The following is an 85,526-nucleotide window of genomic DNA, read 5'->3' as shown; positions in this document are numbered from 1 at the left end:
GTGGTGGACCCCGGCCCGGTGCCGGCCGACGTCGACGCCACCCTCGACCTGGTCGAGGCGAACGTCGGCGTGGCCGTCCTCCACCAGTCGCTCTTCCGAGCCGCGAGCCGCAAGGAACTCGTCAGCCGCACGCTCGTCGGCTCGTCCGGCCCCCGGCCGGCCGCGGCCGCGCCCGCGGGGGGGGGCGCGCCCGCGCGGCGCCCGGCGCCGGCCCGCCCGGCGGGGGGGCCCCGGGCCGCGGGGGGGGGGGGGGGGGGGGGGGGGGCCCCCCCCCCCCCCCGCCTCCCGTCAGGCGGTCCTGCCTACTTCACCGCACCGGCCGTCAGACCGGCGACGAACTGGCGCTGCACGATGAGGAACGCGATCACGACCGGGATCGACACGACGAGCGACGCCGCCATGATCTGGTTCCAGTACACGTTCGTCTGCGTCGAGTATTGCTGCAGACCGACCGCGAGCGTCTGCCCGTTGCCGTTCGTCATCACCGAGGCGAAGAGCACCTCGCCCCATGCCGTCATGAACGAGTAGATGCCGACCGCGACGAGGCCCGGACGGGCGGACGGCAGGATCACCCGGAACAGGGCGCCCATCGGTCCGGAGCCGTCCACCATCGCGGCCTCGTCGAGCTCCCGCGGGATGGTCTCGAAGTAGCCCGCGAGCATCCAGATCGAGAACGGCAGCGTGAACGTCAGGTAGGTGATGATCAGGCCGAGCCACGACCCGACGAGCTGGATGCCGAGCGCGTTCCCGAGGTTCGTGAAGATGAGGAACAGCGGGAGCAGGAACAGCACGCCGGGGAACATCTGGGTGGAGAGCACCGCGGTGGTGAAGGTGCTCTTGCCCTTGAAGTTCCAGCGCGAGACACCGTAGGCGGCGAAGGTCGCGATGATCAGCGAGAACACCGTCGCGACGGTGCAGACCACCAGGGAGTTGATGAAGTACTGCCCGAGCGGGACCGTCGACCACATGTCGATGAACGGCTGCAGGGTGATGTGGGTCGGGATCCACGTGAAGTCGTTCTGCACGTCACCGAGCGGCTTGATGGCCGTGGTGATCATCACGTAGAGCGGGACGACCGTGAACAGGGTCAGGACGACCAGGGTCACGACCTTGAAGGACTTGGCGCCGACTGTCTCACGCACGGACGGACCTCCGGTTGGTCACGGCGAGGTAGATGCCGGTGACGATGAGCAGGAAGATGAGGAGCAGGACGCTCATCGCGGCACCGGAGCCGAAGTTCCAGGTGATGAACGACGCGTTGTAGATGTGGAAGCTCAGCAGGTCCGCGGCCGGGGGCTGGGCGGTCGAGCCGAACAGGACGAACGGCGTGTTGAAGTCGTTGAACGTCCAGAGGAACATCACGAGCACGAGCGTCACGTTGACCGGACGCACCATCGGCAGGGTGATCGAGCGCCACTGGCGGAAGGGCTTCGCGCCGTCGACAGATGCCGCCTCGTACACGTCGTTCGGCACGGACTGCAGGCCCGCCATGAGCATCAGGAACGCGAACGGCCAGGTCTTCCAGATCGCCACGACGACGACCGAGACGAAGGCGTTCGAGCCGATCAGCCAGAACGGTCCCTGGCCGCCGAAGAGGTGCAGCTGGTCGACCAGGATGTGGTTGATCGCACCGGAGTCACGCTGGAACATGAACTTCCAGGTGATGATGCCGGCGTACATCGGCAGCGCGTAGGGCACGAGGAAGAGCGTGCGGAAGAGTCCGCGGCCCCGGAACGGCTTCTGCAGCGCGACCGCGGCGGCCATGCCGAAGCTCCACGAGAGTCCGACCACGAGCACCGTGAAGGCGCAGGTGATGAGGAACGAGTTGAGGACGCCCTGGCCGATCGCCTGGTTGAAGTCGACGACGACCGAGTAGTTGCGCAGCCCGGCGAACGGAGCGGCGCCCCAGTTCGCGATGAAGTACTTGGTGAGCTGGATGAACGAGATCCAGATGCCGGTGAGCATCGGCACGATGTGGATCAGCAGCTCGAAGAGGATGGCCGGGGCGACGAGCGCGTAGGGCAGCCAGTGGGTCTTGCGCTTCCGACCTGGCGGACGGCCCGACGTCGTCGGGGCCTTCGTGTGGGTCAGGTCGATGCGCTCGGAGTCAGGCAGGACCGAGGTGGACATGAGCGGGGGCCTTTCGGCAGGAAGGGGATCGGGTGCTTCGCGCGGACCGTGGCAGCGGTCGGGAGGCGCGGCATGCGTGAGCCGATCGGCTCACCCCCGGCGCGTGGCCGGGTGAGGAACCGCAGGTCGTCCACCCGGGTGGTCGGGCCGTGGACCTGAGGGGTGGAGGCCCGGGCGCGTCCTGTCGGACGCGACCCGGGCCTCCTGGCTCGATCAGCCGTTCGCCTGGGACACCTGGTCCTGGGCGGTCTTGAGCGCGGTCTTGATGTCGCTGTCGGACACCGAACCGCCGGTGGCGATCTTGGCGAACATGTCGTTCATCGCCTTGCCGACCGTGGACTCGAACTGGTCCTCGGCGGGGACCAGCGGGAGCGGCTTCGCCTTGTTGTTGTAGATGTCGAGGAACGTCTTCGTCTGCTCGTCGGTGACCGAGTCAGCAGCGGAGGCGAGCACCGGCAGGGCCGAGTACGGCTTGTCGAGCGTGGCCTGGGTGTCCTCGCTCGTCATGTACTTGACGAACTTCAGGGCGCCGTCCTTGTTCTTCGTGTTCTTGAAGATGGACAGGTTGATGCCGGCCGGGAAGGACGCGATGTCCTTGCCGCCCTGCGGCGCCGGGAAGGGCACCACGCCGAAGTCGTCGGCGGACATGCCGTTCGACGTGATCGTCGAGTTGGCGTTGTTCTGCGTCAGCATCATCGCGGCCTTCTTGTTCGCGAAGTCCGAGACCGCCTGGGTGCCGTTGTCGTACTGGGCGTTCGAGGTGTTGACGACCTTGTCGCTCTGCATCAGGTCGAGGTACCGGCGGATGCCGTCCACGTTCGCCTTCTGGGTGAAGGTCGGGTTGCCCTTCGAGTCGAACCACTCGCCACCGTTCTGCGCCGAGTTGATGAACGCGAAGTGCGCGTTCTCGGTGTATGAGCCACCGGCGATGGTGAAGCCGTACTTGCCGTCGGTGGTGAGCTTCTTGGCGTCCGAGACGAGGTCCTCCCACGTCGTCGGCGCCTCGATGCCGGCGTCCTTGAACATCTGCTTGTTGTAGTACAGACCGTAGGCGAGGCCGTAGAGCGGGACGCTCGTGACGGTCTTGCCCGGTGCGCCACCGGTCGAGAGCGCGACCTTGCCGAACTTGTCGGCGCCGCCGATCGCCTTCATCTCCGAGTCACCGAACTCCTGGAAGGCGCCGGTGGCCTGGAGCGAGGTCGCCCAGGTGTTGCCGATGTTGACGACGTCCGGGCCCTGGCCCGAGGTGACGGCGGTCTGGATCTTGTTCTGCAGGTCGTTCCAGCCGATGACCTGGAGGTTGACCTTGATCCCGGTCTCCTTCGTGAACTTCTTCAGGACGGGGGTCAGCACCTCCTTGTCGTTCTGGAGCGACGTGCCCTGGTTGGACGCCCAGTAGGTGAGCGTCTTGGAGTCGCCGGACGAACCGGACGATCCGGAGGAGCAGGCTGCGAGGCCGGTCACGGTGAGTGCCGCGGCCGCGGTGATGGCCAGTGCGCGGATGGCAGTGCGCATGACTCTCTACTTTCTCGTCGTTGAGATGGTGCAGGTGGTGGTGCTGGTCGTGCTGTCGGGTGCTGCTGTGTGCAGCGGTGTCGGTCCCGGTCGGCGGACGTCCGTCGTCGGACGGCCACCGACCGGGCCTGGCGGTCAGGCCAGGGTCGACGCCGCGGGGTCCCAGCCCTCGGGGAGGGTCGGGGAGGGTGCGACGGTGCTCTCCACGAGCACCGCCTCACCACGTTCGGCCGCCTCGGCGATGGAGACCATCACGTCGAGGACGTGGAAGGCGAGGGCACCGGGGACCCGGTTCTCCTCGCCGGCGCGGAGCGAGCGGGCCAGGTCGACCACGCCGGTACCGCGCGAGTAGGTGGACCCCACGGCGGGGATCGTCTCGGGCTCGTCGGCGCCGTGCGCGTAGAGCTCGGTGTCGCCGTCGAAGTTGTTCGGGTCCGGGAACACGACCGTGCCGGTCTCGCCCGCGATCTCGACGAAGCCGGTGCGACCACGGTCGGACTCGAACGAGAAGACGCTCTGCGCGCTCCCGCCGTTCTCGAACTCGATGAGGGCCGAGTGGTTCGTCGGGACCTCGACCGGGAACTCGGTGCCGGCCTTCGGGCCGGAGCCGATCGTCCGGGTCGCGCGGGACTTCGACGCGGTGGCCGTGACCTTCTTCACCGGGCCGAACGCCTGCACGAGGGTCGTGATGTAGTACGGGCCGATGTCGAAGAGCGGACCGGCGCCGTACGCGAACAGGAACTCGGGGCTCGGGTGCCACGACTCGGGGCCGGGGCTCTGGAACAGCGTCAGACCGTTGAGCGGCGTGCCGATGCGGCCGTCGCGGATGGTCCGGAGCGCGGTCTGCAGGCCGGCACCGAGGAACGTGTCCGGTGCGACGCTGACGGTCTTGCCGGCGGCGCGGGCGGCGTCCCGGAGCTCGGCGGCGCTCGCGCGGTCGAGAGCGTAGGGCTTCTCGCCCCAGACGTGCTTGCCGGCGGCGAGGGCCTTGAGGGCGACCTCGACGTGGGCGGCCGGGATCGTCAGGTTGACGACGATCTCGATGTCGTCGTTCGCCAGGAGCTCCTCGACGGTGCCGGACCCGGCGACGCCCCACTTCTCCGCCTGCGCCGCTGCACGGGGCAGGTCGATGTCGGCGATGGCGTGCACCGTGACGTCGGGGAAGACGGTGAGGTTCGAGAGGTACTGGTCCGAGATGACCCCGGCGCCGATGACGCCGACGCCGACCGGACCGGTGCGGGTGGTCCGGGTCGCGCCGGTCTCGGTCGTGGTGGTGGTGTCGGTCATGCGCGGGCCCCCTCGAGGAACGTGTAGGAGTCGGTGACGGCCTGGAAGACGTCGCCCTCGTGGTCGTCGAGCTCGACGACGTGGAGCGCGTCCGGCGCCGCGGCGATGATCTCGCGGATCGGCATGATGCCGTTGCCCACGGCGACCTGCTTCTTGTCGTCGTGCGAGCCGTCGCCGTCCTTGACGTGCAGGAACTGGACCTTCTCGCCGTACTTGCGGATGATCGCGACCGGGTCGTCCCCGCCGACCTGCACCCAGTAGGTGTCGAGCTCGAGCACGACGTCGTCGGACAGCGCGTCGGCGAAGACCTCGTAGGCGGAGACGCCGTCGATGCGGTTCGAGAACTCGAACGCGTGGTTGTGGTAGCCGAGGGCGAGACCGTGGTCCGCCGCACGAGGCGCGAGGGCGCTCAGCTCGCGGGCGATGGCCTCGACGTCCTCGCGGGTGGTCCAGCGGGCCTCGTCGATGTGCGGGTCGATCAGGGTCGTGAGACCGACGGTGACGCTCGCGTGGAAGATCTGCTCGAGGTCCTGCTCGCCGGCGTCCAGCAGCCGTGCGTGGCCGCTCGGGCTCTGCAGTCCCGCCGCGGCGAGGGCGTCGCGGAGCGCTTCGGCCCGGTCGACGAAGCCGAACGCCTCGACGTTCGTGTAGCCGATGTCGGCGATGCGCTGCAGCGTGCCGGGCAGATCGGCAGCGAGGGCGTCACGGACTGTGTAGAGCTGGACCGAGAGCGGTTGGGTCACCAGGGGTTCTCCTCGTCGAGATGGTGTGGTCGTCGTCGACCGAGCGTCACACTATGACCACTTTTGTCGGCGGTCAAGCAGAAGTTCGATCACGTTCGACGGACTTCGTTGCGTGGCGCGTTCGATGTGTGCTTCACTCCCCCACATGGTCGACTTGAACCGGACGGCAGCGTCGCCTCCGGTCGGGACGAGCGAGCTCTTCCAGATCCTGCGCGACGGCGTGCCACGGACCCGGGCCGAACTCGCCAGCCTGACAGGACTCGCGCGCTCCACGATCGGCGTGCGCCTCGATGCCCTCATCGAGGTCGGGCTCGTCGGGCCCGTGGACACCGCGGCGTCCACGGGCGGACGCCCGCCTGCGCAGGTGGCGCTGATGCCCCGCGCCCGACTCGTGGTCGCCGCCGACCTCGGCGCCTCCCACGGCCGCGTCGCCGTCACCGACCTGGTCGCTCGGCCGCTCGCCACCCGCGAGGCCCGCATCGACATCGCCGCCGGCCCGGTCCCCACGCTCACGTGGCTCGTCGAGACCATCGACTCGCTCCTCGACGAGGTCGGTCGCGCCCGGGACGACGTCATCGCGATCGGCATCGGCGTGCCGGGGCCGGTCGAGTTCTCCACCGGCCGCCCCGCGAACCCCCCGATCATGCCCGGCTGGGACGGCTTCGACGTGCCCGGCTGGCTCCGCGCGAACATCGCGGCCCACGTGCTGCTCGACAACGACGTGAACATCGCGGCCCTCGGCGAACGCGAGCACGCCTGGCCCGGTGTCGACCACCTGCTCTTCGTCAAGGTCGCCACCGGCATCGGCTCCGGGATCGTCTCGGACGGCGAGCTCCGGCGCGGCGCCCAGGGCACCGCTGGGGACATCGGCCACGTCCGGGTCTCGAGCGCAGGCGACGTGCCGTGCCACTGCGGGAACACCGGGTGCCTCGAAGCCGTCGCCTCCGGGCCCGCGATCGCCCGGCGGCTCCGCGCGAAGGGCCATGACGTGCACTCGAGCGCGGCCGTCCTGGAGCTCGTGAACCGGTCGGACCTGGACGCCATCCAGGCCGTCCGGCAAGCGGGTCGGGACATCGGCGAGGTCCTCGCGACCTGCGTCTCGCTCATGAACCCGTCGGTCATCACGCTCGGCGGATCGATCACGCAGGCCGGGGAACACCTGCTGGCCGGGGTGCGCGAGGTGGTGTACTCCCGCTCGATGCCCCTCGCCACGGAGCACCTCGTGATCGCGCAGTCCCGCGCTGGCTCGCTCGCGGCACTGCAGGGGGCGGCGGCGCTCGCCATCGGGTACGCGCTCTCCCCCGCAGGGATCGACGAGCTCGTGACGTTCGCCGAGGGGCGGCAGCTCGTCTCCTGACCCGGTCCCACCGGTGCGTCGGCTTCGTCTCGTCGGTGCGTCGGGCCGGCCCCACCGGTGCGTCGGGCCGGTCCCACCGGTGCGTCGGTTTCGTCTCGTCGGTGCGCGGGGAGACAATCGTCGGGTGACGATCGTGCAGCCCACCCTGTGGGGCGACCTCGACCCGGGTCTGGAGGCGCAACCCGCCTCCAGAGCTCCGGCGTCGGTCGCACCCGTGGCTGGCTCCACGGCGGCGGGACCCGTCGCGCACGACGCCTTCACCGCGCTGCGCGGCCACACCGAGCGCATCGTCGCGCACTCGTCCGACCGCGTCGCCTGGCTGCGCGCCCGGGCGATGGGGATCACCGCGACCGACGTGGCCCGCCTCGCCTCGCTCCACGCCGTCGAGGCGGTCGTCACCGACAAGCGGTACGGCTCCCGGTTCTCCGGCAACTCGTTCACCGAGCACGGCAAGGAACGCGAACCGGTCATCGCCGCCTGGGTCGCCGCGACGCACGGCATCCAGCCGTCCGCGCACCTCTTCCACGCCGCCACGAACCGGGCGCACCTGGCCACCCCGGACGGCGTCGGCGTCGACGGCTCGTCGCGGGTGGTCCTCGCCGAGATCAAGACCACCGGCAAGGCCTGGCGGAGCATCCCCCGCCACTACCTCCGCCAGATCTGGTGGCAGCAGTACGTCCTCGGGGCGGACCGCACCCTGTTCGTCTGGGAACGGCACGACGGCTTCGTCCCGGTCGCCGACGAACCCGAGTGCCGGTGGGTCGACCGCGACGACGACCAGATCCGCGGACTGATCCAGCTCGCCGACCTCGTGCTCGACCGGCTGCGGGACTTCCGGAGCTAGACCTTCACGAGCCGCAGGCGACTCATCCCGATCACGAGCACGCCGAGCAGGACGATCGACACCCCCACGCCGACGCAGTACAGCGCGACGACGCCGTAGCCGAGGTCGGGGTTCAGGAACGGGTACGGGACCCAGCCGTCCGTCGCCCCGCGCACCAGTACGACGACCGTCCACACCGCCGGGTAGAGCAGGAACCACCACACGTGCCGGAGCAGCAGCTTCGAGCGATCCGAGAACAGCAGCCAGTCGAGCACCGCGTACGCCGGCATGACCTTGTGCAGGATGTCGTTCGACCACTGCACGTTCGCCGAGACGTCGACGCCGGTCAGCAGGGTGTTGTAGACGATACCGGTCGTGGCGATGTACACCGTCGAGGCACCGCGGAACACACTGACCCGCAGGTCACCCCGCTTGTGTCGAGCAGCGGCGACGAGCGTCACGGCGAACGCCGCCGCGATGAGGATGTTCGACTGGATCGTGAAGTACCCGAAGAAGTTCCACGGGTTGTAGCTCGGGAGCTTCGAGCTGACGAGCCACTGCCCGACGATGGCTGCCACCACGGCGATGACCGCGATCAGCCGGAGCGAGTTCACGAGGGTGCGCACGGTGCCACGCTACCGGCAGACCACGCCGGGGACGCGACAGGACCCGCACCGAAACCGGTGCGGGTCCAGTCGGGACTGATCAGTGGATCAGATGCTGTTGACGTCGAGCGGGATGCCCGGGCCGAAGGTCGTCGAGACGGCGCCCTTCGTGATGTAGCGGCCCTTCGAGGCGCTCGGCTTGAGGCGGTTGATCTCCTCGAGCGCGGTCGAGATGTTCTCGTCGAGCTGCTCCGGCGTGAACGAGGCCTTGCCGACGACGAAGTGCACGTTGGCGTGCTTGTCGACGCGGAACTCGATCTTGCCGCCCTTGATGTCGTTGACGGCCTGCGCCACGTTCGGGGTCACGGTGCCGGTCTTCGGGTTCGGCATGAGGCCACGCGGGCCGAGCACCTTGCCGAGACGACCGACCTTGCCCATGAGCTCCGGCGTCGCGACGGCGGAGTCGAAGGCGGTGTAGCCCTCGGCGACCTTCGCGATGAGCTCGTCGCCACCGACCTCGTCGGCACCGGCGGCGATGGCGGCCTCAGCCGCAGCGCCCACGGCGAAGACGATGACACGGGCGGTCTTGCCCGTGCCGTGCGGCAGGATGACCGTGCCACGGACCATCTGGTCCGCCTTGCGCGGGTCGACGCCGAGCTTGAGGGCGACCTCGACGGTGGAGTCGGTCTTGGTGGAACCGGTCTCCTTCGCCAGGGCGACGGCCTCGGCGGGGGTGTAGAACTTGTCGGCCTCGATCTTCGCGGCCGCGGCCTGGTAGGCCTTGGACTTCTTCGCCATGGTGTTCTCCTTGGGAGCTACGTGGTTGACGAGCCGGCGCGGCTCTCCCACGGAAGGGTGTTTGGGTGTGTGCCTGAGCAGGTGGGGCTTACGCCTCGACCGTGATGCCCATCGAGCGTGCGGTGCCGGCGATGATCTTCGCGGCCTGCTCGATGTCGTTGGCGTTCAGGTCGGCCTGCTTGGTCTCGGCGATCTGACGGACCTGGTCCATCGAGATCTTCGCGACCTTGACCGTGTGCGGGGTCGCGGAACCCTTCTGCACACCCGCGGCCTTCTTGATCAGCTCTGCCGCCGGCGGGGTCTTGAGGACGAACGTGAACGAACGGTCCTCGTAGACGGTGATCTCGACCGGCACGACGTTGCCACGCTGCGACTCGGTCGCCGCGTTGTACGCCTTGCAGAACTCCATGATGTTGACGCCGTGCTGACCGAGCGCCGGACCGATCGGCGGGGCCGGGTTGGCGGCGCCCGCGTTGATCTGCAGCTTGATCAGGCCCGTGACCTTCTTCTTCGGTGCCATGACTTGTCTTCCTCCTGGAATCGAACGCACGGGGATCCGTGCACTCTCCCGCTGGCCCGGCCGTTCCGGACCGCGGTGAAGCCCCGCACGCACGAAGCGTGCGGGGCCAAACTCGATAAGTGTAGCTGGTGTTGGCGAGCGCTAGAGCTTCGTCACCTGGTCGAAGCTGAGCTCGACCGGGGTCTCGCGCTCGAACAGCGAGACGAGGACCGTGAGCTTGCCGCTCTCCGGCTTGATCTCGGAGATCGACCCGGGCAGACCCGCGAACGAGCCTTCCTTGATGGTGATCGTCTCGCCGATCTCGAAGTCGACCTCGGCCGCCGGCTGGGACTGCGCGCCGCCGGAGCCCTTCGCGCCGCCCTTGGTCGGGGCGGCCTCGGCCACCTGGACCAGGGACTTCAGCATGCCGAACGCCTCGTCGAAGCGGAGCGGCGTCGGGTTGTGCGCGTTGCCGACGAAGCCGGTGACACCGGGGGTATGCCGGACGACGGACCACGAGTCCTCGTTGAGGTCCATGCGGACGAGCACGTACGAGGGGATCCGGACGCGGGTGACCAGCTTGCGCTGCCCGTTCTTGATCTCGACGACGTCCTCCATCGGGACCTCGACCTGGTAGATGTAGTCCTCCATCGACATCGACACCATGCGGTTCTCGATGTTCGACTTCACGCGGCGCTCGAAGCCCGCGTAGGAGTGGATGACGTACCACTTGCCCGGCTTCATCCGCAGCTCGGCCTTGAAGGCCTCGTACGGGTCGACCTCGGCCGCTTCTTCGTCGTCGTCGGCGTCGAGGGCCTCGTCGGCGGCGAGGGTGGCGTTGGCCTCGGCTGCCGTCTCCGACTCCAGCTCGACTTCTTCCTCGTCCTCGACAGCTTCGACGGCGGCCTCGGCCTCGTCGGCGGTGTCGATCTCGAGCGCGTCGTCCACCACGGCGTCGGCCTCGGGGTCGCGGGACTCGGCGAGAGCCGTGAGCGCCTCGTCGATGCCGGCGTCGACGGTGCCGTCGTCGGGCTCGTCGCTCAGGCCGAGGGACTCGTCGTCCTCGTCCTCGATCTCGATGGCTCGCTCTTCGGCGGACTCGGCCGAACGCTCCTCGCCGGTCTCGACGTCGCCTTCCTGGTTCTCCTCGACCTCGGAGGACTGCTCGGCAGCCGTGGCGAGGTCGATGTCGTCGCGGGAGTTGTCAGACACTGTCGAATCTTTCCGTTCGGTGATGCGGATCGGGTTGGCGGGCGGATCGGTTCACGACCGGCGCCGTCTCGGGCGACCGTACTCCTGTCCGTGGGCAGACAGGACAGCCGGCGTCCGGGTCAGGCCGTCGGCCCGTTGCCGAACACGTACCCGACGCCGAGTCCGAACACGAAGTCGAGGACCGACACCAGGATCATCATCACGACGACGAAGACCAGGACGACACCCGTGTAGCTGAAGAGCTCCTTGCGGGTCGGCGTGACCACCTTGCGGAGCTCGCCGAGGACCTGACGGATGAAGAGCACGATGGCAGCGAACGGACCGCGGCGCTCGGCCCGGTCCTGCTTCGCCTTGGCGACGACGTCATCCGCCGTCGTCTCCATGTCTTTGCTCGCCAACTTCTACCCTTCCAGATGTGCAGGGCGGACAGGACTCGAACCTGCAACCTGCGGTTTTGGAGACCGCTGCTCTACCAATTGAGCCACCGCCCTTCGGACACGGTTCGTCACCGATCCGTGTTCCGGTGGTCGAGTGTACGGGAGTCCGTCACACGGTGTCCACTTGACGGATGCTCCGGCGTGCCGCGCCGATAGGCTGGGACCCGTGAGCACCGAAGCCCCCGGCCCCGAGTCCACCGCCAACCCCGCTGCCGCATCCATCGATCGGCCGCGCATCGCGTCCCGCATCGCCGCGATCGCCGAGTCCGCGACGCTCAAGGTCGATGCCAAGGCCAAGGCGCTGAAGGCCGCCGGCCGACCGGTCATCTCGTTCGCCGCCGGCGAGCCGGACTTCGCGACGCCCCAGCACGTCGTCGACGCCGCGGTCGAGGCCGCCCAGGACCCGAAGAACCACCGGTACACGCCCGCGACCGGCCTGCCGGAACTCAAGCAGGCCATCGCCGAGAAGACCGCACGCGAGTCCGGCATCACCGTCGACCCTTCGCGGGTGATCGTCACGAACGGCGGCAAGCAGGCCGTCTACCAGGCGTTCCAGACGATCGTCGACGCCGGCGACGAGGTCCTGCTCCCCGCCCCGTACTGGACCACCTACCCCGAGGCGATCCGCCTGGCCGGTGGCGAACCGGTCGAGGTCTTCGCCGGCAGCGACCAGGGCTACCTCGTCACGGTCGAGCAGCTCGAGGCCGCGCGCACCCCGAAGACGAAGGCGCTGCTGTTCTGCTCGCCGTCGAACCCGACCGGCGCCGTGTACTCCGCCGAGCAGACGAAGGCCATCGGCGAGTGGGCCCTCGAGCACGGCATCTGGGTCATCAGCGACGAGATCTACCAGGACCTCGTGTACGACGGCGTCCGGTTCACCGGCATCCTCGAGGCGGTCCCCGCCCTCGCCGACACGACGATCCTCGTCAACGGCGTCGCCAAGACGTACGCGATGACCGGGTGGCGTGTCGGGTGGTTCATCGGCCCGGCCGACGCGGTGAAGGCGGCCTCGAACCTGCAGTCGCACCTGTCGAGCAACGTGTCCAACGTGTCGCAGCGCGCCGCGATCGCCGCGCTGAACGGCCCGCAGGAACCCGTCACGGCCATGCGCGAGGCCTTCGACCGCCGTCGTCAGGCGATCGTCGCGGGTCTGAACGCGATCCCGGGCTTCGTCACGCCGACCCCGCAGGGCGCCTTCTACGTCTACCCCGACGTCACGGCGCTCCTCGGCCGCGAGTGGGCCGGATCGACACCGACCACGACCCTCGAGCTCGCCGACCTCATCCTCGAGCACGCCGAGGTCGCGGTCGTCCCGGGTGAGGCCTTCGGCCCGTCGGGCTACCTCCGCCTGTCGTACGCGCTCGGTGACGACGACATCGCCGAGGGCGTGGCCCGCCTGGCGAAGTTCTTCGCGTAGTCCCCCGGACGCCGCGACGGCCCACCTCGTCGAGGTGGGCCGTCGTCACGTCCGGGGCCAGGAGGCGCGGCTCGGCTCAGGCGAGCAGGTCACCCACCACGACGGGTTCCGGCACGAGCGCCACCCCGAAGCGGTTCAGGACGGTCACCTGGACGTAGCGGGCGAGCTCCGCCACCTGGGCGGCGGTCGCTCCGCCCCGGTTCGTCAACGCGAGCGTGTGCTTCGACGAGATCGCCGCGCGGGACCCGGGCACGGCGTACCCCCGGTGCACGCCCGCGTGCTCGATGAGCCAGGCGGCACTGAGCTTGACGTCGTCGCCCGCCGGCCAGCGCGGTGCCTCGGCCGGCAGCGTCTCGGCGAAGGCGGCGGAGACGATCGGGTTCGTGAAGAACGACCCGGCGCTCCACGTGTCGTGGTCGTCGGCGTCGAGCACCATGCCCTTGGACCCGCGGAGCCGCAAGACCTCGGACCGCACGGTCACCGGGTCGACGAACGCCCCGAGCTCGACGCCGAGCGACCCGGCGAGCTGGGCGTAGCGGACCGCGACCCCGGCGTCGGACGCCGTGCCGAGCCGGAACTCGACCGTCAGCACCGCGCCCCGTCGCCCGTGCTTGAGCGTCGAGGTGCGGTAGCCGAGCGCCAGCTCGGCCGCTGGTACCCACGCGCGCTCCCCCGTCGACGCGTCGAGGAACTCGATCCGGGTGAGCACGTCGGACAGCTCGACCCCGTAGGCGCCGATGTTCTGCACGGGGGCGGCGCCGACTGTGCCCGGGATGCCGCTCAGCGCCTCCAGGCCCGTCCAGCCGCGCTCGACGGTCGTCGCGACGAACGCGTCCCACGGCTCGCCGGCCGCGACGCGGACGGTGACGCCGTCGCCGTCGGACTCGTGCTCCACGCCGGTCGTGCGGACGAGCACGACGGTGCCGTCGAAGCCGTCGTCGGCGACGAGGAGGTTGCTGCCACCTCCGAGGACGAGCCATTCGTCGTCGTCCCACGCCGTGGTCACGTGTGCGACGAGCTCGTCGGTCGTGGTCGCGGTGAGCAGCCGCGCCGCGGAGCCCCCGACGCGCAGCGTCGTGAGGTCGGCGAGCACCGGCTCCGTCACGGTCAGCGGAACGCCACCGTGACCTGCGCCTTGCCGAGCACGGTCTGCCCGGCGGCGGTCACGGTGAGGTCGATGCGCTGCGGGCGGCCGTCGTCGTCGACGGTGCCGACCTTGGCGACGACGCCGACGGTGGCGCCCTGCTCCGGGTCGACGACCACGGGACGGGTGAATCGCACGCCGTAGCGGACGACCCAGCCGCGGTCGCCGAGCCACTCGGACACCGGCTGGACGGCGAGGCCCATGGTGAGCATGCCGTGCGCCAGGACGCCGGGGAGCCCGACCGAGGCCGCGACGTCGTCCCGGTAGTGGATCGGGTTGAAGTCGCCGGACGCACCGGCGTAGCGGACGAGCGAGTCGCGGGTGATGTGGACCTCGCGCTCGGCGACGACCGTCCCGACCTCGAGCGCGGTCACGGGTGCGGCGGTCATGCGTCGTCTCCTCGGACCACGAGGGTGGAGGTCGCCGTGACGACGTGCTCCCCCGCGGCGTCGTTCATGGTGCTCTCGGCGGTGACCATGGCGTTGCCGCCGAGCGTCTTCACGCTCGTCACCGTCAGCGTCGCGGTGAGCTCGTCACCGGCGACGATGGGCCGCTCGTAGGTGAAGGCCTGCTCGCCGTGGACGACGCGCGAGAAGTCGATGCCGGCGTCGGGTTCGGCGAGGAGCTGGGCGAGCGTGGCCTCCTGCACGACGACCGCGAAGGTCGGCGGGGCGACGACGTCGTCGTACCCGGCGGCGCGGGCGGCGTCGGGCTCGTGGTGGATCGGGTTCGTCGCGAACACGGCGCGGGAGAACTCGCGCACCTTCTCACGACCGACGAGGTAGGGCGCAGCCGGCGGGAACGTCCTGCCGACGAGCTCGGGGTTCACTGACACGTCCGGCAGTCTACCGACGCCCACTCGGGGGCCGGTGTTGATGAGTATGCATCGGCTATGCTGGTGGGACGCGGTTCGGGGGAACCGACGCCGGTCTTCTGGGGATGGGGAGGAACGATGGACCACACGACCGAGTTCGCCGTGCACACGGGCGATCGGTGCACGGCGATGGAAGCCGCGGGTGCCGCACTGCAGCGGGCCGGCCACCACGTCGAGTCGACCGGCGGCACGCTCACGGCCACGACCGGGAACCGGCTGCTCACGATCCTGCTCGGGGCGCTCGTGCACCCGTCGCGGGAGTTCCGACGGTACGAGCTGTCGACGACCGTCACGGGGACGTCGACCACGATCACGCTGCGGCACTCCGGGCACGGCACGGCGGTGTCGGGCGGGGAGATCGGTGCGAAGCGGCGGCACGACGCCTGGCGCAGCACGGCGGGCGTGATCGAGCGGGCGCTGCGGCAGGCGGGCGTCCTGAGCGGGCGGTAGCGCGGGGCGCGGCGCCGATCGGCGTCGGCCGGCCGGCGGGAGGCGCGGCGTCGATCGGCTTCGGCGGCCCCGATCGGCGTCGGCCGATCGGCGGCAGGTAGCGCGAGCAGGCGGCCCGGCCGGCCGGATGGACGGTTGCCACCGCTGCGCGCTGCGCCCCGTGACGAACACCGCGCCCCGTTCCGGCGGGGCGCGATGTTCGGAGCGGGGTGCGGACTCGGGACGATGCACTCGGCGGACCCCGGCGCGCCCGCGCGCGTTCGAACCAGGGAGACGACGTCGAACCAGGTCGCGGCCCTGGCTCGATGTCCGGAACGTGGTTCGACGTCGGCACCCGCCGGCAGCCGGCACCCGCCGAGCAGGCACGACACCGGTGGGTCGCGCGCGCCCAGCACGGCGCGCGACCACGCCCCGGGAACGACGAAAGCCCGGCGAACGGATCGCCGGGCTTGCGGTAGCGAGGGCGGGACTTGAACCCGCGACCCCACGATTATGAGTCGTGTGCTCTAACCAACTGAGCTACCCCGCCAAGGATCCGGCGCGACTGCCGCGCCGGGTCGGAGCCCCGAGTCAGGATTGAACTGACGACCCCTTCCTTACCATGGAAGTGCTCTACCACTGAGCTATCGGGGCATGTGCCGCTCGGCGGCACCACACGAGGATAGCAGACCCGCGACGGTGGTCAGGAACCGGGCGTGACGCCCGGGCGTGCCGCGCGCAACCGCTAGTTCGCGTTGGCCTTGAGCCACGCCAGCGGGTCCACCGGGACGCCGTCCACGTGGACCTCGAGGTGCAGGTGCGGGCCCGTCGAGTTGCCCGTGCTGCCCACCAGGCCGAGCTCGTCGCCGACCTCGACCTGCTGGCCCTTGACGACCTTGAAGGAGTTGTCCTCCATGTGGCCGTAGACGCTGACGAACTGCTTGCCGTCGACGTCGTGCTCGACCCAGACGTCGTTGCCGAAGCCGCCGTCGTTCGCCTGCACCTTGATGACCGTGCCACCGGCGATGACCCGGATCGGGGTGCCCTCGCCCGGCGCGAAGTCGACGCCCATGTGGTTCGTGGAGCAGAACGAGCACCCCTCGACCTGGCGTCCGCCGAACCCGGAGGTGATCGGGACGCCCGTGAGGAACGGCCACTGGATCGTGCCGTTCGGGTCGTTCGTGAAGCTCGAGGCGTCGACGTTCTTGTACTGCGTGGCCGAGGACACCGAGTACTGGTCGCGGTTCGTCTCGGCGTCGGCCGCACCCGCACCGACGCTGAGGGACTGCGTCGCACCGGACACCGAGGTCCGCGCGGACGACGAGCCGGGCTCCGGCGTGTAGAGCGCCTGGGCCGGCAGGGACGTCGAGACGACGAGGCCCGCGACGAAGAGCAGGGCACCGACGGCGGTCACGCGCGAGGCTGCTCGCCGGAACGACGCCCCCTGCGTCCGCGTGTGCGGGACGGTCGACGGTGCAGCAGCCACGGCGGGCCGGGTGGACCGGTCCGTCCGGGCGATGTGCCGGGTGGCGCGGTCGACGTGGGGTGCGACGGGAGCCGCGGCGCGCGCGGGGCGACGGGACGCCGGCACCTGGCCGAGCACACGTCGGGTGCCGGCGGCGGAGCGGACGGTCGCCGCGACCGCGGGCCCCGTGGCCACGACCGGCGACGATGGTGCCGGCGGCGTCACGGGCGAGGCCGTCGACGCGGGCATGGCCGGCGACGCCGGCGCGAGGTCGATGGGCGACACCGGAGCGGCCGGCGTCACGGGCGTCCCCGGCGTGACCAGTTCGTCGAAGGCCGGCTCGGCGAGGGCGGGCCGGGAGGCGCTGCTCGCCTCCGCCACGACCGTCGCGTGCTCGACGTCGGCCGGCACTCCCCCCGCCGTCGCCGCCGCGCGTTCCGCCTCGATGCGGGCCCGTCGGGTCAGGTGGACGACCGGTGCGGGAGCGTCCGCTGGGCCGTCGGTGTGCACGGGCGAGAGGGGAGAGTGGGGCATGTGTTCGGCGTGGATCCTGATCGGGGCGATGTGCGCTCGTTGGTAACGAGCAGATAACGGGACCCGAGAACGGTAGCAGGACGCCTACCGTGTCGCCAGTCCTCGCCCGGACCACACGGCTCCCCCAGAGCGAGGGGACGGGGTGTTCACGCCCCGAGCACGGACTCCTCGAGGCGCTGGAGGAGCGCCGCGAGCTCGTCCACGACGGCGGGTGCGGCGAAGAGGAACGACCGCGTCCTGCCGGCCTCCCAGATGCGGGTCTCGGCCCCGGCCTCGCGCGCGACGATCGACCCGGCGGCCATGTCCCACGGGTTGATCCCCCGCTCGTAGTACGCGTCCACCGTGCCCGCCCCGACCGCGCAGCAGTCGAGCGACGCCGCTCCCCCGCGGCGGATGTCGCGCACCTCGCCGATGAGTCCGGCGAGCACCCCGACCTGCTGCCGGCGACGCTCGGCGGTGTACCCGAACCCGGTGGCGACGAGCGTCTCGGCGAGTGACGCCGGTGCGCCGACACGGAGCGGTGCACCGTCCCGCGTCGCGCCCTCGCCCACGGCGGCGCGGTGGACGACGCCGGTGGCGGGTGCGACGACCACGCCGGCGATCGGCTCCCAGCTGGTCGGGTCGGCCGGGCCGCGGACGACGCCGATGCTCACCCCGTACTCGGCGCTGCCGTAGAGGTAGTTGACGGTCCCGTCGATCGGGTCCACGACCCAGGTGACCCCGGAGGTCCCGGAGCCGGTGCCGGACTCCTCCCCGAAGAAGGCGTCGTCGGGCCGGGCCGTCGCGATCCGCGCCCGGATGAGCGCCTCGACCTCGCGGTCCGCCGCCGTCACCACGTCGACGACGCTCGACTTCCTGTCGGTGACCTCGACGCCCTCGGCCCTGCGGCGAGCGGCGAGCGCTGCTGCTTCGCGGGCGATGGACTCGGCGAGGTCGGCGAACCGGGCGGGGGTGAGGTCGGAGGGCATGCGACCATCCTCGCGGAAACGGAACGGCCCCGTCCGATGTGGACGGGGCCGTTCCGATGGTGGCAAGTGAGGGATTCGAACCCCCGAAGGCTACGCCGGCTGATTTACAGTCAGATCCCTTTGGCCGCTTGGGTAACTTGCCGTGTGCGCTCCCAGCCGGTGTGGTCACCAACCGGAGGCGCGCAAGAAAGCATAGCCGATCCGGGACCGTGCTCGTGACCACCGCAGGCCGGTCCGTGGGTGCCGAACCGCGCCTCCCGTCCGCCGATAGGCTGTCCCGCATGGCAGACAGCTCCTTCGACGTGGTCAGCAAGGTCGACAAGATGGAGGCGGAGAACGCCCTCAACCAGGCCGCCAAGGAGATCGAACAACGGTACGACTTCAAGGGTGCCGACGCGTCGATCGCCTTCAGCGGCGAGGACGTCCTCATCAAGGCGAACTCCGAGGAGCGCGCCAAGGCCGTCCTCGACGTCCTCCAGAGCAAGGCGATCAAGCGCAACATCAGCCTGAAGAGCCTCGACGCCGGTGACCCCTACCCGTCCGGCAAGGAGTACCGCATCGAGGTGAAGTTCAAGAACGGCATCGAGCAGGACGTCGCGAAGAAGATCGGCGCCTTCCTCCGGGCCAACGCCCCGAAGAGTGTGAAGAACCAGATCCAGGGCGACGAACTGCGCGTCTCCTCGAAGAGCCGCGACGACCTGCAGAACACGATCCAGCTCCTCAAGGGTGAAGAGTTCGACGTGCCGCTGCAGTTCATCAACTTCCGCTGATCCGCCGACCGTCGTCGTGGAGCACTGGCTCAGCGTCCTGATCACGGTCCTCCTCGTCCTGTTGGACCTGGCGATCCGCGTCTTCTCGATCATCTACGTCCCGATCAACCGCAAGCCGCAGACCGCGACGGCCTGGCTCCTGGCGATCTTCCTCATCCCCTACATCGGGTTCATCGTCTTCCTGGTCATCGGGTCGACGAAGCTCCCGCACGCCCGGCGTGAGAAGCAGACCGAGATCAACGCGTACATCCTCGAGCAGACCGAGGGGATCGAGCGCGTGCGGCGGGACCACCCGTGGCCGGCCTGGCTGGACAGCGTCACCCGTCTGAACCGCGAGCTGGGCGCCATGCCCCTCGTCGGCGGCAACTCCGCGGAGCTCTACCCCGACTACGACGAGTCCATCGCCGAGATGACCCGGGCGATCGACGAGTCCCGGCGGTTCGTGCACGTCGAGTTCTACATCGCGACGCTCGACGACACCACGCGGCCGTTCTTCGAGGCGCTCGCCCGGGCCCAGGCCCGCGGGGTCACCGTGCGCTTCCTGCTCGACCACTGGGCGAGCCGGGGCTACCCGGGCTACAAGGACACCCTCGCGTTCATGGACCGCGCCGGCATCGAGTGGCACCTCATGCTGCCGCTCCTGCCGTTGCAGGGGAAGTTCCAGCGCCCCGACCTGCGGAACCACCGCAAGATCATGGTCATCGACGGCCGGGTGGCGTTCACCGGGTCGCAGAACCTCATCGACAAGTCGTACGACCTCAAGTCCCACATCGACAAGGGCATGCAGTACAAGGACCTCTTCGCCCGGTTCGAGGGGCCGGTGGTCGCCGGGTTGAACGCGCTGTTCGTGACCGACTGGTACAGCGAGACCGACGAACTGCTCCTCCGCGAGAGCGATCCCGTGCAGCGGGCCGACCGCGGCGACGCGCTCGACTGCCAGGTCGTGCCGTCCGGCCCCGGGTTCGACGGCGAGAACAACCTGCGCCTCTTCAACGCGCTGCTCTACTCGGCGCAGCAGAAGGTGTCGATCACCTCGCCGTACTTCGTGCCGGACGACTCGATGCTCTACGCCATCACCACCACGGCGCAGCGCGGGGTCGAGGTCGAGCTCTTCGTCGGCGAGATGGGCGACCACGCGATGACGTGGCACGCACAGCGCTCCTACTACGAGGGGCTGCTCCGGGCCGGCGTGAAGATCTGGCTGTACCGCGCGCCGACGATCCTGCACGCGAAGCACTTCACGATCGACGACGACGTGGCCGTCATCGGGTCGAGCAACATGGACATGCGGTCGTTCAGCCTCAACCTCGAGGTCTCGGTCATGGTGCGGGGCAGCCGGTTCGTTGACGCCCTGCGCGAGGTCCAGGCCGCCTACAAGGAGCACAGCTTCGAGCTGACGCTGGACGCGTGGGAGGACCGGCCGCGGCGGTCGAAGGTGCTCGACAACGTCGCGCGGCTCACGGCGGCGCTGCAGTAGCGGGCGGGCCAGGAGGCGCGGGTCGGCCCCGGCGCGGGCGGGGCGCGGGGCGGGGCGCGGGGCGGGGCGCGGGGCGCGGCTGGGGCGCGGCTGGGGCGCGGGGCGCGGCTGGGGCGCGGGGCGCGGCTGGGTCGCGGGGGCGTCTCGCACCCAGCACGGTGCGAGTTTGTTCGGCCGGTGCGCCGATGACCGCACCGTGCGGAGCTACAACGCCGCACCGAGCGATCGCCCGGGCACCGGATCGCCGAAGCCGCACCGTGCGGAGTTGGACATCCCGCGCGATGACGACCAAGCCGTGCGCCGGTGACCGCACCGTGCGGAGCTACAACGCCGCACCGAGCGATCGCCCGGGCACGGGATCGCCGAACCCGCACCGTGCGGAGTTGGCCACCCCGTGCGAGGTCGACCAAGCCGTGCGCCGGTGACCGCACCGTGCGGAGCTACAACGCCGCACCGAGCGATCGCCGGGGCATCGGATCGCCGAAGCCGCACCGTGCGGAGTCGACCAGCCCGTGCGAGGTCGACCAAGCCATGCGCCGGTGACCGCACCGTGCGGAGTCGACCAGCCCGTGCGAGGTCGACCAAGCCATGCGCCGGTGACCGCACCGTGCGGAGTTGGACATCCCGCGCGAGGTCGACCACGCCGTGCGCCGGTGACCGCACCGTGCGGAGCAACAACGCCGCACCGAGCGATCGCCGGGGCACCGGATCGCCGAACCCGCACCGTGCGGAGTTGGCCACCCCGTGCGACGTCGCCCGCCAGCGCGGCCGGTCAGCGCGGCTCGGGCACCATGCGGGTGAGCCGGGCGGTCAGACGTTCGAGGGGGCCACGCCCGAGGAACCGCCGCCAGAGCATCGCGAACAGGACCGAGCCGACCGCGAACCACCCCCACGCGGCCGCCGACTCCGGGTACTCGGGCAGCGCCGCGAGCACGACGAGGTGCCCCGCGTACACCGTGAGCGGCATCGACCCGACCGCCGCCAGCGGGTACCCGATGCGGCGCACGACCTCGCCCCGACCGTCGAACACGAGCGTGCAGAGCGCGATGACGGCCACGGCCACCCCCGCGGTGCCCACCACGTCGACGATCGACGACGAGTGGTCCCGGGGCGACAGGAACAGCTGCGCGGCGGCCTCGGCGGCGGTGCTCCCCTCCCCCGCGTACGGCACACCGGGGAACGCGAACCCGGCATCGGCGGGCACCGGCGCGACCGCGTTGCCGACGAGGTACGCGACGACGGCCGCCACCGTGCCGGACGCGAGGACGACCACCTGGGTGCGCCGCGCCTCCAGTCCTGCCCTGGCGAGGGCAAGACCGACCAGGACGTACGCCAGGAAGGTGACCACGGGGTAGACGAGGCCGAGCTGGACCTCCCAGGTGCCCGCGCCGGCGTAGAGCGGGGCGATGCCGATCGCGACCACCGGCGAGGCCACGGCGCACACCGCGGCGAGCACGAGCAGCCAGCGGGCGCGGACCCGGAGCACCGGGACGGCGAGCAGGAACAGGACGCCGTAGGTGGGGAGGATCACGTAGACCGGGGTCCCCAGGGCCATCAGGAGCAGCCCGACGGCGACGACCACGACCGCGCGGACGGCGAGCCTGGCGCGGACGCGGCCGATCCTCGGCGGGCCGGGCGGTGCGGTCCGACCGCTCGTCAGGCCGATCGAGACACCGGCGAGCACGGCGAAGAGCGACGACGACCGGCCGTGTGCGACGGCCGCCCAGGTGCCGGGGTCGGACCAGTCGACCTGGTCGGCGATCCCGCCGACGTGGGTCGCCATCATCCCGAGGAGCGCCAGCGCGCGGGCGACGTCGACACCGTCGAGCCGGACCCCGGACGCGGACACGCCCCGCAGCGCGGTGGCCGGTGCGGGGCGTGCGGTCGTCATGGCGTGCGCGTCGTGCCGGTCAGCTCGTCGCCGAGCCCGTGCGCGCGTCGACGCGACCGAGGGACACGTCGACCATCTCGTCGCGCGGGACGACCTTGATGCGCTCGCGCCCCTCGGGTGCACCCAGGGCGAGCTCGTGGGCATCGAGGTTGTGCCAGCCGTCGAGGTCGGTGTACTCGACACCGCGCTCGGCGAGCAGCGCCGGGATGGCACCTTCGGACGGGTCGGCGGGCGTCCACCAGCTCGCCTGGTCGTTCACGATGTGCTGCACGGTCTCCATCGCATCGGACTTGGTGTGGCCGATGAGCCCGACCGGTCCACGCTTGATCCAGCCCGTCGCGTAGACCCCCGGGATCTGCTGGTTGTCGTCGCCGAGGACCTGGCCCTCGTGGTTCGGGATGACGCCGTGCCGCTCGTCGAACGGGACGCCGGGCAGGGGCGAGCCGAAGTAGCCGACCGCGCGGTAGACCGCCTGGACCGGGATCTCGCGGACCTCGCCGGTGCCCTCGACGCCGCCCTGGCCGTTGGGCCGGGTGCGCTCGTAGCGGATCGCGGTGACGGACCCGTCCTCGCCGACGATCTCGAGGGGCTTCGCGTAGAAGTGCAGGTGCAGCCGGCGGCTCGCCTGGCCCGTCTCGCGGGTGCGCCACTGCTCGAGCACGCGGTTCATCACCATGACCTGCTTGTTCGTGGCGATGGCGGTCTTCGAGGCCTCGTCGTGGTCGAAGTCCTCGTCGTAGACGATCATGTCGACGTCGCGGAGTTCGCCCAGCTCGCGGAGCTCGAGCGGCGTGAACTTCACCTGCGCCGGACCGCGGCGGCCGAAGACGTGCACGTCCGTGACCGGGGACGCCTTGAGTCCCTCGTACACGTTCGCGGGGATCTCGGTCGGCAGCAGGTCGTCGGCGTGCTTGGCGAGGATGCGCGAGACGTCGAGGGCGACGTTGCCGTTGCCGATGACCGCGACGCTCGAGGCGGTGAGCGGCCAGGTGCGCGGGACGTCGGGGTGCCCGTCGAACCAGCTGACGAACTCGGCGGCCCCGTAGGACCCGTCGAGCTCGACCCCGGGGACGTCGAGGTCGGCGTCCTTGATCGCGCCGGTCGAGAACACGACCGCGTGGTAGTGCTGCTTGAGGTCGTCGAGGGTGATGTCCTCGCCGAAGCGGACGTTGCCGAACAGGCGTACGACACCGCGGTCGAGCACGTCGCGCAGGGCGTTGATGATCCCCTTGATGCGCGGGTGGTCCGGGGCGACGCCGTAGCGGACCAGACCGTAGGGGGCCGGCAGCTGCTCGAACAGGTCGATCGACACGTCGTGGCCGTGGGCCTCGCGCAGCAGGATGTCGGCGGCGTAGATGCCGGCGGGGCCTGCGCCGACGATGGCGACTCGGAGGGTGGGCACTGATCGTCTCCAGTTCGTTCGGGTGCGGTGCTCCCGAGGTGGTCGAGGGGGTCGAGGGGCGGGGCCGTCGGCCACCGCGGTGGTGCCGCGCTAGCGGCTGCGTTCGACGACGGACTCGGCGAAGCGGACGAGGGCCCGCTTGACCGTGCCGTCCGGCAGGGGTTCGAGGGCGTCGACGGCGTCCATCGCCCAGCGGACCGCGACGGCGCGCGTGGCGGCGGTGGCCTCGTGCTCGCGCAGTGCCGCCACCGCCGACTGGTACGGCGTCGAGTCGACGACGTCGTCCGGCGCGGCGTTCACGTCACGCTCGATGCGCTCGAGCAGGTCCACCGCGTCGGGCGCACCGGTCGCGGCGAGCCGCTTGAGCTGCAGGAGCGGGAGGGTGTCCACGCCGGCACGCAGGTCGTTGCCGGCGATCTTGCCGGTCTTGTCCTTCGCGGGGGCGAGGTCGATCACGTCGTCCACGAGCTGGAACGCCACGCCGACCTTCTCGCCGAAGGTGCCGACGGCGTCGAGGTAGGCGCGGTCCGCTCCGGAGAACATGACGCCGGCGCGGGCCGCCGTCGCGATCAGGGAACCGGTCTTGTCGCTGAGCACCTGGATGTAGTGCTCGACCGGGTCGTCCTCGGGCTGCGGACCGGTCGTCTCGTGGAGCTGGCCCATGCAGAGCCGCTGGAAGGTCTCGGCCTGCATCCGGATGCCCTCGGTGCCGAGGTCCGCCGTGATGAGGCTGGCGCGCGCGAACAGCAGGTCGCCGGTCAAGATCGCCACGTTGTTGCCGTAGGTCACGTGCGCCGCTGGGACGCCGCGCCGGACCGGCGCCTCGTCCATCACGTCGTCGTGGTACAGCGACGCCAGGTGCGTCGTCTCGATGCTCACGGCGGCCTTGACGACCGCGTCCGTGACGCCGTCGCCGAGCTGGGCGATGAGGAGCGTCAGCGTCGGACGGATCCGCTTGCCACCCGCCGACAGCAGGTACCGGCTCGTGGTGTCGGCGAGGGTGTCGGTGGAGCGCATGGCGTCCTCGAGCCCCCGCTCGACGAGCTCGAGACCGTCGTCGACCGCGGCGATGAACCGGCGTTCCGCGGGCGTTGCGAACAGTCGCTCGCCGATGCCCAGCGATGCGCGGAGACTCGGTGCGCGACGTGCGACCGGGACGCTCGGATTCAAGTGCTGCTCCGTGTTCGGGGGTGGAGGGACCGGTCAGGCGTCGGTCGGGTCGACGCTCGGCTGCTCACCGGTGTGCTGGTGCGCACGACGGGCCTTGGCGCGTCGTGCGACGGATTCACGGACCTCGCCCGCGACCGGCTTGCGACCACGGTGCAGTGCGACGATACCCGCCGTGAGGTTCCGGTAGGCGACGACCGAGAACCCGACGCCGCGCAGCCACTGGCTGAGGACCTGCTGGTCGGGCCACGCCTCGATCGACTCGGCCAGGTAGCGGTAGGCCGCCGGGTTGCTGCTGGACAGCCGGGCCACGCCCGGGAGCACGCGCTTGAGGTACGTGCCGTACCCGAAGCGGAGCAGCGCCAGCGGGGGCGTGGAGAACTCGCAGATGACGACGCGGCCGCCGGGCTTCAGGACCCGGAGCATCTCGCCGAGGGCCTGCATCGGGTCGTTCACGTTGCGCAGCCCGAAGGAGATCGTCACGGCGTCGAAGGTGTCGTCGTCGAAGGGCAGCTGCTCGGCGTTGCCCTCGACGAAGGTGATCTCGGGGTGGCGTTCACGACCGACGGCGATCATGCCGGCGGAGAGGTCGAGCGCCGTGACGTCGGCACCCTTCTTCGCGAACGCCGCCGCACTCGTGCCGGTCCCCGCGGCGATGTCCAGCACCTTCTCGCCGGGCTGGGGATCGACCGCGCGGACCGTCGCGACACGCCACAGCGGAGCGTTGCCCGCCGAGAGGATGTCGTTCGTGAGGTCGTACTTCGCGGCGACGTCGTCGAACATGGCCGCCACCTCGTCCGGCCGCTTGTTCAGGTCCGCTCTGCTCACCCACAACATCCTAGAGGTCGCGCCCGGACGTTCCCCGCGTGGCGCGTACGATCGGTGGCGTGACCCGAACCACCACGGCGGCCCCACCGCTGACGGTCTCGACCCGGATCCTCGACGATCCGGGCGCCGTCCTCCGCCACACCCTCCGGGACAGCCCGCTCGCGTTCGTCCGGAACGGCGACGGCATCGTCGGGATCGGCGAGGCGGTGCGGTGGACGTTCACCGGCCCGGACCGGATGCGCGAGGCCTCGGCGGCGTGGCGGTCGCTCGTGCAGGAGGCCGTCGTCGACGACCCCGTGCAGCTGCGCGGCACCGGACTCGTCGCCTTCGGGTCCTTCGCCTTCGCCGACGACTCGGCCGAGACGAGCGTGCTCATCGTCCCGCGCGTCGTGATCGGTCGGCGCCGTGGGAAGGCCTGGCTCACCGCCGTCGACACCACGCTCGCCCCGGAGCCCCTCGCCTTCACCCGCACCTCGGTGCCGGTCCCGCACGTCGGGCCGCACGTGTCCGTGACGCTCGGCCCCGGCGCCGTCGACGAGGACGCCTACGCCGCGAAGGTCGCCGACGCCGTCCGCCGGATCGCGGCCGGCGACGCCGAGAAGGTGGTGCTCGCGCGGGACCTCGTCGGGACGCTGCCCGACGGGGCCGATCGCCGGGCGATCCTGCTCGACCTCGCCGAGGCGTACCCGCAGTGCGTCACGTTCGCCGTCGACGGGATCATCGGTGCCACACCGGAGACCCTCGCCCGGACCGACGGCACCCGGCTCTCGGCTCGCGTGCTCGCCGGCAGCGCGGCGCGCGGCACCGACCCGGTGTCCGACCGGGCCGCCGCCGAGGCCCTCGCCGCGAGCACGAAGGACGTCGAGGAGCACCGGTTCGCCATCCAGAGCCTGCTCGCCGCGCTCGCCCCGATCGCCTCCGAGCTGCGCGCCGACCCGGAGCCGTTCCGGTTGCAGCTACCGAACCTGTGGCACCTCGCGACCGACGTGCAGGCCACGCTGCCCGTCGGGACGACCTCGCTCGACGTCGCGGACGCCCTGCACCCGACGGCTGCCGTCGCCGGGACCCCGACCGACGTGGCCGTCCGGCTCGTCGCCGAGCTCGAGGGGGTCGATCGCGGGCGCTACGCCGGACCGGTCGGCTGGCTCGGCGCGAACGGTGACGGCGAGTGGATGCTCGCCCTCCGGAGCGCACGGATCACCGAGGACGGCACCGTGCGGGCATGGGCGGGCGCGGGGATCGTCGCGGGATCCGACCCGGCCCGCGAGGTCGCCGAGACGACCCTGAAGTTCCGCCCGGTCACCGACGCACTCGCCTAGTCGGGCCAGGAGGCGCGGTGCCGGCCCGGCACGTCGGCCGCCGCTCGACGCGGTGCCGGTCCGACAGGTCCGCTCAGTCGGCCAACGGCACCTCGATGACGACGCGCTCGGCGGGGTCCGTCAGCACCCGCTCGAGGTCGCCCCAGGTCTCGGCACGCCGGTAGGTCCACCCGAGCCCGGTCACCACCGGTTCGACGTCGACGTGCTGCGGGGTGGTCATCATCCGGCGCATGTCGGCCTCCGGCGTGGTCGCCGCGACCTCGAGCCCGCGGAAGATCGCTCCCCCGCCGTCGTTCCCGACGACGACCTGCACGCGGTGCCGGTGCTCCTCGGTGCCGGTGACGAGCGCCCCGAGGTCGTGCAGGAGCGTCAGGTCGCCGAGCAGCACACGGGTGGTGCCGACCGAGGCCGTGGACCGTTCGAGGGCGGCGGCGATCCCCAGCGCGGTCGAGATCGTCCCGTCGATGCCCGCCAGCCCCCGGTTCGCGTGCACCCGGATCGCCTTGCCCGGGACGTGCCCGTCGGCGGCGCGGATGATCTGCGAGGCGCCGAGCACCAGGCGGTCGTGCGGCCAGGTCGCACCCCAGACGGCGTCCGCGAGCATCGTGCGGTCGACCGCGCGGCGGCGGAGCGCCACCTCGTCGCGGAGGAACTTGTTCCGCTCGGCACGGTCGCTGGACCGCTTGGCGTCGAGGTCGGGACCGGCGTCGCCCCCGCCGAGCAGCGCGCGGCTCGCGGAGACCCACCGGCCGACCCACGCACGGTGCTCCGGCCGGGTGCGGCCCGTCACGCGGACGTCGGACACGACGGTGGTCGCGGCGTCCGGCCGGGAGGCGCGGGCCGGGTCGTACGGGTCGGCCCCCGGTCCGCGGACCACGAACGTCTCGACGTCGGCGCGCTGCAGGAGGTCCGGGACCTCGCGGCTGAGGGTGGGGTGCCCGAGCACGACCGCGCGGCGGACCGCGCCGCCGAAGTCCGGGTCGCCGAGGAGCGCACGGTAGGCGACGACGAGGTTCCGCCCGAACCGCGCACCGCTCGACACCTCGGCGATGAGCGGCGCACCGAGCTCCCAGGCGATCCGTTCGGCGTCCGCCCCGGCGTCGTGCCCGGCGATGACGATGGTCGCGGGCTCGTCGTCCGGCGTGAGGTCGACCACGGGCAGACCCGTGTGCACCCGCCGGGTGGCGAAGGCGAGGTCGACCTCGTCGTCGGGCACCGGCTGGACCGCCCCCTCGCCGAGCCCGGCGGAGAGCGGCTCGCGGAACGCGACGTTGAGCTGCACCGGACCGGGCTGCCCCGTGTGCCCGGCGGCCGCGGCGACCACCTCGCGCACGAGTCCCCGGACGGCGTCCGCGTCGACACCGGCGGCGGTCGGCGCCTCGACGTCGCGGACGACCGTGACGGCCGGTCCGAAGAGTCCGGGCTGGACGGTGGTCTGGTTGCTGCCGATCCCGCGGAGCTCGCCGGGCCGGTCCGCGCTCACGACGATCATCGGCACCCCGGAGTGGTGCGCCTCGAGCACCGCGGGGTGCAGGTTCGCGACCGCCGTGCCCGAGGTCGTGACGACGGCAGCGGGACGACCGGACTCGACGGCGAGCCCGAGCGCGAAGAACCCGGCCGTGCGCTCGTCGAGCCGGACGTGCACGGTGGTGCCGCCGACCCGCTCGAGCGCGACGGCGGCGAGTGCGAGCGCCTGCGACCGGGAGCCGGGGCTCACCACGACGTCGGTCACACCGGCCCGGGCGAGCTCGGTCAGGAGCGCGACGGAGAAGTCGGTCGCGGGGCTGCCGGAACCCGCTGGACCGTCAGCGATCGGCGCGGCCGTCGTCGTCGCGGCGGTCACGGTCGGCGCGTCGTTCCCGCTCGCGGAACTGCTGTTCGAGGTCTCGGAGGGTCTCGTCGTCCTGGTCCTTGTCCGTGCGGTGCTGATCGGGGCCGCTGGGGCCGCCGAGGAAGTCCGGGTCGTCTTCGGGTCCACGGTACCCGGAGCCGCCGCCGGGACGGGTCGCCGGTGCCCGGCCGAGCAGGAACCAGAGGACGCCGCCGAGCACGGGCAGCACGATGACGAGGAGGACCCAGACGCCACGGCTGAGGGAACGGACACGTTCCCGGGGCATCGTGGCGCAGTCGATGGCCGCGTACACCGTGAACGCCACGGCGGCGACGACGACGATCAGCCACAGTCGGATCATGGCCGGGAGTCTAGGTCGGCAGCCTGTGGGGTCCCTGCCGGTTGCGCTTCCGTAGACTTGCGCAGGTGAAAGCGTGGCTCGTGTACACCCTGGCCCGCCTCGGCATCTTCGCCGCGGTGCTGGCACTGCTCCTGCTCCTGACGCCGATGACGGCGGCCTGGGCGACGATCGTCGCTGCGCTCGTGGCCCTGCTCATCTCGTACATCGCCCTGCCGAAGCTGCGCGGTCGCGTGACGGAGAGCCTGGCGAACCGCCGCCCGGCCCCGGAGCACGACGTCGACTCCGACTTCGAGGACGACTTCGTCGACGCGGCGGACACCGACCTACCGACCGGGCAGACGGTCTCCGACGCCGACCGTCACGCGGCGCGCCGCGAGCACCGCGAGGGCTGATCCCCGCGGGCTACGGCTGCACGGCGAGCGTGATGCCGAGCACCACGCCGAACACGAGCGATGCGAACGACGAGAGCTGCAGTGCCGTGATGAGTTCCCGCGGCTTCCGCGACGACACCCCGATCGCGAGCGCCGGCAGGGCGAGCAGGAGCGAGAAGTACGTGAAGCCGGTGCGGAAGTAGAGCAGCACGAACCAGAGCAGCACCACGTAGGGCAGCATCAGGAACAGGCCGTAGAGCACGCGTGCGACGGGCCGCCCGACCACGACCGCGAGGGTGCGCTTGCCGGCGAGCTGGTCCTCGTCGATGTCGCGGATGTTGTTCACCATGAGCACCGCGCAGGCGAAGAACCCGGCGGCGATCGCTGCCGCCCAGCCGCTCGGGGTGACCTGGTCGATGAGCACGAACTGGGTGCCGAGCACGGCGACCAGGCCGAAGAAGACGAACACGAAGACCTCGCCGAGGGCGTTGTACCCGTAGGGCTTCTTGCCACCGGTGTAGAACCAGGCCGCGACGATGGCGGCGGCGCCGACGAGCAGGAGCCACCACAGCCCGGTGAGCAGCACGATGACGATCCCGGCGACGGCGGCGAGTCCGAAGAACGTCAGCGCGACGGTCAGCACGGTGCGGGGCTTCGCGAGCCCGGCACCAGTGAGTCGGGCCGGTCCGACGCGGAACTCGTCGGTGCCGCGCACCCCGTCGGAGTAGTCGTTGCTGTAGTTCACGCCGATCTGCAGGAAGAGGGCGACGAGCAGCGCGAGGATCGCGACCGGGAGGTGGTGGCCCTTGGCGATCCAGTCGCCGAAGTCACCCGCCTCGCCGCTGTCGACGAACCCGACGGTCGTGCCGAGCACCACGGGGACGACACCGAGCGTCAGGGTGCGCAGACGTGCCCCGCCGATCCAGTCGCGGGCGGTCGCCCGGCGCTTCGTGCGCTGGGGTGCCGCGGCCTTCGCCGGGTTGCCGGAGCGGTTCCTGGACCGGTTCGTGTTCTTCGTGCGTGCCACGACCGTCCATGGTATCGGCGTCGGCCGTGCGTCCGGCACGTCGGTCCAGGAGGAACGGATCGCGCTCGGCGGTCGACCCGCGTCGGTCAGTGGGTGGGGTCGGCGATCGCGCGGACGGCCCGTCGGTCCGGCTTGCCGGACGCGAGCATCGGCAGGCGCTCGACGACGATGACCTCGTCCGGTCGCGCCGCACGCCCGAGGGCGTCGCCGACGGCACGGCGGACGGCGTCGAGGTCGAGCGGCCGGTCGGTCACGACGACGGGCACCTCGCCCCACTCCCCCGAAACCCGACGGGTCACGACGGCCTGTTCCTGCCCGTCGAGGCCGCGCACGATCCGCTCGACGGCGCCGAGCGGGACCTTCTCGCCGCCCGAGATCACGACGTCGTCGAGCCGGCCGAGCACGCGGACGACGCCGTCGACGAGCTCGGCGGCGTCCCCCGTCCGGTACCAGCGGTGTCCGTCCCGCTCGGTGAAGGTCCGGGCGGTGCGCGCGTCGTCGCCCAGGTAGCCGTCGGCGAGCATCGGCCCGGACAGCAGCAGCTCGCCGTCGTCGAGGTCGGTGCGGACGGTGCCGAACGGGACGCCGTCGTAGACGCACCCGCCGCTCGTCTCGCTCGCGCCGTACGTCGTCACGATCGGGACGCCGGCGGACCGGGCACGGTCGCGGAGGGTCGGCGGTGTCGCCTGCCCGCCGACGAGGACGGCGTCGAAGCCGGCGAGGGCTCCGGTGGCCCGGTCGTCGTCGAGGATCCGGGCGAGCTGCACCGGGACGAGCGAGGTGTAGCGACGCGGGGCCGCGGGGCCGGTGGCGAGCCGGTCGGCGGCGTCCGCGAACGCCGCCGCCGTGAAGTGCCCGCCGGCGACGACGACGGGCGACGTCCCCGCGGTGATCGAGCGGGTCAGGACGTTGAGCCCCGCGATGTAGTGCACGGGCAGTGCGAGCACCCAGCCGCCCGGGCCGCCGAGCGCCGCGTCCGCGGCGGCCGCCCCGGCGAGGAGCGCCTCCGACGACAGCGCCACCCGCTTGCCGGTCCCGGTGGACCCGCTCGTCTCGACGACCAGCGCGACCCGCTGCGGGACGGTGGCCGGAGCCGGTGTCGGCAGCGCCGGGGCCCCGTCCGCGACCGGGAGCAGGGCGGGGCCGCCGGCGAGTGCCGCCTCCAGGCCGCGCAGCACGGCCGACGGGTCCGACGTGCCGGTCGCGACCAGCGGACGGGTCATCAGTAGTGCCAGGGGAACGCGGTCCACTCGGGGGCGCGCTTCTCGAGGAACGAGTCGCGGCCCTCGACGGCCTCGTCGGTGCCGTAGGCGAGGCGCGTGGCCTCGCCGGCGAAGACCTGCTGCCCGACCATGCCGTCGTCGACGGCGTTGAAGGCGTACTTCAGCATCCGGATCGCGGTCGGCGACTTGCCGAGGACGATCTCGCCCCAGCGGATCGCCTCGCGCTCGAGGTCCGCGTGCGGGACGACGGCGTTCACGGCACCCATCTCGTACGCACGCTGGGCCGAGTACTCCTGGGCGAGGAAGAAGACCTCACGCGCGAACTTCTGGCCGATCTGCTTGGCGTAGTAGGCGCTGCCGTACCCGCCGTCGAACGACCCGACGTCGGCGTCGGTCTGCTTGAACCGGCCGTGCTCCGCGCTCGCGATGGTCAGGTCGCAGATCGCGTGCAGCGAGTGGCCGCCGCCGGCCGCCCAGCCCGGGACGACGGCGATGACGACCTTGGGCATCATCCGGATGAGCCGCTGGACCTCGAGGATGTGCAGTCGTCCCATCGACGCCTCGGCCGCGGCCGGGTCGACACCCTCGGGCGGAGCGCCCTCGTCACCGACGTACTGGTAGCCGCTGCGCCCGCGGATCCGCTGGTCGCCGCCGGAGCAGAACGCCCAGCCGCCGTCCTTCGGGCTCGGGCCGTTGCCGGTGAGCAGGACGACGCCGACGCGGGGGTCCTGCCGGGCGTCGTCGAGCGCGCGGTACAGCTCGTCGACGGTGCGCGGGCGGAAGGCGTTCCGCACCTCGGGCCGGTCGAAGGCCACCCGGACGATCCCCTTCGAGACGTGCTTGTGGTACGTGATGTCGGTGAACCGCTCCGCGATCGGAGCCGCGGTCCAGACGTCGGGGTCGAACAGGTCGGAGACTTCGGCAGCCATGCCCCAACGCTACCGCCGCGGGCTACAGCCCCGTGCCGCTGGTGGCGGCCGAACCGCCCATGTCGGTGAGCAGCTCCGGCGCCACGATCACGACCAGCACGATGAGGATCACCGGGTTCGCGAAGAACGCGACGACGACCCCGACGGCGCCGTACCAGCGACCGAACGACCCGACCGCCGCCACGAAGCCGAGCACGGCCGCGATGAGCGTGAGGAACACCACGACGAAGCAGATGCCGAACGCGAAGTCGGTGTCGCCGCCCATGAAGACCGCGAACGCACTCGCGTCGACCGCGGCCGAGACGACCGCGAGTCCCAGGGCGATCTTGCCGATCACCGGGTTGCGGCGCTTCCGCGCTCCCTGGGCCTGCTGCCGGACGTCGACCGTGTTGCGCTGCATGAGCCGGGCGAACTCGCCGGTGTCACGACCGGGTGCGTCGGCCCGCGCCGCGGAGGGTGCTGCGGATCGCTGCGACACACGCTGCTGCGGTTCCCGCGCCACAGGCCCTCCCTCGTCCTCGGTGCTCGTCCTGGCTGCTGCCGACCGTGGCCGACCGATGCATGCTAGTGCGCGGTGCTGGCGGTCCCCTCCGAGGAACCGTGGGGTGCCCTGGGTGCTCCTGGGATGATGGCCAGGTGCTCCCCGACCTCGCCGACCTCCGATCCGACGCGCACGTGGTCGCCCTGCCGATGCGGGTGCGGTTCCGCGGCATCACGGTGCGCGAGGCACTGGTCCTGCGGGGCCCGGCGGGCTGGACCGAGTTCTCGCCGTTCGTCGAGTACGACGACACCGAGGCCGCGGCGTGGCTGCGGGCGGCCGTCGACTTCGGCTGGTCCGAGCACGACTCCGCCGCGGACAGCGTGCCGGTGAACGCGACGGTGCCGGCGGTCGCACCGGACGCCGTCGCGGACCTGCTCGCGCGGTACCCGGGCTGCAGGACCGCCAAGGTCAAGGTCGCCGAGCCCGGCACGACGATCGACGACGACGTGGCCCGGGTGGCCGAGGTCCGTCGGGTGATGGGTCCCTCCGCCGCGGTCCGGGTCGACGCGAACGGCCTCTGGAGCGTCGACCAGGCCGTCGAGGCCCTCGAACGCCTCGCACCCCTCGACCTGCAGTACGCCGAGCAGCCGTGCCGGACCGTGCCGGAGCTCGCCCGGCTCCGGGAGCGGATCGCGGGCCTCGGCGTGCCGATCGCCGCCGACGAGAGCGTCCGCCGCGCCTCCGACCCGCTCGCCGTCGCCCGTGCCGGTGCCGCCGACGTCCTCGTCGTGAAGGCGCAGCCCCTCGGCGGGATCACCGCTGCCCAGGCGGTCGTCGCCGACGCCGGACTGCCCTGCGTGGTGTCGAGTGCGCTCGACACGTCCGTCGGGCTCGGGATGGGCGCGTTCCTCGCGGCACGCGCGATGTCGCCCGGGTACGCCGCCGGGCTCGGCACCGCGGCCATGTTCGCATCGGACGTCACGACCACGCCGCTGCTGCCGGTCGGTGGTCGCGTGCCGGTGCGGCGGACGGACGTCTCGCCAGAGCTGCTCGACCGGAACGCCGCGTCGCCGGAACGGATCGACTGGTGGTTCCGACGGCTCGAGCGGGTGCACGCCGTGCTCGCCGCCGCGTGACCGGACGACGGACGGGAGGCGCGGTGCCAGCCGGCACCGCGCCTCCCGTCCGCACGTGGTCGCGTCAGCGACCGGTGGTGATCAGAGCCCCGAGTAGCTGTGCAGGCCCTTGAAGAAGACGTTGACGACGGAGAAGTTGAACATCACCGCGGCGAAGCCGATGAGGGCCAGCCACGACGAGCGCGCACCGCGCCAGCCGCGGGTCGCCCGCGCGTGGATGTACCCGGCGTAGACCACCCAGATGATGAAGGTCCAGACCTCCTTGGTGTCCCACCCCCAGTACCGTCCCCAGGCTCGCTCGGCCCAGATCGCACCGGCGATGAGCGTGAAGGTCCAGAGGACGAAGCCGACGAGCAGGACGCGGTAGGTGAGGACCTCGAGGCGGTCGGCGTCCGGCAGCGTCTCCATGAAGCGGAGCTTGCCCGAGGCGGTGCGGCCCTGCCGGTACGTCTGCACGAGCTGCGCCACGGCGAGGCCGGCACCGAGGGCGAAGAAGCCCGTGCCGGCGATGGCCACGAACACGTGGATGACGAGCCAGTACGACTGCAGCGCGGGCTGCAGCGGGACCACGGGCACCCAGTAGTTCACGGTCGCGATGCCGAGCAGGATGATCGTCAGGCCGGTGATGAAGACGCCGAGGAACTTCAGGTTCTGCCAGAACTGCACGAGCAGGAAGATCAGGACGATCAGCGCCGTGCCGGTCAGCGAGAACTCGAACATGTTGCCCCACGGCACACGGTCGGCCGCGATGCCGCGCAGGACGACCGAGGCGACGTGCAGCACCAGCGCGAGGATCGTCATCGCCATGCCGACGCGCTCGAACTTCGTGCCGCGACGACCGGACGGTGCATCGGTGGTCGCGATCTTCTCGAGGACGACGGTGCCGCCCTGGACGGTCGCGACGGTCCGCTCCGCCTGGACCGCGGGGGCGCTGCTCGACGCGTCGGACGCCGCCGCCACGTTGCCGGCCCGCTTGGCCATGTCGAGGGCGAACGCGATGAACGCGATGACGTAGACCGCCATCGCGGAGTACGTCAGCACGACCGAGTAGGTCGCGAGGTTCGTGGTCATGTCGTTCACTGGGGCATCCTAACTCCGAGGTCCGACGTGTGGCGCTGGGCGATGTCCGCCACGGCACGTTCGAGGTTCGGGTCCTCGCCGCGGGCGAGGCCCGCGTACTCGAGGTCGAAGCCCGGTTCGACGCCGTCGCCCGCGCGGCGCTCCACGACCTTGACCCAGACCCGGCGACGCGGGACGAACAGCGAGGTGAGCAGGCCGAGCACAGACAGGACCGCGAACCCGCCGACCCACAGCTGCGACGGGTCGTGGTGGACGTCGAGCGACACGTAGCGCTTGACGCCGTCGAACGTGATCGAGCCGGCACCGTCCGGCAGCGTCTTGGTCTGCCCGGGCTTGAGCTCGACGCTCGCGGTCGTGGACTGCCGACCCGCGATCTGCTGCAGGCCGCTGGTGTCGAGCGTGTAGACGCTCTGCGGGACGCCGTCGTTCAGCCCGAGGTCACCCGTGTAGACCTGCAGGGTCAGCAGCGGGTTCTGGTCGTCGGGGTACGCGCTGGCGTAGGCGCCCGTCGAGAGCTTCGAGGCCGTCGGGTAGAAGAAGCCGACCATGCCGAGCTGGTCCGGCTTCGAGTCGGGGACCTTGATGACGCCGGTCGAGGTGTAGTTCGCGTCCTCCGGCAGGAACGGCACGGTGTCCTTGAACGCCACGTTGCCGTCGCCGTCGCGCACCGTCACGTCCATCGCGTAGCCGTTGCCCAGCAGGTAGACGTTCGTGCCGCCGACGCTCACCGGGTCGTTGACGCCGAGGCGACTGGTCTTCTTCGCGCCGCCCTTCTGCTGGGTCGTCACGGTGGCGGAGTAGTCGAGCGCCTGCCCGAGGGCGTCGAGGTTCCGCTCCTCGTACTTCGTGACGAACTTGTCGAGCGTGAAGTTGTAGCCCTGCAGGTCGGTCTGCCGGAACCAGCGACCGGGGTTGAACGAGTCGTACGAGCCGAGCACGTTCGAGAACGTCTGCCCCTCGACCAGGAGGCGCTGACCGGTGTAGCCGAAGCCACCGCCGACGCCCACCGCGAGCAGCACGCCGACGAGCGCCGCGTGGAAGACCAGGTTGCCGGTCTCGCGCAGGTAGCCGCGCTCGGCGCTCACCGAGTCGCCGAACCGTTCGACGCGGTAGCCGGAGCGCTTGAGGATCGCCATCGCCCGGGTCACGGCGTGCTCCGGGGTGACACCGTCGCCGTCGACGGCGACCGAGCGGTAGCCGGCCAGACGGCTCAGGCGGACCGGGGTCTTCGGCGGGCGGGTGCGGAGCGCCTGCCAGTGGTGCTTCGTGCGCGGGACGATGCACCCGATCAGGGAGACGAAGAGCAGCAGGTAGATCGCCGAGAACCACACCGAGGTGTAGGTGTCGAAGACCTGCAGCTTGTCGAGCACCGGGAAGAGCTGCGGGTGGTCGGACTTGTACTGCACGACGCCGTTGGGGTCGGCGGTGCGCTGCGGGACGAGCGAGCCCGGGATGGCCGCGAGGGCGAGCAGCATGAGCAGGAACAGCGCCGTGCGCATGCTCGTGAGCTGTCGCCAGAAGAAGCGGAGGTACCCGAGCGGTCCGAGCTTCGGCTGGTTCACCCCGGCGTCGCCCGAGCCACCTGCGGCGGCCTCGGGGCCGGACCCGTCGACGTGGTCCGACGGTCGCTGGGGGTCCGCCGAGGTGTCGGTGGCGTCGATGTCGGGTTCGGGCCGCGAGGACGTTCCGGCGTCGATGTCGGGTTCCGGCCGCGACGACGCTCCGGTGTCGGGGGACGGTTCAGACTGCCGGGACAAAGGTCTGGATCACCGCCCCGACGCTCGACATGACGGCCGACCAGATGCCGGTGACCATGAGCAGACCGATGACGATCAGGATCGCTCCTCCGATGATGTTGACGATGCGCATGTGGCGCTTCACGACACGGATCGCGCCCGTGGCCCAGCCGGCGCCGAGCGCGACGAGGACGAACGGGATGCCGAGCCCGAGGCAGTACGCGACGCCGAGCCACATGCCCTGCCAGGCACTGCCCGACTGCACGCTGAGCAGGTTGATCGCGGCGAGGGTCGGGCCGAGGCACGGCGTCCAGCCGAGGCCGAAGACGATGCCGAGCAACGGCGCGCCGACGAGGCCGGTCGCGGGGGTCCAGCCGGGCTTGATCGTGCGCTGCAGGAACGTGAAGCGCCCGACGAACACGAGACCCATCGCGATCACGACGACGCCGAGGACCTGCGTGATGAGGTCACGCCACCGCACGAGCCAGAAGCCGAGCGCGCCGAAGACCGTCGTGTACGCCACGAAGACCGCGGTGAAGCCGAGGATGAACAGCAGCACCCCGAGCACGACACGACCCCGTCGCTGCCCGCCCTCGGCGACGCCGCCGACGTAGCCGAGGTACCCCGGCACGAGGGGCAGTACGCACGGGGACAGGAACGACACGAGGCCGGCGAGGGCCGCGACGGGGAGCGCCACGGCCATCTGCCCGCTGAGGATCGCGTCGGCGAAGGGGTTGCTGGACACGGGTCAGGAGGCCTTGCCCGACAACTCGTCGGAGACGAGCGTGTTGAGGATGCCCGGGCCGTCGACCGCACCGAGCACACGCGCGGCGACGCGGCCCTGCTTGTCGAGGACGATCGTCGCGGGGACCGCGTTCGGGGCGATCTGCCCGGAGAGCGCGAGCTGCATGGTGCCGGTCCGCTGGTCGAGCACGGTCGGGTAGTCGACCTTGAAGGTGCGCTCGAACGCCTCGGCGGTGCCCTGCTCGTCGCGCACGTTCACGCCGATGAACTGGACGTCCTTGCCCTGGAACTGGTCGTGGACCGTGTTGAGGTACTTGGCCTCGGCTCGGCACGGCGGGCAGCCGGCGTACCAGAAGTTCAGGACGACGACCTTGCCCGTGAGCTCCTTGGAGGACAGGGTCTGGCCGTCGATGTCCTTCGCGCGGAAGTCCACCGCGTCGGTGCGCTTGTCGGTGGCGACCTCGGTCACCGCGCCGTTGCCCGAGATGTAGTTCTGGGTCGTCCCGCTGCCGTACTGCTTCGACAGCGAGTCGTTGTCGGACGAGCACCCCGTGAGGACGAGGGCTGCCGCGACCGCCGTCCCCGCGAGGGCCGCGAGCCGCTTCCTGCTGCTGATCACACTGCTCCTTCGTCGATCGCGGTCGCGCGCAACGCCTGCGCCGGATCCGCGTACCCGACCTCGGTGAACCGACCGGACGAGGTGGCGGGCACACGCTCGACGGTGGTGATGCTCGAGAGGTCGCAGCGTCGCTTCCTCGGGTCGTGCCAGAGCTGCTCGCCGGCGAGGCGCCGGTGCACCATCCAGATCGGCAGCTGGTGGCTGACGAGGACGACGTCGCCCTCGTCGACGCTCTCCCACGCCGTCGCGATCGCGGCGACCATGCGGTTCGCGATGGACTCGTACGCCTCGCCCCAGCTCGGCCGGAACGGGTTCGCGATCCACGGCCACTCGGCCGGACGCGCCAACGAGCGCTTCGTGAAGCCCGGGGGCTGACCCTCGTACCGGTTCGTCGGCTCGATGAGCCGCTCGTCGAGGGCGACGTCGAGCCCGTAGGCCTCGGCCCAGGGCGCCGCGGACTCCTGCGTGCGCTGCAGGGGCGACGCGACGATGCGGCGGACGTCGACACCGGCGTCCTTCCACGCGATCGCGGAGGCGCTGGCCATCTGCTTGCCGAGGTCGCTCAGTCCGAAACCGGGGAGTCGCCCGTAGAGCACACGGTCCGGGTTGTGCACCTCGCCGTGACGGACGAGGTGGATTCGGGTCGCGGGCATGGGTTCCAGTGTAGGTCGCCCAGCCGTTCCCACCGGCCGCACAGGGGATTCACCGGATGCGGAACCACTCAGCCCAGTTCGCCGGACAGCCGCCCGTGGATCGCCGTGGACCCGGTGTTGAGGTGCACCACCTCGACGCTCGACCCGTGCTTGGCGAAGCGCTGCTCGACCCCGTCGAGGGCCGCCACCGTGCTGGCGTCGAAGACATGCGCGTCGGACATGTCGATGACCACGTGCTCCGGGTCCTCGGCGTAGGAGAACCGGGTGACGAGGTCGTTCGAGGACGCGAAGAACAGCGCTCCACGGACCCGGTACCGGACCGTGTGCTCGTCGACGACCTCGCGCGCGACGCTCACGACGTGTGCTGCCCGCCGGGCGAAGACGAGCGCCGCGACGACCACCCCGACGAGCACGCCGGTCGCGAGGTTGTCGGTCACGACGACGACCACGACCGTGATGACCATCACCGCGGTCTCGCCGAGCGGCATCCGGCGGAGGGTGCGGGGCCGGATGCTGTGCCAGTCGAACGTCGCGACGCAGACCATGATCATCACCGCGGTGAGCGCGGCCATCGGGATCTCGGCCACGACGTCGTGCAGGACGATCGTCAGCACGAGCACCGACGCTCCGGCGGCGAAGGTCGAGATGCGCGTCCTGGCCCCCGCCGTCTTCACGTTGATGACGGTCTGGCCGATCATCGCGCACCCGCCGGTCCCGCCGAAGAAGGCGGAGGCGACGTTCGCGATGCCCTGCCCCCAGGACTCCCGCCACTTGCTCGACCCGGTCTCGGTGATCGAGTCGACGAGCTGGGCGGTGAGCAGCGTCTCGATCAGGCCCACGATCGCCACCCCGAACGCGTACGGCGCGATGATCTGCAGCGTCTCCAGCGAGAACGGCGTGGTGATCCCGTTGAACCCCGGCAGCGCCGTCGGCAGCGCGCCCTCGTCGCCGACCGTCGGCACGGCGACGCCGAACAGGATGGTGATCGCGGTGATCACGACCACCGCGACGAGCGGCGCGGGGACCGCCTTCGTGAGGAACGGGAACCCGATGATGACGGCGACGCCGAGGGCCGTCAGCGCCCAGACGACCGGCGGCACCTCGGGGCCGAACAGGTTCGGGAGCTGGGCGGTGAAGATGAGGATGGCCAGGGCGTTCACGAACGCGACGTTGACGCTCCGCGGGATGAACCGCATCAGCCGCGCGACGCCGAGGAAGCCGAGCACGATCTGGACGAGGCCGCCGAGGACGATCGTCGGGACGAGGTAGGCGATCCCGTGGTCACGCACGAGCGGCGCGATCACGAGGGCGACCGACCCCGCCGCGGCGGAGACCATCGCCGGACGACCGCCCACGATCGAGATCACGACGGCGATGACGACGCTGGAGAACAGCCCCACCGCCGGGTCGACGCCGGCGACGACCGAGAACGAGATCGCCTCGGGGATGAGGGCGAGCGCGGTGACGACCCCGGCGAGGACCTCGCGCGTGAGGAGACGGGGCGAGCGCAGGGCGCTGAGGACGCTGGGCGCGGAGGGAGCGTGGGTGATCACGGACATCGCTCAGAACCCTACCCTCGCGTGAGGGTAGGGTCGTCGCCGTGAGCAGCACCATGCACATCGGGGAACTGGCCGAACGCGCCGGGATGTCCCTCCGCACGATCCGGCACTACGACGAGGTCGGCCTGCTCGTGCCGAGCGGTCGGACGACCGGCGGGTTCCGTGTCTACACGGACGAGGACCTGGAGCGGCTGCTCGTGATCCGGCGGATGAAGCCGCTGGGCTTCACCCTGGACGAGATGGCCGAGCTGCTCCGGGTCGTCGAGGGACTCGCCGAGCAGGACCCGGAGCACGCACCAGCGCTCGCGGCGCGGCTCGACGAGTTCCTGGCCGATGCACGAGCGCGGCACGCGAAGCTCGTCGAGCGTGCGGGCATGGCCGAGGAGTTCATCGGCACGCTCGGCACCCTGCGCGCCTCACTCCCGTGACAGCTCCCCCGCCTCGATGAGCCGCCTGCGCTCGCGACGCGCAGCACGGGGCTCCTCGATGAAACGGATCACGTCGTCGTGCATCTCGATGAGCCGACGAGCCTTCCACGGACGAAACCGGTACCGCTGGCGGACCTCCTGTCGCCACTCCTCACGCCGCCGTTCGATGAGCACCTCGACCGGGTCGCGCGCCGTCATCGTCTTCTCCTCCCGTGATGCGTTCGAGCACGATCGTGCCGAACGCGGCGTCGTGATCGCGAAGGATCTGCATGTTGGACATCGCTCTGGCGCTCGCGAGCCCGACCTCGCTCCGACCCACGTCCCCGTCGCACGCCTGGTCGACCGTCCACACGAACCGCGACCACGCTCGATCCCGCTCCTCACGCGCGACGTCCGGCCGCCACCGCAACACCGCCCACAGGCCGCCGACCAACCCTGCGATCGCGGTCAGCGCGACGGCCGGCGCCGCCGCGACCATCGTCGCCACCGCCGCAGGCGGCCACGCCGCGAGCCCCTCGACCCCTGCGGCCATGCGGGGCCTCCCTCCAGCTCGCGACCCGGCCACGTCGAGAACGCTACGGAACGCCAGGGGCGAACCGCGCCTCCGGGCCCGCCCTGTGGACGCCGCCGGAGGGAAGCCGACCTGTGGAGGGACGACCGCACCCGACGACGGCGCCCGAGGCGCACCCGGTAGACTCGACCACCGTGATCGAACGCACCCGCATCGCCGACCTCGCCGCACGCCCCGACGGCCCCGTGTCCGTCGCCGGATGGGTGGAGACCGTCCGAGACCAGAAGAAGGTGCAGTTCGTCGTCCTCCGTGACGAGTCCGGCGCCGCACAGCTCGTCAACCCCGCCACGCGCGAAGCGGTCGACGGCGACGACGCCTCCGCCGCCGCGCTGGCGACGACCGAGGCCATCTCCGGCCTCGCCCACGGCACCTTCGTGCACGTGCAGGGCACCCTGAAGCACGACGAGCGCGTCAAGCTCGGCGGGCTCGAGGTCAAGGTCGGCGAGCTGACCGTCGTCAGCGCCGCCATCCCCGAGACCCCCATCGCGGACGACTCCTCGCTGGACAAGCGGCTCGACTGGCGCTTCCTCGACCTGCGCAACCGCAAGCAGAACCTCATCTTCCGCATCCAGACGACGATGGAGCACGCGTTCCGCACGTACTGGGTGGAGCGCGACTACATCGAGATCCACACCCCGAAGCTGATGGCCTCGGCGTCGGAGTCCCGTGCCGAGCTCTTTCAGCTCGAGTACTTCGAGACGACCGCGTACCTCGCGCAGTCGCCGCAGAACTTCAAGCAGATGGCGCAGCCGGCCGGCTTCGGCGCGGTGTTCGAGATCGCGGACGCGTTCCGCGCGGACCCGTCGTTCACGAGCCGCCACGCGACCGAGTTCACGAGCGTCGACGCCGAGATCTCCTGGGTCGAGTCGCACGAGGACGTCATGGCGATGCACGAGGAGCTCCTCGTCGCCGGCTTCACCGCCGTCAAGGAGAAGTACGGCGCGGAGATCGAGGAGGTCTTCGGCTTCGAGTTCGTCGTGCCGACCGCCCCGTTCCCCCGCGTGACCCTGGCCGAGGCCCGGAAGATCGTGGCCGACAGCGGCTACGAGGTCGTCCGTGCCGACGGTGACCTCGACCCCGAGGGCGAGCGTCGCGTGAGCGCCTGGGCGAAGGAGACGCACGGCTCCGAGTTCGTCTTCGTCACCGACTACGACGCCTCGATCCGGCCGTACTACCACATGCGTCACGCCGACGACCCGACGCTCACGAACAGCTACGACCTGCTGTTCAACGGTGCCGAGATCTCGACGGGTGCGCAGCGCGAGCACCGCGTGGACACCCTCGAGGCGCAGGCCGTCGAGAAGGGCCTCGACCCCGAGGAGCTCGGCTGGTACCTCGACTTCTTCCGCTACGGCGTGCCGCCGCACGGCGGATTCGGCATGGGCCTGGCGCGCGTGCTCATGCTCGCGCTGCACGAGCCGTCCATCCGCGAGGTCACGTACCTGTTCCGCGGCCCGACGCGCCTCACGCCGTAGGCCCCCGCACTTCGTGTGCAGAAATGGTCGCTTCCCGAGTCGGGAGGCGACCTTTTCTGCTCACGAAGCGAGCGCGGCGCGCGGCGCGCGCGGCGTACGGCGCGGGCCCGGAGGCGCGGCTCAGCTCTGCCAGTCGATGGCCGCCCGCCCCGAGACGAGGCCGCGGATCTCCGCTGCCGCGGCCTGGTGGTCGGGGTGCACCTGGTAGTCGTCGAGCCCGGCGAGGTCGTCGAAGGTGGCCACGACGGCGAGGTCGCTGTTCTTCTCGGGGTAGGCGACGTTCTCGACGACCTCGAGCGACCGGATCGACGGCACGGTGTCGACGAGGGCCGTGAGGAGTTCGCGGACGCGGGCGATCGAGGCGTCGCGGTCGACGTCCTCGCGCAGGGTCCAGGAGACGACGTGGTGGATCATGCGCGGGCCTCGGCCTTCTCGAGGGCACGGTGGAGCCGGTCGGCGTCGACGTGCCAGTTGCTGTGGACACGCCCGTCGACCAGGACGACGGGGATGTCCTCTGCGTACTCCTCGCGGAGGGCGTCGTCGTCGAGGATGGAGCGCTCCTGCAGGGTCGTCCCGGGGTGTTCCGCCACGACGCGTTCGACGACCGGCCGGGCGTCGTCGCAGAGGTGGCAGCCAGGCTTCGTCAACAGGGTCACGGCGGGCATGGGACCACCCTAACCGTCCTCGCCGCACCGCCCCCGGACACACGAAAGCCCCGGCGAACCGGGGCTTCGGGTGCAAGTACTGGACTTACTTCTTGTTGCGACGCTGGTGGCGCGTCTTGCGAAGCAGCTTGCGGTGCTTCTTCTTCGCCATGCGCTTGCGGCGCTTCTTGATGACAGAACCCATAACGGACCTCACTCGGACTGATGTTGTGTGGACACCGGGCCAACGAGACCGCGGAAAAACAACCCCGCCGAGTCTAGCGGAGCGCTGACGCGATGTCGAACGGCGCGGTTCGGACCCGCCTAGCCGACGTCGGCGATGCCGCCGCGCAGGACGTCCGCCACGGCGGACTCCGGGACGCGGAAGGACCGGCCGAAGCGGATGGCGGGGAGTTCTCCCGCGTGGACCATGCGGTAGACGGTCATCTTGGAGACGCGCATCATCTCGGCGACCTCAGCGACGGTGAGGAAGCGCACGTCGTCGAAACTGCCGGTCATGGTCCGCCTTCGGGATGTTCGGTGTGACCTGTGTGGTCACTGGCAACTGTAGGGGCCGGTGCGACCCGGTGTCCAGGGAGGACACAGGCCCGGTCACCCCTCCGGACCCGGTCGCCGTCGCCCCGCCGGACTCAGTCCTCGTCGCCCCGCCGGGTGAACCGCTTGCGGCTCCGGTCGACGACCCGTTCCCACCCCTGCTGCGCACCGGACAGGGCCGCCGTCGCGCGGTACGACGCCTCGGCCATCACCCGGCCGAGCTCGGTGCCGACCTCGACGGTGGCCTTGCCCGCCGCGCCCGAGCGCCGGACCGAGACCGGCTGCCCGTCGAGCGTCCAGGCCGTGGTGGCCGGGGTGCCGTCGGCGTCCACCGCGCCGGTGAACGGCAGGACCCACTCCTCGATGCCGACGAGCGGTTCCGGGTCGAGCCGGTAGTAGCGGTGCTGCCCCTCTTCGCGGCTGGTGACGAGACCGATGTCGCGGAGCACGCGGAGGTGCTTCGACACGGTCGGCTGGCTGACGCCCAGGCGTTCGACGAGCTGGCCGACGCTGAGTTCGCCGCCGGTGACGTCGGAACCGTACGCGGACAGGAGCGTCCCGAGCAGCTCACGCCTGGTGGGGTCCGCCACGACGCTGAAGATGTCGGCCATGCAGCAAGGCTAGCCGGGGCGTCACGGATGTACCATGACGAACCGTCCTGCCCATGTCCACGGAGGCATACGATGCTCGACCGACACGAGCCGCCGTCCCGCTCGGCGGACACGATGCGTCGACGGCCCTCCCGGCTGGGCACCGCCCTGCGCTCGTCGCCGTCCCGCCTGGCGATCGTGGTGTTCGTGGCGCTGATCTTCGTGTTCACGAGCCTGTTCATGACCCCGTGGGCCGCGGCGGACGGACGGTCGACGCACTTCGCGGACGCGCTGTTCACGGCCGCCTCGGTGGTCTGCGTGACCGGGCTCGCGACGGTGGACATGGCGACGCACTGGTCGGTGTTCGGCAAGACCCTCGTGGTCATCGGCACGCAGATCGGTGCGGTGGGCGTCCTGACGTTCGCCTCGATCCTCGGGCTCTTCGTCACGCGGAAGCTCGGCCTCCGCGCGAAGCTCATGGCCGCCGGCGACTCGAACCCGCTCCGGACCCACCACGGCGCCGTCCCCGAGGGGCAGGCGGTCCGCCTCGGCGAGGTGGGTACCCTGCTCGCGACCGTCGCGGTGAGCACGCTCTCGATCGAGATCGTCCTCGGGCTGCTCCTGCTGCCGTCCGTGCTCATCGCCGGCATGCCGTTCTGGACGGCGGTCGGCGACTCGTTCTACTACGCGGCGATGGCGTTCACGAACACCGGGTTCTCGCCGAACGCGAGCGGGCTCGAGCCGTTCGCGCACGACTACTGGTTCCTCTCCCTGCTGATGGTGGGTGTCGTCGCCGGCTCGATCGGCTTCCCGGTGATCCGCGCCCTCACGAAGCAGCTCCGCACGCCCCGCCGGTGGCCGATCCACGTCAAGCTCACGCTGGCGACGAGCGCGGTCCTGCTGCTCGGCGGCGCGGCCGTGTACATCGCGCTCGAGGCGTCCAACCCGACGACCTTCGGCCGCGAAGGAGCCGGGCGCACGGCGTTCCAGGCCCTCTTCCTGTCGACCATGACCCGCTCCGGCGGCTTCTCGCTCGTCGACTTCGACCAGCTGAACGGCTCGAGCCTGCTCGTCACGGACATGCTCATGTTCATCGGCGGCGGGTCGGCCTCGACCGCGGGCGGCATCAAGGTCACGACGCTCGCGGTGCTCTTCCTGGCGGCCGTCGCCGAGGCGCGCGGACGGCAGAGCATGGAGGCGTTCGGCCGCCGCATCCCGAGCGACGTACTGCGTGTGGCCGTCGCCGTCGTCCTCTGGGGCGCCACGATCGTCGCCGTCGCCACGATCGTGCTCCTGCAGATCACCCACGAGTCCCTCGACCGCGTCCTCTTCGAGGTGATCTCGGCGTTCGCCACGTGTGGGTTGTCCTCCGGGGTGTCCGCGTCCCTGCCGGAGTCCGGCAAGTACGTGCTCGCGGCGACGATGTTCCTCGGTCGTGTCGGTACAGTGACCATCGCCGCTGCACTGGCCGCCAGCCAGAGCCGGCAACTGTTCCGTCGCCCCGAGGAGAGGCCGATCGTTGGCTGACCGCAACCGCCCGCACCCGCTCGGCGCCGTGAGCCACGACGCCCCCGTGCTCGTCATCGGCCTCGGCCGGTTCGGTGCCGCCACCGCCGGACAGCTCGAGCGCCAGGACCGCGAGGTCCTGGTCGTCGACACCGACGCCGGACTCGTCCAGAAGTGGTCGGACCGGGTCACGCACGCGGTGCAGGCGGACGCGACCGACATCGACGCGCTGCGGCAGATCGGTGCGCAGGACTTCCCGATCGCGGTCGTCGGCACCGGCAGCGACCTCGAGTCGAGCGTCCTGATCACCGCGAACCTCGTCGACCTCGGCATCCCGCAGATCTGGGCGAAGGCGATCAGCCGTTCGCACGGCACGATCCTGTCCCGGATCGGCGCCAACCACGTCGTCTACCCGGAGCGCGAGGCGGGTGAGCGCACGGCGCACCTGGTGTCCGGCCGGATGCTCGACTTCATCGAGTTCGACGACGACTTCGCCGTCGTCAAGATGTTCCCGCCCGCGTCGGTGCGCGGCAAGGACCTCGCCACCACCGTCATCCGCACACGCTTCGGTCTGACCGTGCTCGGCATCAAGACCCCGGGCGAGGCGTTCGTGCCGGCGACCCCGGAGAGCGTGATCGGGGAGAACGACGTCATCATCGTCTCCGGGACGGAGCGCGCGCTCGAGCGCTTCGCCGCCCTGGAGTGACCCCCTGACGGCCGGGAGGCGCGGTGCGGCCCCGCACCGCGCCTCCCGGCCGTCGACCGGTCACGTCGCGGACGGGACCCCGTCCCGGAGGGCGCGGAAGAGCCGTGCCAGACCGGCACGGTGGGCCGCGACGACGGTGTCGTCGTCCTCGCCGTGGAGAACGGCCTCGGCCGTCCGGACGAAGACGGTGGCGTAGCCGGCGACGAAGAGCGCCGCGAGGAGCCGGTCACCGACGGCCTCCCCGAGCGCGCGCTGCCCGTCGGCCACGAGTTCGAGCGCCCGCGACCGCAGTGCCGGCGAGTCCGCGACGGTCCGGAAGAACCGTCTGGCGCCGGGAGCGAGTCCCGAGACGGGCGCGCGCTCGTCCGCCACGCGGACGGTCAGCGCCTCGAGCGTGTCGAGCACGTCGTCGTGTGCGACGCCCTCGACCGCGGCGACGAACAGCGCGATCGTCTCGGCGGAGCGGTCGAGGAAGAGGTCCTCCTTGCGCGGGAAGTGCTTGAACACCGTGACGCTCGACACCCCGGCGGCCGTCGCGACCTGGGCGACGGTGACGCCGTCGAACCCGTGCTCGGCGAACATGCCGGACGCGGTCTCGGCGATCCGGGCCCGGGTCTCCGGTCCCCCGCGGGGCGCGCTCCTGGGCATGCGGACTCCTTGCTTGTTGACTGACTGAGTTGAGTGAATTAACTTAGACGCATGAACGCCGGTCGCCTCCACTCTCCCCGATCCCTGCGCGGATCGCGTGTCGCCCTCGCCGGGCTCGCCGCGGTCTTCCTGTTCGAGATGCTCGACAACTCCGTCCTGAACGTCGCCCTCCCCACGATCTCTCGCGAGCTGCACACCGGGGCGACGGGACTGCAGTGGGTCACGTCGGCGTACTCGCTCGTCTTCGGTGGTCTGATGCTCGCCGCCGGTGCCGTCGCCGACCGGTACGGCCGGCGGCGGGTGATGCTCTCCGGGCTCGTGCTCCTCGGCCTCGCGAGCCTCGCGACCGCGTTCGTGACGACCGTCGGCGGGCTCGTCGCCGTCCGGGTCGCGACCGGGATCGCGGCCGCGATGACGACCCCCGGCTCGATGGCCCTCGCGTTCCGGCTCTTCGACGACGACGAGCGGCGGGTCCGCGCGATCACGGTCATCTCCACCGTGGGGCTCGTCGGGCTCGCCGTCGGCCCCACGGTCGGTGGGCTCGTCCTCGCCGTCTGGCCGTGGCAGGTGCTCCTGCTCGTCAACGTGCCGATCGCGGCGCTGGCCTTCATCGGGATCCGGCTCGGCGTCGCCGCGGACGACCCGGGCGGGCTGCACCGGGCCCCGGTCGACTGGACGTCCGCGGTCCTCGGGACGGCGACGATCGTCCTCGCCCTCGTCGCGCCGACGCGCTTCGTCGACGGCGGTCCCTCCGACTGGACGGCATGGGCGGCCACGGTCGGCGCACTCGGCTGCGGTGCCTGGTTCGGGGCCCGGCAGCGCCGCGTGGCGCACCCGCTGCTCGACCTCGCGCTCGTCGCCCGGCCGCTGGTGTCGAGTGGCCTCGCGTACAAGGCCGCCACGGGCATCGCGGTCGCCGGGCTCGGGTACCTGGTGACCCTGCACCTCCAGCTGGCGTGGGGGTGGCCGCCGGCCCTCGCCGCGCTCGGCATGCTGCCGCAGGTCGCCGTGCTCGTGGCCGGCAGCGCGTTCGTCGGGCCGTTCGTCCGTCGGGTCGGCCTCGGGCACGCCGCCTGGTCGAGCGCGGCCGCGGTGGTCGTGGGACTCGCGGTGTACACGCTGCTCGGGCCGCTCGGCTACGGGTGGATCGCCCTCGCACTCGTGCTCGTCGCCGCGGGCATGCGGGTCGTCGGGGTCGTCGCCGGCACGAACGTCCTCGGCGGTCTACCCGGGGACCGCACGACCATCGGCGCGGCCCTGGTGGACACGTCGTCCGAGGTCGCCTCCGCCGTCGGTGTGGCGATCGCCGGGACGGTGCTCGGCGCGGTGTTCACCGGGTCGCTCACCGCGACGCCGTGGAGCAACGCGCAGAGCGCCGCGTTCGATGACGCGGTGACGATCGGCGGGTCGGTCCTGACCGTGCTCGCGGGCGGCCTCGTCGCCTGGGCGATGGTCCGGGCCCGGCGCGCGCTGCCGACCGTGCCGTCCCCGGCTGCCGAGGTCGTGGTTCCGGAGCACCGGGCGTCGGACCACCAGCCCGCGGGTCGCTGACCCTCGGACCGGCAGCCCGCGGGCCGACGTCCCGTCGGTCGCCGGCCCGTCGGACGCTGGCTGTCGGTCGGCAGCTGTCGGTCGGCGGCCCGTCGACCGCTAGCCCTCGGAGAGTTCCTCGGCGCGGGCGATCGCGGCGCGCGACGCCCGCTCGAACGTCCCGGCGAGGTCGGCCTCCTGCAGCACCGCGACGGCGCGTTCGGTGGTGCCCTTCGGGCTCGTGACGGCCTTCCGTAGCGCGGTCGGCTCCTTGCCGGACGCGGCGAGGAGTTCCACCGCCCCACGCAGCGTGCCCTGGACCATCGCCTCGGCCTGCTCGGCCGTGAACCCGAGGGACTCGGCGGCCTGCTGCCACTGCTCGACGAGGAGGAAGACGTAGGCGGGACCCGACCCGGACACGGCGGAGAGGGCGTCGAGCTGCGACTCCGGCACCTCGATCACCACGCCGGAGACGTCGAACACCGACGAGGCGAGCGCGACGGCCTCGGCGTCGGCGGACGGGCCGGCGCTGATCCCGGTCACCCCGCGGCCGACGCCGATCGGGGTGTTCGGGAGCGCCCGGACCACGCGGACCCCGGCCGGCACCCGCGCCTCCATGCTGGCGGTCGTGGTCCCGACGGCGACGCTCACGACGACCGTCCCTGGTGCGAGGTCGGCCGACACCTCGTCGAGCAGTTCCCCGATCGCGTAGGGCTTCACCCCGAGCACGACGAGCGACGCGCCACGGACCGCGGCACGGTTCGCGTCGGGGTCGGTGTCGGTCGCGGTCGCGTCGAGGCCACGCTCCCGGTGCGCCGCGGCCGAGGACTCCGACTTCGTGGTCAGGGTCACGGTGGCGGGGTCCAGACCGGCAGCGAGCAGCCCGTCGAGGACCGCGCCGGACATGGAGCCGACGCCGAGCAGAGCGGTGCGGGGCAGTTCGATCGTCATGCCCCAGACCCTACCGAGCGCCCTCGCCTAGGATCGTCTTCCAGGTCGGGAGAAGGGACAGCTGTGAGCGCTTCAGGAGGCACGAAGGCGATCCTCGCCGCGCTCGGCGCGAACGTCGGCATCGCGATCGTGAAGTTCGTCGCCGCGGCGATCAGCGGATCGGCGTCGATGCTCGCCGAGGGCGTCCACTCGCTCGCCGACTCCGCGAACCAGCTCCTCCTGCTCCTGGGCGGCCGTCGCGCCCGCCGTGCCGCCGACGAAGAGCACCCGTTCGGCTACGGACGCGAGCGGTACGTCTACGCCTTCGTCGTCTCGATCATCCTGTTCTCGGTCGGCGGCGTGTTCTCGCTCTACGAGGGCATCGAGAAGGCCACGCATCCGCACCCGCTCGAGAACTGGTGGCTGCCGGTGGTGGTGCTCGTCATCGCGATCGGGCTCGAGGGCTTCTCCCTCCGCACCGCGCTCCGGGAAGCCCGACCGCAGAAGGGCCGGCAGAGCTGGGTGCAGTTCGTCCGACGTGCCAAGGCACCGGAGCTCCCCGTCGTCATGCTCGAGGACACCGCGGCCCTGCTCGGCCTCGTCTTCGCACTGTTCGGCGTCGGCCTCACCGCCATCACCGGCAACGGGCTGTTCGACGCGATCGGCACGATGCTCATCGCCGCGCTGCTCATCGCCGTCGCGGTCGTGCTCGGCATCGAGACGAAGAGCCTGCTCGTCGGCGAGGGCGCCACCGCCGCCGACGTCGAACGCATCAAGCACGCGGTGCTCGACGGTCCCGAGGTCGACTCGATCATCCACATCAAGACCCTGTACCTCGGCCCTGACGAGCTCATGGTCGGCGTCAAGGTCGCGGTCGACGGCGACCGACGACTGGGCGACGTGGCGGCCGGCATCGACACGGTCGAGCACCGGGTGCGGCAGGCCGTGCCGATCGCCCGGGTGATCTACGTCGAGCCCGACGTCCTCCGGACCGGACCCCGACCGCCCACCGAGGCGATCGTCATCCGCGCCGCGGACTAAGGGGAACCTTGCTGGCGGGCACCGGGACCGGTCATCCACGATGGTGACATGTCGGCGCTCTTCAACATCCTGCTCATCCTGCACTTCCTCGGCCTCGCGGCCGTCATCGGGGCGTTCCTCGTGCAGGTGCGGCGCAAGGGCGGCTTCCAGACCGTCTGGCCGATCACCGGGCTCGTCGTGCAGCTCGTCACCGGCCTCGGGATGATGGGGATCATCGACGCCACCCAGGACGGCGGCGCGAACCACGCCAAGCTCGGCGTGAAGCTCGTCATCGCCGCCGTCGCCCTGGTGCTCGCGTTCGTCGCCCGTGCCCGCCAGAAGCGGGCGGACGCCGGCGCGGCGAAGGCGAAGGCCGCGCTGCCGTTCTTCCACTCCGCCGGCGCGCTCGCGATCGTCAACGTGCTGATCGCGGTGCTCTGGAGCTGAGTCGCCGCCGGGCTGCGCCCCGGCTCCTCGGGCCCGCGGTCCCTCTGCCCGGTCAGCGGCGCGCCGCGAAGAACGCGTCGAGCAGCGCGGCGCACTCCCCCTCGAGCACGCCGCCGATGACCTCGGACCGGTGCGGGAGCCGGCGGTCCCTCGCGATGTCGTAGACGCTCCCGCTCGCGCCGGCCTTCGGGTCCCACGCGCCGAACACGATCCGCGGCACCCGGGACGCCATCACCGCGCCGGCGCACATCGGGCACGGCTCGAGCGTCACCACCAGGGTGTGCTCCTCCAGGTGCCAGTCGCCGACCGCCGCCGCGGCTGCCCGCAGGGCGAGGACCTCGGCGTGCGCCGTCGGGTCCTGCCGCGCCTCGCGCTCGTTCCGCCCGACGGCGACCACCGTGCCGTCACGGTCGAGCACGACGGCGCCGACGGGGACGTCCCCGGTCGCGAGGCAGGCGCGCGCCTCGTCGAGCGCACGCTCCATCGCCGGGACGAACGGGCGGGCGGCGGGTGCTTCCACAGGGACCTCCTGGCGGTCGGCAGCACGGTAGGCTCGACCCTATGCGAGTCCACGTCGCCGACCACCCGCTCATCACCCACAAGCTCTCGGTGCTCCGCGACCGGACCACTCCCTCCCCCACGTTCCGCGCCCTCACCGAGGAGCTCGTCACGCTCCTCGCGTACGAGGCGACGCGCAACGTCCGGGTCACCGCGACCCCGATCGACACCCCGGTGGCGCACACCATGGGCGTCTCCATCGCGAAGCCCCGCCCGCTCGTCGTGCCGATCCTGCGTGCCGGACTCGGCATGCTCGAGGGCATGGTCAAGCTCGTCCCGACGGCCGAGGTCGGCTTCCTCGGCATGGCGCGCAACGAGGAGACCCTCGAGCCGCAGACCTACGCCGAGCGCCTGCCCGACGACCTGTCCGGCCGGCAGTGCTTCGTGCTCGACCCGATGCTCGCGACCGGCGGCACCCTCGCGGCCGCGATCGACTTCCTGTTCGACCGCGGCGCCGAAGAGGTCACGTGCGTCTGCATCCTCGGCGCCCCCGAGGGGCTCGCCGCGGTCGAGGCCGCCGTCGGCGACCGCAACGTCTCGATCGTGCTCGGCGCGCTCGACGAGAAGCTCGACGAGAACGGCTACATCGTGCCGGGCCTCGGTGACGCGGGCGACCGCCTCTACGGTCTCGCCGAGTAGACGCGACCACCACCGGACAGGAGGCGCGGTGCCGGCTGGCACCGCGCCTCCTGTCCGTCTTCCCCGTGCGTTCGCAGAACGCACCGTCCGCGCGGACGGTTGACACGACGTTGGTATCCCACCGATACTCGTCCCATGACTGCAACCGTGTCCACCCGCGTCCTCTCCGAGGCACTGGGGACCGCCGGCATGATGATGCCGGCCATGGCCGTCATGCGTTGTCGAATGTGTGCCTGATCGGCACCCGTTCCAGCCGGATCCCCCGCGACACCACCCCCGTCGCGCGAGCGTGATCCCAGGGTGACGACCACGTCGACGACACGCACCACGTCACGAGGTCCGTCCCCGTACCCCCGGGTCGGCCCCGGTCCGCAGCAGGACCGCAGGGCACCACGGCACTCGCCGTACCCGGACCGACGCATTCGACACGGCCGCGGCACACCTCGACACCGCAGCCACATCGCCCGGAGAACCGCCATGTCGCTCACCATCGCCCAGCCCCGCACCACCCTCCGCACCGCAGCCCCCGCGCCGACCGACCTCGGTACCGTCACCCCGATCCGTCCGCGTCGCCAGCCCGCCGCCCCGCCCGTCGCCGCCGGCGTGCCGACGAGCCCGGTCGTCGCCCCGCAGCGCAACCGCGCCCTGCCCGAGGGAACCGAGGCCCGTGGCTTCGCCCTGTACGTGGGCATCGACGAGGCGAAGGCCGCCGCGGCCGGCACGACGCTCGCCGCGGTCGTCGAGCAGCTCAAGGCCCTCACCGCGCAGCTCGTGCCGACGTCAGAGACCTACGCCGCCGTGGCCGTCGCCGCCGAGGGCTCCGGCGGCCGTGACGTCGACGTCGTCCGGCTCGCCCTGCAGGACCGCTCCGCCGTGGCCGCCCGCAAGCAGGCGGAGAAGCCCGAGCCCGAGGAGACCGGCGTCGTCATCGACATCTCCCGCAAGCGCGTCACCCTCGACGGCGAGGCCGCGCCCCTGACCTACAAGGAGTTCGAGCTCCTGCAGTTCCTCGTGCTGCGCGAGGGCCAGACGGTGGACCGCTCGGCGATCATCGACGGGCTCTGGTCCGACGGCGAGGACGAGACCCCGAACGAGCGGACGATCGACGTGCACGTCCGACGGCTCCGGTCGAAGCTCGGCGCCTTCGAGGAGATCGTCCGCACCGTGCGCGGGGTGGGCTACCGCTTCGACCGGCACGCGGACGTCGCGGTGCGCTACGCCTCGACGCCGTCGCCCGACCTCTTCTGATCCTGATCGCTGCTTCTTGGTGAACTCGCAGCGAACGACCGCCGCGTCCGCTAGCGCGCCGTTACCCGTTCGTTATACAGTCATCCCTGCAGGCAGTGTTTGCTGTGGCACCGCCTGTGGAATGTGATTGCAGGACACTCTTGGTGCAAGGGAGAGGGCCGTCCGCCGGGAAACCGGTGGGCGGCCCTCGTGCGTTGCCGGAACTGCGCCGTCCTGCAAGGGAGAGGGCCGTCCGCCGGGCAACCGGTGGGCGGCCCTCGTGCGTTCCGGGGGACACGGATGCGCGTCAGCGGCATCCCGTGTCCGAGGCCGTCGGTAGTGTGGCATGACCGTACGACCAGAGGGAGCGGGACCGTGAACGAGCCACGCCGCAGCGAGAAGGCGACCGCCGTCGCCGCCTGGGAAGCGCTCTTCCGCGCACAGGTGACCGTCATGCGGGCACTCAACGCCGACTTCCCCGGCGGCGAGATCTCGTTCAACGAGTACGACGTCTGCTTCAACCTCTCCACCCAGCCCGGGCGACGCTGCCGGATGCGGGAACTGACCAGCCACCTGCTGCTCACCCAGCCGAGCGTCAGCCGCCTGGTCGACCGACTCACCGCCCGCGGCATCGTCGAGAAGCAGCCCGACCCCGCCGATGCCCGCGGGGTCATCGTCGCCCTCACCCCGCACGGCTTCGACGTCTACCGGGCGGTCGCCGTCCAGCACGCGCAGACCATCGTCGACCAGGTCGGTGCCGGGCTCGACGAAGCCGAGCTCCGGACGCTCACCGAACTCTGCACGAAGCTCCGCACCGCCGCCGGGGCGTCGACGTCCCGTCGCGCCCCCCGGACGATGTCCGACGTCGACGTGGCGGCACGGTGACCGGCGCCCTGGTCTGGCTCCGCGACGACCTCCGTCTCGCGGACAACCCGGCCCTCCGTGCCGCGATCGACCACGGCGGCGCGGTCACCGTCGTGTACGTCCTCGACGAGGAGTCCGCCGGCATCCGCCCGATCGGTGCGGCGGCCCGGTGGTGGCTGCACCACTCCCTCACCGCGCTCGACGCCGAGCTCCGCGACCGTGGGTCACGACTCGTCCTCCGCCGCGGGCCCGCGGCCGACGTCGTCCACGCGCTGGTGTCCGACACCGGCGCCGACGCGGTGTTCTGGAACCGACGCTACGGCCGTGCCGAACGGGACCTCGACGCGGGGATCAAGTCGGCCCTCACCGACGCGGGGACCGAGGCGCACAGCTTCGCCGCGGCCCTGCTCTGGGAACCGTGGACCGTCCTCACCGGTCAGGGCGAGCCGTACAAGGTGTTCACGCCGTTCTGGCGTGCGGCCCAGGCCATGCCGGAACCCCGCCACCCCCTGCCGAAGCCGCGGGACCTGCCGGCACCCGCCGACACGGCGAGCGACGACCTCGACGACTGGGGGCTGCTGCCGACCCAGCCGGACTGGGCCGGCGGCCTCCGCGACGCCTGGGAACCCGGCGAACGGGGTGCGCACCGGCGACTCGAGCACTTCGTGACCCACGCGCTCGAGGACTACGACCAGCGGGACGAGCCCGCGATGGCCGCGACGAGTGACCTCTCCCCGCACCTGCGCTGGGGCGAGGTCAGCCCCTACCAGGTCTGGCACCGCCTGCACGGCGAGCTCGAGCCCGAGCAGCGGAAGAACGCGTCGGCGTTCCTCCGGCAGCTCGCGTGGCGCGAGTTCAACTGGCACGAGTACTTCCACTGCGAGGACATCACCTCGGTGAACGTCCGACGCGAGTTCGACGCGTTCCCGTGGCGGGACGCACCCGACGCTGAGGTCGACCGCTGGCGGCACGGCACGACGGGGTTCGACCTCGTCGACGCCGGCATGCGGGAACTCTGGCACTCGGGCGCGATGCACAACCGTGTCCGCCTCGCGACGGCCAGCTTCCTCGTGAAGAACATGCTGGTCGACTGGCGTGTCGGCGAGCAGTGGTTCTGGGACACCCTGGTGGACGCCGACTCCGCCAACAACGCGGCGAACTGGCAGTGGGTCGCGGGCTCCGGGTTCGACGCGGCACCGTACTTCCGCGTGTTCAACCCGGACCGCCAGCTCGAGCGGTTCGACCCGCACCGTGAGTACGTGCACCGGTGGGTCCCCGCCGACGAAGACCGCCCTGAGCCGATGCTCGACCTCAAGGAGACCCGGCAGCGGGCCCTCGACGCGTACGACCGGATGCGTCGATCGTGAGCAGGATCGACGCGCGGGCGATCGCCGAGGTCGACGCGCTGTTCCGCGAACGGGTCGAACGGGGAGTCGCGCCGAGCAGCGTCTGGGGCGTGTTCGACCGCGCGGGCCTGGTGGCGTCGGGTGGGCACGGCGACCGCGGTGACGGCCTCGCCCCGGACGCGCACACCGTCCACCGGATCGCCTCGTGCACGAAGAGCGTGACGGCGGCGACCCTGCTCGCCCTGGTGGCGGACGGCCGGGTCCGACTGGACGACCCCATCACCGACTTCGTGCCCGCCTTCGCCGACGTCGCGCTCCCCACCGCCGACTCCCCCGTGCCGACGCTCCGCATGCTCCTGACGATGTCGGGCGGCTTCCCCACCGACGACCCCTGGGCGGACCGGCAGGAGTCCCTCTCCGACGCCGAGTTCGACGACGTCCTCCGCGCCGGCCTGCTGTTCGACTCGGTCCCGGGGACACGGTTCGCCTACTCGAACACCGGGTACGCGCTGCTCGGTCGAGCGATCGCGGTCGTCGCCGGGCGGCCGTTCACCGAGGTCGCGACGGACCTCGTGCTGCGTCCCCTCGGCCTCGGGGACACCGTCTTCCGCGCCGAGGACGCCCACGGCCACGTGGTCACGGGCGTCCGCCCAGCCAGCGACGGCGCGGGTGTGGGCGACTGGGAGCCCCTGCCGCTGACGGGTCCCGGCGCGTTCTCGTCGATCGGCGGCCTCTTCTCGACGGTCACCGACCTCGCCCGCTGGGGACGCCACCTCGCGTCGGCGTTCTCCGACGACCCGGAGAACGGACCGGTCTCCCCCGCCGACCGCCGGCTCATGCAGCAGGCGATGCGCGTCGTCCCCGCAGCGGTGGTCCCGACCTCGACCCGTGCGACCGCGTACGGGTTCGGCCTCTTCGTCGAGCAGGACCCGGTGTTCGGCGAACTCGTGTCGCACTCCGGTGGCTACCCGGGGTTCTCGGCGCACATGCGGTGGTCTGCCCGAGACGGCATCGGTGTCGTCGCGTTCGAGAACGCGACGCAGGCGAAGGTCTCGGCTGCCGCCGACCGTGCGCTCGACGTCGTGTTGGCCGCCCGGACGGACGGTTCCTCCGCGCCTGTTCCCGGCACGGCCCCGACCGTCCACGCGACGCGGGTGGCGCAGGCGGCCGTGACGCGGCTGCTGGCCGACTGGGACGACGACCTGGCGGACGCGATCTGCACGCCGAACGTGGCGATGGACGTGCCCTACGAACGGCGACGCCGGGTGATCGCGGACGCCGTGGCCCAGGTCGGTGCCGACCTCGGCGCGGCACCGGTGGACGAGCAGTCGTCGGCTCCGTCGCACCTGCGGTGGTGGCTGCCCGGGACGACCGGGCGACTGCGCGTCGAGATCCGGCTGGCGCCCCTCGCGGCCGGGTTGGTGCAGACCCTGGTGGTCCGGGCCGAGCCCAGCGAGCGCTGACCCGCGACGGCCGGAACGCGCCAGCGTGGAACGACGCCGGGACCGGACGTCAGACCGGCGGGCGACCGCCCACGAACCCGAGCGCCCGCGCCGCGACCCGGGTGCCCTCGCGCGCGGCGGCGGCGACCCGCACCGGGTCCGTCGCCCAGGCACGGAGGAACCCGGCCGCGAACGCGTCGCCCGCGCCGAGCGTGTCGACCACCGTCGCCGGCGTGATCGGCACCGGCTGGGGACTCCGCCCGCGCCGACCGAGCAGGACCCCGTCGGTCCCCATCGTGACCACGACGAGCGGCACGTGTTCGGTGAGCACCGCGATCGCCTCGTCGACGGTCGGCGCCCCGGTCAGCGCCGCGGCCTCCTCGGCGCTCGGGAAGAGGGCGTCGAGACCGGACAGGGCCTCGAGGAACTCCGACGGGCCCACGGCGCGCACGACGGCGGCGGACGAGGGGTCGAGCGTCACCCGCGCCGGACCGGACCGGGCCCGGGCGATCAACGCCGCGATCCGGTCGGGTCCGCCGCCGCCGAGCATCGCCGAGCCGGTCAGGTGCACGATGTCGGCCCGAGCGACGAGGTCGAGCGGCAGGTCCTCCGCCGAGAGCACGCCACTGGCCGCGGGGTCGGACATCGCGGTGCGACCGTTCGCATTGCGCACCGACACGACCGCCCCGGTCGCCGTCCGCGCGTCGTAGCGGATGTGCGCCCGCACCCCGGCGTCACCGAGGGAGCGCTCGTGCCGGTAGACGTCGTCGACACCGACCCGGCCGACGAGGTCGACCTCGGCACCGAGCCAACCGAGCCACGTGGCCGCGTTGCCCGCGGCGCCGACCGGGCGGTGACGGATGACCGCTGCCGGGTCGTGCGACCCCATGCTCGCCGCGGTGGTCTGGACCAGGACGCCGTCGAGGACGTCGCCGACGACGAGGAAGCGCTTCCCCGCGCCGCGACGACGACCTGCGACCGCCCGTCCGGCACGGGGTGCCTCGGGCCGTGACGGGGCCGCAGGGCGCTCTGGAGGCATGGACATCGCGCACATCATACGCGAAATCGAGTAAAACTCCGATTATTGACCACGATCGGACATGCAGGGCCCGATCCGCGGCCCTCACGTGACTGGTGCGGTGATATACTCGTAACTCGTATGTGAACTGTCGCGTACTGCCCATCTCGCTCGTTGGAGACGCCATGCCCCGCAAGCCCGACCCGACGCTCAAGCCGGCGATCATCGCGAAGGTGGTCGAGCACCTGCACGACACCAAGCTCGAGGACGTCTCGGTCCGGAGCCTCGGCCGCGTCCTCGGATCGAGCGCGTACCCGATCGTCTACCACTTCGGCTCACGCGACGCGCTCATCGACGCCGTCGTCGACCACCTCTCGGCAGCCGCCACCGACACCACGCTCGACCCCCGCACCGACGACGCCGGTCTGGCCGACCACCTCGTCGCGGTGTTCGGCGGACTCGATGAACCGGACCGGTTGCTCGCCGCACGGCTGACCTTCGAACTCGGCGCGGTCGAGTCGCTCGACGGACGCGATCACCAGCACCGGCTGCACCGCGCGCAGGTCGCCGCCATCGCCGCCTGGTGCGTTGAGCACGGCTTCGACGGCACCGACGCCGAGCACGCGGCGCAGAGCGCCGTCCTCGCCGCACGGGGCGTGCAGTGGGGCACGCTCGTCGACCCGGAACACACCGCGTCCGACGCCGCGCTGCGCGCGATCGCCCACGAGCTGGTCGCACGAACGCAGTTCCAGCCGGCCTGATCGGTCGACGGCACCGACGACGGACGGGAGGCGCGGTGCCAGCCGGCACCGCGCCTCCCGTCCGTCACCGGGTCACCATCGTGACCCGCCCCGTCCGCTTCAGAGCGTGACGAAGCGCTGCGACTTCGCGTTCGCGAAGCGCGCGGCGACGTTCTCCCAGTCGACGATGTTCCAGACGGCCTTGACGTAGTCCGCCTTGACGTTGAGGTAGTCGAGGTAGAACGCGTGCTCCCACATGTCGAGCATGAAGATCGGCACGAGACCGAAGGGCACGTTGGCCTGCTGGTCGAAGAGCTGGAAGGTCGTGAGCTTCTGCCCGACGGTGTCCCAGGCGAGGACGGACCAGCCGGAACCCTGGATGCCCGTGGCGACGGCGGTGAACTGGGCCTGGAACTTCTCGAACGAGCCGAAGAACTCGTCGATCGCGGCGGCGAGCTCGCCCTCGGGGACCTTGGTGTCCGGGCCGAGGTTCGTCCAGAAGATCGAGTGGTTGACGTGGCCACCGAGGTTGAACGCGAGGTCCTTCTCGAGCTTGTTCACGTTCGCGAGGTTGCCCGACTCACGGGCCTCGGCGAGCTGCTCGAGCGCGGTGTTGGCACCCGTCACGTAGGTCTGGTGGTGCTTGTCGTGGTGCAGCTGCATGATCTTGCCGCTGATGTGCGGCTCGAGTGCGGCGTAGTCGTACGGCAGCTCCGGCAGGGTGTACTCAGCCATGTGAGTTCCTTTCGATCAGTGGTGTGCGGATGGTGCTCCGCGGCTCACGAGAGCCGGGAACGATCGGTGAGGGAGTGGAATTCCCGGTTGTGGTAGACCAGCGGCTCGCCCCGCTCGAGGCCGACGACGATGTCGAGGACCTCGGCGACGACGACGGTCGACGAGCCGATCGGCGTGGTCGACAGTGGTCGGCAGCGCAGGGCGCTCGCGGCACTCGGCAGGTAGCGGTCGCCGGACGGCAGGGTGCCCCAGATCGGGTCGTCGGCCGCCGGGCTGCCGGTGGAGGCGAAGCGACGGGCGAGGCCGACGCCGAGCGAGTCGACGAGGTGCACGACGAAGATCGGCGCCCCCAGCACGACGCCGGCCGACCCGGAGTTGGTGGACAGCGAGAACACGAGGACCGGCGGGTCGATCGCGACGCTCGCGACGCTCGACGCGGTGAGGCCCGTCGGGCCGTCGGGGCCTTCGGCGGTGATGACGGCGACACCGGCAGGGTGTCCACGGAAGGCGGCCTTGTAGGCGTCCGCGATGGTCGCCGGGGCTTCGTCGGGCATGGGAGTCGTCGTCGTTCCTTCGCTGGGGATGGCCGCGGCTGCGCGACCACGTCCCAACGTATGACCTCAACCAAGGTTGAGGTCAACGATTCCCAGGTTCGTCCGATCCCGGGCGTGCCGTGTGACCCCGCGTGACGTGACGATCGGCACCGCGAGCGCGACGTGGTGAGCAGGAATGGTCGGGTCGTTCGCGGGCACCCGACCATTCCTGCTCACCAAGCGCGGCGGCGCGGGGCGGCGCGGCGGCGCGGCGCTACCGGCGCTTCAGCATCACGACCGCACCGGCGGCCGCGACGACCATCAGGAGCGCCGCGACGCCGGCCGTGACCGTGACGCCGGAGTCGAACGCGGCCCGCGCGGACTCCAGCAGCGCCTGCCCCGCCGACCCGCCGAGGGACGACGCCGCCGACACCGCGCCGCCGAGGGTCTCCTGCGCGGCGGTGTGCGCCGACGACGACAGGCCGTCCGGCACCACGACGTGCGCGCGGTAGGCGGTGGCGAGGATCGTCCCGAGCACCGCCGTCCCGAGCACGGCACCGATCTCGTACGCCGTCTCGGACATCGCCGAGGCCGCACCGGCCTTGTCCGCCGGAGCCGTCGAGATGATGAGGTCGTTCGTCACGGTCTCGGAGGCACCGATCCCGATGCCGAGCAGGACGAACGCGAACGCCAGGGCCACGATCGAGGCGTGGTGCCCGAGGGCCGCGACCATGGCGTACGCGGCCGCCGAGAACAGCAGCGACACCGCGACGACCCAGCGCGGAGCGACCCGCGCGACGATCGGCACGACCGCGAGCCCGGCGACGATCGTGAGGACCGATCCCGGGACGAGCACGATGCCGGAGGCGAACGGGTCGAGCCCGGCGACGAGCTGCAGGTGCTGGGCGATGAAGAACAGGAACCCGGTCAGCGAGAACATCGCCGTCATGTTCATGAGCACGCTGCCCGTGAACGCGGTGCTCCGGAACAGTCGGAGGTCGAGCATCGGGGTCCGTGAACGGAGCTGTCGACGCACGAACGCGATGCCGCACAGCACGCCGACGGCGAGCATCGCGATCGCGAAGCCCCGCTCCTCGGGGTGCACGACGGACTTGATGGCCCAGGCGATCGGGGCGAGGGCACCGAGCGACAGGAACATGCTCGGCACGTCGACCGGCCCCGGGTTCGGGTCGCGGGACTCGGGGACGCAGAACGGCACGGCGACGAGCATCACGACGAGGATCGGCACCGCGACGAGGAACACCGCGCCCCAGTGGAAGTGCGCGAGGAGGGCACCGCCGACGAGCGGGCCGAGCGCGTTGCCCGCCGCGAACATGGTCGACCAGACGGCCAGCGCCATCCGCCGCTCCCCCGCGTGCACGAAGACGTTGCGGATGATCGACAGGGTCGCCGGCATGAGCATCGCGCCGAAGACGCCCATCACGATGCGGGCGGCGACGAGCATCCAGGCGTCGGTCGCGAAGGCCGCGGCGACGGAGAACAGCGCGAAGCCGCTGGCGCCGATGACGAGGATCCGGCGACGCCCGATGCGGTCGCCGATGCTGCCCATCACGACGAGGAGTCCGGCGAGGACCAGCGGGTACGCGTCGACGATCCAGAGCTGCGTCGTGGCGTCCGGGTTGAGGGCGCGGGAGATCGACGGCAGCGCGAAGCTCAGGATGGTGTTGTCCACCGAGATGAGGAGGACGGGCATCATGAGCACCGCGAGGGCGGCGAACCGGCGGGTGCGGCTGCCGGTGACGGCGGTGGCGACGGGGCTGGTGAGCAGGGCGGACACGGTGACTCCAGGGACTTCGAGCCGGACCAGGTCGACGGCGGTACTGACGAACGGACCGGACGGGGCGCGGTGTGGACACGCGTCGCGTCAGGACTCCGTTAGTGTACCGTCTGGACGGTGTTGGTTGCAAATGCAACTGACCGCCGGACAGGAGGAACGGTGCGGGCCCGCACCGCGCCTCCTGCCCGTCGCTGGTCGCGTTCGGGTCGGGGCCCGGTCGTCAGGCCGACTCGCGCAGGAGCAGCCGGTGCCGGACCGTGCGCTGCACCGCGTCACCCTGACGCGGCAGCTCGCCGGCGAGCATCCCGAGGGCGAGGTCGAGCGCCTCGCGCGCGACCGCGTCGAGGTCGACGGCCAGGGTGCTGAGCGTCGGTGACACGAGCGAGCCGAGCGGCAGGCCGTCCACCCCCACGACGCGCACGTCTCCGGGGACGTCGACGCCGGCTCGCCGGCACGCCTGCAGCACGCCGAGGGCCATGACGTCGTTGAAGGCGAGGATCGCGTCCTGCCGCCGCCGGCGCGCGAGGATCCGGGTGGTCTCCTCGGCACCGCACTCGGCCGTGCCGTGGTCGGCGTGCACGAGCTCGGGGAGGTACCCGCGCCGCTCGAGGGCGTCCATCATGAGGGTCCCGCGGACGCTCGTGTGCCCCGGCGACGAGTTGTCGAGCACCACCGGGTGCCGGACGCCGGTGGCGACCAGGTGGTCGGCGAGGACCTCGATCGCGTCGGCGGGGTCGATCCAGACGGCGCCCGTCGCGGGCTCGGAGTAGGGGTCGAGCTCGACCATGGGCACGCTGCCGAGGAGCTCCCGCCAGCGCTCGCGCCGCGAACCGAGGTACCCGATGACGACGTCGGTCTGCGCGCCGAGCGCCTGCACCATCCGGTCGGCGTCGCTCGCCAGGTCGACGTCGGCGAGCATGACGTTCCAGCCCTGCTCGGCGGCGAGCCGGAACACGGCCGAGGCGAGCTGCGGGGTGTACGGGTTGCGCAGGTCGTTCACGACGAGCCCGAGCTGGTGGTCGCCGCCGGTGACGAGTCCGCGGCCGAAGCGGGACGGCCGGTAGTCCAGCGCCTCGGCGGCGGCGAGCACCCGCTCCTTCGTCGCCGCGCTGATGCCGGACATGCCGTTCATCGCGCGGGTGACCGTCTGCCGGGACACCCCGGCGGCCGCGGCGACGTCGATGATCGTCGCCCGGCCGCCGGGTGCGGGAACGGGTTCGGTCAGTCGCGGAGGTCCAGCCATGCCACCTGTTCCGGAGTGAGGTCGACGGAGAGGCCGGTCATGGACGACCGGGCTTCCGCGATCGTACGCGGTCCGAAGAGCGGGAAGGTGGGGAAGGGCTGGTGCAGGACGTACGCGAGGGCGATCGCCGTCGCCGGCACCCCGAACCGCTCACCGAGCTCCGACGCACGGCGGAGCCGCTCGAAGTTCTCGTCGCTGTAGTAGCAGCGCACGAGCTCGGCGTCGCTCGTGTCCTCCGGCTTGGCGCGGCCGGTGAAGAACCCACGCGCCTGCGAGGACCACGGCAGCAGCGGCACCTGACGCTCCTCGAGCCACTGCTTCGACGCCGCGTCCGTCGCGTGGCGGCACCCGGCCCACGGGACGTCGTACGCCTCGGCCAGCCCGAAGTGGTTGCTGAGGACCTCGAACTCGTGCTTGCCGTTCGCCCGGGCGTAGGCGTTCGCCTCGTCGAAGCGCGCAGGTGTCCAGTTCGACCCGCCGTACACGCGGATGCGTCCGGCGCGACGGTGCTCGTCGAGGACGTCGACGAACTCCCCCACCGGGATGTCCTCGTCGTCGCGGTGCATCATGTAGATGTCCGCGTAGTCGGTGCCCTGACGCTCGAGGCTCTCGAGCAGCTGGCGGCTGAGCGACTCCGGGTCGCAGAACGGCGTGTGCGCACCCTTGGTGATCACGACGACGTCCTCGCGGACACCACGGTTCTGGATCCACTTGCCGAGCCGACCCTCGAGCACACCACCGCCGTAGATGTACCCGGTGTCGAAGACGTTGCCGCCCTGCTCCACGAACAGATCGAAGATGGCGCTCGCGTGCGCCAGGTCGGGCTGGTTGTCGACACCCATCACCAGTCGGGACATCCGCTTGCCCACACCGGCGACCTCGCCGTAGCGCATCGGGTTGTCGGCACGGTCGGGCTCGTGCGCGGCGACCGTGAGCGGACGGCCGCTGACGGTCGGGATGTCGGCGGTCTCGGCCTCGAACGGGAAGCGCAGGCCGATCGCCGCGCGCCACCGGTCGAGGGTGCGCGCGGTGGCGAGGGACTCGTCGAGCGTGAACTCGGGGGCGTCGACGCGACCGGCCGCGAGGGCCGCCGTGGTCGCGTCGGCCTCGAGCGCGTAGGGGTGCGCGCCGGCGAAGGACAGCGTGCGCGGGTCCTCGTCCACCGTGCTGACCTCGATGGTGGGGTCGTCGCCGAGGGTCCACGGATCGGTCAGCGTGATCTTCCCGGTGGTGCCGTGCACGACCACGGCGTTGTCGTCCTGCACGCGGACACCCGTGCGGAGGTGGGCCGTGATCCGCCGGTCGCCGACCCCGCGGTAGGTGGCGTCTGCCGTCGTCCACTCGTCGACCCCGGTCGGACCGAGCGTGCCGGTGGCGACGAACTCGACGGGCTCGGCGACGGCCACACCGGTCGCGGCCTGCACGATCGCGGCCGCCATGGTGACCGGGTACCCGCCGACGTCGAGGATCCCGCCGCCGGCCGTGTCGACGTCGAACAGCCGGCCGGACCGGGTGCCCGCGCGGAACGCGAACGAGGCGTCGACGTGCGTCACGGTGCCGATCGCGCCCTGGCGGACGAGGTCGAGCAAGGCCGCGGTCTGCGGGTGGAAGCGGTACATGTACGCCTCGACCAGGGGCAGCCCGGCCTGGCGTGCGGCATCGGCGAGCGCCATCGAGGTGCCGTGGTTCGGCGAGAGCGGCTTCTCGCACAGGACGGCCTTGCCCGCAGCGAGCGCCGCGAGGACGAGGGCGGCGTGGCCGGTGTGGACCGTCGAGACGTAGACCGCGTCGACGCGCGGGTCGGCGAGCACTTCGTCGTAGGACGCCGCGGTGACGTCGGCGAACCCGTGGTCGCCGGCCTCGGCCGCGAACGCGCCCGCACGCTCGGTCGACGAGCTGCCGGCGGCGACGAGGGTGGCGCCGACCGCGCTCGCAGGCAGCTGGGAGAGGAAGCGGCGGGCGATCCCACCGGGACCGAGGACGGCCCAGCCCGGGGTGTCGTGCTCGCTCGTGGAGCTGCTGCTGGCGGTGGTCGCGGTCTGCGCTGACATGCGGATCCCTATCGTCTCGTGAACCTTCACGGTCCCGACGACCGTACCCGCCCGTCTCCGCCCCTGCAACGATGTGGATGCTTGACACGGCGTGTCGGCCAGGGCATGCTCTGACCACTTCGTGAGCGTTCACGGTCGAGCGCTCCACGGTTGCACCATCTCAACGACGAGAGCAGGTACTCCAGTGACAGCACCAACGCACAGGCTCAGCAGGAGGGGGTTCCTCGCCGGCGCAGGCGCGCTCGGCGCACTCGCCTCCGCGACCCTCCTCGCCGGGTGTTCCACCGGCACCGCCATCTCCAAGGACCCGGACGAACTCGTCCTCTGGTACTGGAACCGGTCCCTCGACCCGAAGTTCCTGCAGCAGGCCGCCGGGGGCATCAGCGGCCACGAACCGATGCGGCTCCGGCCGGACCTCATCGGCGGGGCGTCCTACGACACGAAGTTCCGGACCGCGCTCGCCGGCAACGCGTTCATCCCCGACGTCCTCATGGTGAACTCGAACTGCTGGCTCTACTTCCCCGACGAGGACCTCTTCACCGACTTCGCCCCCTCCGCCACCGAGCAGTCCGCCTACTACGACTGGAAGCTCTCACTCGGCCGGACCCCGTCCGGGCGGCAGTGCTTCTGGCCGGTCGACACCGGCCCCACCGGCTTCTTCTACAACCAGGAGGTCCTGCGGAAGGCCGACCTCCCCACCGACCCGGACGAGGTGAGCGCGGCGATCCAGAGCTGGGCGGACTTCCGGACCTTCGGCAAGCAGATCAAGCAGCAGACCGGTGCCGCGACGATCATCACCGCGACACAGCTCTTCAACCAGTTCGTCTCCGCGAGCCCGACGCGGTACTTCGACCGCGACGACCAGCCGCTCTACCACGACGACGACAGCTCGATCCGGAAGGCGTGGGAGAACGCCGTCGAGTCGATCCACGCCGGCATCACCGCCAACCTGCAGTCCGGTACCGACCAGAACGCCGGATGGGTCGCGGGCCGGGTCGCCGGGCAGATCGAGGGCGCATGGTGGACGCAGATCATCCACGACACCGCACCGGACCTCTCCGGCAAGTGGCGGATCGCCCGCCAGCCCGAGCGACCCGGGAACAGCGGCGGCTCGTTCCTGGCCGTCCCGAAGTCGTCGAAGGACCCCGAGGCCGCGGTCGCGTTCGCCAAGTGGATCACCCGGCCGGACATCCAGTCCCACACCTACAACGACATCCAGCTCTTCCCGTCGACCCCCGCGTCGTTCGAGAACGGCATCATGCGGAACCCCGGCGAGTTCTTCGGGGACCAGAACCCGCTCGACTTCTTCAGCAAGGCGGCCCCGGAGGTCCCCGTGACGTACATCTCGAACTCCGAGCGGTTCATCGGTGCCTTCGCGACCGAGATCACGAACGTCGAGTCCGCCGGCAAGGACCCGGAACGCGCCTGGAAGGACGCGCTCGACCAGACCGACCGCGTCCTCGCGAAGCGCGGGGTCGCCGCATGAGCGCCCCGATCCGCGAGCAGACCGCCACCACCGCGAACCCCGTCGTCGGGGGCGCCCCCACCGCGTCGATATCGACCGCGGCGACCGGGCAGCGGTTCAGCCTGCGCCGCTTCTGGCCGCAGTACGTGGCGATCGCCCCGTTCTACGTGCTCTTCCTCGTGTTCGGCCTGTTCCCGATCGTCTTCTCGATCGTGCTGTCGTTCACCGACTGGGACGGCGTCGGCTCCCCCGCGTTCGTCGGGCTCGCGCAGTACCAGTACCTCGTCAGCGACCCGCGCTTCTGGAACGCCGTCGCGAACACCTTCATCATCTGGATCATCTCGACCGTCCCGATGCTGTTCCTCGCGCTCGTGCTCGCGTTCCTGCTGCACGGCAACATCCGGGCGAAGGGCTTCTACCGGGTCGCGTTCTTCATCCCGAACGTCACGAGCATGGTCGCGATGGCCATCGTGTTCGGCTCGGTGTTCTCGGACGGGTTCGGGCTCGTCAACGCCGCCCTCCGCGCCGTCGGTGCCGATCCGGTCGGCTGGCTGTCGTCGTACTGGGGCATCAAGGTGACCATCGCGGTGATGGTCATCTGGCGGTGGACCGGGTACAACGCGATCATCTACCTAGCCGGGCTGCAGTCGATCTCGACGGAGCTGTACGACGCGGCGAAGGTGGACGGCGCGAACACGTGGCAGATCTTCACGCGGATCACGATCCCGATGCTGCGGCCGGTCATCCTCTTCACGGTGATCACGTCCACGATCGGCGGGCTCGGCCTCTTCACGGAGCCGCAGATCCTGTTCAACGGACAGGCGGTCGGTGGACCGGACGAGGCCGGCATGACGATCGTGCTCTACCAGTACGACCAGGCGTTCAACCAGTTCGACTTCGGGTACGGCTCGGCGATCGCCTGGGTGCTGTTCTTCTTCTCCGTGGTCTTCGCGATCATCAACTGGCGACTGCTCAGTGAACGCGACGGGCTCAAGACCCCTCGGCGACTGCGCACCCCGCGCACCGTCACGACCAGCGCGAAGGGATCCCGCGCATGAGCGCCGACACCGCACCCCGGACCACGAACACCGCCGCCGCCCTCGGGCGACCGAACACGGTCACCGACCGGCCCGACGACCACCGCCGTGGGTTCCGGCACGGTTGGGTCGGACGGCTCGTCACGCACCTGTGCCTCGTCGTCGGCGTCGTGCTGTCGATCTTCCCCTTCTACTGGCTGCTCGTCATGTCGACGTCGTCGAACGCGCAGATCTTCGGCTACCCGCCGTCGCTGTGGTTCAGCGACCACACCATGCAGAACCTCGCCACGGTGTTCAGCAGCGTCGACATGCTCCGGGCGCTCGGCAACACCGTCGTCGTGGCCGGCAGCACCGCGGTCCTCGTGATGCTGTTCGACTCGCTGGCGGCGTTCGCGTTCGCGAAGTACGAGTTCCCGTTCAAGCGCTCCCTGTTCACCGTGATGCTGGCGACGTTCCTCGTCCCCGGCAGCCTGTCGCTCGTGCCGAGCTTCGTGCTCATGGCGAACCTCGGCTGGATCGGCGGGCTCCAGGCGCTCATCGTCCCCGGGGCGGCGAACGCGTTCGGCATCTTCCTGCTCCGCCAGTTCGCGACGGGGTCCATCCCGAACGAGGTGATCGACTCCGCCCGCGTGGACGGCGCCGGGTTCTTCCGGACCTGGTGGTCGATCGCGGTGCCCATGCTCCGCGGCGGCCTGGCCTTCCTCGGCATCTTCACCTTCATCACGGCGTGGAACGACTACGTGTGGCCGCTCATCGTGCTGATCGACCCGAAGGGCCAGACACTGCAGGTGGCCCTCGCCTCGCTGAGCTCGGTGAACGCGACCGACCTCGGCTCGGTGATGGCCGGCGCGGTGATCAGCGTGTTCCCGCTCATCGGGGTGTTCATCATCGGCTCGAGGCACTTCATCGCGAACATCGCGGCGGGGGCGCTGAAGGGCTGACCAGACCCGCAGGCGCCGCGGAGGATGGCCCGCGGCGCCTGCGCACCCGTGCGCTGCACACGCGTCGCGCGCGTCCCATGGCAGACTTCCGGCATGGCAAGCGCCCGCGATCGTGTCCTGGACAGCTTCGTCGCCATCGTGTGCGAGGAAGGAGAGCGTCCGGCGACCCTCGACGCCGTGGCCGCCCGGGCCGGGGTCTCCAAGGGTGGACTGCTCTACCACTTCGGCTCGAAGGCCGCCCTGGTCGAGGGCCTGTGCGAGCGCCTGTCCGACCTCTCCGCCATCGACGTCGACCGCATGCGTGACGCCGAGGACGGGGCCGCCCGCTACTTCGTCCGGAACTGCCAGTTCGTCGGCAGCGAGCTCGACCTCGCCCTCCTCGCCGCGAGTCGCCTGCAGCAGGCCGGCTACGAGGAGGCCGGCCGGACCCTCGACGACACCGAGAACGCCTGGCTGGCGACGCTCGTCGACTCGCTCGGGGACGCACCCACCGCGCAGGCGATCAAGCTCCTCGGCGACGGGCTGTACCACGCGGCGTCGCTCGGGGCCGCGAGCGACGTGCGACCGGACCGCGCGTCCGTGGACATGGAGTCGCTCCTCGCCGTCGTCGACCGCCTGATCGCCACCCGTCCCGGCGCGTGAACCGCGATCCCCGCTCCTGGGGATAGACTGGGTCCGATCCACCCGCCTGATTCCGGAGGTACCACTGTGGGCCGCGTCATCGCCGCTGTTTTCTCGATCCTGCTGCTGCTGGTTTCGATGTACCTGTTCGGCTTCGCGTTCCAGGTGAGCTCGGGTCAGGCGTTCATCTTCATGGGCGGCGTCCTGCTCATGTGTCTCTCCTTCTTCCTGCCGATCCACGTGTTCGGCAAGCGGTAGTCGCCCGACACCGCACGACGAACGGCCCCGCACCTGAAGAGGTGCGGGGCCGTTCGTCGTCCAGGCGTGCAGCGTCGAACCAGGGTTCCGACATCGCACCGGGCGCGACCCGCCGTTCGATGTCGGAAACGTGGTTCGATCACCCACCGGCCCGGCGCGCCAGGAGGCGCGGGTCGGCTACGCGAGCACGCGCAGCCGGCGCAGGGTCACCGCCGTCGACACGGCGGCGTGCACGGCCTCGGCACCCTTGTCCTCCTTCGAGCCGGGCAGCCCGGCACGGTCGATGCCCTGCTGCTCGTCGTCGAGGGTCAGCACGCCGAAGCCGACCGGCTTGCCGGTGTCGATCGCGACGCGCGTGAGTCCGCTGGTCGCCGCGTCCGAGACGTACTCGAAGTGCGGGGTGCCGCCGCGGATGATCACGCCGAGGGCGACCGCCGCGTCGAAGCCTGCCTCGAGGGCGGCCTTGGCGACGACGGGCAGCTCGAAGCTACCAGGGACGGGGATGACCTCTGCCGAGGCGCCGAGGCGTTCGACCTCGCGCTGCGCGCCGGCGAGGAGGCCGCCGGCGATCTCGTCGTGCCACTGCCCGGCGACGATCGCCACCCGGATGCCGCTGCCGTCGACGTGGTCGCGTTCCGCCGCGCCTGCTCCGCTCATCGTGCTGTTCCTTCCGTGGGTGCGGACTCCGCCGCCGCCCGGTCTGCCGCGTCCAGCCACTCGGCGAGTGCGGCGATGGTGATGACGGGCACGCCGGCGCGTGCCCCGAGTCCGAGGAGTCCCGGCAGGCGCATCATGCTGCCGTCCTCGTCGACGATCTCGCAGATCGCCGCGGCGGGACGCAGCCCCGCGGCGGTGACGAGGTCGATCGCTGCTTCGGTGTGCCCCGCACGCTCGCGGACGCCGCCCGGCCGCGCCCGCAGCGGGACGACGTGCCCGGGGCGGTGCAGGTCGTCGCGGACGGACGCCGGGTCGGCGAGGACGCGCAACGTTCGGGCACGGTCGTGCGCGCTGATGCCGGTCGTGACGCCGACCGCGGCGTCGACGGTGACGGTGTAGGCGGTCCCGCGGACGTCCTCGTTGTGGACGACCATCGGGGGGAGGTCGAGGGCGTCGGCGATCTCGACGCTCACCGGCGCGCAGATGAAGCCGGACGAGTGCGCCACGGTCCAGGCGATCCACTCGGGGGTGGCGAGCTCGGCGGAGAGGATGACGTCGCCCTCGTTCTCACGGTCCTCGTCGTCGGCGACGATCACCGGACGCCCGGCCGCGATGGCGGCGATCGCCTCGTCCACGGTCGACAGCCCGAGGGCGCCGGGCGTGGCCGCCTGCGGGACCGGACGTGCCCCGGCGACCATCACCGTGCCTCCTGGCCGAGCGCAGCCGTCTCGAGCGGCCGCACCGCGGCGTCGAGCCGCAGCATCCGCCGGACGTGCCGGGCGAGGACGTCGGTCTCGATGTTCACGCGGCCCCCAGGGACGCGTGCGCCGAGGGTCGTGGCCTCGAGCGTCTCGGGGATGAGGCTCACCTCGAACCAGGCGTCCGCGGCCGGGGTGTCCTCGGTGGACACGGCGCTGACCGTCAGCGAGACGCCGTCGATCGCGATCGAGCCCTTGTCGACGACCAGGGGGCTGAGGTCCGGCGCGAGCGAGAACCGGACGCGCCGCCAGCCGTCGCCGTCCGCGGTCTCGAGGACGGTGGCGGTGCCGTCGACGTGCCCCTGCACGATGTGCCCGCCGAGCCGGTCGCCGACCGAGGCCGCACGCTCGAGGTTGAGCCGGTCGCCGACCGCGAGCGCCCCGTGCGCGCTCATGTCGAGCGTCTGCTTCATCACGAAGGCCGTGAAGGTCTCCGGGGTCTGCTCGACGACGGTCAGGCAGACGCCGCTCGTCGCGATGGAGTCGCCGTGTCGGGCGTCCTGGACCACGATGGGCCCGCGGACGGTGAGCGCGACGGAGTCGCCGTGCTGCTCGACGGCGGTGACGGTGCCGAGTTCCTCGATGATGCCGGTGAACACTGGTGTCCTCTCAACGGGACTCCGGGGGTGTTCGACGATCGTCGGCATCGACGGACGGACGCACCACCTGCGTGGTCACGTGTCGTCCGCCAGCGCGCCTCCCATCCGGACTTTCACCGTCGGTCCCGGAATCCCACCGGGTCAACCTCTGCCGGGTTCGCACCCGTCATCAGTTCGTGGACTGTCACCACCGGTTCGGACTTGCACCGACCCCGGAGCGCTTGCGTACCGGGAACGATACCCCAACCAGGTGACGGACACGTTGCGCCGGTTCCGCGGACGTAACCGGACGTCGCGCGCTCGCGCCTGCGGGCCGGGAGGCGCGGTGCGGCCGGTCCACACGGCGCGCGTCCGCCGGTCGGTGCCGTGGGCCGCGGGGCGGACCGCCGCCGCGCCTCCCGGCCCCGCGTGGCGCGCTCAGCCGCGTCCGCGGGCCAGCGCCACCGCCTGCCGGAGCGACAGGTCGGGCAGGTACGCGCGGACCACGGCGATCCCGATCGACGGCAGCGCGACGGGGTCCGGGTAGGCGAGCACGAGCGGGTGCAGGTCGGGACCGAACTTCTGCTTGAAGCGCAGCAGCGACCGGAACCCGTACACCGGCTCGAGCACGCCGCCGACGAGGTCGAGCAGGCTCTGCACGCCGTCCGCCGGCTGGGCGCTCTCGGCGGCCTGGGCGAGCGGCGCGGCCGACAGGCTCAGCCGCTCGATCCCGTCCTCGCGCATCCGGTCGGCGGCACTCGCGACGAGGAACTCCATCACCCCGTTCGGAGCGGCCGGCGTGCGACGCATGACGTCGAGCGTCCAGGCCACGACCCGGCCGTCGCGGTGCCCGGGCAGCCAGCTCGTGACCGCGAGGACGGTGCCCTCCTCGTCCTGGGCGACGAGGGTGCGCACGGCGGGGTCGCGCATCTCGTCGACCCCGCCGAGGGTGAAGCCCATCTCGGGGAGCTCGCGCTCGGCGACCCACTCCTCCGAGATGGCCTCGATCTGCCTCGTGGTGGCCGCCGGCAGCTGCTGCCAGCTCGACCAGGTGGCGGTGAGGCCCTCGCGTGCCGCCTTGTTCACGGAGGTCCGGACGTCCTGCTTCTTCTTCCCGCTCGTGGTCCAGGTGCGGGGGTCGAAGTCGGCGTCCTCGGCGACGGGGAGGGTGCCCCACCCCTGCGCAGTGAGGACACCGGCCGTCTCCGCACCGATCCCGTAGAACACCGCGGTCCACCCGTTGTCGTCGCACCACCGGGCGAAGGCGGTCATCGCGGCCGCTCGCGCGTCGGGCCAGCCGAACGGCCCGCCGACCGTCACCGCGACCCGGCCGTTCCGGCGGAAGGCGACGCCGGCGCGACCGTCCTCGGCGAACCAGTAGGCGTTCCCCTGCCAGGTCGTCATCCAGCCGAAGGCGTCCCCGCCGCCGGCGACGAGCAGGGCCCGGGCGCGCTCGCGGTCGGCGTGCGTGGCGTCGGCGTCCGCGTCGGGCTCGACGGCACCGGTCGGCCGGACGGCGGCGATCGCGACGACCGTCCAGAGCACCGGTCCGCTCAGCCCGAGCACGAGCCGGAGCGCGTGGTCGAGGGACGGCAGCCGGTCCCACGAGCTGACCGGCGCGAGGGGTCCGAGCACGGCGAGCGCCAGGCGCAGCGGGTCCTCGACGTGGTGTGCCGACGACGCTGCGACGACGAGCACGACGACGACGAGGCCGATGGCCGCCGCCCCGACGGTCACCGCGAAGGTCACGACACGGCGTCGACTGGTGAGGACCGTGAACGACCGCCGCAGCAGGACGAGGACGACGGCGGTGCCGAGCGGGACGACGATGGACGCGACGATCGACACGTCCGTGACGAACGGGTCCTGGACGCCGTGCAGCGCGACGGTGCGCCCCGGGACGAGGCCGTACGTGATCGCCGCGGCGACGGCGGTCACGGTGTCGACGACCACCACGAGCCACACCGCGAACCGGCTGCCGCGGAAGAGTCCGAGGCCGCCGACGACGAGCACGAGGAGCGGCGCCACGGCGAGCAGGAGGGTCCAGGGGCTCGTCGTGTGGAACGTGAGGAGGCCGCGGAGGCACTCCCCCGGCACCCCGTCCGACCGGCACCCCCGCACGGGCGACACCGGCCCCTGGCCGACGACCGCGGCGATCGGCGCGAGGAGCCCGACGCGCGCGCGGGAGACGAGCGCGATGACCGGGCCGACGGCGGACACGAGCACGGCGGTGCCGAGCAGCACCCGGGTCTCACGGTGCGAGCTCCGCACCCAGCCCTGCCGCTTCGGGGTGCGGCGGAGGAGCTCGCCGAGCACCCAGCCGGCGGCCGCGGCGAGGACGGCGGACAGGTCGGAGACGTGCCCGGCGTACAGCAGCAGCGCGGCCACCACGGCCAGCGCGTTCACCCGGATCCGGCGGCGCCACAGGGTGCCCGCGAAGGCACTCGCGGTGACGACCGTGCCGACGATGGCGGTCCACGGGTCGAAGCTCGTGGCACGGCCGAGCACCATCGGCACCGCACCCCGACCGTCGAGGTCGACGAGCACGGCGAACGCGGCGATCCCCGTGCCCACGATCGTCGTCACCACGAACGCCAGCGCCGTCCGCCACGACCCCATCAGCCGCTCCGACGACCCGACGAGGACGACCACCCCGGCGAGCGTCACCAGCAGGGCGAGGACGCCGGTCGAGGCGGCGAAGACGCGGAACGGCCCGAACACCGTCGCCTGTGCGCCGTGCTGCAGGCGGAGGACGAACGCGAGCGTCGAGGTCGCGAGCACGAGGACGACGATCGCGGTGGTGACCGGACGCGTCACGACGAGGCGGCGGACGGTCGACACCGCCTGGGACACCCTGCCGGCGGCGGCGCTCACAGCGGACCGTTCGCGGGGAGACCGAGGTGCGCGAGCACCGACGGCAGACCGTGCGCGAGGACGTACCGGACGGTGTTCCAGTCGTGCGCCGAGCCCGGCGACACGACCAGTTGCGTGCTGATGCCCTCGGACTCGGCCGCTGCCCGGAGCGTGGCGGTGGACGCCTTGTACGGGGCGTCGTCGCCACCGACCCCGAAGACGACGAGGTGGTCGGCGTAGCGGCCGTGCGCGCGCATCTCGGCGATCGGCGTCGCCGCGTCGTACGCCGACCGGGATCCGTCGAACCCGACCGCGATGGTGTGCTGCAGGCTGCCGTTCTTCGGTGCGAGCTCGCTGGAGATCGCCAGGGTCGACCCGAAGACGTCCGGGTGGGCCGACGAGAACTGCATCGCGCACGTCGCCCCCTCGGAGAACCCGACGACGCCCCAGCCCGAGGGCGCGGTGGCGACCGCGAGGTGCTTGCGGATCCAGTCGACGGTGTCGGTCATGACGTAGGTCTCACTGCGGCCGAGGCGCCGGGAGTCGACGCACATCGGGTTGCGGTTCGGCGCGCCGAGCTGGTCCGGCGCGACGACGATCGGCGCGAGGCCGTCGTGGGCTGCAGCGTACCGGTCGAGGTACTGCCCCATGTTCCCGGTCTGGAAGAGGTCCGACGGCTCGCCGGGCTGCCCGGAGAGCGCCACGAGCACGGGGAGCGCCGGAGCGTTCCGCACCTGGGCGGCCGGCGGCAGCCAGACGACGGCCTTCCGTGCGTGGAAGTGCGAGATCGTGCCGGGGATCTTCGCGCTGAAGGTCTCGCCCCGCTTCGGCATGTCCGCGGGTGCGTGCCAGTCGTGCAGGTCGACCAGCCGCTGCACCGTCGGGTTGCGCTCGGCGAGGTCCCGGGTCTTGTAGGGGTTCGTCGCGATGGCCTGCTCGACGTTCTTGTAGAAGCCGAAGTCGACGTTGACCCCGAGCCCCGCCGCCAGCAGCAGGCTCGCGGCGGCGGCGACCGCGACCACCCGACCGGTCCACCCACCCTGCACGAGCAGCACGACGAGCAGCAGCACGCCGGCACACGCGAAGGCGACCCACATGCGGGTCACCGGGGTGAAGGCGACACCGAACGCGTCCTGGACGTCCCCGAACCACCAGACGAGCGCCAGCCCGACGGCGGCACCGACCACGAGGGCGGCGACCCGGACGAGTACCCGACCGAGCGACCTCGGCCGGGCGAGGAGCGCCCACACGACGAGTGCGGCGGCGATGACGTCGACCGGCACGAGGACGTTGGAGCCCGTGATGGGGATGCGCAGGAGGTCGTGGAACACGCTCTCATCGTGGCGCTGCCCCGCTGCCGGGCGGCCCCGGAGGCGCTTCTGCTCCGCACAGGTTCACCATTGTCGGCTCCCAGGCAGCCTTCGGCATGCGTCCAGCTGTCCGCGGACACGGGTGTGAGGGGCACCGCGGCACGGTGCCCCTCACGGTCCGCCCGACGTCAGTGCTGCCGGCGCAGCACCATGGTCGCCGCTCCGGCGAGGAGCAGCAGCAGGGCGAGGGCCGCCGGGAGGGCCGGCGACGGCGCTCCCGTGTACGCCAGGGCCGGCTGCGTGCCCGACCCGTCCGCGGCAGCCTGGGCGACGGTCGCGGTGCCGGTCGTGGTGGCGACGAGCGTCGCGGTCCGGGAGGCGCTGGTCACCGCGGCGACGTCGGTCACCGTCGCGGGGGCGGTCACCGTTCCGGGTGTGGTGCCGTCGCCGGCGCCGGTGCCGCCGCCGGGCGTCGTGCCGTCACCGGGCGTGGTGCCGTCGCCGGGGTCGGTGCCGCCACCGGGCGTGGTGCCGTCACCGGGGTCGGTGCCGCCACCGGGCGTCGTGCCGTCACCGGGGTCGGTGCCGCCACCGGGGGTCGTGCCGCCGCCGGGCGTGGTGGTGCTGGTGCCGTCGCCCACGATGCCGATCCCGTTGCCGCCGACGGTGATCGGGAGGCTGATGACCGGCGTGACCTGGCTGCCCGACAGGAGTCCCCCGTCACCGGAGGTGGAGCCTCCCGTGGTGGGCGTCGTGGTCCCGCTGGTCGGGGCGGTCGAGCCCGAGCCCGAGCTCGTGCCGTCGCCGAGGACGCCGATGCCGTTCCCGCCGATGGTCACCGGGACGGACACCACCGGGGACACCTGCGTGCCCGAGGCCGTGCCGTCCGCACCCGAGGTGGAACCACCCGCGGCCGGTGTGGTCGTCCCGGTCGCCGGGGTCGCTGCCCCGGTCGAGGTGCCGTCGCCGAGCAGCCCGATGCCGTTGCCCGACACCGTCACCGGCACCGCGACCGCACCGAGGACCTGCGTCCCCGAGAGCACTCCGTCGCTGCCGGAGGTCGAACCACCAGCGGTCGGCGTCGTGGTCCCGGTCGCCGGGCTCGTCGAACCCGTGCTCGTCCCGTCACCGACGAGGCCGATGCCGTTGCCACCGATCGTCACCGGGACCGACACCACCGGGGACACCTGCGTGCCCGAGGCCGTGCCGTCCGACCCGGAGGTCGAACCACCCGCGGTCGACGTCCTGGTCCCGGTCGCCGGAGCGGTTGCCCCTGCCGAGGTGCCGTCGCCGACGAGGCCGATGCCGTTGCCCGACACCGTCACCGGGACGGCCACCACCGGCGCGACCTGCGTGCCCGACGCCGTGCCGTCCGACCCGGAGGTCGTCGGTGCCGCGGCGGGCGCTGCAGCCGGGGCCGCCGGAGCAGCCGGAGCAGCCGGGGCCGCAGCGGGTGTTGCGGCAGCGGCAGCGTCGCCACCGATGGCGATCGCGTTGCCCGAGACCTGCACGGGCGCGGTCACCGCGGGCACCACCTGGGTCCCGGACGCGATGCCGTCAGCGCCCGACGTGGACGGCGACGCGGCAGGAGCCGGAGCCGAGGACGACGGTGCGGCCGGAGTCGCCGGCGCTGCGGGTCGGGTGACCGACGACACGGCATCACCGAGGACCCCGAGTGCGTTGCCGGTCGCGGACACCGGCGCGTCGATCGACGGCGCCACCTGCGTGCCCGAGGCGGTGCCGTCCGCACCGGAGGTCGTCGCCGCGTTCGCCGCGACCGCACCCCCGAGCGTCAGACCGCCGACGAAGAGGGCGAACCAGAGCCCTCTCGAGACGTACTTGTTCATGATCGTTGCTCCCTGATCGAGATGAGATGTGGGCCGACCGCGGGAGGCGGCCGGTGGTGCGTGCCTGCCGTGCCGGACAGGCGCACCGATCTCAGTCAGGGGCGACGTCGTGCTCGCCGACGACCGACGCGGGGACGGCGTCGTCGGAGAGGGTGCCGCGTGACCCCGCGGCGAGGGAGACCTGGTCGTCGGAACCGACGATGCCGACGGCTGCTGTCGACCCGGCGGAACCGGCAGCGCTGCCACCGAGGGCACCCGCTCCGGAGGGGTCCGCGGGGCCGTCGAACGTGACGCCGTGCCCCACCGGGACGAGGAGTGCCCGCCCGCCGTACGTCGCGTCCCGAACGGTCGACACCGAGGCCACGGCCGCCGGGTCCACGGACACGGAGCCCCCGGCCGCGGGACGGTGCGCGGCGGGTTCGGGGACGACGGCCAGGGCGCCGGCACCCGCGGTGTCCGGTGCGGAGGCCGCCTGCGGCGGGACGGACGCCACGGGGGTCGTGGACCCGCCGCTCACCGGGCCGGTGGGGACGTCGACGACGGGATCCGCGCCTCCCGGCAGGACGCCGCCGACCGTCGGGGGCAGGTCGGTGACGACCTCCGGGACCGAGCCGACGACCGCGCCGACGCCGCCGAGGGTGTCGTCCACGAGACCGGCGACCGGGCCGGTGACGGTCCCGAGGGTGTCGTCACCGAGCACGGACCGGACGACCGGGACGCCGCCGACCACGCCGTCGAGCGTGTGCACGACGGTGGTGACTGGGCGCACGTCGGCGAGGGTCGGGACGGTACCGGTGACGGGATCGAGCACCCTCGCGACCGTGTCGGTGACGGGCCTGGAGGCGCTGCTCGCCTCCCCGGGTCCGGCCTGCGGCCCGTCGGTGGTCGCGTCGGTCGGCGCCACGGGCGCCGTGTTTGTAAGCGCCGCGGGCGCTGTGTCTGCCGGCGCGGCGGGCGCTGTGTCTGCCGGCGCGGCGTGGGCGGCCGAGGTCGGGGCGGTGGCCGTTGCGGGTGCGGGTGCTGCCGGAGCGGGGCTCGACGACTGGGCGGAGGCGGGCGCGTGCAGGGCGGGAGCCGGCGCGTGCGCGGCGGGAGCGGGCGCGGCGGGAGCGGCGTGCGTCGGTGCGGCAGGGGCGGCCTGCGTCGGTGCGGCCGGGGCGGCGTGCGTCGGTGCGGCCGGGGCGGCGTGCGTCGGTGCGGCCGGGGCGGCGTGCGTCGGTGCGGCCGGGGCGGCGTGCGTCGGTGCGGCCGGGGCCGGAGCGGCAGGTGCGACAGCCGTCCGGACCGGATCGACGACCCGCTCCACGGTGTGCCCGACCCCGCCGGCGACCCCGTGGACGGTGTCGCCGAGGCCGTCGACGACCCCGCCGACCAGGCTGCGGTCGTGCGACTGCACGGGCGTCGGTGCGGACGCCGCCGAGGCAGGTCGAGCCCCGAGGACGAGCGAGAGCAGCACGAGGGCAGCGGCGATGCCGACGCCGAACACGACGTACCGGAGCACCACGCGCCAGGGTGCGCGCAACGGCTGGTCCATGCGCTCACCTCCTGATCTCGGCTGCGCACGTAGAGTGGTTGTCCGGCAATGTACGCCACTCGGTTCCGGATCGCATCCCGTTTCGGAAGAAATCGTCAGGAAAGGCCGGTCTTGGTCTCGATCTTCAACGCCCCCACGCGCAACCTGGACGTCGTCACCCTGCACGAGATCCTGCGCCTCCGGCAGGACGTGTTCGTGGTCGAGCAGGCCGCCGCCTACGCGGACATCGACGGCCGCGACCTCGAGCCCGGGACGCTGCAGTTCTGGGCGGGACAGGGCTCGGTCGACGCGACGCTCCGGCTCCTGCGCGAGGCGGACGGCACCGAGCGCATCGGCCGGGTCGCCACCGCGAAGGCCGCCAGGGGGCAGGGTCTGTCCTCGCGCCTGATGGAGGCCGCGATCGCCGAGGCACGCTCGGCGCGCATCGCGATCGACGCGCAGGCACACCTCGAGCAGTGGTACGCCCGCTTCGGGTTCGTGCGCTCGGGCGCCGACTTCAACGAGGACGGGATCCCGCACCTCCCGATGACCCGGACGCGCTGAGCCGCCCCGGTCAGAGGCTTCCGGGTCAGGCCCGCCAGCGCCGGAGCTCGTCGAACGAGCGGCCCTGCTGTGCGCGGTCCGCGACGAGCCGTTCGAACACGATGTTCGTCTGCGTCGTCGCGACCGACGGGTCGCCGCTCAGCTCGTCGGCCACGAAGTCGCGCAGCTGCTCGGTCGACGTGCACGCGATGTGCACGAGGAAGTCCTTGTCGCCCGCGAGGAACGACACGTCCTGCACGACGGGCACCCGGAGCAGGCGCTTCGCGAAGTCCCGGAGCTCGTGGCGTGCGGCGGCGTGCACCCGAACCGAGACCATCGCCTCGATCGCGAAGCCGAGCCGGGCCACGTCCACGTCGGCCCGGTAGCCGCGGATCACCCCGGCGTCCTCGAGCGCCCGGACCCGCGTCAGGCACGTCGACGGTGCGATGCCGACCGCGGCGGCCAGCCGGTTGTTCGGGATGCGGGCGTCGGCGGCCAGGGTCCAGAGGATCCGCTCGTCGACCTCGTCGAGGCGCGGCACGGGGTCGGGGCGGCGGACGTGGCGATCGGACACGGCTCGACGCTACCGCGCCCCGGCACGACCGCGCGTCCGGCGGGACCGCCAGCTCGCGGCAGCACCGTCGTCTTCTCGGCGTGTGACCGTTCCGGTTCGCGATCCTCGGGATCCGCGAACCGGAACCGTCACGCGCCGGACGGAACCTCCCCGTCCGCGCCGCTCCTGGGAACCCGCCGCTCCTGGGAACCCGCCGAACATGCGGACCGCCCCTGTGACGACCACCACCTCCGACGCGTCACCCTGGTGGGCGCGGACGATCGCGCCCCAGGAACTGGAGACACCATGAGCACCGACCACGACGACACGACCACCGGCAAGCCGTCCTTCCGTGACACCGTCACAGCCGGGCTCGTGCAGAAGGCGCTCGAGCCGGTGCTGCGTGCTGTCCGCGACGAGGTCGCATCGGCACGACGTGAGATCGGTGAGCGGGTCAGCGGTGCGAAGTCCGGACTCGTGCTGACCGGCGTCGCCGTGGCCTTCGCGCTGACGACGCTCGTCCTGCTCGCCGGCTTCGTGGTGGCGCTGCTCGCCCTCGCGCTGCCCGTGTGGGCGGCGACCGGGGTCACGCTCGTCGTGTTCGCGGTCGTGACCGCCGTCCTCGCCGCGGTCGGGGTCCGGGGCATCCGTCGCGGTGTCCCGCCCGTGCCGACGGACACGATCCACGAGGCGAAGGACCGGATCACCGGGGCCTGAACGACGTCACTACATCGCGAGCGTCATGCCGACGACCGCGACGGTCATCGCGAAGACTTCGCCGCTCCGGACGGCTCGGCGGTCGTCCCGTGCCCACTCGTACCGGAGCAGCCACCCGCTGAAGGCGCAGTAGCCGATGACGCCCGCGCCGAGCACCGCACTGAGCGCGATGCCGTGCGCCGCGTGGTCGTCGGCGAGACCGGTGGCGTGCCCCATCAGGAGCATGCCCGACATCACGACCGCCGACAGTGCACGGTGGACGTCCATCGGCTCGGCACGGCGGCCGTCGGCGCGGCGGCGGCGCATGACCGGCAGCGGCGCGAGCAGGAGCAGCACCGTGGCTGCGAGGAGCGTCCACACCGCCCCGGCGTGCACGACGGGCAGGAGCATCGCGACGAGCATCACCGCCGCCGGCACGATCACGCCGGGGCGCGGTCGGTACCGGTCCCCCACGATGCAGCACACCGACGCGAACTGCGGCACGACGAGCATGGCGTCGGCGACGGTCTCGTGCACGGCGTGTCCTCGGGCGGCGGGGTGGTGCGGGGTCGGGTCAGTCCTCGGCGCGGGAAGCGGCCTTGGCGGCACGCTCCTGCTTCACGCGGGCGTTCTCCGCGTGCACCGCGGCCTGGGTCGCGCGCTCGCGGACGAGCCACTCGGGCTTCTGCTCGAGCAGCGTCTTGATCTCGGCCGTGGTGAGCGGTTCGTCGATGCCCGCACGGGTCAGCCCTGAGATCGACACGCCGAGCTTCTGCGCCACGACGGGTCGCGGGTGCGGTCCGTCGCGACGGAGGTCCTCGAGCCAGGTCGGGGGTTCCGTGCGGAGTTCGTCGAACGCGGTCCGGCTGATCGGCGCGTCCCGGAAGGTCTCCGGGGCGGCCGCCAGCAGGATGCCGAGCTTCTTCGCGGCCGTCTCGGGCTTCATGGTCTGTTCCTGCGCCATGGACACAAGGGTACGGCCCCTATGCTCGGTTGCATGACCGCGGCACTCACCATCGCCTTCGTGCCGGGGGTGTCCCCTGCGAAGTGGGCCCGCGTCTGGCGCGAACGCTTCCCCACGATCGAGCTCCGACTCCGCCCGATCGGCGCGGACGAGGTCGACGCCGCACTCGCCGGCGAGGCCGACATGGTCTTCGCCCGGGTCCCGGTCTCCGACGCGCACAACGCCATCCCGCTCTGGACCGAGACCGCCGTCGTCGCGATGCCGAAGGACTCCCCGCTCGCGGACCTCGGCGAGGTCGACCTCGCCGCGACCGACGTCCACGTGGTGGACCCCGGCCCGGTGCCGGCCGACGTCGACGCCACCCTCGACCTGGTCGAGGCGAACGTCGGCGTGGCCGTCCTCCCCCAGTCGCTCTTCCGAGCCGCGAGCCGCAAGGAACTCGTCAGCCGCACGCTCGTCGGCTCGTCCGGCACCCGGATCGTGCTCGTCTGGCGCACCGAGGACGCGACCGACACGACCGAGGAGTTCATCGGCGTCGTGCGCGGACGCACCGCGAACAGCTCGCGGGGCGAGCAGGACCAGCCCGGAGGCGCGGCTCCGGACGAGAAGACCGGGTCGCGTCCGGCGAAGGGCGGCGGCAAGGCCGCACCGTCGAACGCGAAGACCGTCGCGAAGCGGGGCGCCACCAAGGGCACCGGCGGCAAGAGCGGCGGCGGGAAGAACTCGACCGGGCGCGGCCGCGTCCAGCGGGGCATGAAGGGCAAGCCGAAGCGCGGGTCGAAGGGCAACCGGTGACCGACACGCACCTCGTCCCGATGCCGACCGAGCGGCTGCCCGGCTGGCTCGAGGACACGATGACCGAGTACGTCGCGTCCCGGATGCGCGCCGGCGAGACCCGGGAGCGCGCCGAAGCGAACAAGCAGGAGTCCCTGGACAAGTGGTTCCCGGACGGTGCGCCGCTGCCGGACCACCTCGTCTGGGACGTCACCGACGGCGCCGATGACGTCGTCGGGTACCTCTGGATCGGGCCGTTCGCGCCGGGCAGCGCCGAGTGGTGGGTGTTCGACGTCGAGATCCACGAGCCGTACCGGCGCCGTGGACACGCCCGCCGGGCACTCGAGCTCGCGCACGAGGCCGCCCGCGCACACGGAGCCCGCTCGATCGGCCTGAACGTCTTCGGCTACAACACCGGTGCGCAGGAGCTGTACGAGCAGCTCGGCTACGGCGTGACCGCGACGCAGATGCGTCTGCCGCTCGACTGACTCAGCGCATCACGGCCGCAGCGGCACGGGCGACGCGCTCGCCGCGGGAGTCCTCGGCGGCGGCCCGGGCGGCCGTCACCACCCGGGTGTCCGCGCGGACGGCGGAGCCGGCGTCGAACGGTGGCTGGGGGTCGTACTCGATCTGGAGCTGGATGGCCTCGGCCGCGGGGCGCCCGGCGAGCTCGGAGGCGAGCCACAGCGCCATGTCGATGCCGGCGCTGACCCCGGCCGCGGTGACGATCGCCCCGTCGTCGACCACGCGGTCGTCCACGGGCTGCGCGCCGAACGCCGCGAGCATCGGCTTCGACGCCCAGTGCGTCGTCGCACGCTTGCCGGCCAGCAGCCCGGCCGCGCCGATGACGAAGGCACCGGTGCAGACCGAGGTCACCCAGGTCGCCCGCTCGGCCTCGCGCCGGACGAAGCCGATCACCGCCGGGTCGAGCATCGCGTCGAAGGCTCCGTCGCCACCGGGGACCACCAGCACGTCCGCCGGGCTCGCGTCCGCGATGGTCGTGGTCGGCACGAGGGACAGGCCGCAGTCGCTCGGGACCGGGTCGAGGGTCGCCGCGACGTACTCCACGCGTGCCCCGGGGACGCGGGACAGCACCTGCGCGGGCCCGGTCAGGTCGAGCTGCGTCAGGCCCGGGAACAACAGGAACGCGATGCGGACCTCGGCGGGGTCGTGCGCCGGGGTGCGGGCATCGGCGTCGCCGGTCGGCTCGGGCGTCGGGACCTCGGCGTCGAGCGGCACCTCGACCACCTCGGAACCGACCGGGTGCACGGGGCGGACGCGCGGGTTCTCGGAGCTCATGGGGCGACCCTAGCCCTGCTCGCCGGACCCGACGGGTTCAGGCCCAGACGCCGGACGTCCCGCGCCGGTGGCTGCCCACGAGGTGCGTGTCGACGATGCCCAGCGCCTCCATCAGCGCGAACATCGTGGTCGGTCCGACGAACGCGAAGCCGCGCTTCCGGAGCGCCTTCGACAGCGCGACGGACTCGTCCGAGGTCGTCGGGACGTCGGCGAAGGTGACCGGTTCCGGCGTCGCCCGGGGCCGGAACGACCAGACGAACTCCGACAGGCCGCCGTCCTGCCGCAGGGCGATCGTGGCGTTCGCGTTCGTGATCGTCGCGAGGATCTTCGCCCGGTTCCGCACGATCCCCGCGTCCGCCATGAGCCGTGCGACGTCGTCCTCGCCGAAGGCCGCCACCGTGTCGACGTGGAAGTCCGCGAAGGCCGCGCGGAACGCGGGGCGCTTCGCCAGGATCGTCCGCCACGAGAGCCCGGACTGGAACGCCTCGAGCGACAGCCGCTCGAACACGCCACGCTCGTCGCGCACCGGCATGCCCCACTCGGTGTCGTAGTAGTCGCGGAGCAGTGCGTCGCTCGACGCCCACACGGGCCGGGCGAGGCCGTCGTCACCCACGACGAGGTCGGACGGGGGTGCGGCGACGTGCTCGGAGCTCATGCCACCATCCTGGCCGTCGCCGCCGCCGGCGGGGCGGGGGGGGGGGGGGGGGGGGGGGCGCGGGGGGGGGGGGGGGGGGGGGGGGGGGGGGGGGGGGGGGGGGGGGGGGGGGGGGTGCG

At 71.8% G+C, this 85,526-nt stretch carries 88 protein-coding genes, 4 tRNA genes, 1 pseudogene and 1 riboswitch; of the genes and pseudogenes, 31 read left to right on the top strand and 62 right to left on the bottom strand.

Features of this window, described 5'->3' with window-relative positions; all coding sequences use genetic code 11:
- Positions 1 to 302 precede the first annotated feature (302 nt).
- From ACIQUC_RS17340 to ACIQUC_RS17320, 5 genes are all read right to left on the bottom strand, one after another.
- A complete protein-coding gene (locus ACIQUC_RS17340; protein WP_022906466.1) occupies positions 303 to 1,142 on the bottom strand; it encodes a carbohydrate ABC transporter permease in 840 nt (279 codons plus the stop codon).
- A complete protein-coding gene (locus tag ACIQUC_RS17335) occupies positions 1,135 to 2,130 on the bottom strand; it encodes a carbohydrate ABC transporter permease (protein ID WP_022906465.1) in 996 nt (331 codons plus the stop codon). The genes ACIQUC_RS17340 and ACIQUC_RS17335 overlap by 8 nt, the downstream gene beginning before the upstream one ends.
- A 213-nt stretch (positions 2,131 to 2,343) precedes the next feature.
- Positions 2,344 to 3,645 carry a sugar ABC transporter substrate-binding protein gene (locus tag ACIQUC_RS17330; protein WP_022906464.1) on the bottom strand — a complete coding sequence of 434 codons (1,302 nt, stop codon included), beginning with the start codon at positions 3,643 to 3,645 and terminating at the stop codon, positions 2,344 to 2,346.
- Between the two features lie 135 nt (positions 3,646 to 3,780).
- Positions 3,781 to 4,932: a Gfo/Idh/MocA family protein gene (locus ACIQUC_RS17325; protein WP_022906463.1), complete on the bottom strand. Its 1,152-nt coding sequence runs from the start codon at positions 4,930 to 4,932 to the stop codon at positions 3,781 to 3,783.
- The gene (locus tag ACIQUC_RS17320; protein ID WP_402269299.1) at positions 4,929 to 5,675 is read right to left on the bottom strand and encodes a sugar phosphate isomerase/epimerase family protein; all 747 of its coding nucleotides are present in this window, start codon (positions 5,673 to 5,675) and stop codon (positions 4,929 to 4,931) included. Before ACIQUC_RS17320 ends, ACIQUC_RS17325 begins: the two co-directional genes overlap by 4 nt.
- A gap of 145 nt (positions 5,676 to 5,820) precedes the next feature.
- Here ACIQUC_RS17320 and ACIQUC_RS17315 point away from each other — a divergent pair, with 145 nt between their 5' ends.
- Both ACIQUC_RS17315 and ACIQUC_RS17310 read left to right on the top strand, forming a co-directional pair.
- Complete coding sequence (locus ACIQUC_RS17315) at positions 5,821 to 7,032, top strand: ROK family protein (RefSeq protein WP_402269297.1); 1,212 nt, start codon at positions 5,821 to 5,823, stop codon at positions 7,030 to 7,032.
- A 124-nt stretch (positions 7,033 to 7,156) separates the two neighbouring features.
- Entirely contained in the window at positions 7,157 to 7,876 is a 720-nt protein-coding gene (locus ACIQUC_RS17310; RefSeq protein ID WP_402269295.1) for a YqaJ viral recombinase family protein, read from the top strand.
- Here ACIQUC_RS17310 and ACIQUC_RS17305 read toward each other — a convergent pair.
- The 6 genes from ACIQUC_RS17305 to ACIQUC_RS17280 all read right to left on the bottom strand — a co-directional run bounded on the left by ACIQUC_RS17305 (position 7,873) and on the right by ACIQUC_RS17280 (position 11,460).
- A complete protein-coding gene (locus tag ACIQUC_RS17305; RefSeq protein ID WP_042723687.1) occupies positions 7,873 to 8,481 on the bottom strand; it encodes a Pr6Pr family membrane protein in 609 nt (202 codons plus the stop codon). The two genes, ACIQUC_RS17310 and ACIQUC_RS17305, sit on opposite strands and share 4 nt — an antisense overlap.
- Positions 8,482 to 8,568: 87 nt before the next feature.
- The gene (gene rplA, locus ACIQUC_RS17300; RefSeq protein ID WP_022906460.1) at positions 8,569 to 9,258 is read right to left on the bottom strand and encodes a 50S ribosomal protein L1; all 690 of its coding nucleotides are present in this window, start codon (positions 9,256 to 9,258) and stop codon (positions 8,569 to 8,571) included.
- A gap of 88 nt (positions 9,259 to 9,346) precedes the next feature.
- Entirely contained in the window at positions 9,347 to 9,778 is a 432-nt protein-coding gene (gene rplK, locus ACIQUC_RS17295) for a 50S ribosomal protein L11 (RefSeq protein ID WP_022906459.1), read from the bottom strand.
- Positions 9,779 to 9,919: 141 nt separating this feature from the next.
- Positions 9,920 to 10,969, bottom strand: a complete 1,050-nt coding sequence (gene nusG, locus ACIQUC_RS17290; protein WP_022906458.1) for a transcription termination/antitermination protein NusG — start codon at positions 10,967 to 10,969, stop codon at positions 9,920 to 9,922.
- Positions 10,970 to 11,088: 119 nt separating this feature from the next.
- Positions 11,089 to 11,352: a preprotein translocase subunit SecE gene (gene secE, locus ACIQUC_RS17285; protein ID WP_370871658.1), complete on the bottom strand. Its 264-nt coding sequence runs from the start codon at positions 11,350 to 11,352 to the stop codon at positions 11,089 to 11,091.
- A 35-nt stretch (positions 11,353 to 11,387) separates the two neighbouring features.
- A tRNA-Trp gene (locus ACIQUC_RS17280) sits at positions 11,388 to 11,460 on the bottom strand.
- 166 nt (positions 11,461 to 11,626) lie between these two features.
- On the opposite strand from ACIQUC_RS17280, the gene ACIQUC_RS17275 reads away from it, so the two are divergent.
- Positions 11,627 to 12,823 carry a pyridoxal phosphate-dependent aminotransferase gene (locus ACIQUC_RS17275; protein WP_402269319.1) on the top strand — a complete coding sequence of 399 codons (1,197 nt, stop codon included), beginning with the start codon at positions 11,627 to 11,629 and terminating at the stop codon, positions 12,821 to 12,823.
- 76 nt (positions 12,824 to 12,899) lie between these two features.
- Here ACIQUC_RS17275 and ACIQUC_RS17270 read toward each other — a convergent pair whose 3' ends face one another.
- Genes ACIQUC_RS17270 through ACIQUC_RS17260 form a run of 3 tightly spaced genes read right to left on the bottom strand, consistent with a single transcriptional unit; the run spans position 12,900 to position 14,802 of the window.
- Positions 12,900 to 13,928, bottom strand: a complete 1,029-nt coding sequence (locus ACIQUC_RS17270) for a UDP-N-acetylmuramate dehydrogenase (RefSeq protein ID WP_402269291.1) — start codon at positions 13,926 to 13,928, stop codon at positions 12,900 to 12,902.
- Positions 13,929 to 13,930: 2 nt separating this feature from the next.
- Positions 13,931 to 14,356, bottom strand: a complete 426-nt coding sequence (locus ACIQUC_RS17265) for a MaoC/PaaZ C-terminal domain-containing protein (RefSeq protein WP_402269289.1) — start codon at positions 14,354 to 14,356, stop codon at positions 13,931 to 13,933.
- Positions 14,353 to 14,802, bottom strand: coding sequence for a MaoC family dehydratase N-terminal domain-containing protein (locus ACIQUC_RS17260; RefSeq protein WP_083857901.1), 450 nt, complete (start codon positions 14,800 to 14,802; stop codon positions 14,353 to 14,355). Before ACIQUC_RS17260 ends, ACIQUC_RS17265 begins: the two co-directional genes overlap by 4 nt.
- A gap of 117 nt (positions 14,803 to 14,919) precedes the next feature.
- On the opposite strand from ACIQUC_RS17260, the gene ACIQUC_RS17255 reads away from it, so the two are divergent.
- On the top strand, positions 14,920 to 15,291 hold the full coding sequence (locus ACIQUC_RS17255) for a hypothetical protein (protein WP_022906452.1): 372 nt from the start codon (positions 14,920 to 14,922) through the stop codon (positions 15,289 to 15,291).
- A 455-nt stretch (positions 15,292 to 15,746) separates the two neighbouring features.
- Here the strand turns inward: ACIQUC_RS17255 and ACIQUC_RS17250 are convergent.
- From ACIQUC_RS17250 to ACIQUC_RS17230, 5 genes are all read right to left on the bottom strand, one after another.
- Positions 15,747 to 15,820, bottom strand: a tRNA-Met gene (locus tag ACIQUC_RS17250).
- A 32-nt stretch (positions 15,821 to 15,852) separates the two neighbouring features.
- Positions 15,853 to 15,924: transfer RNA gene (locus ACIQUC_RS17245), tRNA-Thr, on the bottom strand.
- Between the two features lie 91 nt (positions 15,925 to 16,015).
- Entirely contained in the window at positions 16,016 to 17,269 is a 1,254-nt protein-coding gene (locus ACIQUC_RS17240; RefSeq protein ID WP_402269287.1) for a peptidoglycan DD-metalloendopeptidase family protein, read from the bottom strand.
- A 146-nt stretch (positions 17,270 to 17,415) separates the two neighbouring features.
- Positions 17,416 to 18,237, bottom strand: a complete 822-nt coding sequence (locus ACIQUC_RS17235) for an inositol monophosphatase family protein (RefSeq protein WP_402269285.1) — start codon at positions 18,235 to 18,237, stop codon at positions 17,416 to 17,418.
- 57 nt (positions 18,238 to 18,294) lie between these two features.
- A tRNA-Tyr gene (locus ACIQUC_RS17230) sits at positions 18,295 to 18,379 on the bottom strand.
- Positions 18,380 to 18,518: 139 nt separating this feature from the next.
- Here ACIQUC_RS17230 and ACIQUC_RS17225 point away from each other — a divergent pair.
- Together ACIQUC_RS17225 and cls are read left to right on the top strand one after the other, a co-directional pair.
- A complete protein-coding gene (locus ACIQUC_RS17225) occupies positions 18,519 to 19,007 on the top strand; it encodes a YajQ family cyclic di-GMP-binding protein (protein WP_022906448.1) in 489 nt (162 codons plus the stop codon).
- A 16-nt stretch (positions 19,008 to 19,023) separates the two neighbouring features.
- The gene (gene cls / locus ACIQUC_RS17220) at positions 19,024 to 20,484 is read left to right on the top strand and encodes a cardiolipin synthase (protein WP_402269283.1); all 1,461 of its coding nucleotides are present in this window, start codon (positions 19,024 to 19,026) and stop codon (positions 20,482 to 20,484) included.
- Between the two features lie 772 nt (positions 20,485 to 21,256).
- Here cls and ACIQUC_RS17215 read toward each other — a convergent pair.
- The 4 genes from ACIQUC_RS17215 to ACIQUC_RS17200 form a co-directional block, all read right to left on the bottom strand.
- A complete protein-coding gene (locus ACIQUC_RS17215; RefSeq protein ID WP_402269281.1) occupies positions 21,257 to 22,375 on the bottom strand; it encodes a heparan-alpha-glucosaminide N-acetyltransferase domain-containing protein in 1,119 nt (372 codons plus the stop codon).
- A gap of 19 nt (positions 22,376 to 22,394) precedes the next feature.
- Positions 22,395 to 23,777 (bottom strand): FAD-dependent oxidoreductase, encoded by a 1,383-nt coding sequence (locus ACIQUC_RS17210; protein ID WP_022906445.1) that lies wholly within the window; start codon positions 23,775 to 23,777, stop codon positions 22,395 to 22,397.
- A 90-nt stretch (positions 23,778 to 23,867) separates the two neighbouring features.
- A complete protein-coding gene (locus ACIQUC_RS17205; protein WP_402269278.1) occupies positions 23,868 to 24,947 on the bottom strand; it encodes a polyprenyl synthetase family protein in 1,080 nt (359 codons plus the stop codon).
- A 33-nt stretch (positions 24,948 to 24,980) separates the two neighbouring features.
- On the bottom strand, positions 24,981 to 25,772 hold the full coding sequence (locus ACIQUC_RS17200; protein ID WP_402269276.1) for a demethylmenaquinone methyltransferase: 792 nt from the start codon (positions 25,770 to 25,772) through the stop codon (positions 24,981 to 24,983).
- Positions 25,773 to 25,831: 59 nt separating this feature from the next.
- On the opposite strand from ACIQUC_RS17200, the gene ACIQUC_RS17195 reads away from it, so the two are divergent.
- A complete protein-coding gene (locus ACIQUC_RS17195; RefSeq protein WP_402269274.1) occupies positions 25,832 to 27,091 on the top strand; it encodes an isochorismate synthase MenF in 1,260 nt (419 codons plus the stop codon).
- Between the two features lie 73 nt (positions 27,092 to 27,164).
- Here the strand turns inward: ACIQUC_RS17195 and menD are convergent, their stop codons facing one another.
- Positions 27,165 to 28,934 carry a 2-succinyl-5-enolpyruvyl-6-hydroxy-3-cyclohexene-1-carboxylic-acid synthase gene (gene menD / locus ACIQUC_RS17190; protein ID WP_402269272.1) on the bottom strand — a complete coding sequence of 590 codons (1,770 nt, stop codon included), beginning with the start codon at positions 28,932 to 28,934 and terminating at the stop codon, positions 27,165 to 27,167.
- On the bottom strand, positions 28,897 to 29,283 hold the full coding sequence (locus ACIQUC_RS17185; protein ID WP_022907202.1) for a PLDc N-terminal domain-containing protein: 387 nt from the start codon (positions 29,281 to 29,283) through the stop codon (positions 28,897 to 28,899). The genes menD and ACIQUC_RS17185 overlap by 38 nt, the downstream gene beginning before the upstream one ends.
- A gap of 65 nt (positions 29,284 to 29,348) precedes the next feature.
- Here ACIQUC_RS17185 and ACIQUC_RS17180 point away from each other — a divergent pair, with 65 nt between their 5' ends.
- Complete coding sequence (locus ACIQUC_RS17180; protein WP_402269270.1) at positions 29,349 to 29,675, top strand: DUF4229 domain-containing protein; 327 nt, start codon at positions 29,349 to 29,351, stop codon at positions 29,673 to 29,675.
- A 10-nt stretch (positions 29,676 to 29,685) separates the two neighbouring features.
- On the opposite strand, the gene ACIQUC_RS17175 is transcribed toward ACIQUC_RS17180, so the two are convergent.
- From ACIQUC_RS17175 to ACIQUC_RS17160, 4 genes are all read right to left on the bottom strand, one after another.
- Positions 29,686 to 30,681: a 1,4-dihydroxy-2-naphthoate polyprenyltransferase gene (locus ACIQUC_RS17175; RefSeq protein WP_402269268.1), complete on the bottom strand. Its 996-nt coding sequence runs from the start codon at positions 30,679 to 30,681 to the stop codon at positions 29,686 to 29,688.
- Between the two features lie 86 nt (positions 30,682 to 30,767).
- Entirely contained in the window at positions 30,768 to 31,904 is a 1,137-nt protein-coding gene (locus ACIQUC_RS17170; RefSeq protein ID WP_402269266.1) for an AMP-binding protein, read from the bottom strand.
- Positions 31,904 to 32,833, bottom strand: coding sequence for a 1,4-dihydroxy-2-naphthoyl-CoA synthase (locus tag ACIQUC_RS17165; protein WP_022907206.1), 930 nt, complete (start codon positions 32,831 to 32,833; stop codon positions 31,904 to 31,906). Before ACIQUC_RS17165 ends, ACIQUC_RS17170 begins: the two co-directional genes overlap by 1 nt.
- A 22-nt stretch (positions 32,834 to 32,855) precedes the next feature.
- The gene (locus tag ACIQUC_RS17160) at positions 32,856 to 33,335 is read right to left on the bottom strand and encodes a hypothetical protein (protein WP_402269264.1); all 480 of its coding nucleotides are present in this window, start codon (positions 33,333 to 33,335) and stop codon (positions 32,856 to 32,858) included.
- A 134-nt stretch (positions 33,336 to 33,469) separates the two neighbouring features.
- On the opposite strand from ACIQUC_RS17160, the gene ACIQUC_RS17155 reads away from it, so the two are divergent.
- The gene (locus ACIQUC_RS17155; RefSeq protein WP_402269262.1) at positions 33,470 to 34,450 is read left to right on the top strand and encodes an o-succinylbenzoate synthase; all 981 of its coding nucleotides are present in this window, start codon (positions 33,470 to 33,472) and stop codon (positions 34,448 to 34,450) included.
- Positions 34,451 to 34,531: 81 nt separating this feature from the next.
- Here ACIQUC_RS17155 and ccsB read toward each other — a convergent pair whose 3' ends face one another.
- The 6 genes from ccsB to ACIQUC_RS17125 form a co-directional block, all read right to left on the bottom strand.
- Positions 34,532 to 35,521, bottom strand: coding sequence for a c-type cytochrome biogenesis protein CcsB (ccsB, locus tag ACIQUC_RS17150; protein ID WP_402269317.1), 990 nt, complete (start codon positions 35,519 to 35,521; stop codon positions 34,532 to 34,534).
- Between the two features lie 5 nt (positions 35,522 to 35,526).
- Positions 35,527 to 37,191, bottom strand: coding sequence for a cytochrome c biogenesis protein ResB (locus ACIQUC_RS17145; protein ID WP_402269315.1), 1,665 nt, complete (start codon positions 37,189 to 37,191; stop codon positions 35,527 to 35,529).
- A gap of 79 nt (positions 37,192 to 37,270) precedes the next feature.
- Positions 37,271 to 37,969, bottom strand: coding sequence for a cytochrome c biogenesis CcdA family protein (locus ACIQUC_RS17140; RefSeq protein WP_402269313.1), 699 nt, complete (start codon positions 37,967 to 37,969; stop codon positions 37,271 to 37,273).
- A 45-nt stretch (positions 37,970 to 38,014) separates the two neighbouring features.
- A complete protein-coding gene (locus ACIQUC_RS17135) occupies positions 38,015 to 38,629 on the bottom strand; it encodes a TlpA family protein disulfide reductase (RefSeq protein WP_402269260.1) in 615 nt (204 codons plus the stop codon).
- Complete coding sequence (locus ACIQUC_RS17130) at positions 38,626 to 39,282, bottom strand: histidine phosphatase family protein (RefSeq protein ID WP_022908133.1); 657 nt, start codon at positions 39,280 to 39,282, stop codon at positions 38,626 to 38,628. Before ACIQUC_RS17130 ends, ACIQUC_RS17135 begins: the two co-directional genes overlap by 4 nt.
- Before the next feature lie 68 nt (positions 39,283 to 39,350).
- Complete coding sequence (locus ACIQUC_RS17125) at positions 39,351 to 40,841, bottom strand: SulP family inorganic anion transporter (protein WP_402269257.1); 1,491 nt, start codon at positions 40,839 to 40,841, stop codon at positions 39,351 to 39,353.
- 53 nt (positions 40,842 to 40,894) lie between these two features.
- Between ACIQUC_RS17125 and ACIQUC_RS17120 the strand changes: the two genes are divergently transcribed.
- Positions 40,895 to 41,269, top strand: a complete 375-nt coding sequence (locus ACIQUC_RS17120) for a MerR family transcriptional regulator (protein ID WP_031261914.1) — start codon at positions 40,895 to 40,897, stop codon at positions 41,267 to 41,269.
- A 151-nt stretch (positions 41,270 to 41,420) separates the two neighbouring features.
- Here ACIQUC_RS17120 and ACIQUC_RS17115 read toward each other — a convergent pair whose 3' ends face one another.
- Positions 41,421 to 41,801, bottom strand: a complete 381-nt coding sequence (locus tag ACIQUC_RS17115) for a hypothetical protein (protein WP_402269255.1) — start codon at positions 41,799 to 41,801, stop codon at positions 41,421 to 41,423.
- Between the two features lie 173 nt (positions 41,802 to 41,974).
- Here ACIQUC_RS17115 and aspS point away from each other — a divergent pair, with 173 nt between their 5' ends.
- A complete protein-coding gene (aspS, locus tag ACIQUC_RS17110; protein WP_031261912.1) occupies positions 41,975 to 43,315 on the top strand; it encodes an aspartate--tRNA(Asn) ligase in 1,341 nt (446 codons plus the stop codon).
- A 120-nt stretch (positions 43,316 to 43,435) separates the two neighbouring features.
- Here the strand turns inward: aspS and ACIQUC_RS17105 are convergent, their stop codons facing one another.
- From ACIQUC_RS17105 to ACIQUC_RS17085, 5 genes are all read right to left on the bottom strand, one after another.
- Positions 43,436 to 43,729, bottom strand: coding sequence for a Dabb family protein (locus ACIQUC_RS17105; RefSeq protein ID WP_022906573.1), 294 nt, complete (start codon positions 43,727 to 43,729; stop codon positions 43,436 to 43,438).
- Positions 43,726 to 43,980, bottom strand: coding sequence for a glutaredoxin family protein (locus tag ACIQUC_RS17100; protein WP_022906572.1), 255 nt, complete (start codon positions 43,978 to 43,980; stop codon positions 43,726 to 43,728). Before ACIQUC_RS17100 ends, ACIQUC_RS17105 begins: the two co-directional genes overlap by 4 nt.
- A gap of 85 nt (positions 43,981 to 44,065) precedes the next feature.
- Positions 44,066 to 44,164, bottom strand: a complete 99-nt coding sequence (locus tag ACIQUC_RS17095) for a 30S ribosomal protein bS22 (RefSeq protein ID WP_003792170.1) — start codon at positions 44,162 to 44,164, stop codon at positions 44,066 to 44,068.
- Positions 44,165 to 44,283: 119 nt separating this feature from the next.
- The gene (locus tag ACIQUC_RS17090; RefSeq protein ID WP_022902482.1) at positions 44,284 to 44,478 is read right to left on the bottom strand and encodes a helix-turn-helix domain-containing protein; all 195 of its coding nucleotides are present in this window, start codon (positions 44,476 to 44,478) and stop codon (positions 44,284 to 44,286) included.
- Positions 44,479 to 44,609: 131 nt separating this feature from the next.
- On the bottom strand, positions 44,610 to 45,125 hold the full coding sequence (locus ACIQUC_RS17085) for a helix-turn-helix transcriptional regulator (RefSeq protein ID WP_083857910.1): 516 nt from the start codon (positions 45,123 to 45,125) through the stop codon (positions 44,610 to 44,612).
- 72 nt (positions 45,126 to 45,197) lie between these two features.
- Here ACIQUC_RS17085 and ACIQUC_RS17080 point away from each other — a divergent pair, with 72 nt between their 5' ends.
- On the top strand, positions 45,198 to 46,631 hold the full coding sequence (locus tag ACIQUC_RS17080; RefSeq protein WP_022906570.1) for a potassium transporter TrkG: 1,434 nt from the start codon (positions 45,198 to 45,200) through the stop codon (positions 46,629 to 46,631).
- Complete coding sequence (locus tag ACIQUC_RS17075; protein WP_022906569.1) at positions 46,624 to 47,316, top strand: TrkA family potassium uptake protein; 693 nt, start codon at positions 46,624 to 46,626, stop codon at positions 47,314 to 47,316. The genes ACIQUC_RS17080 and ACIQUC_RS17075 overlap by 8 nt, the downstream gene beginning before the upstream one ends.
- A gap of 60 nt (positions 47,317 to 47,376) precedes the next feature.
- Here ACIQUC_RS17075 and ACIQUC_RS17070 read toward each other — a convergent pair whose 3' ends face one another.
- Positions 47,377 to 47,964, bottom strand: a complete 588-nt coding sequence (locus tag ACIQUC_RS17070) for a TetR/AcrR family transcriptional regulator (RefSeq protein ID WP_402269250.1) — start codon at positions 47,962 to 47,964, stop codon at positions 47,377 to 47,379.
- A 51-nt stretch (positions 47,965 to 48,015) separates the two neighbouring features.
- Here ACIQUC_RS17070 and ACIQUC_RS17065 point away from each other — a divergent pair, with 51 nt between their 5' ends.
- On the top strand, positions 48,016 to 49,515 hold the full coding sequence (locus tag ACIQUC_RS17065; RefSeq protein ID WP_402269248.1) for an MFS transporter: 1,500 nt from the start codon (positions 48,016 to 48,018) through the stop codon (positions 49,513 to 49,515).
- Positions 49,516 to 49,614: 99 nt separating this feature from the next.
- On the opposite strand, the gene proC is transcribed toward ACIQUC_RS17065, so the two are convergent.
- Complete coding sequence (gene proC / locus ACIQUC_RS17060; protein WP_402269246.1) at positions 49,615 to 50,445, bottom strand: pyrroline-5-carboxylate reductase; 831 nt, start codon at positions 50,443 to 50,445, stop codon at positions 49,615 to 49,617.
- A gap of 63 nt (positions 50,446 to 50,508) precedes the next feature.
- On the opposite strand from proC, the gene ACIQUC_RS17055 reads away from it, so the two are divergent.
- Together ACIQUC_RS17055 and ACIQUC_RS17050 are read left to right on the top strand one after the other, a co-directional pair.
- Positions 50,509 to 51,465 carry a cation diffusion facilitator family transporter gene (locus tag ACIQUC_RS17055; protein WP_402269244.1) on the top strand — a complete coding sequence of 319 codons (957 nt, stop codon included), beginning with the start codon at positions 50,509 to 50,511 and terminating at the stop codon, positions 51,463 to 51,465.
- Positions 51,466 to 51,513: 48 nt separating this feature from the next.
- Positions 51,514 to 51,891, top strand: coding sequence for a hypothetical protein (locus ACIQUC_RS17050; RefSeq protein ID WP_022906564.1), 378 nt, complete (start codon positions 51,514 to 51,516; stop codon positions 51,889 to 51,891).
- 52 nt (positions 51,892 to 51,943) lie between these two features.
- Here the strand turns inward: ACIQUC_RS17050 and ACIQUC_RS17045 are convergent, their stop codons facing one another.
- Positions 51,944 to 52,375, bottom strand: coding sequence for a nucleoside deaminase (locus tag ACIQUC_RS17045; protein WP_031261905.1), 432 nt, complete (start codon positions 52,373 to 52,375; stop codon positions 51,944 to 51,946).
- Between the two features lie 77 nt (positions 52,376 to 52,452).
- Here ACIQUC_RS17045 and upp point away from each other — a divergent pair, with 77 nt between their 5' ends.
- The 5 genes from upp (at position 52,453) to ACIQUC_RS17020 (ending at position 57,988) form a co-directional block, all read left to right on the top strand.
- Positions 52,453 to 53,088 carry a uracil phosphoribosyltransferase gene (gene upp, locus ACIQUC_RS17040; RefSeq protein WP_070418346.1) on the top strand — a complete coding sequence of 212 codons (636 nt, stop codon included), beginning with the start codon at positions 52,453 to 52,455 and terminating at the stop codon, positions 53,086 to 53,088.
- A gap of 477 nt (positions 53,089 to 53,565) precedes the next feature.
- Positions 53,566 to 54,336, top strand: a complete 771-nt coding sequence (locus ACIQUC_RS17035) for a winged helix-turn-helix domain-containing protein (RefSeq protein ID WP_022906561.1) — start codon at positions 53,566 to 53,568, stop codon at positions 54,334 to 54,336.
- Between the two features lie 354 nt (positions 54,337 to 54,690).
- The gene (locus ACIQUC_RS17030) at positions 54,691 to 55,200 is read left to right on the top strand and encodes a MarR family winged helix-turn-helix transcriptional regulator (RefSeq protein WP_402269241.1); all 510 of its coding nucleotides are present in this window, start codon (positions 54,691 to 54,693) and stop codon (positions 55,198 to 55,200) included.
- Positions 55,197 to 56,546: a cryptochrome/photolyase family protein gene (locus tag ACIQUC_RS17025; protein ID WP_402269239.1), complete on the top strand. Its 1,350-nt coding sequence runs from the start codon at positions 55,197 to 55,199 to the stop codon at positions 56,544 to 56,546. The genes ACIQUC_RS17030 and ACIQUC_RS17025 overlap by 4 nt, the downstream gene beginning before the upstream one ends.
- On the top strand, positions 56,543 to 57,988 hold the full coding sequence (locus ACIQUC_RS17020) for a serine hydrolase domain-containing protein (protein WP_402269237.1): 1,446 nt from the start codon (positions 56,543 to 56,545) through the stop codon (positions 57,986 to 57,988). Before ACIQUC_RS17025 ends, ACIQUC_RS17020 begins: the two co-directional genes overlap by 4 nt.
- 49 nt (positions 57,989 to 58,037) lie before the next feature.
- On the opposite strand, the gene ACIQUC_RS17015 is transcribed toward ACIQUC_RS17020, so the two are convergent.
- Positions 58,038 to 59,012, bottom strand: a complete 975-nt coding sequence (locus tag ACIQUC_RS17015; RefSeq protein WP_402269235.1) for a carbohydrate kinase family protein — start codon at positions 59,010 to 59,012, stop codon at positions 58,038 to 58,040.
- A gap of 158 nt (positions 59,013 to 59,170) precedes the next feature.
- Between ACIQUC_RS17015 and ACIQUC_RS17010 the strand changes: the two genes are divergently transcribed.
- Positions 59,171 to 59,746, top strand: coding sequence for a hypothetical protein (locus tag ACIQUC_RS17010; protein ID WP_402269233.1), 576 nt, complete (start codon positions 59,171 to 59,173; stop codon positions 59,744 to 59,746).
- A gap of 99 nt (positions 59,747 to 59,845) precedes the next feature.
- Here ACIQUC_RS17010 and ACIQUC_RS17005 read toward each other — a convergent pair whose 3' ends face one another.
- The 5 genes from ACIQUC_RS17005 to ACIQUC_RS16985 all read right to left on the bottom strand — a co-directional run bounded on the left by ACIQUC_RS17005 (position 59,846) and on the right by ACIQUC_RS16985 (position 66,085).
- Positions 59,846 to 60,460 (bottom strand): superoxide dismutase, encoded by a 615-nt coding sequence (locus ACIQUC_RS17005; protein WP_079236628.1) that lies wholly within the window; start codon positions 60,458 to 60,460, stop codon positions 59,846 to 59,848.
- Positions 60,461 to 60,504: 44 nt separating this feature from the next.
- Complete coding sequence (locus ACIQUC_RS17000) at positions 60,505 to 61,014, bottom strand: flavin reductase family protein (protein WP_402269230.1); 510 nt, start codon at positions 61,012 to 61,014, stop codon at positions 60,505 to 60,507.
- Between the two features lie 253 nt (positions 61,015 to 61,267).
- The gene (locus tag ACIQUC_RS16995; RefSeq protein ID WP_402269228.1) at positions 61,268 to 62,791 is read right to left on the bottom strand and encodes an MFS transporter; all 1,524 of its coding nucleotides are present in this window, start codon (positions 62,789 to 62,791) and stop codon (positions 61,268 to 61,270) included.
- 220 nt (positions 62,792 to 63,011) lie between these two features.
- Positions 63,012 to 64,034, bottom strand: coding sequence for a LacI family DNA-binding transcriptional regulator (locus ACIQUC_RS16990; protein WP_022905835.1), 1,023 nt, complete (start codon positions 64,032 to 64,034; stop codon positions 63,012 to 63,014).
- Positions 64,013 to 66,085, bottom strand: a complete 2,073-nt coding sequence (locus tag ACIQUC_RS16985; RefSeq protein ID WP_402269226.1) for an aldo/keto reductase — start codon at positions 66,083 to 66,085, stop codon at positions 64,013 to 64,015. Before ACIQUC_RS16985 ends, ACIQUC_RS16990 begins: the two co-directional genes overlap by 22 nt.
- A gap of 184 nt (positions 66,086 to 66,269) precedes the next feature.
- Here ACIQUC_RS16985 and ACIQUC_RS16980 point away from each other — a divergent pair, with 184 nt between their 5' ends.
- The 5 genes from ACIQUC_RS16980 (at position 66,270) to ACIQUC_RS16960 (ending at position 70,407) form a co-directional block, all read left to right on the top strand.
- Positions 66,270 to 67,571 carry an extracellular solute-binding protein gene (locus ACIQUC_RS16980; RefSeq protein ID WP_402269224.1) on the top strand — a complete coding sequence of 434 codons (1,302 nt, stop codon included), beginning with the start codon at positions 66,270 to 66,272 and terminating at the stop codon, positions 67,569 to 67,571.
- Positions 67,568 to 68,608, top strand: coding sequence for a carbohydrate ABC transporter permease (locus ACIQUC_RS16975; protein ID WP_402269222.1), 1,041 nt, complete (start codon positions 67,568 to 67,570; stop codon positions 68,606 to 68,608). Before ACIQUC_RS16980 ends, ACIQUC_RS16975 begins: the two co-directional genes overlap by 4 nt.
- Positions 68,605 to 69,528: a carbohydrate ABC transporter permease gene (locus ACIQUC_RS16970; RefSeq protein WP_022906222.1), complete on the top strand. Its 924-nt coding sequence runs from the start codon at positions 68,605 to 68,607 to the stop codon at positions 69,526 to 69,528. Before ACIQUC_RS16975 ends, ACIQUC_RS16970 begins: the two co-directional genes overlap by 4 nt.
- Before the next feature lie 93 nt (positions 69,529 to 69,621).
- Positions 69,622 to 70,170: a TetR/AcrR family transcriptional regulator gene (locus ACIQUC_RS16965; protein ID WP_022906223.1), complete on the top strand. Its 549-nt coding sequence runs from the start codon at positions 69,622 to 69,624 to the stop codon at positions 70,168 to 70,170.
- 66 nt (positions 70,171 to 70,236) lie between these two features.
- Positions 70,237 to 70,407: a hypothetical protein gene (locus tag ACIQUC_RS16960; protein ID WP_022906224.1), complete on the top strand. Its 171-nt coding sequence runs from the start codon at positions 70,237 to 70,239 to the stop codon at positions 70,405 to 70,407.
- A gap of 177 nt (positions 70,408 to 70,584) precedes the next feature.
- On the opposite strand, the gene ribH is transcribed toward ACIQUC_RS16960, so the two are convergent.
- From ribH to ACIQUC_RS16925, 7 genes and pseudogenes are all read right to left on the bottom strand, one after another.
- On the bottom strand, positions 70,585 to 71,064 hold the full coding sequence (gene ribH / locus ACIQUC_RS16955) for a 6,7-dimethyl-8-ribityllumazine synthase (protein WP_022906225.1): 480 nt from the start codon (positions 71,062 to 71,064) through the stop codon (positions 70,585 to 70,587).
- 29 nt (positions 71,065 to 71,093) lie between these two features.
- A pseudogene (gene ribB, locus ACIQUC_RS16950) lies at positions 71,094 to 71,762 on the bottom strand (3,4-dihydroxy-2-butanone-4-phosphate synthase); the annotation flags it as partial.
- Positions 71,762 to 72,421, bottom strand: coding sequence for a riboflavin synthase (locus tag ACIQUC_RS16945; protein WP_402269219.1), 660 nt, complete (start codon positions 72,419 to 72,421; stop codon positions 71,762 to 71,764). The pseudogene ribB and the gene ACIQUC_RS16945, both read right to left, overlap by 1 nt.
- An 89-nt stretch (positions 72,422 to 72,510) precedes the next feature.
- Positions 72,511 to 72,645: riboswitch (FMN riboswitch) on the bottom strand.
- 193 nt (positions 72,646 to 72,838) lie between these two features.
- Positions 72,839 to 75,274 carry a bifunctional lysylphosphatidylglycerol flippase/synthetase MprF gene (locus ACIQUC_RS16940; RefSeq protein WP_402269217.1) on the bottom strand — a complete coding sequence of 812 codons (2,436 nt, stop codon included), beginning with the start codon at positions 75,272 to 75,274 and terminating at the stop codon, positions 72,839 to 72,841.
- Complete coding sequence (locus ACIQUC_RS16935; protein ID WP_402269215.1) at positions 75,271 to 76,584, bottom strand: alpha/beta hydrolase; 1,314 nt, start codon at positions 76,582 to 76,584, stop codon at positions 75,271 to 75,273. The genes ACIQUC_RS16940 and ACIQUC_RS16935 overlap by 4 nt, the downstream gene beginning before the upstream one ends.
- A 167-nt stretch (positions 76,585 to 76,751) precedes the next feature.
- The gene (locus tag ACIQUC_RS16930; protein WP_402269213.1) at positions 76,752 to 78,410 is read right to left on the bottom strand and encodes a chaplin family protein; all 1,659 of its coding nucleotides are present in this window, start codon (positions 78,408 to 78,410) and stop codon (positions 76,752 to 76,754) included.
- A 91-nt stretch (positions 78,411 to 78,501) separates the two neighbouring features.
- Positions 78,502 to 79,944: a hypothetical protein gene (locus tag ACIQUC_RS16925; protein WP_402269211.1), complete on the bottom strand. Its 1,443-nt coding sequence runs from the start codon at positions 79,942 to 79,944 to the stop codon at positions 78,502 to 78,504.
- A 111-nt stretch (positions 79,945 to 80,055) separates the two neighbouring features.
- Here ACIQUC_RS16925 and ACIQUC_RS16920 point away from each other — a divergent pair, with 111 nt between their 5' ends.
- Entirely contained in the window at positions 80,056 to 80,487 is a 432-nt protein-coding gene (locus ACIQUC_RS16920) for a GNAT family N-acetyltransferase (protein WP_402269209.1), read from the top strand.
- 25 nt (positions 80,488 to 80,512) lie between these two features.
- On the opposite strand, the gene ACIQUC_RS16915 is transcribed toward ACIQUC_RS16920, so the two are convergent.
- Positions 80,513 to 81,040 carry an Lrp/AsnC family transcriptional regulator gene (locus ACIQUC_RS16915; RefSeq protein ID WP_022908233.1) on the bottom strand — a complete coding sequence of 176 codons (528 nt, stop codon included), beginning with the start codon at positions 81,038 to 81,040 and terminating at the stop codon, positions 80,513 to 80,515.
- 285 nt (positions 81,041 to 81,325) lie between these two features.
- Between ACIQUC_RS16915 and ACIQUC_RS16910 the strand changes: the two genes are divergently transcribed.
- Positions 81,326 to 81,736, top strand: coding sequence for a phage holin family protein (locus tag ACIQUC_RS16910; protein WP_402269207.1), 411 nt, complete (start codon positions 81,326 to 81,328; stop codon positions 81,734 to 81,736).
- Positions 81,737 to 81,745: 9 nt separating this feature from the next.
- On the opposite strand, the gene ACIQUC_RS16905 is transcribed toward ACIQUC_RS16910, so the two are convergent.
- Together ACIQUC_RS16905 and ACIQUC_RS16900 are read right to left on the bottom strand one after the other, a co-directional pair.
- On the bottom strand, positions 81,746 to 82,252 hold the full coding sequence (locus ACIQUC_RS16905) for a hypothetical protein (protein ID WP_402269205.1): 507 nt from the start codon (positions 82,250 to 82,252) through the stop codon (positions 81,746 to 81,748).
- 37 nt (positions 82,253 to 82,289) lie between these two features.
- Positions 82,290 to 82,679: a DUF5997 family protein gene (locus ACIQUC_RS16900; protein ID WP_022908236.1), complete on the bottom strand. Its 390-nt coding sequence runs from the start codon at positions 82,677 to 82,679 to the stop codon at positions 82,290 to 82,292.
- A 33-nt stretch (positions 82,680 to 82,712) separates the two neighbouring features.
- On the opposite strand from ACIQUC_RS16900, the gene ACIQUC_RS16895 reads away from it, so the two are divergent.
- Together ACIQUC_RS16895 and ACIQUC_RS16890 are read left to right on the top strand one after the other, a co-directional pair.
- On the top strand, positions 82,713 to 83,474 hold the full coding sequence (locus ACIQUC_RS16895; RefSeq protein ID WP_402269203.1) for a LysR family transcriptional regulator substrate-binding protein: 762 nt from the start codon (positions 82,713 to 82,715) through the stop codon (positions 83,472 to 83,474).
- Positions 83,471 to 83,941 carry an N-acetyltransferase gene (locus ACIQUC_RS16890; RefSeq protein WP_022908238.1) on the top strand — a complete coding sequence of 157 codons (471 nt, stop codon included), beginning with the start codon at positions 83,471 to 83,473 and terminating at the stop codon, positions 83,939 to 83,941. The genes ACIQUC_RS16895 and ACIQUC_RS16890 overlap by 4 nt, the downstream gene beginning before the upstream one ends.
- A gap of 1 nt (position 83,942) precedes the next feature.
- On the opposite strand, the gene ACIQUC_RS16885 is transcribed toward ACIQUC_RS16890, so the two are convergent.
- Together ACIQUC_RS16885 and ACIQUC_RS16880 are read right to left on the bottom strand one after the other, a co-directional pair.
- Positions 83,943 to 84,752: a DJ-1/PfpI family protein gene (locus ACIQUC_RS16885; RefSeq protein WP_083858046.1), complete on the bottom strand. Its 810-nt coding sequence runs from the start codon at positions 84,750 to 84,752 to the stop codon at positions 83,943 to 83,945.
- Positions 84,753 to 84,789: 37 nt separating this feature from the next.
- The gene (locus tag ACIQUC_RS16880) at positions 84,790 to 85,407 is read right to left on the bottom strand and encodes a DNA-3-methyladenine glycosylase I (RefSeq protein WP_402269200.1); all 618 of its coding nucleotides are present in this window, start codon (positions 85,405 to 85,407) and stop codon (positions 84,790 to 84,792) included.
- Positions 85,408 to 85,526: the final 119 nt, after the last annotated feature.

The organism is Curtobacterium sp. NPDC098951 (assembly GCF_044759965.1).
GTDB lineage: Bacteria > Actinomycetota > Actinomycetes > Actinomycetales > Microbacteriaceae > Curtobacterium.
The sequence above is the reverse complement of the archived record's forward strand: the minus strand, read 5'-3'. Positions and strand labels throughout refer to the sequence as shown.

Coding starts and splice junctions, on each gene's coding strand:
- ccsB (WP_402269317.1), bottom strand. CDS start 35,521: ATGACCACGAACCTCGCGACCTACTCGGTCGTGCTGACGTACTCCGCG.
- ACIQUC_RS17140 (WP_402269313.1), bottom strand. CDS start 37,969: ATGGCCGTGGCGCTCCCCGTCGCGGCCCTCGCCGGCCTCGTGTCGTTC.
- ACIQUC_RS16895 (WP_402269203.1), top strand. CDS start 82,713: ATGACCGCGGCACTCACCATCGCCTTCGTGCCGGGGGTGTCCCCTGCG.
- ACIQUC_RS17090 (WP_022902482.1), bottom strand. CDS start 44,478: ATGACCGGCAGTTTCGACGACGTGCGCTTCCTCACCGTCGCTGAGGTC.
- ACIQUC_RS17005 (WP_079236628.1), bottom strand. CDS start 60,460: ATGGCTGAGTACACCCTGCCGGAGCTGCCGTACGACTACGCCGCACTC.
- ACIQUC_RS17170 (WP_402269266.1), bottom strand. CDS start 31,904: ATGACCCGTCCGCTGGTCGCGACCGGCACGTCGGACCCGTCGGCCGTG.
- ACIQUC_RS17100 (WP_022906572.1), bottom strand. CDS start 43,980: ATGCCCGCCGTGACCCTGTTGACGAAGCCTGGCTGCCACCTCTGCGAC.
- ACIQUC_RS16880 (WP_402269200.1), bottom strand. CDS start 85,407: ATGAGCTCCGAGCACGTCGCCGCACCCCCGTCCGACCTCGTCGTGGGT.
- ACIQUC_RS17105 (WP_022906573.1), bottom strand. CDS start 43,729: ATGATCCACCACGTCGTCTCCTGGACCCTGCGCGAGGACGTCGACCGC.
- ACIQUC_RS16985 (WP_402269226.1), bottom strand. CDS start 66,085: ATGTCAGCGCAGACCGCGACCACCGCCAGCAGCAGCTCCACGAGCGAG.
- ACIQUC_RS16900 (WP_022908236.1), bottom strand. CDS start 82,679: ATGGCGCAGGAACAGACCATGAAGCCCGAGACGGCCGCGAAGAAGCTC.
- ACIQUC_RS17335 (WP_022906465.1), bottom strand. CDS start 2,130: ATGTCCACCTCGGTCCTGCCTGACTCCGAGCGCATCGACCTGACCCAC.
- ACIQUC_RS16925 (WP_402269211.1), bottom strand. CDS start 79,944: ATGGACCAGCCGTTGCGCGCACCCTGGCGCGTGGTGCTCCGGTACGTC.
- ACIQUC_RS17225 (WP_022906448.1), top strand. CDS start 18,519: ATGGCAGACAGCTCCTTCGACGTGGTCAGCAAGGTCGACAAGATGGAG.
- ACIQUC_RS17240 (WP_402269287.1), bottom strand. CDS start 17,269: ATGCCCCACTCTCCCCTCTCGCCCGTGCACACCGACGGCCCAGCGGAC.
- ACIQUC_RS17185 (WP_022907202.1), bottom strand. CDS start 29,283: ATGATCCGACTGTGGCTGATCGTCGTCGTCGCCGCCGTGGCGTTCACG.
- ACIQUC_RS17080 (WP_022906570.1), top strand. CDS start 45,198: ATGCTCGACCGACACGAGCCGCCGTCCCGCTCGGCGGACACGATGCGT.
- ACIQUC_RS16930 (WP_402269213.1), bottom strand. CDS start 78,410: ATGAACAAGTACGTCTCGAGAGGGCTCTGGTTCGCCCTCTTCGTCGGC.
- ACIQUC_RS17085 (WP_083857910.1), bottom strand. CDS start 45,125: ATGGCCGACATCTTCAGCGTCGTGGCGGACCCCACCAGGCGTGAGCTG.
- ACIQUC_RS17330 (WP_022906464.1), bottom strand. CDS start 3,645: ATGCGCACTGCCATCCGCGCACTGGCCATCACCGCGGCCGCGGCACTC.
- ACIQUC_RS17120 (WP_031261914.1), top strand. CDS start 40,895: ATGCACATCGGGGAACTGGCCGAACGCGCCGGGATGTCCCTCCGCACG.
- ACIQUC_RS17045 (WP_031261905.1), bottom strand. CDS start 52,375: ATGGAGCGTGCGCTCGACGAGGCGCGCGCCTGCCTCGCGACCGGGGAC.
- ACIQUC_RS17265 (WP_402269289.1), bottom strand. CDS start 14,356: ATGACCGCCGCACCCGTGACCGCGCTCGAGGTCGGGACGGTCGTCGCC.
- ACIQUC_RS16965 (WP_022906223.1), top strand. CDS start 69,622: ATGGCAAGCGCCCGCGATCGTGTCCTGGACAGCTTCGTCGCCATCGTG.
- ACIQUC_RS17095 (WP_003792170.1), bottom strand. CDS start 44,164: ATGGGTTCTGTCATCAAGAAGCGCCGCAAGCGCATGGCGAAGAAGAAG.
- ACIQUC_RS17000 (WP_402269230.1), bottom strand. CDS start 61,014: ATGCCCGACGAAGCCCCGGCGACCATCGCGGACGCCTACAAGGCCGCC.
- ACIQUC_RS17215 (WP_402269281.1), bottom strand. CDS start 22,375: ATGACGACCGCACGCCCCGCACCGGCCACCGCGCTGCGGGGCGTGTCC.
- ACIQUC_RS16975 (WP_402269222.1), top strand. CDS start 67,568: ATGAGCGCCCCGATCCGCGAGCAGACCGCCACCACCGCGAACCCCGTC.
- ACIQUC_RS17050 (WP_022906564.1), top strand. CDS start 51,514: ATGTCGGCGCTCTTCAACATCCTGCTCATCCTGCACTTCCTCGGCCTC.
- ribH (WP_022906225.1), bottom strand. CDS start 71,064: ATGAGCGGAGCAGGCGCGGCGGAACGCGACCACGTCGACGGCAGCGGC.
- ACIQUC_RS17065 (WP_402269248.1), top strand. CDS start 48,016: ATGAACGCCGGTCGCCTCCACTCTCCCCGATCCCTGCGCGGATCGCGT.
- ACIQUC_RS17125 (WP_402269257.1), bottom strand. CDS start 40,841: ATGTCCGTGATCACCCACGCTCCCTCCGCGCCCAGCGTCCTCAGCGCC.
- ACIQUC_RS16970 (WP_022906222.1), top strand. CDS start 68,605: ATGAGCGCCGACACCGCACCCCGGACCACGAACACCGCCGCCGCCCTC.
- ACIQUC_RS17115 (WP_402269255.1), bottom strand. CDS start 41,801: ATGGCCGCAGGGGTCGAGGGGCTCGCGGCGTGGCCGCCTGCGGCGGTG.
- ACIQUC_RS17315 (WP_402269297.1), top strand. CDS start 5,821: ATGGTCGACTTGAACCGGACGGCAGCGTCGCCTCCGGTCGGGACGAGC.
- secE (WP_370871658.1), bottom strand. CDS start 11,352: ATGGAGACGACGGCGGATGACGTCGTCGCCAAGGCGAAGCAGGACCGG.
- ACIQUC_RS17325 (WP_022906463.1), bottom strand. CDS start 4,932: ATGACCGACACCACCACCACGACCGAGACCGGCGCGACCCGGACCACC.
- rplA (WP_022906460.1), bottom strand. CDS start 9,258: ATGGCGAAGAAGTCCAAGGCCTACCAGGCCGCGGCCGCGAAGATCGAG.
- ACIQUC_RS16990 (WP_022905835.1), bottom strand. CDS start 64,034: ATGGCTGGACCTCCGCGACTGACCGAACCCGTTCCCGCACCCGGCGGC.
- ACIQUC_RS17165 (WP_022907206.1), bottom strand. CDS start 32,833: ATGGCTGCCGAAGTCTCCGACCTGTTCGACCCCGACGTCTGGACCGCG.
- ACIQUC_RS17010 (WP_402269233.1), top strand. CDS start 59,171: ATGCCCCGCAAGCCCGACCCGACGCTCAAGCCGGCGATCATCGCGAAG.
- ACIQUC_RS16885 (WP_083858046.1), bottom strand. CDS start 84,752: ATGAGCTCCGAGAACCCGCGCGTCCGCCCCGTGCACCCGGTCGGTTCC.
- upp (WP_070418346.1), top strand. CDS start 52,453: ATGCGAGTCCACGTCGCCGACCACCCGCTCATCACCCACAAGCTCTCG.
- ACIQUC_RS16910 (WP_402269207.1), top strand. CDS start 81,326: ATGAGCACCGACCACGACGACACGACCACCGGCAAGCCGTCCTTCCGT.
- ACIQUC_RS17070 (WP_402269250.1), bottom strand. CDS start 47,964: ATGCCCAGGAGCGCGCCCCGCGGGGGACCGGAGACCCGGGCCCGGATC.
- ACIQUC_RS17255 (WP_022906452.1), top strand. CDS start 14,920: ATGGACCACACGACCGAGTTCGCCGTGCACACGGGCGATCGGTGCACG.
- ACIQUC_RS17235 (WP_402269285.1), bottom strand. CDS start 18,237: ATGCCCTCCGACCTCACCCCCGCCCGGTTCGCCGACCTCGCCGAGTCC.
- ACIQUC_RS17035 (WP_022906561.1), top strand. CDS start 53,566: ATGTCGCTCACCATCGCCCAGCCCCGCACCACCCTCCGCACCGCAGCC.
- rplK (WP_022906459.1), bottom strand. CDS start 9,778: ATGGCACCGAAGAAGAAGGTCACGGGCCTGATCAAGCTGCAGATCAAC.
- ACIQUC_RS17130 (WP_022908133.1), bottom strand. CDS start 39,282: ATGCCCGCGACCCGAATCCACCTCGTCCGTCACGGCGAGGTGCACAAC.
- proC (WP_402269246.1), bottom strand. CDS start 50,445: ATGACGATCGAACTGCCCCGCACCGCTCTGCTCGGCGTCGGCTCCATG.
- ACIQUC_RS17015 (WP_402269235.1), bottom strand. CDS start 59,012: ATGTCCATGCCTCCAGAGCGCCCTGCGGCCCCGTCACGGCCCGAGGCA.